The 113862-nt window shown below is 55.1% G+C and carries 107 protein-coding genes, 1 tRNA gene, 3 rRNA genes and 1 other RNA gene (2 of these 112 only partly in view); 43 read left to right on the forward strand and 69 right to left on the reverse strand.

Translation table 11 applies throughout. The features are described 5' to 3' along the window. The 5 genes from lysS to xerD all read right to left on the reverse strand — a co-directional run. Positions 1–55, reverse strand: the 5' end (the start) of a protein-coding gene (gene lysS / locus FHN83_RS07210; RefSeq protein WP_039029841.1) for a lysine--tRNA ligase. Its footprint begins 1463 nt before the window's first position; the window shows 55 of its 1518 coding nt (coding positions 1–55); its start codon is at positions 53–55; its stop codon lies off the left edge, out of view. A gap of 9 nt (positions 56–64) precedes the next feature. Then, positions 65–1163 (reverse strand): peptide chain release factor 2 gene (prfB, locus tag FHN83_RS07215; RefSeq protein ID WP_138370509.1). Its coding sequence is split into 2 segments (ribosomal slippage): positions 65–1087 and positions 1089–1163, totalling 1098 coding nucleotides; the frame shifts between segments, so codons are not numbered across the junction. Positions 1164–1253: 90 nt separating this feature from the next. Beyond that, positions 1254–2987: a single-stranded-DNA-specific exonuclease RecJ gene (gene recJ / locus FHN83_RS07220; RefSeq protein WP_039029839.1), complete on the reverse strand. Its 1734-nt coding sequence runs from the start codon at positions 2985–2987 to the stop codon at positions 1254–1256. A gap of 5 nt (positions 2988–2992) precedes the next feature. After that, positions 2993–3706 (reverse strand): bifunctional protein-disulfide isomerase/oxidoreductase DsbC, encoded by a 714-nt coding sequence (gene dsbC, locus FHN83_RS07225; RefSeq protein WP_039029838.1) that lies wholly within the window; start codon positions 3704–3706, stop codon positions 2993–2995. Positions 3707–3731: 25 nt separating this feature from the next. Then, complete coding sequence (xerD, locus tag FHN83_RS07230) at positions 3732–4658, reverse strand: site-specific tyrosine recombinase XerD (RefSeq protein WP_255589036.1); 927 nt, start codon at positions 4656–4658, stop codon at positions 3732–3734. Between the two features lie 70 nt (positions 4659–4728). On the opposite strand from xerD, the gene fldB reads away from it, so the two are divergent. After that, on the forward strand, positions 4729–5250 hold the full coding sequence (gene fldB / locus FHN83_RS07235; protein ID WP_139563571.1) for a flavodoxin FldB: 522 nt from the start codon (positions 4729–4731) through the stop codon (positions 5248–5250). Between the two features lie 4 nt (positions 5251–5254). Here the strand turns inward: fldB and FHN83_RS07240 are convergent, their stop codons facing one another. Further along, positions 5255–5668 (reverse strand): protein YgfX, encoded by a 414-nt coding sequence (locus FHN83_RS07240; protein ID WP_138370507.1) that lies wholly within the window; start codon positions 5666–5668, stop codon positions 5255–5257. Next, a complete protein-coding gene (gene sdhE / locus FHN83_RS07245) occupies positions 5649–5915 on the reverse strand; it encodes an FAD assembly factor SdhE (protein ID WP_039029834.1) in 267 nt (88 codons plus the stop codon). The genes FHN83_RS07240 and sdhE overlap by 20 nt, the downstream gene beginning before the upstream one ends. 303 nt (positions 5916–6218) lie before the next feature. Between sdhE and ygfZ the strand changes: the two genes are divergently transcribed. Beyond that, complete coding sequence (ygfZ, locus tag FHN83_RS07250; RefSeq protein ID WP_139563572.1) at positions 6219–7199, forward strand: tRNA-modifying protein YgfZ; 981 nt, start codon at positions 6219–6221, stop codon at positions 7197–7199. Between the two features lie 89 nt (positions 7200–7288). Here ygfZ and trhA read toward each other — a convergent pair whose 3' ends face one another. Both trhA and yqfB read right to left on the reverse strand, forming a co-directional pair. Further along, entirely contained in the window at positions 7289–7948 is a 660-nt protein-coding gene (gene trhA, locus FHN83_RS07255; protein ID WP_039029832.1) for a PAQR family membrane homeostasis protein TrhA, read from the reverse strand. Positions 7949–8113: 165 nt separating this feature from the next. Beyond that, entirely contained in the window at positions 8114–8425 is a 312-nt protein-coding gene (gene yqfB, locus FHN83_RS07260; protein ID WP_039029831.1) for a N(4)-acetylcytidine aminohydrolase, read from the reverse strand. A gap of 52 nt (positions 8426–8477) precedes the next feature. Between yqfB and FHN83_RS07265 the strand changes: the two genes are divergently transcribed. Next, positions 8478–9209 (forward strand): MurR/RpiR family transcriptional regulator, encoded by a 732-nt coding sequence (locus FHN83_RS07265; protein ID WP_039029830.1) that lies wholly within the window; start codon positions 8478–8480, stop codon positions 9207–9209. Positions 9210–9323: 114 nt separating this feature from the next. After that, entirely contained in the window at positions 9324–10757 is a 1434-nt protein-coding gene (gene bglA / locus FHN83_RS07270) for a 6-phospho-beta-glucosidase BglA (RefSeq protein WP_139563573.1), read from the forward strand. Positions 10758–10834: 77 nt separating this feature from the next. On the opposite strand, the gene FHN83_RS07280 is transcribed toward bglA, so the two are convergent. The 8 genes from FHN83_RS07280 to FHN83_RS07315 all read right to left on the reverse strand — a co-directional run bounded on the left by FHN83_RS07280 (position 10835) and on the right by FHN83_RS07315 (position 20882). Continuing rightward, positions 10835–11578: an SDR family oxidoreductase gene (locus tag FHN83_RS07280; protein ID WP_039029828.1), complete on the reverse strand. Its 744-nt coding sequence runs from the start codon at positions 11576–11578 to the stop codon at positions 10835–10837. Between the two features lie 67 nt (positions 11579–11645). Then, positions 11646–14519: an aminomethyl-transferring glycine dehydrogenase gene (gene gcvP / locus FHN83_RS07285; protein ID WP_139563574.1), complete on the reverse strand. Its 2874-nt coding sequence runs from the start codon at positions 14517–14519 to the stop codon at positions 11646–11648. 123 nt (positions 14520–14642) lie between these two features. Further along, positions 14643–15032, reverse strand: coding sequence for a glycine cleavage system protein GcvH (gene gcvH, locus FHN83_RS07290; RefSeq protein WP_039029826.1), 390 nt, complete (start codon positions 15030–15032; stop codon positions 14643–14645). 23 nt (positions 15033–15055) lie between these two features. Beyond that, complete coding sequence (gene gcvT, locus FHN83_RS07295; RefSeq protein ID WP_139563575.1) at positions 15056–16150, reverse strand: glycine cleavage system aminomethyltransferase GcvT; 1095 nt, start codon at positions 16148–16150, stop codon at positions 15056–15058. A 428-nt stretch (positions 16151–16578) separates the two neighbouring features. Then, the gene (ubiI, locus tag FHN83_RS07300; RefSeq protein ID WP_139563576.1) at positions 16579–17781 is read right to left on the reverse strand and encodes an FAD-dependent 2-octaprenylphenol hydroxylase; all 1203 of its coding nucleotides are present in this window, start codon (positions 17779–17781) and stop codon (positions 16579–16581) included. A 12-nt stretch (positions 17782–17793) separates the two neighbouring features. After that, positions 17794–18972, reverse strand: a complete 1179-nt coding sequence (gene ubiH / locus FHN83_RS07305) for a 2-octaprenyl-6-methoxyphenyl hydroxylase (protein WP_139563577.1) — start codon at positions 18970–18972, stop codon at positions 17794–17796. Continuing rightward, entirely contained in the window at positions 18969–20282 is a 1314-nt protein-coding gene (gene pepP, locus FHN83_RS07310; protein ID WP_139563578.1) for a Xaa-Pro aminopeptidase, read from the reverse strand. The genes ubiH and pepP overlap by 4 nt, the downstream gene beginning before the upstream one ends. Before the next feature lie 21 nt (positions 20283–20303). Then, entirely contained in the window at positions 20304–20882 is a 579-nt protein-coding gene (locus tag FHN83_RS07315; RefSeq protein WP_138370500.1) for a YecA family protein, read from the reverse strand. A gap of 167 nt (positions 20883–21049) precedes the next feature. Here FHN83_RS07315 and zapA point away from each other — a divergent pair, with 167 nt between their 5' ends. The 3 genes from zapA (at position 21050) to FHN83_RS07330 (ending at position 22226) form a co-directional block, all read left to right on the forward strand. Further along, on the forward strand, positions 21050–21379 hold the full coding sequence (gene zapA / locus FHN83_RS07320) for a cell division protein ZapA (RefSeq protein WP_039029820.1): 330 nt from the start codon (positions 21050–21052) through the stop codon (positions 21377–21379). A 41-nt stretch (positions 21380–21420) separates the two neighbouring features. Further along, positions 21421–21604, forward strand: a non-coding RNA gene (gene ssrS, locus FHN83_RS07325) — 6S RNA. A gap of 25 nt (positions 21605–21629) precedes the next feature. Then, positions 21630–22226, forward strand: a complete 597-nt coding sequence (locus FHN83_RS07330; RefSeq protein WP_139563579.1) for a 5-formyltetrahydrofolate cyclo-ligase — start codon at positions 21630–21632, stop codon at positions 22224–22226. A 103-nt stretch (positions 22227–22329) separates the two neighbouring features. Here the strand turns inward: FHN83_RS07330 and serA are convergent, their stop codons facing one another. Both serA and rpiA read right to left on the reverse strand, forming a co-directional pair. Further along, positions 22330–23562: a phosphoglycerate dehydrogenase gene (gene serA, locus FHN83_RS07335; RefSeq protein ID WP_039029818.1), complete on the reverse strand. Its 1233-nt coding sequence runs from the start codon at positions 23560–23562 to the stop codon at positions 22330–22332. Positions 23563–23829: 267 nt separating this feature from the next. After that, positions 23830–24489: a ribose-5-phosphate isomerase RpiA gene (gene rpiA, locus FHN83_RS07340; RefSeq protein ID WP_039030111.1), complete on the reverse strand. Its 660-nt coding sequence runs from the start codon at positions 24487–24489 to the stop codon at positions 23830–23832. Positions 24490–24639: 150 nt separating this feature from the next. Between rpiA and argP the strand changes: the two genes are divergently transcribed. Next, entirely contained in the window at positions 24640–25533 is an 894-nt protein-coding gene (argP, locus tag FHN83_RS07345) for a DNA-binding transcriptional regulator ArgP (RefSeq protein WP_039029817.1), read from the forward strand. Positions 25534–25593: 60 nt separating this feature from the next. Here the strand turns inward: argP and FHN83_RS07350 are convergent, their stop codons facing one another. The 7 genes from FHN83_RS07350 to tkt form a co-directional block, all read right to left on the reverse strand. Beyond that, positions 25594–26343 carry an oxidative stress defense protein gene (locus FHN83_RS07350; protein ID WP_419146414.1) on the reverse strand — a complete coding sequence of 250 codons (750 nt, stop codon included), beginning with the start codon at positions 26341–26343 and terminating at the stop codon, positions 25594–25596. Positions 26344–26468: 125 nt separating this feature from the next. Next, a complete protein-coding gene (argO, locus tag FHN83_RS07355) occupies positions 26469–27104 on the reverse strand; it encodes an arginine exporter ArgO (RefSeq protein ID WP_139563580.1) in 636 nt (211 codons plus the stop codon). Between the two features lie 140 nt (positions 27105–27244). Beyond that, positions 27245–28102, reverse strand: coding sequence for a small-conductance mechanosensitive channel MscS (locus tag FHN83_RS07360; protein ID WP_039029815.1), 858 nt, complete (start codon positions 28100–28102; stop codon positions 27245–27247). Between the two features lie 187 nt (positions 28103–28289). Continuing rightward, positions 28290–29369 (reverse strand): class II fructose-bisphosphate aldolase, encoded by a 1080-nt coding sequence (fbaA, locus tag FHN83_RS07365; RefSeq protein ID WP_039029814.1) that lies wholly within the window; start codon positions 29367–29369, stop codon positions 28290–28292. 89 nt (positions 29370–29458) lie between these two features. After that, on the reverse strand, positions 29459–30622 hold the full coding sequence (gene pgk, locus FHN83_RS07370; RefSeq protein WP_039029813.1) for a phosphoglycerate kinase: 1164 nt from the start codon (positions 30620–30622) through the stop codon (positions 29459–29461). A 49-nt stretch (positions 30623–30671) separates the two neighbouring features. Further along, positions 30672–31691 (reverse strand): erythrose-4-phosphate dehydrogenase, encoded by a 1020-nt coding sequence (gene epd, locus FHN83_RS07375; RefSeq protein ID WP_039029812.1) that lies wholly within the window; start codon positions 31689–31691, stop codon positions 30672–30674. A 357-nt stretch (positions 31692–32048) separates the two neighbouring features. Next, positions 32049–34040: a transketolase gene (gene tkt, locus FHN83_RS07380; protein ID WP_039029811.1), complete on the reverse strand. Its 1992-nt coding sequence runs from the start codon at positions 34038–34040 to the stop codon at positions 32049–32051. Positions 34041–34319: 279 nt separating this feature from the next. On the opposite strand from tkt, the gene FHN83_RS07385 reads away from it, so the two are divergent. Beyond that, positions 34320–35078, forward strand: coding sequence for a M48 family metallopeptidase (locus FHN83_RS07385; protein ID WP_039029810.1), 759 nt, complete (start codon positions 34320–34322; stop codon positions 35076–35078). Between the two features lie 44 nt (positions 35079–35122). On the opposite strand, the gene speB is transcribed toward FHN83_RS07385, so the two are convergent. From speB to FHN83_RS07410, 4 genes are all read right to left on the reverse strand, one after another. Beyond that, the gene (gene speB, locus FHN83_RS07390; RefSeq protein ID WP_006811917.1) at positions 35123–36043 is read right to left on the reverse strand and encodes an agmatinase; all 921 of its coding nucleotides are present in this window, start codon (positions 36041–36043) and stop codon (positions 35123–35125) included. A 757-nt stretch (positions 36044–36800) separates the two neighbouring features. After that, the gene (locus tag FHN83_RS07400; RefSeq protein ID WP_139563581.1) at positions 36801–39935 is read right to left on the reverse strand and encodes a type I restriction endonuclease subunit R; all 3135 of its coding nucleotides are present in this window, start codon (positions 39933–39935) and stop codon (positions 36801–36803) included. Continuing rightward, complete coding sequence (locus FHN83_RS07405) at positions 39928–41265, reverse strand: restriction endonuclease subunit S (protein WP_139565427.1); 1338 nt, start codon at positions 41263–41265, stop codon at positions 39928–39930. The genes FHN83_RS07400 and FHN83_RS07405 overlap by 8 nt, the downstream gene beginning before the upstream one ends. Before the next feature lie 5 nt (positions 41266–41270). Beyond that, positions 41271–43250, reverse strand: a complete 1980-nt coding sequence (locus tag FHN83_RS07410; protein ID WP_176556538.1) for a type I restriction-modification system subunit M — start codon at positions 43248–43250, stop codon at positions 41271–41273. A gap of 327 nt (positions 43251–43577) precedes the next feature. Here FHN83_RS07410 and FHN83_RS07415 point away from each other — a divergent pair, with 327 nt between their 5' ends. Further along, on the forward strand, positions 43578–44156 hold the full coding sequence (locus FHN83_RS07415) for a recombinase family protein (RefSeq protein ID WP_139563583.1): 579 nt from the start codon (positions 43578–43580) through the stop codon (positions 44154–44156). A 163-nt stretch (positions 44157–44319) separates the two neighbouring features. Here the strand turns inward: FHN83_RS07415 and FHN83_RS07420 are convergent, their stop codons facing one another. The 9 genes from FHN83_RS07420 to FHN83_RS07445 all read right to left on the reverse strand — a co-directional run bounded on the left by FHN83_RS07420 (position 44320) and on the right by FHN83_RS07445 (position 52631). Next, complete coding sequence (locus tag FHN83_RS07420; RefSeq protein WP_139563584.1) at positions 44320–44574, reverse strand: hypothetical protein; 255 nt, start codon at positions 44572–44574, stop codon at positions 44320–44322. Positions 44575–45471: 897 nt separating this feature from the next. Beyond that, positions 45472–46983 (reverse strand): hypothetical protein, encoded by a 1512-nt coding sequence (locus FHN83_RS07425; RefSeq protein ID WP_139563585.1) that lies wholly within the window; start codon positions 46981–46983, stop codon positions 45472–45474. A gap of 256 nt (positions 46984–47239) precedes the next feature. Next, positions 47240–47386: a hypothetical protein gene (locus tag FHN83_RS28185; RefSeq protein ID WP_176556482.1), complete on the reverse strand. Its 147-nt coding sequence runs from the start codon at positions 47384–47386 to the stop codon at positions 47240–47242. Positions 47387–47692: 306 nt separating this feature from the next. Beyond that, positions 47693–47860, reverse strand: coding sequence for a hypothetical protein (locus FHN83_RS28190; RefSeq protein ID WP_176556483.1), 168 nt, complete (start codon positions 47858–47860; stop codon positions 47693–47695). An 870-nt stretch (positions 47861–48730) separates the two neighbouring features. Beyond that, the gene (locus tag FHN83_RS07430) at positions 48731–49894 is read right to left on the reverse strand and encodes a hypothetical protein (protein ID WP_176556484.1); all 1164 of its coding nucleotides are present in this window, start codon (positions 49892–49894) and stop codon (positions 48731–48733) included. A 97-nt stretch (positions 49895–49991) separates the two neighbouring features. After that, entirely contained in the window at positions 49992–51968 is a 1977-nt protein-coding gene (gene speA, locus FHN83_RS07435; protein ID WP_139563587.1) for a biosynthetic arginine decarboxylase, read from the reverse strand. An 8-nt stretch (positions 51969–51976) separates the two neighbouring features. Further along, on the reverse strand, positions 51977–52108 hold the full coding sequence (yqgB, locus tag FHN83_RS07440; RefSeq protein ID WP_138370494.1) for an acid stress response protein YqgB: 132 nt from the start codon (positions 52106–52108) through the stop codon (positions 51977–51979). An 87-nt stretch (positions 52109–52195) separates the two neighbouring features. After that, entirely contained in the window at positions 52196–52348 is a 153-nt protein-coding gene (locus tag FHN83_RS28815) for a hypothetical protein (protein ID WP_419146408.1), read from the reverse strand. A 67-nt stretch (positions 52349–52415) separates the two neighbouring features. Continuing rightward, entirely contained in the window at positions 52416–52631 is a 216-nt protein-coding gene (locus FHN83_RS07445) for a hypothetical protein (RefSeq protein WP_138370493.1), read from the reverse strand. Positions 52632–52768: 137 nt separating this feature from the next. On the opposite strand from FHN83_RS07445, the gene metK reads away from it, so the two are divergent. The 8 genes from metK (at position 52769) to ruvX (ending at position 59902) form a co-directional block, all read left to right on the forward strand. Further along, positions 52769–53923 (forward strand): methionine adenosyltransferase, encoded by a 1155-nt coding sequence (gene metK, locus FHN83_RS07450; protein WP_032613918.1) that lies wholly within the window; start codon positions 52769–52771, stop codon positions 53921–53923. A gap of 208 nt (positions 53924–54131) precedes the next feature. After that, positions 54132–55529, forward strand: coding sequence for a sugar porter family MFS transporter (locus tag FHN83_RS07455; protein WP_139563588.1), 1398 nt, complete (start codon positions 54132–54134; stop codon positions 55527–55529). Between the two features lie 71 nt (positions 55530–55600). After that, entirely contained in the window at positions 55601–56098 is a 498-nt protein-coding gene (locus tag FHN83_RS07460) for a SprT family zinc-dependent metalloprotease (RefSeq protein WP_139563589.1), read from the forward strand. 94 nt (positions 56099–56192) lie between these two features. Next, positions 56193–56900: a deoxyribonuclease I gene (gene endA, locus FHN83_RS07465; RefSeq protein WP_039029805.1), complete on the forward strand. Its 708-nt coding sequence runs from the start codon at positions 56193–56195 to the stop codon at positions 56898–56900. Positions 56901–57015: 115 nt separating this feature from the next. Then, the gene (gene rsmE / locus FHN83_RS07470; RefSeq protein ID WP_138370490.1) at positions 57016–57747 is read left to right on the forward strand and encodes a 16S rRNA (uracil(1498)-N(3))-methyltransferase; all 732 of its coding nucleotides are present in this window, start codon (positions 57016–57018) and stop codon (positions 57745–57747) included. Positions 57748–57766: 19 nt separating this feature from the next. Then, positions 57767–58714, forward strand: coding sequence for a glutathione synthase (gshB, locus tag FHN83_RS07475; protein WP_039029804.1), 948 nt, complete (start codon positions 57767–57769; stop codon positions 58712–58714). 211 nt (positions 58715–58925) lie between these two features. Then, positions 58926–59486 (forward strand): YqgE/AlgH family protein, encoded by a 561-nt coding sequence (locus FHN83_RS07480; protein ID WP_039029803.1) that lies wholly within the window; start codon positions 58926–58928, stop codon positions 59484–59486. Next, positions 59486–59902 carry a Holliday junction resolvase RuvX gene (gene ruvX, locus FHN83_RS07485; RefSeq protein ID WP_139563590.1) on the forward strand — a complete coding sequence of 139 codons (417 nt, stop codon included), beginning with the start codon at positions 59486–59488 and terminating at the stop codon, positions 59900–59902. The genes FHN83_RS07480 and ruvX overlap by 1 nt, the downstream gene beginning before the upstream one ends. A gap of 40 nt (positions 59903–59942) precedes the next feature. On the opposite strand, the gene FHN83_RS07490 is transcribed toward ruvX, so the two are convergent. Both FHN83_RS07490 and FHN83_RS07495 read right to left on the reverse strand, forming a co-directional pair. Continuing rightward, positions 59943–60632 (reverse strand): hypothetical protein, encoded by a 690-nt coding sequence (locus tag FHN83_RS07490; protein ID WP_039029801.1) that lies wholly within the window; start codon positions 60630–60632, stop codon positions 59943–59945. 93 nt (positions 60633–60725) lie between these two features. Then, a complete protein-coding gene (locus FHN83_RS07495) occupies positions 60726–61703 on the reverse strand; it encodes a type IV pilus twitching motility protein PilT (RefSeq protein ID WP_139563591.1) in 978 nt (325 codons plus the stop codon). A 17-nt stretch (positions 61704–61720) separates the two neighbouring features. Between FHN83_RS07495 and FHN83_RS07500 the strand changes: the two genes are divergently transcribed. The 6 genes from FHN83_RS07500 (at position 61721) to FHN83_RS07525 (ending at position 65437) form a co-directional block, all read left to right on the forward strand. After that, positions 61721–62422, forward strand: a complete 702-nt coding sequence (locus tag FHN83_RS07500) for a YggS family pyridoxal phosphate-dependent enzyme (protein WP_138370486.1) — start codon at positions 61721–61723, stop codon at positions 62420–62422. 21 nt (positions 62423–62443) lie between these two features. Continuing rightward, positions 62444–63010 carry a YggT family protein gene (locus FHN83_RS07505; protein ID WP_039029798.1) on the forward strand — a complete coding sequence of 189 codons (567 nt, stop codon included), beginning with the start codon at positions 62444–62446 and terminating at the stop codon, positions 63008–63010. Next, positions 63007–63303, forward strand: a complete 297-nt coding sequence (yggU, locus tag FHN83_RS07510; protein WP_039029797.1) for a DUF167 family protein YggU — start codon at positions 63007–63009, stop codon at positions 63301–63303. Before FHN83_RS07505 ends, yggU begins: the two co-directional genes overlap by 4 nt. Positions 63304–63306: 3 nt before the next feature. After that, positions 63307–63900 (forward strand): XTP/dITP diphosphatase, encoded by a 594-nt coding sequence (locus FHN83_RS07515; RefSeq protein ID WP_139563592.1) that lies wholly within the window; start codon positions 63307–63309, stop codon positions 63898–63900. Further along, positions 63893–65035, forward strand: a complete 1143-nt coding sequence (gene hemW, locus FHN83_RS07520) for a radical SAM family heme chaperone HemW (RefSeq protein WP_139563593.1) — start codon at positions 63893–63895, stop codon at positions 65033–65035. The genes FHN83_RS07515 and hemW overlap by 8 nt, the downstream gene beginning before the upstream one ends. Positions 65036–65098: 63 nt before the next feature. Next, positions 65099–65437, forward strand: coding sequence for an endonuclease domain-containing protein (locus FHN83_RS07525; RefSeq protein WP_139563594.1), 339 nt, complete (start codon positions 65099–65101; stop codon positions 65435–65437). Positions 65438–65518: 81 nt separating this feature from the next. On the opposite strand, the gene FHN83_RS07530 is transcribed toward FHN83_RS07525, so the two are convergent. Genes FHN83_RS07530 through trmB form a run of 3 tightly spaced genes read right to left on the reverse strand, consistent with a single transcriptional unit; the run spans position 65519 to position 67336 of the window. After that, on the reverse strand, positions 65519–66238 hold the full coding sequence (locus FHN83_RS07530; protein ID WP_138370482.1) for a DUF2884 domain-containing protein: 720 nt from the start codon (positions 66236–66238) through the stop codon (positions 65519–65521). Between the two features lie 52 nt (positions 66239–66290). After that, a complete protein-coding gene (locus tag FHN83_RS07535) occupies positions 66291–66617 on the reverse strand; it encodes a YggL family protein (protein ID WP_039029792.1) in 327 nt (108 codons plus the stop codon). Then, positions 66617–67336 (reverse strand): tRNA (guanosine(46)-N7)-methyltransferase TrmB, encoded by a 720-nt coding sequence (trmB, locus tag FHN83_RS07540; protein ID WP_039029791.1) that lies wholly within the window; start codon positions 67334–67336, stop codon positions 66617–66619. The genes FHN83_RS07535 and trmB overlap by 1 nt, the downstream gene beginning before the upstream one ends. Positions 67337–67480: 144 nt before the next feature. On the opposite strand from trmB, the gene mutY reads away from it, so the two are divergent. The 4 genes from mutY to FHN83_RS07560 all read left to right on the forward strand — a co-directional run bounded on the left by mutY (position 67481) and on the right by FHN83_RS07560 (position 71487). Continuing rightward, entirely contained in the window at positions 67481–68533 is a 1053-nt protein-coding gene (mutY, locus tag FHN83_RS07545; RefSeq protein ID WP_139563595.1) for an A/G-specific adenine glycosylase, read from the forward strand. Positions 68534–68558: 25 nt separating this feature from the next. Then, positions 68559–68831 carry an oxidative damage protection protein gene (locus FHN83_RS07550; protein WP_039029789.1) on the forward strand — a complete coding sequence of 91 codons (273 nt, stop codon included), beginning with the start codon at positions 68559–68561 and terminating at the stop codon, positions 68829–68831. 83 nt (positions 68832–68914) lie between these two features. Then, on the forward strand, positions 68915–69994 hold the full coding sequence (mltC, locus tag FHN83_RS07555) for a membrane-bound lytic murein transglycosylase MltC (protein ID WP_139563596.1): 1080 nt from the start codon (positions 68915–68917) through the stop codon (positions 69992–69994). 236 nt (positions 69995–70230) lie between these two features. After that, complete coding sequence (locus tag FHN83_RS07560; RefSeq protein WP_139563597.1) at positions 70231–71487, forward strand: nucleoside permease; 1257 nt, start codon at positions 70231–70233, stop codon at positions 71485–71487. Positions 71488–71524: 37 nt separating this feature from the next. Here FHN83_RS07560 and FHN83_RS07565 read toward each other — a convergent pair whose 3' ends face one another. Next, positions 71525–73660 carry an ornithine decarboxylase gene (locus tag FHN83_RS07565; RefSeq protein ID WP_139563598.1) on the reverse strand — a complete coding sequence of 712 codons (2136 nt, stop codon included), beginning with the start codon at positions 73658–73660 and terminating at the stop codon, positions 71525–71527. A gap of 398 nt (positions 73661–74058) precedes the next feature. On the opposite strand from FHN83_RS07565, the gene FHN83_RS07570 reads away from it, so the two are divergent. Both FHN83_RS07570 and FHN83_RS07575 read left to right on the forward strand, forming a co-directional pair. Further along, positions 74059–74757 (forward strand): DUF554 domain-containing protein, encoded by a 699-nt coding sequence (locus tag FHN83_RS07570; protein ID WP_139563599.1) that lies wholly within the window; start codon positions 74059–74061, stop codon positions 74755–74757. Between the two features lie 95 nt (positions 74758–74852). Continuing rightward, a tRNA-Phe gene (locus FHN83_RS07575) sits at positions 74853–74928 on the forward strand. Positions 74929–75147: 219 nt separating this feature from the next. Here FHN83_RS07575 and FHN83_RS07580 read toward each other — a convergent pair. The 5 genes from FHN83_RS07580 to FHN83_RS07600 all read right to left on the reverse strand — a co-directional run bounded on the left by FHN83_RS07580 (position 75148) and on the right by FHN83_RS07600 (position 82371). After that, on the reverse strand, positions 75148–75489 hold the full coding sequence (locus FHN83_RS07580; protein ID WP_138370478.1) for a DUF1971 domain-containing protein: 342 nt from the start codon (positions 75487–75489) through the stop codon (positions 75148–75150). A 210-nt stretch (positions 75490–75699) separates the two neighbouring features. Continuing rightward, a 5S ribosomal RNA gene (gene rrf, locus FHN83_RS07585) occupies positions 75700–75815 on the reverse strand. A 64-nt stretch (positions 75816–75879) separates the two neighbouring features. Then, positions 75880–78782, reverse strand: a 23S ribosomal RNA gene (locus tag FHN83_RS07590). Between the two features lie 225 nt (positions 78783–79007). Then, positions 79008–80545, reverse strand: a 16S ribosomal RNA gene (locus tag FHN83_RS07595). The 16S, 23S and 5S rRNA genes sit together here, the layout of an rRNA operon. A gap of 452 nt (positions 80546–80997) precedes the next feature. Beyond that, the gene (locus FHN83_RS07600; protein ID WP_139563600.1) at positions 80998–82371 is read right to left on the reverse strand and encodes a PTS transporter subunit EIIC; all 1374 of its coding nucleotides are present in this window, start codon (positions 82369–82371) and stop codon (positions 80998–81000) included. 274 nt (positions 82372–82645) lie between these two features. Between FHN83_RS07600 and FHN83_RS07605 the strand changes: the two genes are divergently transcribed. Continuing rightward, the gene (locus FHN83_RS07605; RefSeq protein WP_138370204.1) at positions 82646–83845 is read left to right on the forward strand and encodes an enolase C-terminal domain-like protein; all 1200 of its coding nucleotides are present in this window, start codon (positions 82646–82648) and stop codon (positions 83843–83845) included. Here FHN83_RS07605 and FHN83_RS07610 read toward each other — a convergent pair. After that, positions 83833–84552 carry a GntR family transcriptional regulator gene (locus FHN83_RS07610; protein ID WP_139563601.1) on the reverse strand — a complete coding sequence of 240 codons (720 nt, stop codon included), beginning with the start codon at positions 84550–84552 and terminating at the stop codon, positions 83833–83835. The two genes, FHN83_RS07605 and FHN83_RS07610, sit on opposite strands and share 13 nt — an antisense overlap. Before the next feature lie 67 nt (positions 84553–84619). Beyond that, the gene (locus FHN83_RS07615) at positions 84620–85459 is read right to left on the reverse strand and encodes an alpha/beta hydrolase (RefSeq protein ID WP_139563602.1); all 840 of its coding nucleotides are present in this window, start codon (positions 85457–85459) and stop codon (positions 84620–84622) included. Positions 85460–85646: 187 nt separating this feature from the next. Between FHN83_RS07615 and FHN83_RS07620 the strand changes: the two genes are divergently transcribed. Continuing rightward, a complete protein-coding gene (locus FHN83_RS07620; protein ID WP_139563603.1) occupies positions 85647–88637 on the forward strand; it encodes an autotransporter domain-containing protein in 2991 nt (996 codons plus the stop codon). A 117-nt stretch (positions 88638–88754) separates the two neighbouring features. Further along, a complete protein-coding gene (locus FHN83_RS07625; protein ID WP_139563604.1) occupies positions 88755–89372 on the forward strand; it encodes a DUF2238 domain-containing protein in 618 nt (205 codons plus the stop codon). Here FHN83_RS07625 and cobT read toward each other — a convergent pair. From cobT to FHN83_RS07675, 10 genes are all read right to left on the reverse strand, one after another. After that, positions 89356–90405 carry a nicotinate-nucleotide--dimethylbenzimidazole phosphoribosyltransferase gene (gene cobT, locus FHN83_RS07630; protein WP_139563605.1) on the reverse strand — a complete coding sequence of 350 codons (1050 nt, stop codon included), beginning with the start codon at positions 90403–90405 and terminating at the stop codon, positions 89356–89358. The two genes, FHN83_RS07625 and cobT, sit on opposite strands and share 17 nt — an antisense overlap. Positions 90406–90413: 8 nt before the next feature. Continuing rightward, positions 90414–91013 (reverse strand): adenosylcobalamin/alpha-ribazole phosphatase, encoded by a 600-nt coding sequence (locus FHN83_RS07635; protein WP_138370209.1) that lies wholly within the window; start codon positions 91011–91013, stop codon positions 90414–90416. 3 nt (positions 91014–91016) lie between these two features. Then, positions 91017–91775 (reverse strand): adenosylcobinamide-GDP ribazoletransferase, encoded by a 759-nt coding sequence (gene cobS / locus FHN83_RS07640; protein WP_039031823.1) that lies wholly within the window; start codon positions 91773–91775, stop codon positions 91017–91019. Beyond that, complete coding sequence (gene cobU / locus FHN83_RS07645) at positions 91772–92317, reverse strand: bifunctional adenosylcobinamide kinase/adenosylcobinamide-phosphate guanylyltransferase (RefSeq protein ID WP_139563606.1); 546 nt, start codon at positions 92315–92317, stop codon at positions 91772–91774. The genes cobS and cobU overlap by 4 nt, the downstream gene beginning before the upstream one ends. After that, positions 92314–93834: a cobyric acid synthase gene (locus FHN83_RS07650; RefSeq protein WP_139563607.1), complete on the reverse strand. Its 1521-nt coding sequence runs from the start codon at positions 93832–93834 to the stop codon at positions 92314–92316. Before FHN83_RS07650 ends, cobU begins: the two co-directional genes overlap by 4 nt. A gap of 70 nt (positions 93835–93904) precedes the next feature. Next, positions 93905–94882: an ABC transporter ATP-binding protein gene (locus FHN83_RS07655; protein WP_039031820.1), complete on the reverse strand. Its 978-nt coding sequence runs from the start codon at positions 94880–94882 to the stop codon at positions 93905–93907. Beyond that, positions 94879–95856, reverse strand: coding sequence for an ABC transporter ATP-binding protein (locus tag FHN83_RS07660; protein WP_039031819.1), 978 nt, complete (start codon positions 95854–95856; stop codon positions 94879–94881). The genes FHN83_RS07655 and FHN83_RS07660 overlap by 4 nt, the downstream gene beginning before the upstream one ends. Next, on the reverse strand, positions 95849–96694 hold the full coding sequence (locus FHN83_RS07665) for an ABC transporter permease (RefSeq protein ID WP_039031818.1): 846 nt from the start codon (positions 96692–96694) through the stop codon (positions 95849–95851). Before FHN83_RS07665 ends, FHN83_RS07660 begins: the two co-directional genes overlap by 8 nt. Before the next feature lie 6 nt (positions 96695–96700). Continuing rightward, positions 96701–97654: an ABC transporter permease gene (locus FHN83_RS07670; RefSeq protein WP_039031817.1), complete on the reverse strand. Its 954-nt coding sequence runs from the start codon at positions 97652–97654 to the stop codon at positions 96701–96703. Between the two features lie 61 nt (positions 97655–97715). Next, positions 97716–99305 (reverse strand): ABC transporter substrate-binding protein, encoded by a 1590-nt coding sequence (locus FHN83_RS07675; protein ID WP_139563608.1) that lies wholly within the window; start codon positions 99303–99305, stop codon positions 97716–97718. Between the two features lie 283 nt (positions 99306–99588). Between FHN83_RS07675 and FHN83_RS07680 the strand changes: the two genes are divergently transcribed. From FHN83_RS07680 to yghU, 3 genes are all read left to right on the forward strand, one after another. Further along, the gene (locus FHN83_RS07680) at positions 99589–99909 is read left to right on the forward strand and encodes a type II toxin-antitoxin system RelE/ParE family toxin (RefSeq protein ID WP_039031815.1); all 321 of its coding nucleotides are present in this window, start codon (positions 99589–99591) and stop codon (positions 99907–99909) included. Continuing rightward, complete coding sequence (locus FHN83_RS07685; protein ID WP_039031814.1) at positions 99899–100183, forward strand: helix-turn-helix domain-containing protein; 285 nt, start codon at positions 99899–99901, stop codon at positions 100181–100183. Before FHN83_RS07680 ends, FHN83_RS07685 begins: the two co-directional genes overlap by 11 nt. A 95-nt stretch (positions 100184–100278) precedes the next feature. Then, entirely contained in the window at positions 100279–101148 is an 870-nt protein-coding gene (gene yghU, locus FHN83_RS07690) for a glutathione-dependent disulfide-bond oxidoreductase (RefSeq protein WP_039031813.1), read from the forward strand. A gap of 93 nt (positions 101149–101241) precedes the next feature. Here the strand turns inward: yghU and FHN83_RS07695 are convergent, their stop codons facing one another. Together FHN83_RS07695 and FHN83_RS07700 are read right to left on the reverse strand one after the other, a co-directional pair. Next, complete coding sequence (locus tag FHN83_RS07695; RefSeq protein ID WP_138370215.1) at positions 101242–101925, reverse strand: molybdate ABC transporter substrate-binding protein; 684 nt, start codon at positions 101923–101925, stop codon at positions 101242–101244. Continuing rightward, positions 101925–102977: an ABC transporter substrate-binding protein gene (locus FHN83_RS07700; RefSeq protein WP_139565428.1), complete on the reverse strand. Its 1053-nt coding sequence runs from the start codon at positions 102975–102977 to the stop codon at positions 101925–101927. Before FHN83_RS07700 ends, FHN83_RS07695 begins: the two co-directional genes overlap by 1 nt. A 169-nt stretch (positions 102978–103146) precedes the next feature. Here FHN83_RS07700 and FHN83_RS07705 point away from each other — a divergent pair, with 169 nt between their 5' ends. Together FHN83_RS07705 and fucR are read left to right on the forward strand one after the other, a co-directional pair. Beyond that, on the forward strand, positions 103147–104130 hold the full coding sequence (locus FHN83_RS07705) for a sensor domain-containing diguanylate cyclase (RefSeq protein ID WP_039031811.1): 984 nt from the start codon (positions 103147–103149) through the stop codon (positions 104128–104130). Beyond that, positions 104127–104843 carry an L-fucose operon activator gene (fucR, locus tag FHN83_RS07710; RefSeq protein ID WP_039031810.1) on the forward strand — a complete coding sequence of 239 codons (717 nt, stop codon included), beginning with the start codon at positions 104127–104129 and terminating at the stop codon, positions 104841–104843. Before FHN83_RS07705 ends, fucR begins: the two co-directional genes overlap by 4 nt. Here the strand turns inward: fucR and FHN83_RS07715 are convergent. Beyond that, positions 104840–106387, reverse strand: a complete 1548-nt coding sequence (locus tag FHN83_RS07715) for a methyl-accepting chemotaxis protein (protein ID WP_139563609.1) — start codon at positions 106385–106387, stop codon at positions 104840–104842. The genes fucR and FHN83_RS07715 overlap by 4 nt on opposite strands. Next, positions 106345–106464: a hypothetical protein gene (locus FHN83_RS28940; RefSeq protein ID WP_405023072.1), complete on the reverse strand. Its 120-nt coding sequence runs from the start codon at positions 106462–106464 to the stop codon at positions 106345–106347. Before FHN83_RS28940 ends, FHN83_RS07715 begins: the two co-directional genes overlap by 43 nt. Before the next feature lie 438 nt (positions 106465–106902). On the opposite strand from FHN83_RS28940, the gene FHN83_RS07720 reads away from it, so the two are divergent. After that, a complete protein-coding gene (locus FHN83_RS07720) occupies positions 106903–109485 on the forward strand; it encodes an autotransporter domain-containing protein (RefSeq protein WP_255296511.1) in 2583 nt (860 codons plus the stop codon). 49 nt (positions 109486–109534) lie between these two features. On the opposite strand, the gene yghX is transcribed toward FHN83_RS07720, so the two are convergent. Beyond that, complete coding sequence (gene yghX / locus FHN83_RS07725; RefSeq protein ID WP_139563610.1) at positions 109535–110422, reverse strand: YghX family hydrolase; 888 nt, start codon at positions 110420–110422, stop codon at positions 109535–109537. Between the two features lie 83 nt (positions 110423–110505). On the opposite strand from yghX, the gene FHN83_RS07730 reads away from it, so the two are divergent. Then, positions 110506–111546, forward strand: a complete 1041-nt coding sequence (locus tag FHN83_RS07730) for an aldo/keto reductase (protein ID WP_139563611.1) — start codon at positions 110506–110508, stop codon at positions 111544–111546. A gap of 74 nt (positions 111547–111620) precedes the next feature. Here FHN83_RS07730 and FHN83_RS07735 read toward each other — a convergent pair whose 3' ends face one another. Then, positions 111621–112109 (reverse strand): TIGR00645 family protein, encoded by a 489-nt coding sequence (locus FHN83_RS07735; protein WP_039031805.1) that lies wholly within the window; start codon positions 112107–112109, stop codon positions 111621–111623. 78 nt (positions 112110–112187) lie between these two features. Next, entirely contained in the window at positions 112188–112691 is a 504-nt protein-coding gene (locus tag FHN83_RS07740; RefSeq protein ID WP_039031804.1) for an ESA_00282 family adhesion-associated protein, read from the reverse strand. Between the two features lie 105 nt (positions 112692–112796). Here FHN83_RS07740 and FHN83_RS07745 point away from each other — a divergent pair, with 105 nt between their 5' ends. The 3 genes from FHN83_RS07745 to FHN83_RS07755 form a co-directional block, all read left to right on the forward strand. Beyond that, positions 112797–113201, forward strand: a complete 405-nt coding sequence (locus tag FHN83_RS07745; protein WP_039031803.1) for a hypothetical protein — start codon at positions 112797–112799, stop codon at positions 113199–113201. Then, positions 113194–113646, forward strand: coding sequence for a cytoplasmic protein (locus tag FHN83_RS07750; RefSeq protein ID WP_139563612.1), 453 nt, complete (start codon positions 113194–113196; stop codon positions 113644–113646). The genes FHN83_RS07745 and FHN83_RS07750 overlap by 8 nt, the downstream gene beginning before the upstream one ends. A 131-nt stretch (positions 113647–113777) precedes the next feature. After that, positions 113778–113862 carry the start of an SDR family oxidoreductase gene (locus tag FHN83_RS07755; protein ID WP_139563613.1) on the forward strand. 812 nt of this gene lie beyond the right edge of the window, so the window shows 85 of its 897 coding nt (coding positions 1–85); the start codon lies at positions 113778–113780; its stop codon lies beyond the right edge, outside the window.

The raw sequence follows: 113862 nt of genomic DNA on the forward strand, positions 1-113862 counted from the left end.
GTTCATTGTTAAGATCGGCTACCGCGTCAGCGCCCTGTGCGTTTTGTTCAGACATGTTGGTTCCTCATAACCCTGCTTTCAAACTTGCTTCGATAAATTGGTCCAGGCTGCCGTCCAGCACCGCCTGCGTGTTACGGGTTTCGACACCGGTACGCAGGTCTTTGATGCGGGAGTCATCAAGGACGTAAGAACGGATCTGGCTGCCCCAGCCGATGTCAGATTTGTTATCTTCCATCGCCTGTTTCTCAGCATTTTTCTTTTGCATCTCCAGCTCATAAAGCTTCGCTTTCATCTGCTTCATGGCCTGGTCTTTGTTTTTATGCTGCGAACGGTCGTTCTGGCACTGCGTTACCAGCCCGGTAGGAATGTGGGTAATACGCACCGCAGATTCCGTACGGTTAACGTGCTGACCACCCGCACCGGAAGCGCGGTAAACGTCGATACGCAGATCTGCCGGGTTGATTTCGATGTCGATATCGTCGTCCACTTCCGGATAGACAAACGCGGAACTGAACGAGGTATGACGGCGACCGCCGGAGTCAAACGGGCTCTTACGCACCAGGCGGTGAACGCCGGTTTCAGTACGCAGCCAGCCGTAAGCGTAATCGCCAATAATCTTGATGGTGACAGATTTCAGGCCTGCCACTTCGCCTTCAGACTCTTCGATGATCTCAGTCTTGAAGCCGCGGGCTTCAGCCCAGCGCAGATACATACGGGTCAGCATGCTGGCCCAGTCCTGTGCTTCTGTACCGCCGGAACCGGCCTGGATATCCAGGTAGCAGTCGGCGCTGTCGTACTCGCCGGAGAACATACGACGGAATTCCAGCTGCGCCAGCTTCTCTTCCAGCACGTCGAGCTCTGCGACGGCTTCGTTGAAGGTCTCTTCGTCGTCGGCCTCAACGGCCAGCTCCAGCAGCCCGGAAACGTCATCCAGACCCTGCGCCATTTGATCCAGCGTATCTACGATAGCTTCGAGAGAGGAACGCTCTTTACCCAGCGCCTGTGCGCGTTCAGGTTCGTTCCAGACGTCCGGCTGTTCCAGCTCGGCGTTTACTTCTTCAAGACGCTCTTTCTTGGCATCGTAGTCAAAGATACCCCCTAAGAACGTCAGAGCGCTCTGTGAGGTCCTGAATGCGGTTTTTTACCGGATTAATTTCAAACATGGTCTGTTTTCTTTTATGGACGAGTCAAAATGCGGTGTAAGGGCGGAATTGTACCGGATTCACGCCCTGTTTTATAGCGGAATAGTGATGCTAAAGTGGCCAGATATGGTCGATGATGATTTGCAGGGTGCGGTTGCCGCGAAACTCGTTGATATCGAGTTTATAGGCCAGTTCGACTTCACGTACGCCGTTGTCCGGCCAGATCGCGGTATCGACGTTAAAGGCGATGCCGTCCAGCAGCGGGCCACCGCCCACCGGTTCTACCATCACCTTCAGATGACGTTCCCCCACCAGACGCTGCTGCAGCAGGCGGAAACGCCCGTCAAACAACGGCTCAGGGAACATCTGTCCCCACGGACCGGCATCGCGCAGCATCTGCGCCACCTCCATGGACATTTCAGCCGGGGCTAACGGGCCATCGGTGACCACTTCCCCCTGCAACAGGGCCGGATCCAGCCAGTCGGTAACCAGTTCGCTGAACAGACGCTGGAACTGGTCGAATTTCGCCTCCTCCAGCGACAGTCCCGCCGCCATAGCATGGCCGCCAAATTTGAGCATCAGCCCTGGATGCAGCGTATCAAGACGCTCCAGCGCATCGCGCATGTGCAGCCCCTGAATGGATCGACCTGATCCTTTCAGCGTGCCGTCTCCGGCCGGAGCAAAGGCGATCACTGGACGGTGGAAACGCTCTTTGATGCGCGAGGCCAGAATCCCCACCACGCCCTGATGCCACTCGGGATGATACATCGCCAGCCCGCCGGGCAGCGTATCGCCGCTGCGCTCCAGCTTTTCGCACAGGGTCAGGGCTTCGGCCTGCATCCCCTGCTCGATCTCTTTGCGGGTCTGGTTCAGGGCATCCAGCTCGTTGGCCAGCACGCGCGCTTCGCCGATGTTGTCGCACAGCAGCAGCGCCACGCCCACCGACATATCATCCAGCCGCCCTGCGGCGTTCAGACGCGGTCCCAGGGCAAAGCCCAGGTCGCTGGCCGCCAGCCGCTGCTGATCCCGGTTGGAGATCTCCAGCAGCGCCTTAATGCCCGGACGGCATTTCCCCGCACGAATGCGGTTTAAGCCCTGCCAGGTCAGAATGCGGTTATTGGCATCCAGCGGCACTACGTCCGCCACGGTACCCAGCGCCACCAGATCGAGGAATTCAGCCAGATTAGGCGCCGCAATGCCCTTCGCCTCAAACCAGCCTTCATCACGCAGCCGTGTACGCAGGGCCAGCATCAGGTAGAACGCGACCCCCACCCCCGCCAGCGATTTCGACGGAAAGTCGCAGTCGCGCAGGTTAGGGTTAATGATTGCTTCCGCCGCCGGCAATGTATCGCCGGGCAGATGGTGATCGGTGACCAGCACCGGGATCCCGAGCGCATGCGCCCGATCGACACCAGCATGGGATGAGATCCCATTGTCCACGGTGAGGATCATTTGTGCGCCGCGGGCATGGGCCTGATCGACCACTTCCGGGCTCAGGCCGTAGCCATCCTCGAAGCGGTTCGGCACCAGGTACGAGACGTTATCGCACCCCATCGCCCGCAGGCTGAGCACGCTCAGCGCGGTACTGGTGGCGCCATCTGCGTCAAAGTCCCCTACCACGATAATGCGCGTCCCTTCCCGCAAGGCGTTGTACAGCAGCTCCGTGGCGCGCTCGACGCCGCTCAGCTGCTGCCAGGAGAGCATGCCCTTTACGCTGCGCTCAAGGTCGTCTGCATTTCGCACGCCACGGCTGGCGTACAGCCGACGCAACAGCGGCGAGAGTTCTGCGGGTAGCGCAGCGCTCTCGTCCACTTCACGACGACGAAGTTGTGTCGAAGATTTCACGCGAATTATTTACCGCCAAACTGTTTCTGGTGCGCGTCGAGGAACTCTTTCATCTCTTTCGGCCCCTGGTAGCCCGGCACGACGTAGCCGTTGCTCAGCACGATTGCTGGCGTACCGGTCACGCCAAACTGCACGCCCAGCGCGTAGTGATTAGCAATGTCGATATCACAGGAGGCAGGCTGAACGCCTTTGCCGCTCATCGCGTCATCAAAGGCTTTGTTGCGATCTTTCGCACACCAGATGGCCTTCATATCCTGCTCAGGCTGGCTCTGCACGCCCGCACGCGGGAAGGCGAGATAACGCACGGTGATCCCCAGCGCGTTGTAATCTTTCATCTCTTCATGCAGCTTGTGGCAGTAGCCGCAGGTGATGTCTGTAAACACGGTAATGACATGTTTTTCCTGCGCCGCTTTGTAGACGATCATCTCTTTTTCCAGCGCGTTCAGGTTTTTCATCAGCATCTGGTTAGTCACGTTGACCGGCTGCGCGCCGCTCACGTCGTACAGCGGCCCCTGGATAAAGTGCTTACCGTCTTCGGTTACATATAGCACGCCGCTGTTGGTCAGCACCGTTTTCATACCGGCTACGGGCGCAGGTTGAATTTCACTACTGGTGACGCCGAGCTTCGCCAGAGACTGTTTGATGGCCGCATCGTCAGCATGCGCCAGACCGGTTAAAGATGCTGCCAGCAGAGAGAACAGCACTAAAGACTTTTTCATATGGGTTCCTGTTACAAGTCATCACTCACGCGCGTGGGTGATGCTGTTGGTGTAGCTGCCGCAGGCGTTCCGTCGCGACATGCGTGTAGATTTGCGTCGTTGAGAGGTCACTGTGACCAAGCAGCATCTGGACCACGCGCAGATCGGCGCCATGGTTCAGTAGATGGGTCGCAAAAGCGTGACGCAGAACGTGCGGCGAAAGTTTTTCACTGTCGATACCTGCCAGTGTGGCGTAATGTTTGATGCGATGCCAGAAGGTCTGACGCGTCATTTGCTGCGCACGCTGGCTGGGAAACAGCACGTCAATGGAGACACCGTTCAGCAACCACGGACGGCCATGCTGAAGATAGTTCTCCAGCCAGTAAACCGCCTCTTCGCCCAGCGGCACCAGACGTTCTTTATTGCCTTTACCGATCACCCGCACCACGCCCTGGCGCAGGCTGATATCGCTCATCGTCAGCCCCACCAGTTCAGACACGCGCAATCCTGTGGCGTACAGCACTTCAAGCATCGCTTTATCGCGTAACTCCAGCGGTTGGTCAACCACCGGCGACTGTAATAATCTCTCAACTTGTGCTTCGCTGAGATCTTTTGGCAGACGCTGAGGCAATTTTGGCGACGCCAGCGCCGCGCTGGGATCGTCGGAGCGTAATTTCTCGCGATACAGGTGCTGAAACAGACGCCGCATGGCGCTTAACAGCCGTGCGGAGCTGGTGGCTTTATATCCCCCCTCCATTCGCTCGGCAAGCAGGGCCTGCAAATCGTCGCTTTGCGCCGTGGCAAGAGAGAGGCCGCGATGGTGTAACCATGCCACCAGCATAGCCAGATCGCGTCGGTAGGCGCTAAGGGTATTCTCGGCAAGATTCTTCTCCAGCCAGAGCGCATCGAGAAACTGTTCGATGAGTGAGAGATCCTTTTCCACGTCCGCCTCTTTCGTTCTGCAATGGGGCATTATGCCTGAATGGGTGTTGTTTCTGGTACACTACTCGCAAAGTCATAGCAAGTATTGAGACATTTTAGCGATGAATATTGGTCTGTTTTATGGTTCCAGCACCTGCTACACCGAGATGGCCGCAGAGAAAATTCGCGACATTATCGGCCCGGAACTGGTCACCCTGCATAACCTTAAAGACGATGCCCCATCGATGATGGAGCAGTATGACGTGCTCATTCTGGGCATCCCGACCTGGGATTTCGGCGAACTGCAGGAAGGCTGGGAAGCCATCTGGGATCGGCTCGATTCCCTGCAGCTTGAAGGCAAAATCATCGCGCTGTACGGCATGGGCGATCAGCTGGGCTACGGCGAATGGTTCCTCGATGCGCTGGGTATGCTGCATGACAAGCTGGCACCGAAAGGGGTGACGTTCATCGGTTACTGGCCGACAGAAGGCTATGAATTTACCAGTAAGAAACCGATCATCGCCAACGGCCAGCTGTTTGTCGGACTGGCTCTCGATGAAACCAACCAGTACGACCTCAGTGAAGAGCGCCTGCAGAACTGGTGCGAGCAGATCCTCGGTGAAATGGCGGAGCAGTTCAGTTAAACCGCTATCGCCCCTGCGTCGGCTGCTGTGAAATCATCCGACGCAGATCCCGCCACTCCCCTTCTTCCATACTGTCTGCCGCCAGCCATAAATGATGGCAGCGTTGTCCTGCGCCTTTGCGCAAGCGCAGCATCATGCCGGAATTGAGCATCCACGGCGTGCCGACAATCTCCCATTCGTTGCCCAGCCAGTGCAGCCGGGAATCCATGAACAGTTTGATTTCACCCTGGCGGGCGTTAATGCGCCGCTGGCTGCGTACGCTATCAAACACCACCAGCGACAGCAGTATCAGCCATAACGGGGTGTAGCTCAGCGGCCACGGCATCAGCAGAATGAAGGCCGCGACCAGGCCGTGGAGCAGTAGAGACATCCACTGGGAGCGCCACGAGACGCGTAGATCAGATTGCCACAGGACCACGTTCCCGATTCCGTGTCTGAATTAAAAGCACCATCCGTTGCAGTTCGGTGTCGGCGGGTTCGCCGTGATTCATCAACCAGTTGAATAAGTCAGGATCGTCGTTCTCCAGCAGGCGGATAAAGAGCTGCTTATCCTCATCGCTCAGGCTGTCATATTCGTATTCGAAGAACGGCATGATGGAGATATCGAGTTCGCGCATGCCGCGACGGCATGCCCAGTGAATGCGGGCTTTGTTATTAATGTCCATGTCTGGTTCCTGCATAACGTTGAGTTCAGGCAGTGTTCCGTTCGTACCGGCGGCGAAAGGCGCTCTACCGGGATGAAACGGCCTCTAGTGTAACGTGTTTTTTGCTGTTTCATTACTGGAATATTACGTTCCTGGAGCAGGCTTCCATAAAAAACCACAATAAATAAGCGTGTTCATCTGTTTTGCGTGGCGTTACGCAGAATAGCCTGAGGGCACGAATAGCCTGTTGAAACCGCTTGCAATGGCGACAGTCTCTTTTACCATTAGGCATTATCAAAGCGTTAAGCAATTCAGGACATCAATATGGCATTTACACCGTTTTCTCCGCGCCAGCCTGTCGCCTCTGCGCGTCTGCCGCTGACGCTTATGACCCTTGATGACTGGGCGCTGGCGACCCTCGTCGGCGCAGACAGCGAAAAGTACCTGCAAGGCCAGGTGACCGCTGATGTCAGTCAGCTGACCGAACACCAGCACCTGCTGGCGGCGCACTGCGATCCGAAAGGCAAGATGTGGAGCAACCTGCGTCTGTTCCGCCGTCAGGACGGTTTCGCCCTTATCGAACGCCGCAGCCTGCGCGACGCACAGCTCGCCGAACTGAAAAAGTATGCGGTGTTCTCCAAAGTCACCATTGCCCCCGATGACGAACTGGTGCTGCTGGGTGTGGCGGGCTTCCAGGCGCGCGCTGCGCTGAAAAATCTGTTCAGCGAACTGCCTGATGCAGAAAAACAGGTGACCACCGACGGGGTCACCTCCCTGCTGTGGTTTGAACATCCGGCAGAGCGCTTCTTGTTGGTGACCGATGTCGCCACCGCCGAGCGCGTGACCCAGGCCCTGCGTGGCGAAGCGCAGTTGAATAACAGTCAGCAGTGGCTGTCGCTGAACATTGAAGCGGGCATCCCGGTGATCGACGCCGCCAACAGCGGGCAGTTTATTCCCCAGGCGACCAACCTGCAGGCGCTTGGCGGTATCAGCTTTAAAAAAGGCTGCTACACCGGCCAGGAGATGGTGGCACGCGCGAAGTTCCGCGGCGCCAACAAACGCGCCCTGTGGTATCTGGCGGGTAAAGCCAGCCGCGTACCGGAAGCCGGTGAAGATCTGGAACTGAAAATGGGTGAAAACTGGCGTCGTACCGGCACCGTGCTGGCTGCCGTTCAGCTCGACGATGGTCGCCTGCTGGTTCAGGCCGTGATGAATAACGATATGGAGCCCGACAGCGTGTTCCGCGTGCGCGAGGATGTGAACACTCTGAGCATCGAGCCTTTGCCGTATTCGCTGGAAGAGTAATGCTGTTAGTGCCGGGTAGAGGCTTCGCCTTACCCGGCCTACGGGTTTTGTAGGCCCGTGCAAGCGAAGCGCCGCCGGGCAAAGCGGAATCAAACCTGCCCGACGTACAAATAGATCGCCAGGAAATGGCACACGCTGCCGCCCAGCACAAACCCGTGCCAGATCGCGTGGTTATAGGGGATGCGCTTACAGACGTAAAAAATGACCCCCAGCGAATAGACCACGCCACCCACCGCCAGCAGCGTCACGCCGCCCGCCGCCAGTTTTACTGCCAGCTGATAAACCACTATCAGCGACAGCCAGCCCATCGTCAGGTAAGTCACCAGCGACAGCACCTTAAAGCGGTGCGCGATAGTGAGTTTAAACAGGATCCCCAGCAGGGCCAGGCTCCAGATAACAATCATTAATCCACGCGCCAGCGGCGAATCCAGCCCGACCAGCAAAAATGGCGTATAGGTTCCGGCAATCAGCAGATAGATGGCGCAGTGGTCGAATTTTTTCAGCCAGATCTTGGCCCGCTGATGGGGAATGGCATGGTAAAGGGTGGACGCCAGGAACAGCAGGATCATACTCCCGCCATACAGGCTGTAACTGGTGATCGCCAGCGCGCTGGCATTGGTATCGACGGCCTGAACCAGCAGCAACACCAGCCCGACAATGCCAAACACCAGGCCGACTCCGTGACTAATACTGTTGGCTATTTCCTCAGCCAGCGAATATCCCTGTGTGGTTAATGGTTTGCTAACCATAGATAACTCCGGGAAAACAAAAGTGAATAGTGCATCGCTGACTATGCTAACTGAGAATGATTCCAGTGAACACCTGTTAGCTAAAATAAATATCGTCTAAAACTTTATTTATTACAATCATAGGCTTGAGTGATTATTTCAGCTAACGTGTGTTCACATAAAACCTCAAAGACATTTAAAATCAATAACATAAAACTGTTGCTGGTCAGGGTAAATTTCTGTAATCACCCCCTTCAGTTCGTCCAGGGTCATGTTCTCCTGCTGAGCATGATTTTCCGTTAATGTATCAAGGGTTACCGTCGAGGTTGCTGTGACTTCGATGGTGCAAAAATAGCCGTCATCCTCATAGCGACCTACCCGCAGCACGTCGCCCGCGCTGAAATGTGATTCGCTTTCATCGCGAATGGTGATGGTTTTACGTCCGGCCAGAATGTCATCCTGAAAACGCTGAAAAAAAGTAATGTCGTTTGGCTGCATGTTATTATTTCCTGAAGATGAAGTCTGATGAGTGAGTTTAGCCACTGTGAGCATGTTCTCCCATTCCGCCATTGCCAGTCTCAATAATCTGGAGATGATGGTCTACAACACCGTCATCAAAAACCGCGATCGGGTGATGTACATGACCATACGCGAACTGGCGGATGCGGCGGGGGTGTCCACCACCACCGTGCTGCGCTTTTGCCGCAAGCTGAACTGCGATGGCTACTCTGAATTCCGCGTGCGGTTTAAATTATATCTTGAGCAGAACGAACCGCAGCAGGCTAATTTTGGCGCCAGCGAGATTATCAGTTTTTTCAAGAGCGTAAATAACGACGAATTTGACGCGCTATTAAATGAAGCGGTGGAAATTATATTATCCTCCGAGCGTATTATCTTTGTCGGGGCAGGTACGTCCGGCTCGCTGGCGAAATATGGCGCGCGTTTCTTTTCCAATATTGGAAAATTCAGCAACCATATCGACGATCCTTATTTCCCGGTCACTAATGATATGGCGAAAAACGCGCTGGCTATTGTGCTCTCGGTCTCGGGCGAAACCGAAGAGATCCTGCGCTTCGCCAGCCAGTTCAGTCTGCATCACTGCAAGGTGCTCTCTATCACCAGCCACGAGCACTCGCGTCTGGCTAAATTAGCGGATTTCAATCTCTCCTGGCACGTGCCGCAAACGCGTATTGGCGGCGTGTACGATATTACCACCCAAATTCCGGTCGTTTATATTCTCGAATCGCTGGGACGTAAACTGGCGAAGAAATTAACAGAATAAAACACCCTGTTTTTTCGGTGTGACAAATTACAATTCCGGCGAATTGTTATATCGTGACTTTTTATTTCCCTTTGTTAGACTCAAAAACAATAGCAATAAATGAGATTAGCAAAGATGAAAAAACTCACCTTACCAAAAGATTTTTTATGGGGCGGCGCGGTTGCGGCGCATCAGGTTGAAGGCGGCTGGAACAAAGGCGGCAAAGGCCCGAGCATTTGCGACGTGCTGACCGGCGGCGCGCACGGCGTACCGCGTGAAATCACCCAGGAAGTGGTTGAGGGTAAATACTACCCGAATCACGAAGCCATCGACTTCCACGGTCACTATAAAGAAGACATCAAGCTGTTTGCCGAGATGGGCTTCAAGTGCTTCCGCACCTCCATCGCATGGACCCGCATCTTCCCGAAAGGTGATGAAACCCAGCCTAACGAAGAGGGGCTGAAGTTCTACGACGACATGTTCGATGAGCTGCTGAAGTACAACATCGAGCCGGTGATCACCCTCTCCCACTTCGAAATGCCGCTGCATCTGGTGCAGGAGTACGGCGGCTGGACCAACCGTAAGGTGGTGGATTTCTTCGTTAACTTCGCCGAAGTGGTGTTTGAGCGCTACAAGAGCAAGGTCAAGTACTGGATGACCTTCAACGAAATCAACAACCAGCGTAACTGGCGCGTGCCGCTGTTCGGCTACTGCTGCTCCGGCGTGGTCTATACCGAGCATCAAAACCCGGAAGAGACCATGTATCAGGTGCTGCATCACCAGTTCGTGGCCAGCGCCCTGGCGGTGAAAGCGGCTCGCCGCATCAACCCGGAGATGAAAGTCGGCTGTATGCTGGCGATGGTGGCGCTCTATCCGTTCTCCTGCAAACCAGAAGACGTGATGTTTGCTCAGGAATCAATGCGCGAGCGTTATGTCTTTACCGACGTGCAGCTGCGCGGTTACTACCCGTCCTACGTGCTGAACGAGTGGGAACGTCGCGGCTTCACCATCAATATGGAAGCGGGCGACGAGCAGATCCTGCGTGAAGGCACCTGTGATTATCTCGGCTTCAGCTATTACATGACTAACGCGGTGAAAGCCGAAGGCGGCACCGGGGATGCGATCTCCGGCTTCGAAGGCAGCGTGCCGAACCCGCACGTTAAAGCATCTGACTGGGGCTGGCAGATTGACCCGGTGGGCCTGCGTTACGCCCTGTGTGAACTGTATGAGCGCTATCAGAAGCCGCTGTTTATCGTGGAAAACGGTTTTGGTGCCTACGATAAAGTGGAAGAAGACGGCAGCATCAACGATGACTACCGTATCGACTACCTGCGCGCGCACGTGGAAGAGATGATAAAAGCGGTCACTTACGACGGCGTGGATCTGATGGGCTACACCCCGTGGGGCTGCATCGACTGCGTATCCTTCACCACCGGCCAGTACAGCAAACGCTACGGCTTTATCTATGTGAACAAGCACGACGACGGCACCGGCGACATGTCCCGTTCACGCAAGAAGAGCTTTAACTGGTACAAAGAAGTGATCGCCAGCAACGGCGAGACGCTTTAAGGTTTTGCCCGGTGGCGCTGCGCTTACCGGGCCTACGATTCAGGTAGGCCGGGTAAGGCGAAGCCGCCACCCGGCATTTATTTCCCGCCCGCTAACTCAATAAAACTCCCCGTCACGTACGAGGCTTTCTCGCTCAGCAGCCAGACAATCGCCTGCGCCACCTCTTCCGGCTGACCGCCGCGCTGCATCGGCAGCATCGACTTCACCCGATCCACGCGCCCGGGTTCACCGCCGGAGGCATGAATTTCGGTATAAATCAGCCCCGGACGTACGCAGTTCACGCGGATACCCTGCGCCGCCACTTCCAGCGACAGCCCGGTCGTGAGGGAGTCCACGGCCCCTTTCGATGCCGCATAATCCACATATTCCCCCGGCGCGCCGAGTCGCGAGGCCGCAGACGACACATTGACGATCGCCCCGCCTTTCCCGCCGTGCTTGAGCGCCATGCGTTTCACCGCTTCACGACAGCAGAGGAAATACCCGGTCACGTTGGTGGCCAGCACGCGGTTAATCCGCTCGGCGGAGAGATTTTCGATGGTGCTCTGCTCGAACAGAATACCGGCGTTGTTGACCAGGGCGGTAAGGGGCTCGCCTTCGCGGTCGAGGCTTTCGAACATGGCCATAACCTGGGCCTCGTCGCTGATGTCCGCGCGCAGGGCAAAGGCCTTGCCGCCCTCTTCGACAATCTGATTGATCACATCGGTGGCGGCTTTGATGTTGTGGTGATAATTCACCGCTACGGTGTAGCCTTCACGTGCCAGTTGAAGCGCCGTCGCTTTGCCGATCCCGCGGCTGGCGCCGGTTACTAATGCTATTGCCATCTACAACCTCCGGATAAAAAAAGCCGGGTGACGCTTGCGCTTACCCGGCCTAGAGTATGGCGGAGAGTTACTGGTATTCGCTCATCGGCACGCAGGAGCAGAACAGGTTACGGTCGCCGTAGACGTCATCAAGACGCTTCACGGTCGGCCAGTACTTGTTAGCAACGCCTGCCGGGAAGACCGCCAGCTCGCGGGAGTAACCGTGATTCCACTCAGCCACCAGCTCGTGCTGGGTGTGTGGAGCGTTCACCAGCGGGTTATCTTCCAGCGTCCATTCGCCATCCTGAACGCGATCGATCTCCATGCGGATCGCCAGCATCGCGTCGATAAAGCGGTCCAGTTCGGCTTTGCTTTCGGACTCGGTTGGTTCCACCATCAGCGTACCTGCAACAGGGAACGACATGGTCGGGGCGTGGAAGCCGTAGTCGATCAGACGTTTGGCAATGTCCAGCTCGCTGATGCCGGTCTGCTCTTTCAGCGGACGAATATCGAGAATACATTCGTGCGCCACGCGACCGTCACGGCCGGTATAGAGTATCGGATAGGCAGACTTCAGACGCGTAGCGATATAGTTGGCGTTCAGGATCGCCACCTGGCTTGCCTGCTTCAGCCCTTCTGCGCCCATCATGCGGATATACATCCAGCTGATTGGCAGAATGGACGCGCTACCGAACGGTGCCGCAGAGACCGCGCCCTGACGGGTGAGCATGCCTTCGATCTGCACCACGCTGTGACCCGGTACGAACGGTGCCAGGTGCGCTTTCACGCCGATTGGACCCATGCCCGGGCCGCCACCGCCGTGCGGGATGCAGAAGGTTTTGTGCAGGTTCAGGTGCGACACGTCCGCGCCGATAAAGCCTGGGGTGGTGATGCCCACCTGGGCGTTCATGTTGGCGCCATCGAGGTAAACCTGGCCGCCATACTGATGCACGATCTCGCACACTTCACGGATGGTCTCTTCATACACGCCGTGGGTGGACGGATAGGTGACCATGATGCAGGAGAGCTTATCGCCGGTCTGTTCCGCTTTCGCACGCAGGTCGGCCAGGTCGATGTTACCGTTCTTATCGCAGGCCACAACCACCACTTCCATCCCTGCCATCTGGGCCGATGCCGGGTTGGTGCCGTGGGCAGAACTTGGGATCAGGCAGATATCGCGATGGCCTTCGTTGCGGCTCTCGTGGTAGTGGCGGATGGCCAGCAGGCCCGCGTATTCACCCTGTGCGCCGGAGTTTGGCTGCATGCAGAGTGCGTCATAGCCGGTCAGTTTTACCAGCCAGTCTGAGAGCTGGTTGATCATCTGATGATAACCTTCCGCCTGTTCAGCCGGGCAGAACGGGTGCAGCTCAGCGAATTCCGGCCAGGTGATGGGGATCATCTCGGCGGCGGCGTTCAGCTTCATGGTGCAGGACCCCAGCGGGATCATCGCCTGGTTCAGGGCCAGATCTTTACGCTCCAGGGAGTGCATATAGCGCATCATCTCGGTTTCGCTATGGTAGCGGTTAAAGACCGGATGGGTCAGGATCGCATCGTCACGCAGCATGCTCTGCTGGATGGAGCGGCTGTCGTGCGCCACCTCTTTATCAAGCGCGTCCACATTCAGGCCGTGGTCGTCACCCAGCAGGACGTTGAACAGCACCTGCACATCGTCACGGGTGGTGGTTTCATCCAGGGTGATGCTGACCGCATTCAGGATGTCGCTGCGCAGGTTGATCTCAGCTGCTTCAGCGCGTGCCAGCACGGTCGCTTTGTCGGCCACTTCAACGCACAGGGTGTCGAAGAAGTGCGCATGACGCAGTTTTTGACCTTTCTGCTGCAGGCCGCAGGCCAGAATATCGGCCAGGCGATGAATACGGCCGGCGATACGCTTCAGGCCAGCCGGGCCATGATAGACGGCATACAGGCTGGCGATGTTGGCCAGCAGTACCTGAGAGGTACAGATATTGGAGTTCGCTTTCTCACGGCGGATGTGCTGCTCGCGAGTCTGCATCGCCATGCGCAGGGCGGTGTTACCGGCCGCATCTTTCGATACGCCGATAATACGACCTGGCATGGAGCGCTTGAATTCATCTTTTGCGGCGAAGAAGGCCGCGTGTGGACCGCCGTAACCCATCGGCACGCCGAAGCGCTGCGCAGAGCCGAAGACGATGTCCGCACCCTGTTTACCCGGGGCGGTTAACAGCACCAGCGCCATGAAATCGGCCGCCACGCTGACGACAACTTTGCGCGCTTTCAGCCCGGCAATCAGCGTACTGTAGTCATGCACTTCACCGGTGGTGCCAACCTGCTGCAACAGCACGCCGAACACATCCTGGTGATCCAGCACTTTATCGGCATCATCAACAATCACCTCAAAGCCAAACGTCTCTGCACGGGTACGCACCACGTCCAGGGTTTGCGGGTGAACGTCGGCCGCGACGAAGAAGCGGTTTGCGCCTTTCAGCTTGCTGACGCGTTTTGCCATGGCCATGGCTTCTGCAGCGGCGGTGGCTTCATCCAGCAGCGAAGCCGAGGCGATGTCGAGACCGGTCAGATCCAGCGTGACCTGCTGGAAATTGAGCAGCGCTTCCAGACGCCCCTGAGACACTTCCGGCTGATAAGGGGTATAGGCTGTGTACCAGCCCGGGTTTTCCAGCATGTTACGCAGGATCACCGGCGGTAACTGCACGTTGGTGTAGCCCATGCCAATGTAAGACTTAAAGCGCTTGTTCAGGCTGGCAATGCCTTTCAGTTCCGCCAGCGCGGCGTATTCAGTGGTCGATTCCCCCACCTGCGGCGGCGTGGCGAGCTGAATATCCTTTGGCACAATCTGGCCGATCAAGGCGTTGAGCGAATCCGCGCCAACCGTCTTCAGCATCTCCTGCTGTTGCTGAGCATCCGGCCCAATGTGACGTTCAATGAAGGCGCCACGGTTTTCAAGCTGGCTTAAAGTCTGTGTCATGAGCGATGGTTCCTGAAACGTGCAGTGAATCGTAGTTGTCTGTAACTCTGTTACCCGGTGGCGCTAACGCTTACCGGGCCTACGTTGTCTCGCCTCTCCCTGAATGGGAGAGGGAGAAAACGCTTATTCGTCTTCTAACAGTGCTTCATAGGCTGTTGCATCCAGCAGGGCGGCAACTTCCGCTTCGTCGCTGGCTTTGATTTTGAAGATCCAGCCTTCGCCGTAAGGCTCGCTGTTGACCAGCTCCGGTGAGTCGCTCAGCGCGTCGTTAACCGCCACGATTTCGCCGCCGACCGGAGCATAGATGTCAGATGCCGCTTTTACGGACTCGGCTACCGCGCAGTCGTCGCCTGCGGTGACGGTCGCGCCCACTTCCGGCAGATCCACAAAGACCATGTCACCTAACAGCTCCTGAGCATGTTCGGTGATCCCAACGGTATAAGTGCCGTCGGCTTCTTTGCGCAGCCACTCATGTTCTTTGCTGTATTTCAGTTCTGCTGGCACATTGCTCATTGAATTTCTCCTGATAAAAATAATTAGGCGACCGGTTTACCGGCGCGAACAAAAATCGGTTTGGTCACGCGGACCGGCATTTCGCGGTTGCGGATCTGCACCACGGCAGTCTCGCCAATGCCCGCCGGAACACGCGCCAGAGCAATACTGTAACCCAGCGTCGGAGAGAAGGTGCCGCTGGTGATAATGCCTTCGCAGTGGTTGCCGTTCGCATCGGTGAAACGTACCGGCAGCTCGCCGCGCAGGACGCCTTTTTCGGTCATCACCAGGCCAACCAGCTGTTCGGTGCCCTTCTCGCGCTGCATTTCCAGCGCTTCACGGCCGATAAAGTCGCGATCGGCAGGTTCCCAGGCGATGGTCCAGCCCATGTTGGCCGCCAGCGGAGAGACGCCTTCGTCCATCTCCTGACCGTATAAATTCATACCGGCTTCCAGACGCAGCGTATCGCGCGCGCCGAGCCCCGCCGGTTTAACGCCCGCTTCCACCAGCGCACGCCAGAAATCGGCCGCTTTTTCGTTCGGCATCGCAATTTCATAGCCCGCTTCACCGGTGTAGCCGGTGGTCGCCACAAACAGATCGCCCGTCTGCACGCCAAAGAACGGCTTCATGCCTTCGGTGGCTTGACGCTGCTCATCGCTGAACAGGGAGGCCGCTTTTGCCTGCGCATTTGGACCCTGCACCGCGATCAGCGACAGATCGTCACGCACGGTGATGTCGATGGCGTAGGGTTCTGCGTGTTGGGTGATCCAGGAGAGGTCTTTTTCGCGGGTGGCGGAGTTGACAACGAGGCGGAAGAAATCATCAGAGAGGTAATAGACAATCAGGTCGTCAATCACGCCGCCGGAGGCATTCAGCATGCCGGAGTAGAGCGCTTTACCCGGCTTCGTGAGCTTAGCCACGTCGTTTGCCAGCAGATAGCGTAAAAACTCCCGGGTGCGGCTGCCGTGGAGATCGACAATGGTCATGTGAGAGACGTCGAACATACCGGCATCGGTGCGCACCGCATGATGCTCATCAATCTGCGAACCATAATGCAGCGGCATCATCCAGCCATGGAAATCGACCATGCGTGCACCGCACAGGGTGTGTTGTTCGTACAAAGGCGTCTGTTGAGCCATCTTATCCTCGTTGAATGAGCAGGGCTGTCTTGCGTTTCAAGGTGAAAAAATCACCACAAAACCCGGCATCGGCATCGCTCCCGGACGCCGACGCAAACGTTCTCTTTCCTCTGAACTTACCACCGAAAAGGGTGGTTAACCATAAGGTAAAATGGGTCATCACATTAGCTTATGGTCAAAAAAGCCAACAAAGCGTACAGAGTTATTCACTATAAAGATGCGAAACGCCCCGCACAAAAGCAAAGTCAACAGCCTGGAGTTGAGCACAGGATGATATTTACTGCGGAAAAACGCGCGGAATTTCCGTAACATAAAAACAGCCAGATTAGATAATCTAATGCGAAAAAGTCAGTGAAATTAGATTATTTCAAACGAGGGGAATTTCCCGGCCCACAGGCCGGGAGAAGAAAGTGTGATGGGGGTCTGGTTTACTGAAGCCAGTCCGGCAGATCGTTAAGCCCCATCGCCTGACGCAGAAGTTGAGGTTTAACGCCTGGAAGGGTATCAGCCAGTTTCAGGCCGAGGTCGCGCAGCAGTTTTTTCGCCGGGTTCGCCCCGGCAAACAGTTCGCGGAACCCCTGCATACCTGCCAGCATCATTGCCGCGCTGTGTTTGCGGCTGCGCTCGTAGCGACGCAGATAAAGGTGCTGACCAATATCCTTGCCTTCGCGATGCAGTCGGCGCAGTTCGTCCACCAGTTCGGCGGCATCCATAAAGCCCAGGTTTACGCCCTGCCCGGCCAGCGGATGAATGGTATGCGCCGCGTCGCCCACCAGCGCCAGACGATGCGCGGCAAACTGGCGCGCATAGCGGCCGGTCAACGGAAATACCTGACGCTCGCTTTCGACGGAGCACAGCCCCAGCCGGTTATCAAACGCCACGCACAAAGCCTGATTGAACTCCTCGGCTGACGCCTCCTGCATCTGCTGGGCCTTCTCGGGCGCCAGCGACCAGACGATCGAACAGAGATGCGGATCGCTGAGCGGCAGGAAGGCCAGAATGCCGTCATTGTGGAAGATCTGCCGGGCCACGGCCTGATGCGGCTCCGCCGTGCGAATAGTGGCGACCAGGGCATGGTGACGATAGTCCCAGTACGTTAGCGGAATGTCGGCTTTATTTCGCAGCCAGGAGTTTGCGCCATCGGCCCCCACCACCAGGCGAGCGGTGAGCATGTCTCCGCTTTGCAGGGTAATAAAGGCGTCGTTTTCACCCCAGGCGACCTGCTGCAGCGCAGCAGGCGCAATCAGCGTAACATCGCTGCACTGCTGCGCTTTCTGCCACAGAGCATGGTGGATGACCGCATTTTCAATGATATGCCCGAGATGGCTGTAGCCCATGCTCTCGTCATCAAACGCGATATGCCCGAAGCTGTCTTTATCCCACACTTCCATCCCGTGATAACAGCTGGCGCGTTGGGCGATAATCTCCGACCAGACGCCGACGCGGGTCAGCAGCTTTTCACTGGCGGCGTTGATCGTCGAGACGCGTAGCTCAGGCGGCGCGTCGGGAGCGACAGGCTGCGGCTGCTTCTGCTCCAGCACCGCCACGCGCAGACCGCTGCCCTGCAAGCCGCAGGCCAGCGCCAGTCCTACCATTCCGCCACCGACAATGGCGACATCAACATTCTGCACTTTGTTTACTCCTTAGCGAGCGACCCAACCAAGCGTCCTCTGTGCCAGCACATCTCGTGCCGGAATGAATAGTTCCATCGCCATCAACCCTGCGTTACGGCCCGCCACCAGCGGTGCCCAGCGATTGGCAAACAGATGCACCAGCCCATCGGTTACGCCGATGGTGGCCTCTTTATCGGCCTGGCGTCGTTTCTGGTAATGGCATAAGACCGGGTAGGCACCGCAATCCTGCTGTTGCGCAAACGCCTGGGCCAGCGTTTCGGCCAGGGTCATGACATCGCGCAGTCCGAGATTAAAGCCCTGCCCGGCGATGGGGTGTAACGTCTGGGCCGCATTGCCCACCAGCGCGACGCGATGGGAGACAGACTGCGACGCCGTGGTTAACGCCAGGGGATAAAACGCCCGCTTGCCGGCATGGGTGATACGTCCCAGCCGCCAGCCAAAGGCTTTTTGCAGTTCGGTACAGAAGCGTTCATCAGACCAGCTCTGCACCTCATCCGCACTCTCCAGGGGATGGCACCAGACCAGCGAACTGCGCCCCTGGGACATCGGCAGCATGGCCAGCGGGCCGTGCTGAGTAAAACGTTCAAAGGCGCGCCCCCGGTGCGGCTCGGCGGTGGCGACGTTAGCAATCACCGCCAACTGATGGTAAGGCTGCTGTTGCCACTGGATCCCACACTGCTGGCCGAGTGCCGAACGGGAACCGTCGGCGGCCACCAGCAGCTGTCCGTCCAGCGTCGTGCCGTCATCCAGGGTGACGCTCACCGCGTCTTCGCTGCGGGTAAAGCGCTCCACGCGCGCGGGGCAGTGCAGAGTTACGCCTGGGGCCTCTTTTAACAGACGGAACAGGCGCAGGCCCACGTCGTGCAGCTCAACCACCTGCCCCAGCGCATCAATACGGTAATCCTGCGCCTCAAGGGTAACAAACCCGGCATGGCCCCGGTCGCTGACATGAACGGTTTCGATGGCCGTGGCGCAATCGGCAATGGCCTGCCAGATGCCGCTGCGTGCCAGCTGCTGGCAGGTGCCCTGCGCCAGGGCGATAGCGCGTCCGTCAAATCCCGGATGACCGGTCGACTGTGGCGCAACGGCCTCTACCAGATGAACCGGAAGTTTGCCCTGGGTCAGGGAGGAGATCGCCAGCGCAAGCGTAGCTCCCGTCATGCCTCCGCCAACGATGATGATGCTCATGGGCGCGCCGCCGCCATCAGCGCCTCAATCTCGTCGGCGTTTTTCACCACCGAAGCGGTCAGGTTCTCGTTGCCGGTTTCGGTGATGACAATGTCATCTTCGATACGAATGCCGATCCCGCGATACTCCGCAGGCACATCGGCATCCGGGGCGATATAGAGTCCCGGCTCAACGGTGAGCACCATGCCCGGCTCCAGCACGCGGGAACGTTCCGGGCCGTAGACACCCACATCATGCACATCCAGCCCCAGCCAGTGGCTCAGGCCATGCATAAAGAAGGGACGGTGCGCGTTTTCGGTAATCAGCTGTTCGACATCGCCGTGCAGAATACCCAGCTCCACCAGGCCACTAATCATGATGCGCACCACTTCGCCGGTGACTTCCTGAATGGAGGTACCGGGGCGGAACAGCATCAGGGCGGTGTCCAGCGAGTGCAGGACGATGTCGTAAATGGCGCGTTGGGCGGGTGTGAATTTGCCGTTCACCGGGAAGGTGCGGGTGATATCCCCGGCATAGCCTTTATATTCGCAACCGGCATCAATCAGCACCAGATCGCCATCGCGCAGTTCGGACTCGTTTTCGGTGTAGTGCAGAATGCAGCCATTTTCCCCGCCGCCAACAATAGTGTTGTAGGCCGGGTAGCGCGCGCCGTGGCGGGTGAATTCATGATGAATTTCGCCTTCGAGCTGATATTCAAACATCCCCGGACGGCATTTTTGCATCGCCCGGGTATGGGCCAGCGCGCTGATTTCACCTGCACGACGCATCACGTCCAGCTCTTCCGCCGATTTAAACAGGCGCAGCTCGTGCACAGCAGGACGCCAGTCGGTGAGCGTTGCCGGGGCTTTCAGGTTTTGCCGGGAGCCTTTGCGCAGCTTATCCAGCGCGGCAAAAACGATCTCATCGGCCCAGGCGTATTCACCCTGCGCGTGATAGACCACATCCAGACCATTCAGCAGTTGGTAAAGCTGCTCGTTGATCTCGCTGAACGCCAGCGCACGATCCACGCCCAGCTTTTCGGGCGCAGCCTGCTGGCCTAAGCGGCGACCAAACCAGATCTCGGCGGTCAGATCCCGGACGCGGTTAAACAGCACGCTGTGGTTGTGGGTGTCATCACTTTTAATCAGCACCAGTACCGACTCCGGCTCGTTGAAGCCGGTGAAGTACCAGAAATCACTGCTCTGGCGGTACGGATATTCGCTATCGTTACTGCGCGTGGCCTCCGGTGCGGCAAATATCAGCGCGGCGCTTCCCGGCTGCATTGTGGCCAGCAGCGCCTGCCGACGGCGCAGATACTCTTGCTGAGTCATGACACCCTCCAGTCGTTGTTATTAGTGTAAGGTTGGTTTGCGCACTTCCGGCGCAGTCGGTTGGGTCCGCGTAAAGGTATCGTGGCAGAGCAGCGACGCAACGCGCACATACTCAATGATCTCTTCGAGGGACATCTCCAGTTCTTCCTGGTCTTCGTCCTCGTCGTATCCCAGCTGCGCAATGTTGCGCAGATCGTCGATAGCTTCTCCGGCTTCGCCCGTCACCTTCTCAAGCTTAGGCTGCGTTACGCCCAACCCCAACAGGTAGTGGTTGACCCATCCGGCCAGCGCATCGGCGCGATCGAACACGCTGACGTCATCGCCATCAGGCAGATAAAGCTGAAAAAGGAAGCCGTCATCTTCCAGCGCATCGCTAATTGCGCCATGCATGCTGCGCAACGCCTGGGCCAGATCGTGACCAAACGCCAGACCTTCGTTCGTCAGGTCGTGAACCAGCGGCAGCCATGAGCTGTCGCTGTTTCCACCACACAGCATCCCGCTGATCAGACCGTGCATTTCAGCCGGGGTTAAACCTACGCCCTGCTGGTTCAGTAACTGGCTAAGGTCGTTGTAGCCAGGCATTTCGTTCTGTATAGACATGCGCATTCGTCATCATTGGGAGGAATATTCATGGTATGCTACCACTTTGGACCCTGGTGAACCAGAATAGGGCTTGTATCTGCGCACCAGGGTAGCTATAGTGTCGCCCCTTCGCAGCCCCCGGAATCGGGTGTGAAGGCAGCGCAGTCAAACAGCAGGAAGGTGGCATGTCTGCACAACCCGTCGATATCCAAATTTTTGGCCGTTCGCTGCGAGTGAATTGTCCGCCTGAACAAAGGGATGCTTTGAATCAGGCTGCGGATGATTTGAATCAGCGGTTGCAAGATTTAAAAGAACGCACTAGAGTCACAAATACTGAGCAGCTGGTCTTCATCGCCGCGTTGAACATCAGTTATGAGCTGACTCAGGAAAAAGCGAAGACCCGCGAATACGCGGCGAGCATGGAACAACGTATTAAAATGCTCCAGCAGACCATTGAACAGGCATTGCTTGATCAGGGTCGCATTACAGACAGACCGGGGCAAAACTTTGAATAACACTTCATGGTCTACTATGGTAGAGTGACCCTGAAGGAAAAATTTCTCTGAGATGTTCGCATGCGGGCCAGTCCCCTGAGCCGATATTTCATACCACAAGAATGTGGCGCTCCATGGTTGGTGAGCATGCTCGGTTCGTCCGAGAAGCCTTAAAACTATGACGACACATTCACCTTGAACCAAGGGTTCAAGGGTTACAGCCTGCGGCGGCATCTCGGAGATTCCCTCACCTTTCTACCCAGCGACTACCATGACGCAACTTCCTGAAGTTACCTCTTCCCGTCAGCACATTCGTCAGTTTATCCGTCAGCAGCGCAGAGCCTTAACGCCTGAACAACAAGCCCATTTCGCGCAACAAGCCGCGGCCCGCATGATGGCGTATCCGCCCGTGGTGATGGCGCACACGGTGGCCCTGTTTCTCTCCTTTGACGGCGAACTGGATACCCAACCACTGATCGATGAACTCTGGCGCACCGGGAAAAAGGTCTATCTGCCGGTACTCCACCCTTTCAGCCCGGGTAATCTGCTGTTTCTTCACTACCATCCGCACAGCGAACTGGTGGTAAATCGTCTCAAAATCACCGAACCGAAACTGGACGTGCGCGACGTATTGCCGCTGGATCGGCTCGACGTGCTGGTGACGCCGCTAGTGGCGTTTGATGAAAGCGGTCAGCGCTTAGGGATGGGCGGAGGTTTTTACGATCGTACCCTGCAGAACTGGCAGCAGTACGGCTTACAGCCCGTGGGCTATGCCCATGATTGTCAGGGCGTTGAAAAGTTACCGGTGGAGAAATGGGATATCCCGCTGCCTGCGGTGGTGACACCGTCGAAATTGTGGCTGTGGTGAAATAAAAAGCCGGGTGGCGGCTTCGCCTTACCCGGCCTACAGGGTACATTCGGATTTTGTAGGTCGGGTAAGCGAAGCGCCACCCGACAAAACAAACCGCAGATTAGTAAAGCAGACGCGCGCGAATGGTGCCCGGAATGGCTTTCATCCCCTGCAGCGCTTTCTCTGCAACGTCCTCATCCGCTTCGATATCGATAACCACATAGCCCATCTGCGCGTTAGTTTGCAGGTACTGTGCGGCAATGTTGACGCCCTGCTCGGCGAAGATCTGGTTAATGGCGGTCAGCACGCCCGGACGGTTTTCGTGGATGTGCAGCAGACGACGCCCACCGTGCAGCGGCAGCGATACTTCCGGGAAGTTGACCGCAGACAGCGTTGAACCGTTGTCGGAGTATTTGCTCAGCTTACCGGCCACTTCCAGACCGATATTCTCCTGCGCTTCCTGAGTAGAGCCACCGATGTGTGGCGTCAGGATCACGTTGTCAAACTCACACAGCGGCGAGGTGAACGGATCGCTGTTGGTCGCAGGCTCGGTCGGGAAGACGTCGATAGCCGCGCCCGCCAGGTGTTTGCGTTTAAGCGCGTCACACAGGGCCGGGATATCCACCACCGTACCGCGCGCGGCGTTGATCAGCAGTGAGCCCGGCTTCATCAGTGCCAGCTCTTCCGCACCCATCATGTTTTTGGTGGAGGCGTTTTCCGGCACGTGCAGGCTCACCACGTCGCTCATATTCAGCAGGTCGGAGAGATGCTGAACCTGAGTGGCGTTACCCAGCGGCAGTTTGCTTTCGATGTCGTAGAAGAAGACGTGCATTCCCAGCGATTCTGCCAGAATACCCAACTGCGTACCGATGTGGCCGTAACCGATGATCCCCAGCTTTTTACCACGCGCTTCGAAAGAGCCGGAGGCCAGCTTATTCCAGATGCCGCGGTGGGCTTTGGCGTTGGCTTCAGGGATGCCGCGCAGCAGCAGCAGAAGTTCGCCGATGACCAGCTCCGCCACGGAACGAGTGTTGGAGAATGGCGCGTTAAAGACCGGAATACCGCGCTTCGCAGCCGCATTAAGGTCAACCTGGTTGGTGCCGATGCAGAAGCAGCCGATCGCCACCAGTTTTTCTGCCGCCGCAATAACGTCTTCTGTCAGATGGGTACGGGAGCGCAGGCCGATGAAATGGGCATCACGGATCGACTCTTTCAGCTGTTCGGTATCCAGCGCACCTTTGTGAAATTCGATGTTGGTGTAACCCGCCGCACGAAGGCTATCCAGTGCTTTCTGATGCACCCCTTCGACCAGCAGAAATTTAATCTTGTCTTTCTCCAGTGATACCTTTGCCATTTCCCCGACCCTGTCTGATTGTCTGAACTGTTGTTGTGCTGGATTTGAATCCGCTCCAGCCAACATATCAAAAAAAACTATTGCAGCAATATGAACGTTTGCGTCGGCACTCTGAAGAAATGTCATACAGCGTCAATTGGCAGTGAAAAATGCTGCGGAGAAATGAGAAAGCGGCAGGATCGTCAGTAGAGGGTTAGAAATGTGACACAAGTCACCGAATATCGCTTTTGCAAAAAAAGTTAGCGGGGGGAGGTTCCCCCCGTCAGATCATTTCACGATGGTTTTGACGCCATCGGCGGTGCCAATCAGCGCGACATCCGCGCCACGGTTGGCAAATAACCCTACGGTTACCACGCCCGGCAGGCCATTGATGGCGTTTTCCAGCGCGACGGCGTCGAGGATCTCCAGACCGTGCACGTCCAGGATCACGTTCCCGTTGTCCGTCACCACGCCCTGACGGTATTCCGGGCGTCCGCCCAGCTTGACCAGCTCACGGGCAACCGCGCTACGCGCCATCGGGATCACTTCAACCGGCAGCGGGAATTTGCCGAGGATATCCACCTGCTTGGAGGCATCGGCGATACAGATAAACTTGTCCGCGACAGAGGCGATGATCTTCTCGCGCGTCAGCGCCGCGCCGCCGCCTTTGATCATCTGCATATGGCCGTTGATCTCATCCGCGCCGTCCACGTAAATCCCCAGACGGTCCACTTCGTTCAGATCGAAAACGGTAATGCCCAGGCTTTTCAGCTTTTCCGTGGATGCATCGGAGCTGGAAACTGCGCCCTCAATCTGGCCTTTCATCGTGCCCAGCGCATCAATAAAGTGTGCTGCCGTTGACCCGGTGCCCACGCCGACAATGGTACCCGGCTGTACATACTGGAGAGCGGCCCATCCTACTGCTTTTTTCAGTTCATCCTGCGTCATGATCTCTTGCCCGTGGTGATTTTGCGTGACGCGCATTATAGAGCATTCACCTGCGCCATGTGATCTGCGAGGTCACCAATTTCGTCTGTATCAAACATAAATTTATGTCATAGTGCGAAGTATTGAATTATTTGGGAGTCAGCCAGAGCAATGAAACGTCCGGACTACAGAACATTACAGGCGCTTGATGCCGTTATACGTGAACGCGGATTCGAACGCGCAGCACAGAAGCTGTGTATTACCCAGTCCGCCGTTTCGCAACGAATCAAACAGCTTGAGAACATGTTCGGGCAGCCGCTGCTGGTTCGTACCGTGCCGCCGCGTCCTACCGAACAGGGACAAAAGCTGCTGGCGCTGCTGCGTCAGGTTGAGCTGCTGGAAGATGAGTGGCTGGGCGACGAACAGACCGGCTCCACGCCGCTGCTGCTGTCGCTGGCGGTCAACGCCGACAGTCTGGCAACCTGGCTCCTCCCTGCCCTCGCCCCGGTGCTGGCCGATTCGCCTATTCGCCTGAACTTACAGGTTGAAGACGAAACCCGTACCCAGGAGCGTCTGCGTCGTGGTGAAGTGGTGGGTGCCGTCAGTATCCAGCCCCAGGCGCTGCCAAGCTGCCTGGTGGATCAGCTGGGGGCATTGGACTACCTGTTTGTCGGCTCTAAAGCCTTTGCTGAGCGCTACTTCCCGAACGGCGTTACCCGCGCGGCCCTGCTCAAAGCCCCTGCCGTGGCGTTTGACCATCTTGATGATATGCATCAGGCGTTTTTACAGCAGAACTTCGACCTGCCGCCCGGCAGCGTTCCCTGCCATATTGTTAACTCCTCCGAAGCCTTTGTGCAGCTGGCACGTCAGGGCACGACCTGCTGCATGATCCCGCATCTGCAGATTGAAAGAGAGCTGCAGAGCGGTGAGCTGATCGACCTGACGCCAGGCCTGCACCAGCGCCGCATGCTCTACTGGCACCGCTTCGCGCCGGAAAGCCGCATGATGCGCAACGTGACCGATGCGCTGCTGGCCCACGGTCATAAGGTTCTGCGTCAGGACTAATAAAAAAGCCGGGTCGCGTAAACGCTGACCCGGCCTTGTCGCTGTATATCAAAACAATACTTACGGTGCTTTAGTCGCCGTATCCTGCTGCTGATTTTGCTGAACCGGCTGGTTCTGCTGAGTCTGCTGCTGACCCTGAGCGGGCTCAAGCTGGAACACCACATCAACCTGATCGTCGAACTGAATCGTAGGTTGCTCGTAGGTATCCTGGGCAGAGACCGGCGCCGCTTCCGCTTTCATCATGCGCACCATCGGGCTCGGCTGGTAGTTAGAGACGTGGTAACGCACGCTGTAAACCGGGCCCAGCTTGCTGTTAAAGCCAGCGGCCAGCTGCTGTGCCTGACGAACGGCATCATCAATCGCCGCTTTACGCGCTTCATCTTTATACTTCTCAGGTTGCGCAACACCCAGTGACACCGAACGGATCTCATTCAGGCCCGCTTTCAGGGCACCGTCCAGCAGGGAGTTAAGTTTATCCAGCTGACGCACCGTAACTTCTACGGTACGTACCGCGCGGTAACCTTTCAGGATGCTTTTGCCATCCTTATAGTCGTAATCCGGTTGGGTACGCAGATTGGCGGAGTTGATATCTTTTTTACCGACGGCGTTCTGCTCCAGGAAAGAGAGATATTGCGCAACGCGGTCGTCTGCCTGTTTCTTGGCGGTGGCCGCATCTTTTGCCGCCACGTTAACTTCAATGGCTAAAGTCGCGATATCCGGTGCCGCATCCACGCTTGCGGTGCCGGAGGTCACAATGTGCGGGCTGTCAGGCAGCTCGCTGGCCTGTACAGATGCTGTGCCAAAACCCATTAATGCCGCCAGGGCGATTGCATTCAACTTCACTTTTATTCCTCCATGTTGCGAAGAGTGCCCATGTAACAGGGCGCATGCCAGCAAGCTTAGCGGCTGCTGGTCGAATGTCCATAAGACAACGCTTAGTAGAATAGTTCACTAATGTGATGAATCCCTTCTTTCGCCAGCTGGAAAGCAATAAACCACATCACCAACCCGACCAGACCATTAATAATGCGCTGGGCTTTGGCGGTGCGCAGGCGGGGTGCCAGCCATGCGGCGAGCAGCGCCAGGCCAAAGAACCACAGGAAAGAGGCGCTCACGGTGCCCAGCGCGAACCAGCGCCTCGGCTCAGCGTCCAGCTGCCCTCCCAGGCTCCCCAGCACCACGAACGTATCCAGATAAACGTGCGGATTAAGCCAGGTCACCGCCAGCATGGTGATAATAATTTTCCAGCGCCCCTGCTTCATTACTTCGGCGCTTGCCAGCTCGATATTGCTGCCCATCGCCGTTTTCAACGCGCCAAAGCCATACCAGAGCAAAAAGGCTACGCCACCCCAGGTGACCAGCGCCAGCAGCCACGGGGACTGCATCAGCAACGCGCTGCCGCCGAAAATCCCGGCGCATATCAGCAGCATATCGCTCACCGCGCAGAGCAGCGCGATCATGATGTGATACTGACGGCGAATGCCCTGATTCATGACGAAGGCGTTTTGCGGGCCAAGGGGCAGGATCATCGCTGCACCAATCATAAGCCCTTGAATATAAAAAGAGAACATGGAATTTAATCTCAGAAGTGTGTCTTGAGGGCTGACTATACTGCGGGAGAATAATAAGAGGAAATGGATAATATTAATTGGCAATAAGAGAAGCTAATTAAACCCGGCACGCATTGCGCGTACCGGGTCAGGCAGAAAGGTTATTCCGCCGGTTCTTTCACACGCTTGAAGTTCACGTCCATCTGCGGATACGGGAAGCTGATGCCGTTGGCGTCAAAGTCACGCTTGATGCGCTCCAGCACATCCCAGTAAACGCTCTGCAAATCGCTGCTGTTGCTCCAGATACGCACCACGAAGTTAATGGATGATGCGCCAAGCTCGTTCAGACGCACGGTCATTTCGCGATCTTTCAGAATGCGGTCATCAGACTCGATAATGTTGGTGAGCAGCTGCTTCACTTTGTCGATATCAGAGTCGTACGCCACGCCAATAATGAACTCGTTACGACGCACCGGTTCACGGGAGAAGTTGATGATATTGTTGGCGATGATTTTACCGTTCGGGATCACCACGATACGACCGTCAACGGTGCGCATGGTGGTCGAGAAGATCTGCACCTGCAGCACGGTACCGGCCACGCCGCCCAGATCCACATATTCGCCCGAACGGAACGGACGGAAGGTGACTAACAGCACCCCGGCGGCCAGGTTCGACAGCGAGCCCTGCAAGGCCAGACCAATAGCCAGACCGGCGGCACCCAGCACGGCGATCACCGACGCGGTCTGGACCCCTACGCGCCCAAGCGCCGCGATCAGCGTAAAGGCGATAATACCGTAGCGCACCAGCGCCGAGAGAAAGTCTGCTACCGTGGCATCAATATGACGCGCCCTCATCACGCGGTTAACCGCATTAGAGATGATGCGCGCTACAATCATACCGATGACAATAATGGCGATGGCCGCCACAATGTTTACCGCGTAACTCAACAGCAACGCCTGGTTACGCACCAGCCAGGAGCCCGCGTTATTGATGCTATCTACAACACCGAGATCTTCCATTCAATATTCCTTATCTAAGCCAGACCATAAAAAATGCATCCCCCGTCGAGGCAGGCAGGTTAGTAAAGGGTAAACAAAAGCGGGGGTTTTGCCAAACAGATCACAAAAACAGGCAAGATAGCCAGTTGAAAAGACATAAAAAAAGCCCGCGATTAACGCGGGCTTCTGATGCTGTCAGCAGCGCAAATTACAGAACGTCAACCGCGTTCAGCTCTTTGAAAGCCTGCTCCAGACGCGTCACCATAGAGGTCTGGGCTGCGCGCAGCCATACGCGTGGATCGTAGTATTTCTTGTTCGGCTGGTCTTCGCCTTTCGGGTTGCCCAGCTGGCCCTGCAGGTAAGCTTCGTTAGTTTTGTAGTACTGCAGGATACCGTCCCAGGTCGCCCATTGGGTGTCGGTATCGATGTTCATCTTGATTACGCCGTAGCTTACGGAGTCTTTGATTTCCTGAGCAGAAGAACCGGAACCGCCGTGGAAGACGAAGTTCAGGCTGTTGTGCGGCAGGTTGTGTTTCTTGGAAACGTACTCCTGAGAATCACGCAGGATGGTTGGCGTCAGAACCACGTTACCTGGTTTGTACACGCCGTGTACGTTACCGAAGGAGGCAGCGATGGTGAAACGTGGGCTGATTTTGCTCAGCTCGGTGTAAGCGTAATCAACGTCTTCTGGCTGAGTGTACAGAGCAGAAGCGTCCATGTGGCTGTTGTCCACGCCGTCTTCTTCGCCACCGGTGCAACCCAGTTCGATTTCCAGAGTCATGTCCATTTTGGCCATGCGCGCCAGGTATTTGGAGCAGATTTCGATGTTCTCTTCCAGAGACTCTTCAGACAGGTCGATCATGTGAGAAGAGAACAGTGGCTTACCGGTTGCAGCGAAGTGTTTTTCGCCCGCGTCCAGCAGACCGTCGATCCATGGCAGCAGTTTCTTCGCGCAGTGGTCAGTGTGCAGGATAACCGGAACACCGTAGTGCTCAGCCATCTGGTGAACGTGATGTGCGCCAGAGATTGCGCCCAGGATTGCTGCGCCCTGAGGAACGTCAGTTTTAACGCCTTTACCTGCGATGAACGCAGCGCCACCGTTGGAGAACTGAACGATTACCGGAGCTTTAACTTTCGCTGCGGCTTCCAGTACGGCGTTGATAGAGTCGGTACCGACGCAGTTAACAGCTGGCAGAGCAAAGTTGTTTTCTTTAGCTACCTGGAACACCTTCTGAACGTCATCACCAGTGATCACGCCAGGTTTTACGAAATCAAAAATTTTAGACATGTTGCGAGTCCTGTATCTTCGGCCTTGGAAAGGGGCGAGCTCTTAAAAGCGCGCTGAAAATTGGGCAGGTTTCCCTGCCCTAAAATGGCTTACTTCTTAGCGCGCTCTTCGAGCATGGCTACTGCTGGCAGAACTTTGCCTTCCACGAATTCGAGGAATGCGCCGCCGCCAGTGGAGATGTAGGAGATCTTGTCGGAAATACCGAACAGATCGATTGCTGCCAGGGTATCACCGCCGCCAGCAATGGAGAATGCTTCACTGTCTGCAATCGCGTTAGCTACGATTTCAGTACCTTTACGGAAGTTCGGGAATTCGAACACGCCAACCGGACCGTTCCACAGAATGGTTTTTGCATTCTTAAGGATTTCAGCCAGCTTCTCTGCAGAGGCGTCGCCCAGGTCCAGAATCTGCTCTTCATTTTTGATGTCAGAAACAGATTTCAGCTCTGCGGTTGCGGTTTCAGAGAACTCGGTCGCTACGCGAACGTCAGTTGGAACCGGGATGTCACAGGTAGTCAGCAGGCGTTTAGCTTCGCCAACCAGGTCTGCTTCGTACAGGGATTTACCGACGTTGTGGCCCTGGGCTGCAACGAAGGTGTTGGCGATACCGCCGCCCACAATCAGCTGGTCAGCGATTTTGGACAGAGAGTCCAGAACGGTCAGTTTGGTAGACACTTTAGAACCACCAACGATAGCAACCATCGGACGAGCAGGTTCTTTCAGTGCTTTACCCAGTGCTTCCAGTTCGTCTGCCAGCAGTGGACCTGCACAAGCAACGTCAGCAAATTTGCCGATACCGTGAGTGGAAGCCTGCGCGCGGTGAGCAGTACCGAAAGCGTCCATGACGAATACGTCGCACAGCGCAGCGTATTTTTTGGACAGGGTTTCGTCGTCTTTCTTCTCGCCTTTGTTGAAGCGAACGTTTTCCAGAACAACCAGTTCACCTTCAGCAACTTCAACGCCGTCCAGGTAGTCTTTAACCAGACGTACCGGGCTGGACAGTTTGTCTTTCAGGTAATTAACAACCGGCAGCAGAGAGAACTCTTCGTTGTACTCGCCTTCAGTCGGACGACCCAGGTGGGAGGTTACCATCACTTTCGCACCCTGCTTCAGTGCCAGTTCGATGGTTGGCAGAGAAGCACGGATACGCGCGTCGCTGGTCACTTTACCATCTTTAACCGGTACGTTCAGATCCGCACGGATGAAAACGCGTTTACCTGCCAGATCCAGATCGGTCATCTTAATTACAGACATGGTGAATCCTCTCGTTGATTCTTAAAGTTTTGCAGACGCAATACGCGTCTTACCTGAAACCTTGAGCGGCCATAGCTAACGTGGTGTCGAGCATCCTGTTAGCAAAGCCCCATTCATTATCACACCAGACCAGCGTTTTGATCAGATGCGCTCCACTTACGCGCGTTTGCGTGCCATCAACAATGGCGCTATGCGGATCGTGGTTAAAATCTACTGAGACCAACGGTAATTCCGTATAGTCAACTATACCATGAAATGCTTGCTGTGCCGCTTTTTGCAGCAACAGGTTGACCTCACAGGCTTTTACCGGTTTTTTCACGGTTACGCTGAGGTCGATTGCCGTCACGTTGATGGTGGGAACACGCACGGCGATGGCTTCAAAACGGTCTTCAAACTGGGGGAAAATTCGGGTAATACCGGCCGCCAGTTTGGTGTCCACCGGGATAATCGACTGACTCGCCGCGCGAGTGCGTCGCAGATCCGGGTGGTAAGCGTCAATGACCTGCTGATCGTGCATGGCGGAGTGGATGGTGGTAACCGTACCCGACTCAATGCCGTAGGCATCGTCCAGCAGTTTGATGACCGGAATAATACAGTTGGTGGTGCAGGAGGCATTGGAGACGATACGGTGTTCCGCGCGCAACTCATGATGGTTGACGCCGTAAACCACCGTGGCATCGAGGTCGTTACTGCCAGGGTGTGAAAAGAGCACTTTCTTCGCGCCGGCCGCCAGATGGGCTTCGCCGTGTTCGCGATTGCCGTAGACGCCGGTACAATCGAGGACCACATCAACGCCCAGTTCACGCCAGGGTAATGCGTCGATCGTCCGCTCATGAAGCAGACGAATCACGTCATCACCGACAAGCAGCTGCTCTCTCTCCTGACGAACGTCCCAGGCAAAGCGCCCATGGCTGGTGTCATATTTCAACAAATGCGCCATGCCTGCGGCATCCGCCAGTTCGTTGATGGCCACCACGGTAATTTCCGCCCGGCGTCCGGATTCATATAAAGCACGAACCACGTTACGTCCGATGCGACCGAAACCATTAATCGCTACGCGTACGGTCATAAGTCTCCTGCAAAGCTTTCCCTGACTTGAGGTGGCTGACAGAGTAATGCAGCAACGCTCTGAGGGGAATCCTTGCCTGTCACAAACTCCAACTGATTGGTCATTTGTCGAACATTTAGTCGACTGAAACGCTTCAGCCAGAATAAGCGAAACACGGAATAAAGGAAATGACTGTCCAGACCAATAAGCCAGCTATATGACTTGCGTCACATTTCTCATGGAATAATTAACGGTCTGGTTACAGGCTGGAGGAATAGTACATACAAAAAAGCCGGGTAATTCGCTTGCGATTACCCGGCCTGGTTTTCGTGCCATTTGTAAGCCCGGTAAGCGTAGCGCCACCGGGCAAAACAGCGATTACAGCAGTTCTTTCGCTTTCGCGACCACGTTCTCAACGGTGAAGCCGAACTCTTCGAACAGCTGCTCAGCCGGAGCAGACTCACCGAAGGTGGTCATACCGACGATAGCGCCGTTCAGGCCCACGTATTTGAACCAGTAGTCAGCGATACCCGCTTCGATTGCCACGCGGGCAGAAACGGCTTTCGGCAGCACGGATTCACGGTAAGCCGCGTCCTGCTTGTCGAAGGCATCGGTAGACGGCATGGACACCACGCGCGCTTTCACGCCTTCGCCTGCCAGCTGATCCCAGGCTGCAACGGCCAGTTCAACTTCAGAACCGGTGGCGATGAAGATCACCTGCGGCTGACCGTCGCAGTCTTTCAGTACGTAACCACCGCGGGCGATGTTCGCCAGCTGTGCTTCAGTACGATCCTGCTGAGCCAGGTTCTGACGGGAGAGGATCAGCGCGGTCGGGCCGTCCTGACGCTCAACGCCATATTTCCACGCTACCGCGGACTCAACCTGGTCACATGGACGCCATGTGGACATGTTCGGGGTCACACGCAGAGAGGCAACCTGCTCAACCGGCTGGTGAGTCGGGCCATCTTCGCCCAGACCGATGGAGTCGTGGGTGTAGACCATCACCTGACGCTGTTTCATCAGCGCAGCCATACGCACCGCATTACGGGCATATTCCACGAACATCAGGAAGGTGGAGGTGTACGGCAGGAAACCACCGTGCAGGGAGATACCGTTGGCGATCGCGGTCATACCGAACTCACGCACGCCGTAATGGATGTAGTTACCGGCAGTATCTTCGTTGATCGCTTTAGAGCCGGACCAGATAGTCAGGTTAGAAGGCGCAAGGTCAGCGGAGCCGCCGAGGAACTCTGGCAGCCACGGACCGAAGGCTTCGATGGCATTCTGGGACGCTTTACGGCTGGCGATTTTGGACGGGTTAGCCTGCAGCTTAGCGATGAACTCGTTCGCTTTCGCGTCGAAGTCTGCCGGCATGTCACCTTTCATACGACGGGTAAATTCTGCCGCTTCCTGTGGGAAGGCTTTTGCGTAGGCAGCGAATTTCTCGTTCCAGGCCGCTTCTTTTGCCTGACCGGCTTCTTTTGCATCCCACTGGGCATAGATGTCAGACGGGATTTCAAACGCAGGGTGTTTCCAGCCAAGCGCTTCGCGGGTCAGCGCGATCTCAGCATCACCCAGCGGTGCGCCGTGGGAGTCATGCGTACCGGCTTTGTTCGGAGAACCGAAACCGATGATGGTTTTGCACATCAGCAGGGACGGTTTGTCGGTGACTGCGCGCGCTTCTTCTACCGCACGTTTAATCGCTTCAGCATCGTGGCCGTCAACGCCACGCACCACGTGCCAGCCGTAGGCTTCGAAACGTGCTGCGGTATCGTCGGTGAACCAGCCTTCAACGTGGCCGTCGATGGAGATGCCGTTGTCGTCGTAGAACGCAACCAGTTTGCCCAGCTTCAGGGTACCTGCCAGGGAGCACACTTCGTGAGAGATGCCTTCCATCATGCAGCCGTCACCCAGGAACGCGTAGGTGAAGTGGTCAACAATGTCGTGGCCCGGACGGTTGAACTGCGCCGCCAGCGTCTTCTCGGCGATCGCCATACCTACGGCGTTAGCAATACCCTGGCCCAGCGGACCGGTCGTGGTTTCAACACCTGCGGTGTAGCCCACTTCCGGGTGACCCGGGGTTTTGGAGTGCAGCTGACGGAAGTTTTTCAGCTCGTCGATTGGCAGGTCGTAGCCGGTGAGGTGCAGCAGGCTGTAGATCAGCATGGAGCCGTGACCGTTAGAGAGAACGAAACGGTCGCGGTCAGCCCAGGCAGGGTTCTGCGGGTTGTGGTTCAGGAAATCACGCCACAGCACTTCGGCAATGTCAGCCATACCCATCGGGGCACCCGGGTGACCGGATTTAGCTTTTTGTACAGCATCCATGCTCAGCGCACGAATAGCATTGGCAAGCTCTTTACGTGAGGACATTTTGACTCCAGATCGGATGTTGAAGGCCATACCCGTTTCGGCTTGACGACAGCGCGTTTTGGGCTACGCCAGAAAAAAGTGCCAACAATGTAACCCAAGCGACAAAGCATGTACATGGACCATTCTTTTGCCGCTTAAGAAATCTCCGGAACACGATCGCACGTTGCGCAATCTTCTCGCCCGGCTGGGTTTAAATTCCTTATAATTACTCCTGCACCCTTCTCCGGGGCGGCAAAACTTTCAGAATTTATCAATGTTAACGAGTACGGAAGCAACATAATGAAAATGCGTGCAATAGTGCTGGCTCTGGGAACGACGCTCCTGCTTAGCGGGTGTCAAAATATGAATTCTGGCGGCCTGTTGAGCTCCGGAGCAGAGGCTTTTCAGGCCTACTCCCTGACCGACGCCCAGGTGAAAACGTTAAGCGATGAGGCCTGTAAGGAGATGGACGGCAAAGCGACCATCGCGCCTGCTGACAGCACCTACGCTCAGCGTCTGAATAAGATTGCTTCGGCCCTCGGCGACAACATTAATGGCCAGCCGGTGAACTACAAGGTGTACATGGCTAAAGACGTCAACGCCTTTGCCATGGCCAACGGCTGTATCCGCGTCTACAGTGGGCTGATGGATATGATGAACGACAACGAAGTCGAAGCGGTTATCGGCCACGAAATGGGTCACGTTGCCCTCGGCCACGTGAAGAAAGGGATGCAGGTCGCGCTCGGCACTAACGCCGTACGCGTGGCGGCAGCCTCTGCCGGCGGCATTGTCGGAAGCCTCTCCCAGTCGCAGCTTGGCGATCTCGGTGAAAAACTGGTTAACTCCCAGTTCTCCCAGCGTCAGGAGTCTGAGGCCGATGACTACTCATACGATCTGTTGCGCAAACGTGGCATTAACCCGTCAGGTTTAGCCACCAGCTTCGAAAAGCTGGCTCAACAGGAAGCGGGCCGTCAAAGCTCCATGTTTGACGACCACCCTGCCTCTGCAGAGCGTGCGCAGCATATTCGCGATCGCATGTCCGCAGACGGCCTCAAGTAACATCGATACACAGGCCGGGCAATCTGTCCCGGCCTCTGTCTTTATTACTCGCCTTTCTTCGCCGCCTGGATGTAGAGCATTTCCAGCGCCAGGGTCGCTGCGGCCAGGGCAGTGATCTCGGACTGGTCATAGGCAGGCGCCACTTCCACAACGTCCATGCCGACGATATTCAGATCCTTCAGGCCGCGCACCAGTTTGATGGCGCGGTCAGAGGTCAGGCCGCCGATCACCGGGGTACCAGTACCCGGGGCAAAGGCCGGATCCAGGCAGTCGATGTCGAAGGTCAGGTAGACCGGCATATCGCCGACGATCTGTTTCACCTGGGCCAGAATATCGTCCACGCCGCGATCGTTCACCTGACCGGCGTCCAGCACTGTGAAGCCGTTGTCTTTATCGAACTCGGTACGAATACCAATCTGCACGGAGTGGTTCGGATCGATCAGGCCTTCGTTCGGCGCGGTGTAGAACATGGTGCCGTGGTCGAATTCGCAGCCGTTCGCGTAAGTGTCGGTATGGGCATCGAAATGCACCAGCGCCATCTTGCCGAAGTGCTTCGCATGGGCGCGCAACAGGGGCAGGGTCACGAAATGGTCACCACCGAAAGAGAGCATGCGCTTGCCGGCTGCCAGCAGTTTTTCTGCGTGGGCCTGCAGTTTTTCACTCATTTCACGCGCGTCACCGAAGGCATATACCAGGTCGCCGCAGTCAACCACGTTCAGGCGCTCACGCATGTCGAAGTTCCACGGGAAGCGGTTGTGCTCCCAGGCCAGGTTGGTGGAGACCTGACGGATCGCCGCCGGGCCATGACGGCCACCGGCACGGCCGGACGTCGCCATATCAAATGGCACCCCGGTGATCACCCAGTCCGCGTCGCTGTCGTACGGCTGGAAGTTCATCGGAAGGCGTAAAAAACCAAAAGCGTTAGATACCAGAGAATTATCGTACTGATGCCCTAAAGTGCTCATGTCCTGACCTCTTTATAACGTCGGTGCATTAAAAATAGATGAAAAAAAATCCCCTCCGCGTCGTTAAACCCGACGAGGAAGGGATTGATTCGAATAGTGCCTGTTGCGGCGGATTATCGCCGCTATTTCATACGGGTTCAAGTGAGTATAGCAAACGCAATTCCGGCGAAATTTTATCGCCGGATGGCGGCTTCGCCTTATCCGGCCTACGTGTCGCGGCTTTGTAGGCCCGGTAAGCGCAGCGCCACCGGGCACAGGCGTTACTCGTCTTCCAGTACTGGCTACTCGTCTTCGAGTACTGCCTAAAGCGGCCAGTACTGAACTCTCGCACTCAAGAGTTGGCAAGTAACCTAAAATATCAATAAGTTATAATCATCAGCAGACTTGCATAGCTAGTTTGTTGTACATGATTTCTACATGATTTTACCATACATAGCCTGAAGCACTCATCGCGTGGATGGAAATATTCAGTACTGAACCAGTACTGACAACGTGACGGGCATCGTATCGCTTCTGAAGAGTATGCTGTGTTCAATCTAGGCAGTAACTTCAGGTGTCTTTACAGGGGAATGAAACAGGGTTCAGTACTGCATTATGAAGAGCACTGAGCATGACGCAGAATGGAAGAACGCGGGGGCAAAGGATGCAGTACTGTGACTGTTGTTAGGGGCATTGTAGAAATGATCCAACGGTTTTACCATTAGTTAAGTATTCATTATGGGCCGTTGGATCATTTTGATAGTACTGAACAGTAGTTTCACTGCCCTAACTGCAATCCCTTCAGCAGAATATCCAGCAGCAAACTCTGTATCCGGTTTGCTGCATCAGGTCGTGATAGATAATCCAGTGACATTCCGTTCTGCGTATCCATGCGTTCGATAACAGCAGCATCAACCGCTTTCGGGAAGTCACCCAGCATAATAGCATCACGGGAATTGTTACGAACCTGTTCCATTAGGGGGGCGTTTTCGGCAATTTTGCTCGCCATACCCTGAAGCCAGTCCAGCTTGTCACCGTCGGTCACTTCTGTACCGAACAGATCGTTGAGCTGTTCCAGAATATGCGAGAGGAAGTCTTTTTTTTCCTCACGGGCTTTAGCACTACCCACTGCTGATATGCCCTGTAAGCCATAGCCCTGAGCGTCTTCTTTGAGTTTCAGGTCCTGGGTTCGCTTTGCCCTGAGGCTGTAATGGCTCAGCATCACCGCAGACAGATCGATTTGGTCTTCTTCCAGTACTTCCTGTCGAAGCATCGGTAGCAGGTGACGGGCGAAGACACAGAGGCGTTCCAGATCCTGGTCATCAAATGACGTGATCTGAGACACAAACTCGTAGAAGCGGATGTAACTGTTCAGGTCCTTCTTGAACAAATCGATTTCCGCTCTGGCTTCTGCTGCTTCGGTTACGCGTCGTTCAGCGTTCACCTTGTCAGTTTTTGAACCACCGTCCAGCTCAATTACTTTCAGCATTTTACGCGATTCGCGTATTGCTTCAGTGGCGAGCTTATAGCGTTTACTAAACCGATCCACGGCGGGTTTAATGTATCCGGGTAAGGACTCCCCACCACGTTTAGGGTCGAAGTACGCATCACTGAATGATTCGACCTCACTCCAGGTGAAAATGCCAGTTCCTTTGAGCTTGTGAAAAAGGTCATAAACCAGATTTGGGTCAGAAACAGTTTCGAGTTTCGCCGTCTCGAAGTACTTCTGAAACTCTTCAAGTACATCCTGAGGGTCATTTACAAAATCCAGGACATAAGTACTGTCCTTACCCGGATATGTGCGGTTCAATCGGGAAAGAGTCTGAATGCAGTCAACACCAGTGAGTTTCTTATCGACATACATGGCACAGAGTTTCGGCTGGTCAAATCCCGTCTGGAATTTGTTTGCCACTAGCATCACCTGATAGTCCTGGGTATCAAATGCTTTTCGCATATCGCGTCCATGCAAATCAGGGTTCATGTTTCGTTCATTGAATGTCTGGTCTTCTTCCTCTACATCACCTGAGAAAGCCACCATCGCCTGAATTGCCCCGTATCCCTGTTCTTTTACGTACTTGTCGAAAGCCAGTTTGTACCGGACAGCTTCAAGGCGGCTGCTGGTGACAATCATTGCTTTTGCCTGGCCTGCCAGCAGATTCATGATATTGGAGCGGAAATGCTCAACGATGATTGCGACTTTCTGTCCGATATTATGCGGATGTAGGCGTACCCACTTAGACAAACGGGTACGGGCTTTTTTAGAATCCACCTCGCTGTCAGTTTCGGTCTGCATGGCGAGCTTATAGGCGAGTGAATAGTTGGTGTAGTTCTTCAGCACATCGAGAATGAAGCCTTCCTCAATAGCCTGCCGCATGGAATACACGTGAAAAGGTTTGGGTTTATTCTCGGGGCCAAGCGGCATATTGGGCTTATCAGGACGACCAAACAGTTCGAGTGTTTTACCTTTAGGTGTAGCCGTGAAAGCAAAATAGCTGATGTTCTTACTGCCACCACGGGCCGCCAGCGTCAGATTCATCATATCTTCTGCTGACATTTCCTCCTCGACCTGCTCAGCCATCAGTACTTCGCGTAGCTGTCTTGCAGTACTGCCACTTTGACTGGAATGTGCTTCATCAGCGATAACGGCAAAGCGTGAGCTTTTGAGCGTAGTGGATTCCTGTATGGCTTTCAGTACATGCGGGAAGGTTTGAATAGTAACGATGATGATCGGAGTACCTTTTGCCAGAGCTTCAGTGAGCTGCGAGGACTTGCTGCCATCCCCTTCATCACGGTTAATGCGGCTCACTACACCTGATGCATGGTCAAACTGGCCGATTGTCTCCTGGAGCTGGCTATCCAGTACTGTACGGTCCGTCACCACGATAACCGAATCAAACAGCTTCTCACCGCCCTGACTGAGTGATGCGAGCTGGTGCGTCAGCCAGGCAATGGAGTTTGATTTGCCTGAGCCTGCTGAATGCTGGATAAGGTATTTCTGCCCTGGCCCTTCGAGTTGAACAGTACTGAGTAGCTTCTGCACCACTGCCCACTGATGGTAGCGAGGGAAAATCATCGTCTCTTTCTTTTTCTGCCGTCCCAGTGGGTCTTCTTCGATCTTCACTTCCAGATGCAGATAACGGGCCAGGACTCGCAGGAAGTTATCCGGTTGCAGGATCTCTTTCCACAGGTACTCGGTGCCATATCCCACTTCTGGCTGGTCATTGCCTGCTCCTCCTTCTGAAGTTCCTTTGTTGAAAGGGAGGAAGAAGGTAGATTCACCTGCGAGCTTAGTGGTCATTGCCACTTCGAACTGGTTAACCGCGAAGTGAACCAGTGCTCCTCTGCGGAAACTGAGTAAAGGTTCTGCTTTACCCAACGTCTTCAGCTGGCGATCAAAACGGTACTGTTTTTTGGCATTTTCCAGAGATTGCTTGAAGCAAGATTTTAGCTCCAGTGTTGCCACCGGAAGCCCATTGAGAAATAACGTCAAATCGATACGCCCGTCATAACCATGTGGGCTGTAAATCAGTTCAGGCACTACACGCAATCGGTTTGTCTGGTAACGTGTCAGTAGTTCAGGATTAAGGTCATTGTCTGGTTTAAAGCTCGCGACTTTCAGACGATGACCGCGATCCTCGATTTGATTACGCAGCAGCCACAGTGTACCGCCTTCGGAACGGGCTAGCTGACGTACTGCAGCATCCAACAGGTGACGTTCAGGATTTTCACTGTACGTTTTGCAGTACTTTATCCACCCATCAGGCTGACTCTGCTGAACATACGCAATCAGGTCTTCCGGGTAGAGGGCCCGTTCTTTGTCATAGTGAGCAGAATCACCAACTAACCATCCAGTACTGGCAAGTTCTGCAACAATGTGATCCTGAAAGGCTCGTTCGCGGGCTTTGTTATCCATTTGAGGCCTCTTCGGTCGGTGCGGTCCAGCCTCTCAGATCAATCTTGCCTGTTACAGCTGCGGAAATCAGAGCTGTACGGCGTTCTTGAAGTAACCATGTAAATTTAAAAGCCTTGTCCTCAGCGACACTATATTGAGATAGTTTTTGGTTAATTTGTGCACATATCAATTTTTGCTCTAATAACGGAGGAATAGGTAGTTTTAGCTCTTTAATATGATCCTGTCCGATATTAGGGTCTTTGCGTGTTCCTTCGGCCCCAACCATCCAATATGGACGGTAGAAACCTGCGAATAAATTCAGAAACTCAGGTATGACTGAATCTGTTGGGAGAATGGCACAAACAGCTTGGTTTGTTGTTGAAGGGACACTTAATAGAGCGTGTTTTCCAATACTCCCAGCACCACCATACATTGCAATGAGTACTGTACCTGGTGGTAATAGTGAACATGCGGTATCTGCAAGTGCCTGTTCAGTAATTTTGACAGGAATATCACTCAATATGTCATTATTAAGGTCAGTTGTTCTTACCCATGGATAAACACCATCTGCGTAATATTTTTCTTGCTCTCCAGTATTGGGTGTTGAACCACTTGTTGTCGTTGCAATCCATTTTAATTTCACGAATGCCCAATGCTCTGGTACTTCCCCTAACCACTCGACGCCGGAATCTTTCATCACAGCATCAGGGTTCAGACCTTTGGTGACAGCGTGGGAAATCACCGCCTGCCGCTTCTCTTTGAGTAGTTCGATCAGTCGCTGCTGTTTGGCAATCAGCTTGTCGATACGGGTAGTTTCATAGTCGAGGAAGACGGCTATGGTGCGTTGTTCATTCTGTGAAGGTATGGGTAAGAGTATATTCTTCATCTCACCGTAATTAGTGCTCCATAAGTCCGCAACAATACCCTTCCCCCATCGGTAAAACTCCTCCTGGAAAGGATAACTTCGCAACAGATGATGGACGAACTGTGGATGTATGTCTTTTGGCTTCATAACAATACTAATCAGTGAAACAGAACCGTCTCTCTCGGAAAGTCCTGATGAGCCTTTTCTATCCGAACGGCTATTGATGACAAAATCACCTGACCTCACCAATTTGCGATTATCACCGGCATCAGTTTTAGCTGCAGTATCAAGTTGGGGGACAATTCCATGTTTTGTAACCGAAAGAGGTTCAAAATCCTTGTCACTCACTTTTTCTCTACGTTCAAACAGAAACTGTCCCAGCCGTTTTACTTGCCAGGTGAGTGGGACATTTCCAATCCATTGAGTATCTGAATCCTTATACTCAGGATACTGCTGGTATTTCCCCAGTACTGGCACTTGTTCCATAGTACTCACGAATGCACCTCCGCCAGCAGTTGCATGATGTCACGGGCTACTGCATCAAGGTCAGCATCGATAGCAGCCAGGTCACGCGGTGGCTGGTACTGATAGAAGTGGCGGTTAAAGGGAATTTCATAGCCGACAATCCCCACCTGACCGTCCAGTGGGTCGGTCTTACTGGTATCAATCCACGCATCCGGTACATGTGGCAGTACTTCACGTTTGAAGTACTCGTGAATATCCTCGCCCAACGGCACGTTTTCGTTATCACGTAGGTCCGCGTTCGCTTCCGGTTCGCCTTTGGTCCTGCATACCTCAGCTTCATCATCCTGCTCAGCCAGATGATTCACTAGTACCTTGAATACCGGAGCAGGTAACTTCACATCGCCTAAGGCTCTGGTGAATTGCTTTTTGAACTTATCACGCGACAGTAATTTTTCATCAGTAAAGCTCGCCAGAGCTGCCAGGATAGCTTCCTGTAAAGTGCCATCCAGTTTCACCCAGGCTTTGTCGGCTTGCAGGTTTGCCAGTCGTTCCGTGTCATGTGGATAAAACGCCAGTTTCAGTGGACGATCTACTGTAATACGGCGATAACCAAAGGCAGTATTCCGGAAGATTTTAGCAATCGGGCTTTCTTCATAGCGGCTGTACAGACTGACAATTTCTTTCAGTACTTCATCGCTCAGGTACTTACGCTTACTGCCCAAGGACTTACGCATCGGGGAGTGCATGTCGCTGGCGTTAATCAGCAGTACTTTGCCTTTCCGCTCTGTGGGCTTGTGATTCGACAGTACCCAGACATAGGTGGCAATGCCCGTGTTGTAGAACATGTCTGTCGGTAGTGCGACAAGTGCATCCAGCAGATCATTTTCCAAAATGTAACGGCGGATCTCACTCTCACCACTCCCTGCACCACCGGTAAACAGTGGTGAACCATTAAGTATGATGCCAATACGGGAGCCAGCACTGTCAGTACTGGGCTGCTGCATCTTCGAAATGAGGTGCATCAGGAACAGCAGTGAGCCATCAGACACACGCGGCAGGCCTGGACCAAAACGACCATTGAATCCCTGCTGGTCAGCTTCGGCACGTACCTGTTTCTCAACTTTTTTCCAGTCTACACCGAAAGGGGGATTCGACAGGCAGTAATCGAAGCGGTTGAATCGTAGCTGGTCATCGGAAAGGGTATTGCCAAGTTTGATGTTGCTGATGTCCTGACCTTTGATCAGCATGTCGGCTTTACAGATAGCGTAGGACTCCGGGTTCAACTCCTGGCCGAAGGTGGCAAGGCGAGCTGCCGGGTTCAGTTCATGCAGGTATTCCATACCGCAGGAAAGGAAGCCACCAGTTCCCGCAGTCGGGTCATAGATAGAACGAACGACACCAGGTTTAGCCAGAGCATCATCATCACCAGAGAACACCAGGGAAGTCGTCAAACGCACAATATCACGAGGGGTGAAGTGTTCCCCTGCGGTTTCGTTCGAACTTTCTGCAAAGCGGCGGATCAGCTCTTCAAACACCAGACCCATGTGGTAGTTATCGACAGCTTCAGGCGATAGGTCAACCGTTGCAAAGGAACGAGATACTTTATAAAGCAGGTCTGCATCTTCCAGCAGGGTAATGCTGGCCTCGAAGTTAAAGTGTTCGAACACCTCACGGGCATCCTTCGAGAAAGCCCGCACATAGGCATCCAGGTTATCACCGACATGGTTCTCACCCAGTTTGCCTAACTCCAGCGGAGACGTGTTATAGAACGCCTGACCTGATGCGTTGAGCAGTAATTTATCCCTGGCAAGATCCGGTAATGCCTTTGTACTTTCTACAGTTGCCAGTACCTGAGCTTTAGTGGGAGCCAGTACGGACTCAAGACGCCGTAGTACAGTGAAGGGCAGGATAATGCGTCCGTACTGGGATTGTTTGAAATCGCCACGTAGCAGGTCAGCAACGGACCAGATCAAGCTGGCTAATGAAGAGATATTGGTTGTCATCAGGAAAATCCGGGGATTAGAAATAATTGCCTGAGAGGATACTGCTCAGGCTCCTGACGGACAAGAGATTATACCCACCTTGTATTGACCTCAGCAGGGTTTCAGTACTGCAACATTACATCAATTATGTCTTTAGGTAGGAGTCGGTGATTTTCCTCTCGTTCCGCATATTAACTAAATGATGTTGCGATAAAGTATACTAATTCGCAACATCAGAAATCACCCCGCCAGTCTGCATTAAGTGTTGCGAAATGCCTTGCTTTTTCATCGCAACACGCCATAATAAATCGCAACACACAAATCGATACAAAACTCTTCTCTAGGAATTACATGGCACACATAGCTTACATTCGTGTTTCATCAGTTCAGCAATCCACAGAGCGACAACTGGTTGATACAGGCATAGTTTTCGATAAAATCTTTACAGAGAAGGCGAGTGCTAAGGATACCTCTCGTGAAGCTTTCACTATGATGATGGAGTACATACGCGAGGGGGACACCTTGCATGTACATGATATCTCCCGGATGTGCCGTTCTACTTCTGACCTGCTGAGTACGGTTGAAACACTGACAAAACGCGGAGTGACTATTCAATTTCATAAAGAAGGGATCAAAACGGGTGACAGCTCGCCTACGGGCAATCTTGTTCTAACGCTATTGGCTGGTATTGCTCAAATGGAAAGAGAGCAGCTTTTGCTGCGTCAACGCGAGGGATATGAGGCAGCAAAAGCTGCTGGGCGTATTGCCGGACGTGGAAATGGAAGAGGTGTCGACCGTACTGGAATTTATGCTGCACTTGCTCGTGGTGAATCGGTAAGATCAATCGCGAGTGCGTTCGAAGTTAGCACCAATACAATCAGCCGGATCAAGAAAGAAATGGCAGGGGTATACAGCATTACAGCAAAGTGACAGTACTGTTCTGTGCGGGGCTGTAATGTTATGGGGCAGGATGGATAGGATTTGTCGTCTTCCCCGCCCCAGTACTACCAAACATCAACAAACTACTATTACAGTACTAATGCGAGAGCAGCATTTTATAAGCAGGCTGGCAGTATTGTAACAGCCGTACCATTCACTCTACCTCAACACTAACCCCCCCACGCTGATACCGTAAAATGAAACGGAAAACTTTATCGCAAACCACGTTCGAGGTTGTTTCAAAGAACCAGCTGATATCTGTTTTTACATGATCTACCCGGTCGCATTCATATCCTGAATGTCGAATCATTGCCTGAACCTGCTCAGCTTCCGCTTGTGAGGCCCTTACATCAGTAGCAAGAACAGAGAATGAGGTTAAAAATAAACATAACACGATGATTTTAAACATTAAAAAGCATCCGTTCTCAATGAGTTAAGTACCCAGTAGATTGTCGTCTGATAAACTTATATAGATAAAAGCGATCGAAATCAATAAATCGATCGATTAAACTGATTAATATTGTTATTAGTAGCCTTCGATACAAGGACGACATACGTGAGACGTTTACGGGATGACTAGCGTGGCAAAGGCATTGACAGTACCTTTCTTAATAACTCTGTAAGGGGCTGTAATGACAGTTTTTAGATGACCAGATGGATCTGGTCATACAGATGACCCTATACGTTTCGCCCACGTGAAATGCACCATCATGGAAAACAAAAGGTGGGTTTCAAAAAGCGAAAATTAACTCCCTTATAGATATATAAGGCACTTAATTTTCGCATTACTTAAAACATGATTCTGAGCTATTTCTGAAAAAACAAACACAGAATATTATTCAGATCGCGTAAGCGGGCTGAATAATATTCTGTGTTCGGCATCAGGTTTGAGCGAATGCGATAACCTGATTCTAGATGTGTCTATAATGATTTTGAGGCACAATCTCGCTTGGCGAGTTCGGCCTGTTCTTCGAAAACTCGCTTCGCTTCGTTTTCTGTGAACTGATCTTTTTTATTAGTAGCAGTTAATTAAGTGCTTTTAACTTATATTCGCTTCGCTCATTGCGTTTCTTGAGTACTGACGCCCTTTCACTTGCTCGCTTTGCTCACTGCGTCCGGTTGCATGCTCGTGTTCAACTCGCCAACAGTACTGTAAAGGGTTTTGTTATTCATCCTCACTCCTAAGCTACACGATTCAGGTTATTACCATGAAGGTGCATTTCACATGCAACAGCACTGCCAATTCTCTTCAAACTCCCATACTCAACTCATAATACACCTATAAAAAAACGCAAAAAGGCCGCGTTTAGCGGCCTTTTTTTGCACGTATTTTCTCTAGGAAATACTTCTCTCGCGTTGTCAATTTACGTGTTTCACCTGACATTTTGTGTTCTTTGCAGATCCATGCTGTAACACGATCTGAATTGTCTCCATTGTTCTTGCTCAGATACTTTCGAAACTTCGTGCTCAGCTCAGCCTCATCAGGAGTCATAATCGCACTGCCAGCGGGACGGCCTTTGGCTTTACCACTGCTTTTGCTTATCCCTATATTTTTGAACTCAATATCGGTACTGTACAGGCTTAAACTCTCAGCCTGCTTCTTATCAAAAACATACAAAATCATCTTCTCAGTACTATTCTTATCACGCAGCACACCACGGAACATAAACTGTACGATAGCTTCGATTTCACGCCAGTAAGTAATTTCCGTTCTGCTGATACCGAACTGTTGTTGCACCATACCGACCTCTTGAGGTGATGGTTTTAGGCTAGAACACCATACAGCCTGGCGTATATGCTTATAGTCATTTATGCCTCGACTAGTAGTACTGATACGTTGTCCAGGTAAAGAGAAACCACCATCGACAATTATGTCATTAGCTGCCCAAAAGTAATCGTCTTGGATGTTATTCAGGCAATACTTCCTAAACTTCTCAATGTCGTCTTTCCCTTGAGGTGATTGTGCATATGTACTGGTTAATTCACGTTCAGATACATATACAATTTTTAGACGGTTATCAATCACTGGTGCCATAGAACTGAAATCAAACCCTGTATAGGGCTCGAAAAGTTCAGGAGAACATTTATATAACAAGCTATTCGTAAAGTTGTTGGCGAAAAATACTATATCAAGTTCTCTGTACCGTGCCAAATCGTTATATCCCAGTATCTGTAGTTGTACCATTTTTGGTTTTTTACTTTTGTCCTGTTCTTGTCCTATGAACTGCTCAATACTATTCTCTGGGTTCAAAAATGACTTATGAATTATTATATGATCGCAGTGCTTCAAACCCGCCAAATCCCGCTTGAGGAGTGTATCAAGCCTATCATCAGTATCGATACAAGCGTCAAGATTTAGCTTCACTTCAATATTGTTCGAATTGGTATTCTGAACTCCCAGTACTGGCACTGGACATATCGAGTTCATCGCTACATTCCAGTTGCTGCCAGTTTTAACGAGGATCATCATCGATACCCAACACGTAGTGACATCATCAATCAAACATTTATGATTTTTATATATAGTCGGGTTGAGGCGGAAAAACATCTTGTCGGTAATTCCAATGACTACATTGCTCTTTATCGCATCAATTATTCGTTGTTCAAGAGACTCAGAGTACTGAAGATCATCAGAGCTCGTGATTATTTTAGCTGGGTGAATATCTTTCAAGGTTTGATGTAGTAACTTTTTTGTTTCCTGTACTACGATGAGACATTTTCCACCTTGACTATATTCACAAATATGATTCTGAATCAAATCACGCATATGTGTAGTTTTACCAGAACCTGGAGGTGCATCGACAAATGGTATTTTCATACTTTACTCCCTTATGTGTATTGGTTCTTTTCTTCCGGTAAGAACCTGGATTATTGATTTAACAGAAATATTAGCTTTATGAAGTGAATGATGGCACTTCGTTAGTAATTATTATTTTCAGTGAGAGTTGGTATTACTATCACGCACATTAGCAAGATAGTGGTATTGATAGTGATTCCTCTTTTAAAGGAATTTTCGCACAAGTTTGTGTAAGGCAATTAATGTGGTTTTGAGGTCATTAATTTGGGCTAATAAATTAGCCCATGATTTGTTTGTGATTAATGAGGTACTGCATTGCGGCTGAACGATTTTGTGCAATGCCATCAGAAATCATTCTATCCAGTACAGCAAGTTGCCTTTCGTTAAGCCGCAAACTGAGCTGCTCTTTCTTTTTTTCTTTCATTTATTCCTCGCGATGAAAACTAACCTCTTTAGCCAGAGGGTTATCTAATAATAATTATGGACTTACAATGAAGGTTGTTACTACTTTGATTTACTGATGATTGTACCATCATAGAGTCTTTTCATTTCACTGAATTGTCATTATATTTACACTACTTGCATGATTGATCCAGCAGGGGACACTCACATGATAATTATATTCATAGCTATTCTGCTATGATTATCCACGGCATAATATATTCTAGAAGTACAAAATACTGGTAGATCACCAGTACTGTACTTTGAGAATACTGCATATGAGTTCAGATTAGTTTTTATTGTTTTCGTCATCATCTCTTTTTTTGAGAGCTTGCGTGCATGCTTCTGAGTCACGGTTTATATCAATCCCGAAGCGAGGACCATCTCTCTCAACAAGATACCCTGAAGTTTTCATGCGTTGAAGAGCATCCTCTACTACATTTTGTATTTTTTTCATATATTGACCTCTGATGTTAGCAACTTTAATGCAGAGAATATAATTTCACACTGCTTTCCTTTATTTATATGTTCGCCATGCAATATCGCTATCTGCTGTTAAGTACTTAATGGTTTAGCTATAAGATTCGACAGGAAAGAACAAACACGTGAATCTCAAACGTTGAAACCTTATCGCACTGCCAGAATGTCATTCAGGCTCGATTCGTTGTACAGCATTTGTAAGTTCAAGATTTTGGGAAAGCGGGTGGTACTGTATCAGTACTATCCCTCGACCAAAGCAGCCTGAGAGCTTTCGAACGATGACTTTATTGTAACATCACTTCCCAGATCATCCCGTTTTAGTCCTACCCCCGCGAAACCCTGCTTGAAGCTTGGCGATACGATGTCCCTTACGCTGTCAGTACTGATAGTAGGTATTGTAACACTGCCAAGCAGTTCATCCCGTCTCATGCCCCTGCTTTAACCTGCTGCATCCTCATCGATACTATGCCCGTCACGTTGTCAGTACTGGTTCAGTACTGAATATTTCCATCCACGCGATGAGTGCTTCAGGCTATGTATGGTAAAATCATGTAGAAATCATGTACAACAAACTAGCTATGCAAGTCTGCTGATGATTATAACTTATTGATATTTTAGGTTACTTGCCAACTCTTGAGTGCGAGAGTTCAGTACTGGCCGCTTTAGGCAGTACTCGAAGACGAGTAGCCAGTACTGGAAGATGAATAACCAGTACTGAAAGGTTGGAGGTCATTGTGGCTTCCAGCCTTTTATTTCAATGTGTTATATAGTTTTCGGCGTCTTCATAGTGAATCGAGGATTCTCTATGATCATGTTGCTGCTTGTTTTCGCAGAAAAAAAAGTAGCATCAGGTAAGGTCTATGGCCTCTTTCATCAAAAGAATAGGTTCCTTCCCTCTGTATATCTTATCAGTCACAGTATTACTGCTATGCCCGAGAATACTGAACCGAACATGATCGGGTAAATTTGGAAGGTCACGCAGCCGATCACTCATGCCATATCTATAATCATGGGGGCTGTGTTGTTCGTTCAACGAGTTGAATAACTTCGATACGGCATTAGATGCAGGATTGTGCATTTTCCATGGAAATGTCGGTTTTTTCTCCATAATACCTAAAGCCATCAATTCATGATGAACTGGAATTGTACGGAAACTGCTCGTATTTTTAACCCGTTTACCATTTCTGTCGTTCACACTGATACAGTCAATGAACTGCCCTTGATCAGCGATAATAATATAGTCCTCCTTGGTCAATTGAATGACCTCAGAGAGTCGCATTCCTGTGTAATACAGTATCTGAAGTAGCCACCACAAAGAAGATTCATGCTCAATCTTCATTAATGCTTCCTGATGTAATTTTAAGGGCACAGGGTACTTCGTACGCAGGTTTTTGGGCTTCCTATACCCCATTCCCCCAAATGGATTTTTGGGTAAATAATCTCGTTTATCTGTCGCAAAATTGAACAATGCAGTGACTTTCTTGAACATGGATTGTCGGGACATCTCAGATGGGTATTTTGTTGCCAGAGCCTTTTTGAACTTTGTCACCGTCACTTTGTTTACAGACTCAATGACCTTATCACCGTACCAACTGATGAAGAAATCAGCAGCAGCTTTATTACCTTTAAACGTCAATGGACGCCAATCACCAGACATATCCTCATACCACTCCTCAGCAACTGCACTGATCTTATGGCCTTGTTGCCTGAGAACTGAAGGTTGTGGAGATATAGACCCCGTATCACTACGTCCCCAAGGAATGAGATGTGCAGCTTGTACATGAACTTCATGTTCTATATAGCGATCTCGCTCAGCGATCAAATACTCCCTGATGTCCTGGATTTTTAAACTTTCGCGTTTCAGTCGGTAGTAAGTACTGAGCAGTACTTTTGAGCGTATAGAGGCAGTATGGAAATCTTTGGTTCGAAGATCGAAGCGTATCAGCTTACTTTGGTGGGATTTCTGCCAAACGTAATAGCCACGATTATTACATGAAAAATACATGATCATAGAGAATCCTCGATTCACTATGAAGACGCCGAAAACTATATAACACATTGAAATAAAAGGCTGGAAGCCACAATGACCTCCAACCTTTCAGTACTGGTTATTCATCTTCCAGGTAAGTGTAACCGTAGAGACCGGCTTCAAACTCTTCCAGGAACTGTTTCTGCAACGTATCGTCCAGATCGGTCTTTTTCACCTGATCGCGGAACTGGGTCAGCAGCTTGTTCGGATCGAGCTGAACGTACTGGAGCATGTCCGCCACGGTGTCGCCCTCGTCAGAGAGTTCCACTTCCACGTTGCCGTCAGGGAAGACAAACACGTCAACCGCTTCGGTATCCCCGAACAGGTTGTGCATGTTGCCGAGGATCTCCTGATAGGCCCCAACCATAAAGAAGCCCAGCATTGGTGGGTTCTCCGGATCGTACTCCGGCATTGGCATGGTGGTGGCGATACCGTCACCGTCAATGTAGTGGTCGATAGCCCCGTCGGAGTCACAGGTGATATCCAGCAGCACCGCGCGGCGCTCAGGCACCTGGTTCAGCCCTTCCAGCGGCAGAACCGGGAACAGCTGATCGATACCCCAGGCATCCGGCATCGACTGGAACAGGGAGAAGTTGACGTACATCTTGTCCGCCATACGCTCCTGCAGCTCGTCGATAATCGGACGGTGCGCGCGGTTGCTCGGGTCGAGCTGTTTCTGCACTTCGTGACACATGTTCAGATACAGCTGCTCCGCCCAGGCGCGCTCCTGCAGGCTGAACGTCCCGGATGAATAGCCGATATGAATATCATGCAGATCCATCTGGCTGTCGTGCAGCCATTCGCGCAGCGAGCGGCGGGTGCCCGGCTCGTGCATCTCCTGCCAGGTTTCCCACATGCTTTGCAGAGAACGTGGGGCATCATCCGCTGGCGGCGTCGCTTCGCTGATTTCGCTACGCTCAACGCCGATGATGTTGGAGACCAGCACCGTGTGGTGTGCGGTCACCGCACGCCCGGATTCGGTAATTACCGTCGGGTGCGGCAGGCCGTGCTCTTCACAGGCATCACCAATCGCCCAGATGATGTTGTTCGCGTATTCGTTCAGGCCATAGTTTACGGAGCAGTCGGACTGCGAGCGCGTACCTTCATAGTCCACGCCCAGACCGCCGCCCACGTCGAAGCACTGAATGTTCACGCCCAGCTTGTGCAGCTCAACGTAGAAACGGGCCGACTCACGTACGCCGGTGGCGATGTCGCGAATGTTGGCCATCTGCGAGCCGAGGTGGAAGTGCAGGAGCTGAATGCTGTCCAGACGACCACGTTCGCGCAGGATTTCCACCAGCTGCAGAACCTGGTTCGCCGCCAGGCCGAATTTGGATTTTTCGCCGCCGGAGGACTGCCACTTACCGGAGCCCTGGGACGCCAGACGCGCACGTACGCCGAGGCGCGGCACAACGTTCAGGCGCTCGGCCTCTTCCAGCACGATGGCGATCTCAGACATCTTCTCAATGACCAGATAGACCTTGTGGCCCATCTTCTCACCGATCAGTGCCAGGCGAATGTATTCACGGTCTTTATAGCCGTTACAGACGATCACCGAGCGGGTCATTCCGGCATGTGCCAGTACCGCCATCAGCTCCGCTTTAGAACCGGCTTCCAGTCCCAGCGGTTCGCCAGAATGAATTAAGGATTCGATTACTCGACGATGCTGGTTAACCTTGATCGGATAGACCAGGAAGTAGTCGCCGTTGTAGCCGTAGGATTCACGCGCGCGCTTAAAGGCGGCGTTAATGGAACGCAGACGGTGTTGCAGGATCTGCGGGAAGCAGAACAGAGCAGGCAGACGCTGCCCCTGCGCTTCACGTGCTTTCACCAGTTTGGCGAGATCGACGCGCGCTTCCGGTACGTCAGGATCCGGGCAAACGCTGATGTGGCCCAGTTCGTTGACGTCGTAGTAGTTATTGCCCCACCAGGCAATATTGTAAGTGCGCAGCATCTTGCTGGCTTCCTGGGAGCTCATCGCAACCTCCTGCATAGAACGTAGTACACCCTGTTCGCCCGCTGACGAAGGCGAAACAAAAGACATGTCGTCAGGCATAGCGAACCTCAACTCTTACTATTCAGTGTAAAACAGTTGACTACTATCGCAGCGTCAATCTGCGATAACAACCCATTATCCGACCCGCTTTTCAGCACAGAATGCTGAAAGCCGGGGCGTGCGACCGGTTTCTTATTCATATCATTGTAAAACACGTATCCGAACTCTGTATGACAAGGTCCGGCGAAACCACGAGAAAACTCTTGTATTTACAAGAGCGCCCTTGTTCAGTCTTCACAAAGCGTAGTGCCAGCCCTTGAATCCTGAGAAGCGCCGAGATGGGTATAACATCGGCAGGTTTGCAGATTAGAAATGCGAATGGCGGGGAACATGTTCCGGCCTGAAAGGCAGAACTGAATTAGCGGAAAACGACGGTTCATTATCTCGTATCACCTCCACGCAAGCCTGATTAAACCCGCGACAAGTTAAAGCTAAAAGTTCACTGCTTTACCCGGCTGGAAGTGGCGACACGAAGAAACGTCGTGTGCTTTTTTGTATGAGCCGCGCGCCGCGTTTTATACCGACAAGACGGGGAAAATGCAAAATATAAATGCGCGCATTGCCAGCACCGTCAGCAAAAATTTCCAGCCGGGTTTTCAAGGGCGTAGGCACGCATTCAAAAAAAGCTGGAAATCGGGCGAAGAAGTGACCTAAAATAGCCATCCAGATGTTAATCCATCCATACTGATTAACACTCAGACTGCCAGTGTCATCGTCTGCAAGTCCTGGTGGAAAATACTGCCACGGCTACCCCACACGACAGTTTGAGCTAAACAAATTCTCCTTAGGTAAATTAAAACATGGCAAAACACCTGTTTACGTCCGAGTCCGTATCAGAAGGACATCCTGATAAAATTGCTGACCAAATTTCCGATGCGGTGCTGGATGCGATCCTCGAGCAGGATCCTAAGGCGCGCGTAGCCTGTGAAACCTATGTCAAAACCGGCATGGTCATGGTTGGCGGTGAAATCACCACCAGTGCATGGGTTGATATCGAAGAGATCACCCGTAACACCGTGCGTGAAATCGGCTATGTGCATTCTGATATGGGCTTTGATGCCAACTCTTGCGCCGTCCTGAGCGCGATTGGCAAACAGTCCCCGGACATCAACCAGGGCGTTGACCGTGCCGATCCGCTGGAACAGGGCGCGGGCGACCAGGGCCTGATGTTTGGCTACGCGACCAACGAAACCGACGTGCTGATGCCAGCGCCAATCACCTATGCTCACCGTCTGGTGCAGCGTCAGGCTGAAGTGCGTAAAAACGGCACCCTGCCGTGGCTGCGTCCGGATGCGAAAAGCCAGGTCACCTTCCAGTACGACGACGGCAAAATTGTCGGCATCGACGCGGTAGTTCTCTCTACTCAGCACGCTGAAGATATCGACCAGAAATCCCTGCAGGAAGCAGTGATGGAAGAGATCATCAAGCCGGTTCTGCCAACCGAGTGGCTGAACGCTTCTACCAAATACTTCATCAACCCAACGGGCCGCTTTGTTATCGGTGGACCAATGGGCGACTGCGGTCTGACCGGTCGTAAGATCATCGTTGATACCTACGGCGGCATGGCGCGTCACGGTGGCGGCGCATTCTCCGGTAAGGATCCGTCTAAGGTTGACCGTTCTGCAGCCTACGCGGCACGTTATGTTGCGAAAAACATCGTTGCGGCTGGCCTGGCTGACCGCTGTGAAATCCAGGTTTCCTACGCCATCGGCGTGGCAGAACCCACCTCTATCATGGTTGAAACCTTCGGTACCGAAAAAGTGGCAACCGAGCAGCTGACCCTGCTGGTACGCGAGTTCTTCGACCTGCGTCCATACGGCCTGATTCAGATGCTGGATCTGCTGCACCCGATCTACAAAGAAACCGCTGCTTACGGTCACTTTGGTCGCGAACATTTCCCATGGGAAAAAACCGACAAAGCCGCTCAGCTGCGTGAAGCTGCCGGTCTGAAATAATCGACTGACAAAGCTTTAATGAGGCCAGCCGCGTGCTGGCCTTTTTGTTTTTCTGCCCCATTACCCCTGTCTGAAAACGCTCTCACCGCGAGAAAAGCGCAGCCCTTTCGGAATACTCTCTTTGTTTGTCTCGCCCCTCTCACATACTTTTACAGTATCCCATTCAAATCTTTACATTCAAAAAACATAAAACTAACCGGAGGGCTTGATGCCTGATAATAAAAAAAAGGGGCGGACGTCCAATAAGACGATGACATTCTTCGTCTGCTTCCTCGCAGCACTGGCAGGATTACTGTTTGGTCTGGATATCGGCGTAATTGCCGGTGCCCTGCCGTTCATTACCGATGAATTCCAGATCAGTTCCCACACCCAGGAGTGGGTGGTGAGCTCAATGATGTTCGGGGCGGCGGTCGGGGCGGTCGGCAGCGGCTGGCTCTCCTTCAAGCTCGGGCGTAAAAAGAGCCTGATGATTGGCGCGATCCTGTTTGTCGCCGGCTCGCTCTTTTCCGCCGCGGCACCTAACGTGGAAGTGCTGATTGCCTCCCGCGTGCTGCTGGGCCTGGCGGTGGGTGTGGCCTCTTATACCGCGCCGCTGTACCTGTCGGAGATTGCGCCGGAGAAAATCCGCGGCAGCATGATCTCCATGTACCAGCTGATGATCACTATCGGTATTCTCGGGGCCTATCTTTCTGACACCGCCTTCAGCTACAGCGGCGCATGGCGCTGGATGCTGGGGGTGATCATTATCCCGGCGGTGCTGCTGCTGATTGGCGTCTTCTTCCTGCCTGACAGCCCGCGCTGGTTTGCCGCCAAACGCCGCTTTAACGATGCGGAAAGGGTGCTGCTGCGCCTGCGCGACACCAGCGCCGAAGCGAAGCGTGAGCTGGAAGAGATCCGCGAAAGCCTGCAGGTAAAACAGAGCGGCTGGGCGCTGTTTAAAGAGAACAGCAACTTCCGTCGGGCGGTGTTCCTTGGCGTATTGCTGCAGATCATGCAGCAGTTCACCGGGATGAACGTCATCATGTATTACGCGCCGAAAATCTTTGAACTGGCGGGTTACAGCAACACCACCCAGCAGATGTGGGGCACCGTGATTGTCGGCCTGACCAACGTGCTGGCAACCTTTATCGCCATCGGTCTGGTGGATCGCTGGGGCCGTAAACCGACCCTGACGCTGGGCTTCCTGGTGATGGCCGTCGGCATGGGCGTGCTGGGCACCATGCTGCATGTGGGTATCGAGTCCCCTGAACTGCAGTACGTGGCCGTGGGGATGCTGCTGATGTTTATCGTTGGTTTTGCGATGAGCGCAGGCCCGCTGATCTGGGTGCTCTGCTCTGAGATCCAGCCGCTGAAAGGCCGCGACTTCGGTATTACCTGCTCCACCGCCACTAACTGGATCGCCAACATGATTGTCGGCGCAACCTTCCTGACCATGCTCGATACGCTGGGTAACGCCAACACCTTCTGGGTGTACGGCGGTCTGAACCTGCTGTTTATCGTCCTGACCCTGTGGCTGGTTCCTGAAACTAAACACGTTTCGCTGGAACATATCGAACGCAACCTGATGAAAGGTCGTCCCCTGCGCGAAATTGGCGCTCACGACTGATCCTTCCGGCTTCCTCCCTCGCGGAGGAAGCCCCTTGCACCGCCCCACCGCACGTTTTATGCTCTGCCCCTATGAAAACACCCCGTCTCCCCATTGCGCTTCAGCAAGCCGCCATGCGCAGCCTGCGCGACAAACTGGCCCAGGCCAACCTGAAGCTCGGCCGGAACTACCCTGAACCTAAGCTGGTCTGGCAGCAGCGCGGCACCGCAGCAGGCACCGCCTGGCTGGATGCGTATGAGATCCGCCTCAACCCCGTTTTAATGCTGGAAAACCAGCAGGCCTTTATCGACGAAGTGGTACCGCACGAGCTGGCGCATCTGCTGGTGTGGAAGCACTTTGGCCGCGTGGCGCCGCACGGCAAAGAGTGGAAATGGATGATGGAAGCGGTGCTGGGCGTGCCTGCTCGTCGGACCCACCAGTTCGAGCTTGATTCCGTTCGCCGCAATACGTTCCCCTACCGCTGCCAGTGTCAGCAGCACCAGCTCACGGTGCGTCGTCATAACCGTGTCGTGCGCGGCGAAGCCACCTACCGCTGCGTGAAATGCGGTGAACCGCTTATTGCCGGGTAAGCGGCAGAACTATCAGGAACATTCCTGATCTGCCTGATTGCATATAAGAACAACTTTCGTTACGTTGCGGGCTCGTTTTGACACGGAGTTGACGATGTCCCGTAATTTCTCTCTCGCGGTCGCGTTTCTGACGACGGCGTTCTCAGGCCATGCGCTGGCCGAAGGTATCAACAGTTTTTCTCAGGCAAAAGCCGCAGGCGTGAAGGTCAATGCTGACGTCGCGGGTGATTTTTACTGTGGCTGCAAAATTAACTGGCAGGGCAAAAAAGGGGTCGTGGACCTGGCGTCCTGCGGCTACAAAGTGCGTAAAAATGAAAACCGCGCCAGCCGCATTGAATGGGAACATGTGGTTCCGGCCTGGCAGTTCGGCCACCAGCGCCAGTGCTGGCAGGATGGCGGACGCAAAAACTGCGCCAAAGACCCGGTTTATCGCCAGATTGAGAGCGACATGCATAACCTGCAGCCCGCCGTGGGCGAGGTGAATGGCGATCGCGGCAACTTTATGTACAGCCAGTGGAACGGCGGCGAAGGCCAGTACGGCCAGTGTGCGATGAAGGTCGATTTCAAAGAGAAGCTTGCCGAGCCCCCGGCCCGCGCGCGCGGCAGCATCGCCCGTACCTACTTCTATATGCGCGATCGCTATAACCTCAACCTCTCCCGCCAGCAAACCCAGCTCTTCAACGCCTGGGATAAACTCTATCCAGTGACCGCCTGGGAGTGCGAGCGCGACGAGCGCATTGCCAAAGTGCAGGGGAATCACAACCCTTACGTCCAGCGCGCTTGCCAGGCGCAAAAGAGCTAACCTACACTAGCGGCAACTGTTTCTTTAAGTGTATACCCCTCACCCTGACCCTCTCCCCATAGGGGAGAAGGGACAGAATGTGCCGGGTATTCAGCTCTTGACGGATTTATTAATTATGCGCGTTCCCCGTATTTATCACCCTGAACCGATCGCCGCAGGCAGCGAGATTGCCCTGTCTGAAGAGGCCGCCAACCACGTGGGCCGCGTGCTGCGCATGGGTACAGGCCAGGCCATTCAGCTATTTGATGGTTCAAACCAGGTTTTTGACGCGAATATCATCCGCGCCGATAAGAAAAGCGTGCACGTCAGCATCGTGCGTGGCGAAATCGACGATCGTGAATCACCGCTGCATATCCATTTAGGCCAGGTGATGTCGCGCGGCGAAAAAATGGAATTCACTATCCAGAAATCGATCGAACTGGGTGTAAGCCTCATTACGCCACTTTTTTCTGAGCGCTGCGGCGTTAAACTGGATGCTGAACGTCTGAATAAGAAGCTCCAGCAGTGGCAAAAAATCGCCATTGCCGCCTGTGAGCAGTGTGGCCGCAACCGCGTCCCGGAGATCCGCCCGGCGATGGATCTTGAAGCCTGGTGTGCCGAAGAGGAGCAGGGTCTGAAGCTCAACCTTCACCCCCGCGCCAGCGCCAGCATCAACACCCTGCCGCTGCCGGTTGAGCGCGTGCGCTTGTTGATTGGCCCGGAAGGCGGCCTGTCGGCGGATGAGATCGCCATGACCGCACGCTACCAGTTTACTGATATTCTGTTGGGACCCCGCGTTCTGCGTACTGAGACCACCGCGCTAACCGCCATCACTGCCCTGCAGGTGCGTTTTGGCGATTTAGGTTGAAGCATTAACGGAGAAGACAATGATCAAGCTCGGCATCGTGATGGATCCCATCACAAGCATCAATATCAAGAAAGATTCCAGCTTCGCTATGCTGCTGGAAGCGCAACGTCGCGGCTACCAGCTCCACTATATGGAGATGAGCGACCTGTATCTGATTAACGGCGAAGCGCGGGCCCGCACCCGCATCGTCAACGTCGAGCAGAATTACGATAAATGGTATGAGTTCGGTTCCGAGCAGGATCTGCCCCTGGCCGAACTCGACGTCATCCTGATGCGTAAAGATCCGCCGTTCGACACCGAATACATCTACTGCACCTATATTCTTGAGCGCGCAGAAGAGAAAGGCACGCTGATCGTCAACAAACCGCAGAGTCTGCGCGACTGTAACGAGAAGCTCTACACCGCCTGGTTCTCCGACCTGACGCCAGAGACGCTGGTAACGCGCAGCAAAGCCCAGTTGAAAGCCTTCTGGCAGAAACACGGCGATATCATCCTGAAGCCGCTGGACGGCATGGGCGGCGCCTCTATCTTCCGCGTCAAAGAGGGTGACCCGAACCTGGGCGTTATTGCCGAAACCCTGACCGAGCATGGCACCCGCTACTGCATGGCGCAGAACTATATTCCGGCGATTGTCGACGGCGACAAGCGCGTGCTGGTGGTGGACGGCGAGCCGGTGCCTTACTGCCTGGCGCGTATTCCGCAGGGCGGCGAAACCCGTGGTAACCTGGCGGCCGGTGGCCGTGGCGAACCGCGTCCGCTGACCGAAAGCGACTGGGAAATTGCCCGCCGCGTGGGTCCGCTGTTAAAAGCCAAGGGGCTGATCTTTGTGGGTCTCGACATCATTGGCGACCGCCTGACGGAAGTGAACGTCACCAGCCCGACCTGCATTCGTGAAATCGAAGCTGAGTTCCCGGTATCCATTACCGGCATGCTGATGGATGCCATCGAAAAACGGCTGAAGCAGTAATAGCTCCCATATTTATACACACAGCCATTCATGTTGCATCAAGACGGCAAGCCTGAGGATCCCCAGGAGCATAGACAACTATGTGACTGGGGTCCGAAGGCGCAGCCAACGCAGAGGCAGCGTGAAGGGCGAAGTGTATAGTGACAGTATCGGGTTTTGTCCGCATACTGGGTGCTGTCGCTTTTTAAACCAGGAAACAGAACCTCTGACAATGAATTTACAGCATCACTTTCTTATTGCCATGCCTGCTCTCCAGGACCCGATTTTCCGCCGTTCCGTCGTTTATATCTGCGAGTACAGCGAAGAAGGCGCGATGGGGATTATCATCAATAAACCGCTGGAAAATCTTTCTGTTGAAGGCATTCTGGAAAAATTGAAAATTTCCCAGGACGAACGTGTGCCTGAAATTCGTCTCGACAAACCGGTAATGCTCGGTGGCCCGCTGGCAGAAGATCGCGGCTTTATCCTGCATACGCCGCCAGGTTTTTCCTCCAGCATCCGTATCTCTGACAATACCGTTGTGACCACCTCCCGTGACGTGCTGGAGACGCTGGGCACAGAAAAGCAGCCTGCCGATGTGCTGGTGGCGCTCGGTTACTCCTCATGGGAAAAAGGTCAGCTTGAGCAGGAGATCCTGGATAATGCCTGGCTCACCGCCCCGGCAGATTTGAACATTCTGTTTAAAACCCCGATCGCCGATCGCTGGCGTGATGCGGCTAAGCTGATTGGCATTGATATCCAGACCATGCCTGGCGTAGCGGGGCATGCCTGATGAGCGGCACGCTTCTCGCCTTTGATTTCGGCACCAAAAGTATCGGCGTGGCAATCGGCCAGCGCATTACCGGCACCGCTCGCCCATTGACGGCGCTGAAAGCGCAAAACGGCACCCCGGACTGGAACCTGATTGAACGACTGCTGAAAGAGTGGCAGCCGGATGTCGTGATTGTCGGCTTACCGCTGAATATGGATGGCACCGAACAGCCATTAACTGCCCGGGCGCGCAATTTTGCCAATAAAATTCATGGCCGTTTTGGGGTGGCGATCAAGCTGCACGACGAACGGTTAAGCACGGTAGAAGCCCGCGCCGGTCTGTTTGAGCATGGCGGTTTCCGCGCACTTAACAAAGGCAGCGTCGATTCCGCCTCCGCCGTGGTTATCCTTGAGAGTTTCTTCGAGCAGGGTTACTGATCCCCCCTTCCCTTTGCCCGGTTCCCCGGGCAAATCACGTTTATTCCGCCAGCAGCGTGGCGTTGAGCGCGGTCAGTTCAGTAAGACGCGTCCGGACGCTCGCATCGTCAATATTCCACATACCGGCAAACGCCAGCGCGGCATGATGCGCGCCCACGGGTAGCGCCATCGACACTTCACCGTCGTCGTGATGCCAGATCACATGCCCCTGCTCGCGCTGCTGCGCCACATGCGGGGCCAGGTTTTGCCACTGCTCGGGCGTAAAGCGAGGGATTAGCGCTTCATCCGTTTCGCTCGCCAGCAGCGACATGCCAATCACCGATTGCCAGGCAGGCAGCATGTGGAAACCGGCCAGCGCCTGGCTGGTCTGGCTGCCGGGAACGGAGTGCCAGATATAGATAACCTGGTCTTCCCACAAAACCCCCAGCGCCACCACGATGTCGCGCGGCGCATGGCGCTCCAGCCGGGGCAGCGCCCGGGAGAAGAGCTCAGAGCCACGGATGGACTGCGCCGCCAGGGCATGAATGCCGGGGCCGGGAAGATAGCGACGATGATCGTCCTGCATGGTCAGGCCAATGGAGGCCATCGTCATCAGCAAACGGTTAACACGGGTGGTGTTAATCCCCATCAGTCGTGCGAGTTCACGGCAGCCGATGGCGCGGCCGCTGGAAACCAGATACTGCAGACAGCGAATGCCGTCGATAAGACTTTGGTTCGGTTGTGATGACATAGCCGCTTCAATCAGTGCAATCAGAAAGTCGATTTTAGCGCCCGTACCGAAGGAAACAAGGCCGCGAAGCCATTCTCTGCTGCCGCTAATGCATCACAGCCGCCCCTGTGCCCGGCGCTCGGCAAGGCTCTGATCGAAATTCTGCATGCCTGCCTGCTGCCCGGTCTGGATCACGCCGGGCAGTTGCCAGGTTCTACCTTCGCGGATCAAATTCGCGGCGGCAGGGGTATTCACCAGCAGCTCAAACAGTGCGACGCGACCCTGCTGGTTATCCCTTTCGAGCTTTTGCGCCAGCACGGCGCGCAGGCTGCCCGCCAGCTGTTTACGTACCGGCTCTTTTTCCTGTGCGGGGAAGGCATCCACTAGCCTCTCTACCGCCTGAGCCGCTCCCCGGGTGTGCAGGGTCGCCAGCACCAGATGCCCCGTCTCGGCGGCGGTGAGCGCAAGGCGGATCGTCTCGCTGTCACGCAGTTCGCCCAGCAGGATCACATCCGGATCTTCACGCAGGGCCGCCCGTAACCCATCGGCAAACGACGGACAGTGCAGGCCAATCTCCCGCTGCTGCACCAGGCAGCGCTTGCTCTGATGGATAAACTCCACCGGATCTTCCAGAGTCAGAATATGCCCGTCGCTGTGGTGATTGAGAAAATCGACCATGGCCGCAAGGGTGGTGGATTTGCCGCTGCCGGTGGCCCCGGTCACCAGAATCAGGCCGTTATCGTTGGTCAGCAGCTCGGGTATCGCCCGCGGCGTGCCCAGGGTTCGCAGCTGTGGACACTGCTCTGCAAGCAGCCGCAGCGCCAGCGAACAGCCTTGCGTATGGGCAAAGGCGCTGGCCCGCAGCCGGTGGTGCTCCAGCGCGACGGCAAAATCCACCTGTCCCTGGGCGCACCAGGCTCCCTGCTGCTCATCGCTGAGCCAGCTTTTTAGCAGCATGGCGACATCCGGTCCCGGAAAAGGGGCGAATTCCATTTTCCCGCGCCGCCGCCAGCGTGGTGGCGCGTTACTGCACAGGTGTAGATCCGACACGTTATGCTTTACACTAAGGGCCACAATTTCTTCCATATCCATTTAATGATCCCCGGAAAATGAACGACATTGCGCATAACCTGGCACAGGTCAGGGACAAAATCTCAGCCGCAGCAACGCGTTGCGGCCGTGCTTCAGAAGAAGTTACGTTGCTTGCAGTCAGTAAAACCAAACCTGCGAGCGCCATCGCAGAAGCGATTGACGCAGGCCAGCGCATGTTCGGTGAAAATTACGTGCAGGAAGGGGTGGAAAAGATTCGCCACTTCCGGGAAGCAGGCGCCGCGGATCTGCAGTGGCACTTTATTGGGCCCCTGCAGTCGAACAAAAGCCGGCTGGTGGCGGAGCATTTCGACTGGTGTCATACCGTCGATCGACTGCGCATCGCCACCCGTCTGAGCGAACAGCGCCCGGCAGAAATGCCACCGCTTAACGTGCTGATTCAAATCAATATTAGCGATGAGAACAGCAAATCCGGTATTGCGCTGGAAGCGCTTGATCAGCTGGCGGAACAGGTGGCAGCCATGCCTGGCCTTACGCTTCGCGGGTTAATGGCGATCCCGGCCCCGGAGTCAGATTACGACAGGCAGTTTGCCGTAGCCCGGCAAATGGCTGTAGCATTTGAGGCGCTTAAAACACGCTTCCCAACGGTCGACACGCTTTCACTGGGCATGACGGACGATATGGCTGCCGCGATTGCAGCTGGCAGCACCATGGTGCGCATCGGGACAGCTATTTTCGGCGCGCGCGATTACACCCAATAATAAGGAAACCTGAGGAACGCCATGAAGACGTTGACCTTCCTGCTCTCAACGGTCATTGAACTGTATACGATGGTGCTTTTGTTACGCGTCTGGATGCAGTGGGCCCGTTGTGATTTTTATAACCCCTTCTCGCAGTTTGTCGTGAAAGTCACCCAACCGATTGTCGGGCCGCTGCGCCGGGTGATCCCGCCGATGGGGCCTATTGACAGCGCCTCTCTGCTGATTGCGCTGATCCTGTGCGTGGTAAAAGCGATCGTGCTGTTTATGGTCATCACCTTCCAGCCGATCATCTGGATCGCAGCGGTGTTGATCCTGATAAAAACCATCGGCCTGCTGATTTTCTGGGTGCTGCTGCTGATGGCGATCATGAGTTGGGTAAGCCAGGGCCGTAGCCCGGTGGAATACTCCCTGATTCAGCTCGCCGACCCGCTGCTGCGCCCGATTCGTAATCTGCTGCCAGCCATGGGCGGGATCGACTTCTCCCCGATGATCCTCGTGCTGCTGCTGTACGTCATCAATATGGGTATCGCTGAACTGCTGCAGTCCACAGGCAACGTGCTGCTGCCGGGGCTGTGGATGGCGTTATGAGTGCGGTCAGCACTTGCGCCGACGGGCTGGTTTTACGGCTGTATATTCAGCCGAAAGCCAGCCGTGATTCGATTATCGGGCTGCATGGCGACGAAGTAAAAGTCGCCATCACCGCGCCCCCAGTGGACGGCCAGGCGAATGCCCACCTGGTGAAGTATCTGGCTAAGCAGTTTCGCGTCGCGAAAGGCCATGTGCTGATCGAGAAGGGTGAACTGGGACGCCACAAGCAGGTCAAAATTCTTAATCCGCAACATATCCCGACGGAAGTCGCGGCACTGATACAACAGGATTAACACATGCAAAAAGTTGTTCTCGCTACCGGTAACGCCGGTAAAGTGCGCGAGCTGGCCTCGCTGTTAAATGATTTTGGTCTGGACGTGGTTGCCCAGACCGAGCTGGGCGTGGACTCTGCCGAAGAGACCGGCCTGACGTTTATCGAAAACGCCATTCTGAAGGCGCGCCATGCTGCGCAGGTCACCGGCCTACCGGCCATTGCCGACGACTCCGGTCTGGCGGTGGACGTGCTTGGCGGTGCGCCTGGAATTTACTCCGCCCGCTATTCCGGCGTCGATGCCAGCGACCAGCAGAACCTTGAAAAGCTGCTGGACGCGCTTAAGGACGTACCGGACGAACAGCGCAAGGCACAGTTCCACTGCGTGCTGGTCTATATGCGCCATGCCGAAGACCCAACGCCGATTGTCTGCCACGGCAGCTGGCCGGGTGTCATCGCCCGCGAGGCGGCTGGCAACGGCGGCTTTGGCTATGACCCGATCTTCTTTGTCCCGACCGAGGGCAAAACCGCTGCGGAACTGACCCGCGAAGAAAAAAGCGCGATCTCCCACCGTGGACGCGCCCTGAAACTGTTACTGGAAGCATTACGTAATGGCTAATTTGCCACCCCTGAGTCTTTATATTCACATCCCGTGGTGCGTGCAGAAATGCCCGTACTGCGATTTCAACTCGCATGCGCTGAAAGGCGAAGTGCCTCATGACGATTACGTTCAGCATCTGCTTGCCGATCTGGACGCTGACGTCGCTTACGCGCAGGGACGTGAAGTTAAGACCATTTTTATCGGTGGCGGTACGCCGAGCCTGCTCTCAGGCCCGGCGATGCAGACGCTGCTGGATGGCGTGCGTGCGCGCCTCAGTCTGGCAGCGGATGCAGAAATTACCATGGAGGCCAATCCGGGGACGGTTGAGGCCGACCGTTTTGTGGAGTATCAGCGCGCCGGGGTGAACCGTATCTCCATTGGCGTGCAGAGCTTCAGCGAGCCAAAGTTAAAGCGTCTGTGCCGAATTCATGGCCCGGATGAGGCGAAGCGCGCCGCCCATCTCGCGACCGGGCTGGGGCTACGCAGCTTCAACCTCGACCTGATGCACGGCCTGCCGGATCAGTCTCTGGCAGAGGCGCTGGACGATCTGCGCCAGGCCATTGAGCTGAATCCGCCGCACCTCTCGTGGTATCAACTGACCATTGAGCCGAACACGCTGTTCGGGTCGCGTCCCCCGGTACTGCCTGATGATGACGCGCTGTGGGATATTTTCGAGCAGGGCCACAGGCTTCTGACCGCCGCCGGGTATCAGCAGTACGAAACTTCGGCCTATGCCAAGCCGGGCTACCAGTGTCAGCACAACCTGAACTACTGGCGTTTTGGCGACTACCTGGGCATTGGATGTGGCGCACACGGCAAAGTGACATTCCCGGACGGGCGTATTCTGCGCACGGCCAAAACCCGCCATCCGCGCGGCTATATGGAAGGACGCTATCTTGAGCGCAGCCATGATGTCGAAGCCGCAGATAAGCCGTTCGAGTTCTTTATGAACCGCTTCCGCCTGCTGGAAGCCGCACCGCGCGCGGAGTTTACGCTGTATACCGGGTTAGCGGAATCGGTGATTCGCCCGCAGATTGACGAGGCGCTGGCGCAGGGGTATCTAACCGAGTGCGCAGATTTCTGGCAGATCACCGAGCATGGCAAACTGTTCTTAAACTCCCTTCTCGAGCTTTTCCTCGCCGAAGAATCCTGAAGCCTGATTCAGGATTTTGCATCCCGTTCTGCTGGCTGAGGGAAAAGCTGGCAGAGTGTGGGGATGGAAAAATCAAAACAGCTACGAATAAACATGACGCCAGAAGAGGTGCGCCTTTGGTATCTACTTCGGGGACGGCATTTCTATGGCTTCAAGTTTCGCCGCCAGATGCCGGTGGGTTCTTACATCGTTGATTTTGCGTGCTTTAAGGCCCGATTAATTGTTGAACTGGATGGTGGACAGCATCAGGATGATGAAAAGTACGATCTACGCAGAACGGCTTATCTGAATTCGCGTGGCTGGCGTGTGATTCGGTTCTGGAATAACGAATTCAGGGCGAACGAAGAGGGCGTATTGATGGTTATTCTGCAACATCTGCAATTCCTGATTCCCTCACCCTAACCCTCTCCCACAGGGAGAGGGAACTCGTACTCCCTCTCCCATGGGGAGAGGGCCGGGGTGAGGGGCCCAGAGCGCACCAACCTACTTCAGCGATCCCACCAGCCCCTTGCGGCTCTCTTCCAGCGAAACCACCCGTTTACACACGTCTTTACCGAATTTCTGGAAATCAGCTTCCTGGTTTTTCCATTCGTTCTGAATAGAGGTTTGTAGACCGCCCAGGCTACCCAGCACGCCCTGCAGCGGGTTGCCGCCGCCCTTCAGCACCGCTTTGGCGCCCATCTCGTTAATGCTGTCCTGCAAAATGCCGCCCATCGCCTGGTTTACCAGCTGCTGCCCGTCGGCGCGCACCTGATCGATCGCCTTGTAGTGGAACGTCAGGCCATCGGTACGATGCTCAATAATGCGGTTCATCTGCTCTTTTAACTGCGCGTCCAGTTTGGTCAGGCGCGAGCGCATGTTGCTGCTCTCCCCTACCTCTTTAGCGATGATCTTATCCAGCGCCACACGGCCTTTTTCCACGCGGGTCTGCGCGCCTTCGTCTATCCAAGGCAGCGCGCTGCGCAGATCGGCCTGGTAATCTTTCGCCTGTTCACGTTGGGCGGCGCTGAGCTGGTACTGCTTGCCGTTGAACATCACGTTGCCATCAGGGGTGATCACCAGGTTGCCGTTCTCACCTTTTACCTGCACGGTTTGCGGACTGAGGATCACATCGTCGCGCGGCGTGACTTCGCATTTGTACTCTGCGTGAGCAGTCAGGGCCGTGGTCATTAAAGCCGCAGCGAGCAGCGTTTTGCGCATCATATCTTCTCCCTCATACAAAATGGGCCAGCAATTGCTGGCCCCTGATGCTCTATTAGTCCCACCAAATGTCGAAAAGTTCGCTGATGCGCACCTCTTCGAATTTGTGGTCTTCCAGCCACTTACGCACGATGGCCTGGTGTTCTTCGGTGCACTGGCCGATCTCCTGTTTGCAGATCAACCCTTCCCACGCCAGGTAGCCGCTGCCGTCAAACGCCAGCTTGTTCGGCTCGATCACTTCATTGATGAACGCATCCACGTCTTCATCAATTTTTTCTACGCTGGTGCCTTCCGGGAAACGCCATGCAACCGAAAAACCAATTTCCTGAAACTCGTCGATGTGCATTTTCTTACGCAGACGACGGCTACGGTTCTTTGCCATTATTTCACCCTCTCGAACATTAAGTCCCATACGCCGTGGCCAAGACGATGGCCACGCTGTTCAAATTTGGTTACCGGACGTGATTCAGGACGCGGCACATAGTCGTTGCTCTGCGACTGGTTTTTATACCCGTCGAGACCTGACATCACTTCCAGCATATGTTCCGCATACTGTTCCCAGTCGGTCGCCATGTGGAAAACACCACCCAGCTTCAGCTTGCTTTTGACCAGTTCGGCAAACGGTGCCTGAACGATACGGCGTTTATTATGACGCGCTTTGTGCCATGGGTCAGGGAAAAAGAGCTGAACCATGTTCAGAGAATTGTCAGGGATCATCTTGTGCAGCACTTCTACCGCGTCGTGACACATGACGCGCAGGTTCTCGACGCCCTCTTCATGGGCCGTCGCCAGGCAAGCGCCTACGCCCGGTGAGTGTACCTCAATGCCGAGGAAGTTCTGCTCCGGGCGCGCTTTGGCCATCGTGACCAGCGAAGCGCCCATACCGAAACCGATCTCCAGCGTAATCGGTGCATCGCGGCCAAAGAGTTCAACAAAGTCGAGCGGCTGTTCGGTGAACTCAACGCCCATCACCGGCCAGTAGTTATCCAGCGCGTGCTGCTGCCCTTTTGTCAGGCGCCCCTGACGGCGGACAAAGCTGCGAATACGGCGCAGCGGGCGGCCGTTTTCATCGAATTCCGGTGATATGACGTCGTTTTTCATAAAAGAGTAGTCTGCTTGTGAGAATGTTCGGGAAACGGGCATTATCCAAAGTTAATGACCGGATGCAAGCATGGGAAAGATCCGGTTTACAGTCGCATGCCGCTGTGCTGCAATCTGCGTCCCTGATACCGCAAAGCGAAGACCATGCAAGCCTCTCAATTTTCAGCCCAGGTGCTGGACTGGTACGACAAATACGGGCGTAAAACCCTGCCCTGGCAAACTGAAAAAACACCGTACAAAGTATGGCTCTCAGAGGTGATGTTGCAACAAACGCAGGTCGCGACGGTTATCCCTTATTTTGAGCGCTTTATGGCGCGTTTCCCGACGGTCACCGCTCTGGCCAACGCCCCGCTGGACGAAGTGCTGCATCTTTGGACCGGGCTCGGCTATTACGCCCGCGCCCGCAATCTGCACAAAGCCGCCCAGCAGGTGGTGTCGCTGCACGGAGGCATCTTCCCCGAAACCTTCGATGAAGTGGCCGCCCTGCCGGGCGTCGGGCGTTCCACCGCCGGGGCGATCCTCTCCCTTTCGCTGGGCAAACATTTCCCTATTCTCGACGGCAACGTGAAACGCGTGCTGGCGCGCTGCTACGCAGTCAGCGGCTGGCCGGGCAAAAAAGAGGTGGAAAAACGCCTGTGGGAAATCAGTGAAGCGGTGACGCCCGCCAGAGGGGTTGAACGTTTTAACCAGGCGATGATGGATTTAGGGGCGATGGTCTGCACCCGCTCGAAACCTAAATGCGAACTTTGCCCGCTCAATCATCTGTGCGTGGCCTATGCTAACCAGTCGTGGGCGCAGTATCCCGGTAAAAAACCGAAGCAGACCCTGCCAGAGCGTACCGGCTATTTTCTGCTGATGCAGCACGAGGAGACCGTGTACCTCGCCCAGCGTCCTCCAAGCGGATTATGGGGCGGACTGTTCTGCTTCCCGCAGTTTGAGGATGAGGCCGGACTTCGCGACTGGCTGGCGCAGCGCGGCATTAGCGCCGATACTCTTGTGCAGCTCACCGCGTTTCGCCACACCTTCAGCCATTTCCATCTGGATATTGTGCCGATGTGGCTTCCCGTGTCCTCATTCACGGCGTGCATGGATGAAGGCAGCGCTCTCTGGTATAACTTAGCGCAACCGCCATCAGTGGGTCTGGCGGCTCCCGTAGAGCGCCTGTTACAGCAATTACGTGTCGGAGCAACGGTTTAGCTCCGGGCGACAAAGAGGAATCAGTATGGCCAGAACAATTTTTTGCACCTTCCTGCAACGTGAAGCAGAAGGTCAGGACTTCCAGCTTTATCCGGGCGATCTGGGTAAGCGCATCTATAACGAGATCTCAAAAGAAGCGTGGGCGCAGTGGCAGCACAAGCAAACCATGCTGATTAACGAGCGCAAGCTCAATATGATGAACGTTGAACACCGTAAACAGCTCGAAGAAGAGATGGTCAATTTCCTGTTTGAAGGGAAAGAGGTGCACATCGAAGGTTATACGCCGCCAGAAAAATAATACCCAGCGTCTGATGCCGGGTGGCGCTACGCTTGCCCGGCGAAAACAGCCCCGGAACAAACACAACACGCACTCCCGGAATGATGAAAAAATTTTTAGCGCTTGCTCTTGTTGCACCGTTACTTGTTTCGTGTTCCTCCAGTAATAAAGGCGATAGCTATAACGAAGCCTGGGTAAAGGACACCAACGGTTTTGACATTTTGATGGGGCAGTTCGCCCATAACATCGAAAACATATGGGGTTTTAACGAAGTTCTGATCGCCGGTCCAAAGGACTACGTTAAGTACACCGACGGCTACCAGACCCGCAGCCACATCAACTTTGACAAAGGGACTATCACCGTCGAGACCATCGCCGGAACCGATCCTGCCGGACGACTGCGTCAGGCGATCGTTAAAACCCTGCTGATGGGTGACGATCCGGGCTCTATCGATCTCTACTCCGACACCGACGATATCACTATCTCCAGAGAGCCGTTCCTCTATGGTCAGGTGGTGGATCAGACCGGCCAGTCCATCCGCTGGGAAGGCCGCGCCAACAACTTTGCCAACTATCTGCTGCAGACGCGCCTGAAAAGCCGCAGCAACGGCCTGCGCGTGATCTACAGCGTGACCATTAACCTGGTGCCGAACCACCTCGATAAGCGTGCGCATAAATATGTCGGGATGGTACGCCAGGCCTCGCGTAAATACGGTGTGGATGAGTCGCTGATCCTGGCGATTATGCAGACGGAGTCGTCGTTTAACCCTTACGCGGTAAGCCGTTCCGACGCCCTGGGCCTGATGCAGGTTGTGCAGCACAGCGCCGGCAAAGACGTGTTCCGCTCGCAGGGGCGTTCCGGCACCCCGAGCCGCAGCTATCTGTTCGATCCCGCAAGCAACATCGATACCGGCACCGCCTATCTGGCGATGCTGAATAACGTTTACCTGGGCGGCATTGATAACCCGACCTCGCGTCGCTACGCGGTGATCACCGCCTATAACGGTGGCGCAGGCAGCGTGCTGCGCGTCTTCTCCAACGATAAAATCAAGGCGGCGAGCATCATCAACAGCATGTCGCCGGGGGATGTTTATCAGACCCTCACCACCCGTCACCCTTCCGCAGAATCCCGCCGCTACCTCTATAAGGTCAATACGGCTCAGAAGAGCTATCGTAGAAAGTAGTGTGACTTTTTTTACCCTCTCCGTTGTGGAGAGGGTAATCCTTCATTCCTGACCGCCCGCTTTATCCATACGAAATTGTTATTTGCATCACAATCCAAACTGCAAATTAATGTGGATTGCATTTTTTTGCGGGAGGTAACAAAACATAACGCCACTCGCTGATAGAATTGCATCAAATCCAAAACCCAAATGTTTCTACACCAACATACAGCCCGCTCTCTTGTGAGGAAAGTAACATGAACCTTAAGCTGCAGCTTAAAATCTTGTCGTTTCTGCAGTTCTGTCTGTGGGGGAGCTGGCTGACCACGCTCGGCTCCTACATGTTTGTCACGCTCAAATTCGACGGTGCCTCTATCGGCGCTGTCTATAGCTCTTTGGGCATTGCCGCTGTCCTGATGCCGACGCTGCTCGGGATCGTGGCGGACAAATGGATAAGCGCGAAGTGGGTCTATGCGCTTTGTCATCTGGTGGGGGCGGGTACGCTGTTTATGGCGGCCGAAGTCACCACGCCAGGGGCGATGTTTATGGTGATCCTGCTTAACTCGCTGGCTTATATGCCAACGCTGGGGCTTATCAACACCATCTCCTACTACCGTCTGAAAAACGCCGGTATGGATATCGTGACCGACTTCCCACCGATCCGTATCTGGGGCACCATCGGCTTTATCATGGCGATGTGGGGCGTGAGCTTCGCAGGCTTCGAACTGAGCCATATGCAGCTCTACATCGGTGCTGCGCTGTCTCTGGTGCTGACGCTGTTCACCCTGACGCTGCCGCACATTCCGGTCTCTAACCAGCAGAAAAACCAGAGCTGGAGCTCCATGCTCGGCCTGGACGCGTTCGCGCTGTTCAAAAACAAACGCATGGCGATCTTCTTCATCTTCTCCATGCTGCTGGGTGCGGAGCTGCAGATCACCAACATGTTCGGCAACACCTTCCTGCACAGCTTCGATAACGACCCGATGTTCTCCGGGAGCTTTATCGTTGAACATGCCTCGGTGATGATGTCGATCTCCCAGATCTCCGAAACGCTGTTCATCCTGACCATCCCGTTCTTCCTGAGCCGCTACGGCATCAAGAACGTGATGATGATCAGTATCTTCGCGTGGATGCTGCGCTTTGGTCTGTTCGCCTACGGTGACCCGTCAGCCTTCGGTACCGTACTGCTGGTTCTGTCGATGATTGTCTACGGCTGCGCCTTCGACTTCTTCAACATCTCCGGTTCCGTGTTCGTGGAAAAAGAGGTTCGTCCGGAAATCCGCGCCAGCGCCCAGGGCATGTTCCTGATGATGACCAACGGCTTCGGCTGTATTCTCGGCGGCGTGGTGAGCGGCAAGGTTGTGGAGATGTATACCACTAACGGTATTACTAACTGGCAGCCGGTGTGGCTGATCTTCGCAGGCTACTCACTGGTACTGGCTTTCGCGTTCATGGTGCTGTTCAAGTACAAACATGTTCGTACCCCAACAGGTGCGCAGACCGTCGCGCATTAATCGGTTAAGTCCCCCTCCCTGCGGAGGGGGATTTTTTTTACTTCAGCACGTAGCCGTATAAACGCTTGATCCCGTCCGCATCCTTCTCGCTGTATACCCCCTGCAGTTCCGGTGAAAAACCGGGCAGCAGATTGACGCCCTCTTCCAGCGCCAGGAAGTAACGCTGCACCGCGCCGCCCCAGAGTTCACCCGGCACCACGCACAGCACGCCCGGCGGGTATGGCAGCGCCCCTTCCGCTGCGATGCGCCCTTCGGCTTCGCTGATGCGTACCAGTTCGACGTTACCGCGAATAAAGGCCTGGTTGGCATCCTGCGGGTTCATCGCCACGGTGGGCAGGCTCTCTTTGCGGAACATTGCCTTCTGCAGATCTTTCACGTCAAAGCTGACATACAGATCGTGCATCTCCTGACAGAGCTGGCGCAGCGTATAGTCGCGGTAGCGCACCGGATATTTGTTCCAGATGGTCGGCAGAACATCCGCCAGCGGGGTATCGTCTTCGATGTGCTGCTCAAACTGGGCCAGCATCGCCACCAGCTGCGCCATTTTTTCGGCGCTCTCCGCCGGGGTCAGCAGGAAGAGAATGGAGTTGAGATCGCACTTCTCCGGGACAATGCCTTTCTCACGCAGGTAGTGCGCCAGAATGGTCGCCGGAATACCAAAATCGGTATATTCCCCGCTTTCAGCGTCGATGCCCGGCGTGGTCAGCAGCAGCTTGCAGGGATCGACAAAATACTGTTGCTCGGCATAGCCCTCAAAGCCGTGCCATTTCGCCCCCGGTTCAAAGCTGAAGAAGCGCAGCTCGCTGGCAATTGCGTGGGTTGGGTGATCCTGCCACGGACGTCCGGCCACGACCGGCGGGATAAACGGCTTAATCATCTTACAGTTGGCGATAATCGCCTTGCGCGCTTCAATGCCCAGCTCAACGCACTCTGCCCACAGCCGACGCCCGCTCTCCCCTTCGTGGATCTTGGCGTTCACGTCGAGGGCCGCAAACAGCGGGTAGAACGGGCTTGTAGAGGCGTGCATCATGAAGGCGTTGTTGAGCCGCTTATGCGGGCAGAAACGCGCCTGGCCGCGGATATGGTTATCCTTTTTATGGATCTGCGAAGTCTGGGAGAACCCGGCCTGCTGTTTGTGCACCGACTGGGTGACAAAGATCCCCGGATCGTTGGCGTTCAGCTCCAGCAGCAGCGGCGAACTGTCCGCCATCATCGGGATAAACTGCTCGTAACCCACCCACGCGGAGTCAAACAGGATGTAGTCGCAGAGCTGGCCAATCTTGTCGATCACCTGGCGGGCGTTATAGATGGTGCCGTCATAGGTGCCGAGCTGGATCACCGCCAGGCGGAACGGACGCGCTTCACGGGCTTTTTCCGGAGCGACTTCACGGACCAGCTCCCGCAGGTAGGCCTCGTCAAAACAGCAGTCATCAATGCCGCCAATAAAGCCAAACGGGTTGCGGGCTGCTTCGAGATAAACCGGCGTGGCACCGGCCTGGATCAGAGCGCCATGATGGTTGGACTTATGGTTGTTGCGGTCGAACAGCACCAGATCGCCACGGGTCAGCAGCGCATTGGTCACCACCTTGTTGGCGGCCGAGGTGCCGTTGAGAACGAAGTAGGTTTTGTCGGCGTTAAACACTTTCGCCGCGAACTTTTGCGCATGTTTGGCGGAACCTTCGTGGATCAGCAGATCGCCAAGCTTCACGTCGGCGTTGCACATATCGGCACGAAAGACGTTCTCACCGAAGAAATCGAAAAACTGACGCCCTGCAGGGTGCTTCTTAAAGAACGCGCCGTGCTGGTGCCCCGGACAGGCAAAGGTGCTGTTGTCCATCGCCACGTACTGAGTGAGGGTGTCGAAAAACGGCGGCAACAGGTTCTCTTCGTAGCGACAGGCGGCGGCTTCCAGCTCTAACCACTCCTGCGCTTTGCCGTCGATCACCGCATCGACACCCGCAGGGGCTTCTACAGGCTCTGTTGAGAACATATAGACAGGCAGATGGAAACCGGTGCGTTTCAGTAACGCGAGGATGCCGCTGTGACTGTCAGCGACGGTAATGACGACTGCCGCCACATCCGTAAAATCTGTGTTATCCAGCGTCACCACTTCCCGGTGCGTGGATAAGGCGGACGCCAGCTCGCGGCTGACGGCAATTTTCATTGATTTCATAAGCGCAAATACCCGTGCAAGGCGAGAAAAAGCCCCGGACAGGGAGTCCCCCTGCCCAACGAATGTGTCTGACCGGAGTTCAGCTCCGACCGCCAGACATCAGTAAAAACAGAACGCGTCTGGTTTTACTGTTGTCCTGCAGTGAGCCTGCGTTACCCTCACCGCATGGTGAGCGTAGAATAAGATGTGTCGATACGGCCAGCCATTCGCACAGCGAGAGAAGATCTGTTCATGGGCGGCCCCGTATCTGAGAGAAGAAAATTCGCGCAATAATGTCACCTTTCATAAGGTGGTGCAAGAAGGAATCTTTATGCAAAATACGTCATTACATTTGGCGATTACTCACTGAAAAGAGTAATAATAATGCAATATCAATGAGTAAATAACAGGAGTTCGCAGTGGTTATTGGACCATTTATTAACGCAGGTGCGGTGCTGCTGGGCGGCGTGCTGGGCGCCGTGCTGAGCCAGCGATTACCGGAGCGTATTCGCTCCTCCATGCCCTCGATCTTCGGCCTGGCCTCACTAGGTATTGGTATTCTGCTGGTCATCAAGTGCGCCAACCTGCCGGTAATGGTGCTGGCAACGCTGATTGGCGAGTTTTGCTATCTGGAGAAGGGTATTAATGGTGCCGTCAGCAGAGCGAAAAATCTGCTCTCGCGGGGTAAACAGAAAGGCGGCGGTCACGACGCGTTTATCCAGAACTATGTGGCCATCATTATTCTGTTCTGCGCCAGCGGTACGGGAATTTTTGGTTCGATGCAGGAAGGAATGATCGGAGATCCGAGCATACTGATCGCGAAAGCCTTTCTCGATTTCTTTACCGCCACCATCTTTACGACCACACTCGGTATTGCCGTCGCCGCCATCTGCGTGCCGATGCTGCTTATCCAGCTCGCCCTGGCAACCTGCGCCACGCTGATACTGCCGCTGACAACCCCGGCAATGATGGCTGACTTCACCGCCGTCGGTGGCCTGCTGCTGCTGGCGACGGGTTTGAGGATCTGTGGGATCAAGATGTTTGCGGTGGTGAATATGCTGCCTGCGCTGGTGATCGCCATGCCGCTCTCTGCCCTGTGGACTGCGTTTTTTGCCTGATATTGCAGCGAAATGGCGACAGAGTGTGCGGTCAGTAGCGAAATTAACAAATATCGTTGACGGCAGAGGGTAGATCGGGTTTAATGCGCCCCGTTGCCCGGATAGCTCAGTCGGTAGAGCAGGGGATTGAAAATCCCCGTGTCCTTGGTTCGATTCCGAGTCCGGGCACCACTATTTAAAGAACCCGCCCAAAAGGCGGGTTTTTGCTTTTGCAGAACCGAACTTTCATCGCTCTCTATTAACTCTTCTTTAATGGCCCTAAATTTGCGACCCATACGCGTTGCGAAGGTTTTAACTTCTGCAACGCAGTCCTGCGTCTATCTGGCTTCTTATGGCCGTCCAGACACTATATAGTCAATGATTAAGAGCGCCCTTCGCTAACAAACGGCGTTACGCCTTTTTCGCGCTGTAGACTTCTTCCCCAGAGAAGGTCGGTTCAGCCCAGAAGTTGATATTGAACTGGGCGTCATCCGTCATCTCAATACGGTGCCAGTACTGCGGTGGGCTGGTCGCGAAGTTACCTGCGTTAATCACAACCTTCACTTCTGGTTCTGTTGCTTCTGCGTTCGCAAAGCCGTAATAGGTTACGGTCCCTTCCATCACACAAAGCTGCCCAAAGATGCCAGCTGCGGTATTGTGATGGCTCAGAAGCGCTGCAGGAACGTTATCTTTAGTGAAGAAGGGAGTTGAACGTTTGATTGTCCAGTTTTTGGGGATTCTTTGATGGCTCATAATGACCTCCGATTTAAAACATGTATTTAAATTACATGTTTATGATAAGCCTGTAAAGGCCATTTGATAATAACTCTCATTTCTATTATTAATGGAGGATATATAACAGAGAATTGTTTTTTGTAGGCCCGGTAAGCGCAGCGCCACCGGGCAGGACGGGCACAAACGCAAAAAGCCCGTCCTTGCGGACGGGCTCTTGGCTTGTTTGATGCCTGGCAGTTCCCTACTCTCGCATGGGGAGACCCCACACTACCATCGGCGCTACGGCGTTTCACTTCTGAGTTCGGCATGGGGTCAGGTGGGACCACCGCGCTACAGCCGCCAGGCAAATTCTGTAATCTGTATCAGCTGAAAATCATCTCAAATCCACCGAAACAGCTTCGGCGTTGTAAGGTTAAGCCTCACGGTTCATTAGTACCGGTTAGCTCAACGCATCGCTGCGCTTACACACCCGGCCTATCAACGTCGTCGTCTTCAACGTTCCTTCAGGACCCTTGAAGGGTCAGGGAGAACTCATCTCGGGGCAAGTTTCGTGCTTAGATGCTTTCAGCACTTATCTCTTCCGCATTTAGCTACCGGGCAGTGCCATTGGCATGACAACCCGAACACCAGTGATGCGTCCACTCCGGTCCTCTCGTACTAGGAGCAGCCCCCCTCAATTCTCCAGCGCCCACGGCAGATAGGGACCGAACTGTCTCACGACGTTCTAAACCCAGCTCGCGTACCACTTTAAATGGCGAACAGCCATACCCTTGGGACCTACTTCAGCCCCGGATGTGATGAGCCGACATCGAGGTGCCAAACACCGCCGTCGATATGAACTCTTGGGCGGTATCAGCCTGTTATCCCCGGAGTACCTTTTATCCGTTGAGCGATGGCCCTTCCATACAGAACCACCGGATCACTATGACCTGCTTTCGCACCTGCTCGAGCCGTCACTCTCGCAGTCAAGCTAGCTTATGCCATTGCACTAACCTCCTGATGTCCGACCAGGATTAGCTAACCTTCGTGCTCCTCCGTTACTCTTTAGGAGGAGACCGCCCCAGTCAAACTACCCACCAGACACTGTCCGCAACCCGGATTACGGGTCCACGTTAGAACACCAGCCATTAAAGGGTGGTATTTCAAGGATGGCTCCACGCAGACTGGCGTCCACGCTTCAAAGCCTCCCACCTATCCTACACATCAAGGACCAGTGTTCAGTGTCAAGCTATAGTAAAGGTTCACGGGGTCTTTCCGTCTTGCCGCGGGTACACTGCATCTTCACAGCGATTTCAATTTCACTGAGTCTCGGGTGGAGACAGCCTGGCCATCATTACGCCATTCGTGCAGGTCGGAACTTACCCGACAAGGAATTTCGCTACCTTAGGACCGTTATAGTTACGGCCGCCGTTTACCGGGGCTTCGATCAAGAGCTTCTCCTTACGGATAACCCCATCAATTAACCTTCCGGCACCGGGCAGGCGTCACACCGTATACGTCCACTTTCGTGTTTGCACAGTGCTGTGTTTTTAATAAACAGTTGCAGCCAGCTGGTATCTTCGACTGATTTCAGCTCCACCCGCAGGGGCTTCACCTACATATCAGCGTGCCTTCTCCCGAAGTTACGGCACCATTTTGCCTAGTTCCTTCACCCGAGTTCTCTCAAGCGCCTTGGTATTCTCTACCTGACCACCTGTGTCGGTTTGGGGTACGATTTGATGTTACCTGATGCTTAGAGGCTTTTCCTGGAAGCAGGGCATTTGTTGCTTCAGCACCGTAGTGCCTCGTCATCACACCTCAGCGTTAATAAGGTACCGGATTTACCCGAACCTCCGCCTACATGCTTAAACCGGGACAACCGTCGCCCGGCCAACATAGCCTTCTCCGTCCCCCCTTCGCAGTAACACCGAGTACAGGAATATTAACCTGTTTCCCATCGACTACGCCTTTCGGCCTCGCCTTAGGGGTCGACTCACCCTGCCCCGATTAACGTTGGACAGGAACCCTTGGTCTTCCGGCGAGCGGGCTTTTCACCCGCTTTATCGTTACTTATGTCAGCATTCGCACTTCTGATACCTCCAGCATGCCTCACAGCACACCTTCAACGGCTTACAGAACGCTCCCCTACCCAACAACACATAGTGTCGCTGCCGCAGCTTCGGTGCATGGTTTAGCCCCGTTACATCTTCCGCGCAGGCCGACTCGACCAGTGAGCTATTACGCTTTCTTTAAATGATGGCTGCTTCTAAGCCAACATCCTGGCTGTCTGTGCCTTCCCACATCGTTTCCCACTTAACCATGACTTTGGGACCTTAGCTGGCGGTCTGGGTTGTTTCCCTCTTCACGACGGACGTTAGCACCCGCCGTGTGTCTCCCGTGATAACATTCTCCGGTATTCGCAGTTTGCATCGGGTTGGTAAGCCGGGATGGCCCCCTAGCCGAAACAGTGCTCTACCCCCGGAGATGAATTCACGAGGCGCTACCTAAATAGCTTTCGGGGAGAACCAGCTATCTCCCGGTTTGATTGGCCTTTCACCCCCAGCCACAAGTCATCCGCTAATTTTTCAACATTAGTCGGTTCGGTCCTCCAGTTAGTGTTACCCAACCTTCAACCTGCCCATGGCTAGATCACCGGGTTTCGGGTCTATACCCTGCAACTTAACGCCCAGTTAAGACTCGGTTTCCCTGCGGCTCCCCTATACGGTTAACCTTGCTACAGAATATAAGTCGCTGACCCATTATACAAAAGGTACGCAGTCACACCACAAGGGTGCTCCCACTGCTTGTACGTACACGGTTTCAGGTTCTTTTTCACTCCCCTCGCCGGGGTTCTTTTCGCCTTTCCCTCACGGTACTGGTTCACTATCGGTCAGTCAGGAGTATTTAGCCTTGGAGGATGGTCCCCCCATATTCAGACAGGATACCACGTGTCCCGCCCTACTCTTCGAGTTCACAGCATGTGTGCTTTCATGTACGGGACTATCACCCTGTACCGTCGGACTTTCCAGACCGTTCCACTAACACACAAGCTGATTCAGACTCCGGGCTGCTCCCCGTTCGCTCGCCGCTACTGGGGGAATCTCGGTTGATTTCTTTTCCTCTGGGTACTTAGATGTTTCAGTTCCCCCGGTTCGCCTCGTTAACCTATGTATTCAGTTAACGATAGTGTGTCGGAACACACTGGGTTTCCCCATTCGGACATCGCCGGGTCAAAGGTTCATATCACCTCGCCGGCGCTTTTCGCAGATTAGCACGTCCTTCATCGCCTCTGACTGCCAGGGCATCCACCGTGTACGCTTAGTCGCTTAACCTCACAACCCGAAGCTGTTTCACTTCGCGTTGTGAAAATTTGAGAGACTCGAACACACTTACCATCTGTTCCTGTTACGGAGAACAGACACAGTGTGTCGTTTCAATTTTCAGCTTGATCCAGATTTTTAAAGAGCAAAACTTCTTAATGCACTCAAAAGTACATTCAGAAGTTCATCATTCATCAGACAATCTGTGTGGACACTACAAAGGCAGGTTCTTTAAGGTAAGGAGGTGATCCAACCGCAGGTTCCCCTACGGTTACCTTGTTACGACTTCACCCCAGTCATGAATCACAAAGTGGTAAGCGCCCTCCCGAAGGTTAAGCTACCTACTTCTTTTGCAACCCACTCCCATGGTGTGACGGGCGGTGTGTACAAGGCCCGGGAACGTATTCACCGTAGCATTCTGATCTACGATTACTAGCGATTCCGACTTCATGGAGTCGAGTTGCAGACTCCAATCCGGACTACGACGCACTTTATGAGGTCCGCTTGCTCTCGCGAGGTCGCTTCTCTTTGTATGCGCCATTGTAGCACGTGTGTAGCCCTACTCGTAAGGGCCATGATGACTTGACGTCATCCCCACCTTCCTCCAGTTTATCACTGGCAGTCTCCTTTGAGTTCCCGGCCTAACCGCTGGCAACAAAGGATAAGGGTTGCGCTCGTTGCGGGACTTAACCCAACATTTCACAACACGAGCTGACGACAGCCATGCAGCACCTGTCTCAGAGTTCCCGAAGGCACCAATCCATCTCTGGAAAGTTCTCTGGATGTCAAGAGTAGGTAAGGTTCTTCGCGTTGCATCGAATTAAACCACATGCTCCACCGCTTGTGCGGGCCCCCGTCAATTCATTTGAGTTTTAACCTTGCGGCCGTACTCCCCAGGCGGTCGACTTAACGCGTTAGCTCCGGAAGCCACGCCTCAAGGGCACAACCTCCAAGTCGACATCGTTTACGGCGTGGACTACCGGTATCTAATCCTGTTTGCTCCCCACGCTTTCGCACCTGAGCGTCAGTCTTTGTCCAGGGGGCCGCCTTCGCCACCGGTATTCCTCCAGATCTCTACGCATTTCACCGCTACACCTGGAATTCTACCCCCCTCTACAAGACTCTAGCCTGCCAGTTTCGAATGCAGTTCCCAGGTTGAGCCCGGGGATTTCACATCCGACTTGACAGACCGCCTGCGTGCGCTTTACGCCCAGTAATTCCGATTAACGCTTGCACCCTCCGTATTACCGCGGCTGCTGGCACGGAGTTAGCCGGTGCTTCTTCTGCGAGTAACGTCAATTGCTGAGGTTATTAACCTCAACACCTTCCTCCTCGCTGAAAGTACTTTACAACCCGAAGGCCTTCTTCATACACGCGGCATGGCTGCATCAGGCTTGCGCCCATTGTGCAATATTCCCCACTGCTGCCTCCCGTAGGAGTCTGGACCGTGTCTCAGTTCCAGTGTGGCTGGTCATCCTCTCAGACCAGCTAGGGATCGTCGCCTAGGTGAGCCGTTACCCCACCTACTAGCTAATCCCATCTGGGCACATCTGATGGCAAGAGGCCCGAAGGTCCCCCTCTTTGGTCTTGCGACGTTATGCGGTATTAGCTACCGTTTCCAGTAGTTATCCCCCTCCATCAGGCAGTTTCCCAGACATTACTCACCCGTCCGCCACTCGTCACCCGAGAGCAAGCTCTCTGTGCTACCGTTCGACTTGCATGTGTTAGGCCTGCCGCCAGCGTTCAATCTGAGCCATGATCAAACTCTTCAATTTAAGTTTGATGCTCGTGAATTAAACTTCGTAATGAATTACGTATGTTCACTCAGAGACTTGGTATTCATTTATTGTCCGAAGACATTAAGAATCCATGTCACTTTGAGTGCCCACACAGATTGTCTGATAAATTGTTAAAGAGCAGTGCAACGCGGCTTTCGCTCACCGTTGCGAGGTGGCGTATATTACGCTTTCCTCTTTCAGAGTCAAGCGATTATTTCACGCTTTTCTCTTCAACCGGCCCGGCTGTTAGTGTGAAGTGATTCACATCCGCCGTGTCGATGGAGGCGCATTATAGGGAGTTCTCTTCAGGCCGCAACCCTTAAATGACAGAAAAATGACTGACTGCTGAATTCCCCAGCAAAACCCCGCCTTATACCTGATTACACACAGACTTATCCACAATCACCGTGATATTAGCCGCTGCGCAGGCGGTGAGACGGGGTTCTGAATCATTCGGAGGCTTGCTCTTTTCCTACCAGAACTATGGTCAGCATAAAGGACAACACCAGTGATATCGCCACGCCTGCCAGGGCGAAGACAAAGTACGGGCCTATATAAGCAGGCAAGCTGAAGATGCTCGACAAGATATAGCCATAAAGACGCACGCCGAAGAAGGCGATGAAGGCAGACGCGAGGGAGCTGGCTACCGTCGCCGCAATGAACGCTTTTTTGTAGCGCGTCAGTACCCCAAAGAGTGCCGGCTCGGTAATGCCCAGCAGCGCAGAGATGGCCGCCGACAGCGTGACGGTCTTCTCCTGACGATTACGGCTCAGGCGCCAGATAGCAAACGTCGCCCCCGCAATCGCCATATTGGCCATAAACATCATCGGCATCAGCATGTCGTAGCCACGGTCGCTGAAGTTCTGCAGGGCGATGGGCGTCATCGCGTGGTGCATCCCGGTCAGGATCGCCACTGGACGGATGGCCCCAACAATGAACCCGGCAAAACTGGCCGACACACCAAACAGCCCTTCTATAAAGAAGGCGAGTCCTTTACCCAGCCAGATGCCGATGGGGCCGATCACCACCAGCGCCGCCAGCGCACCTATAAAGAGGGTGAGCGTGGGCGTAAATACGGTTTTGAGCACATCCGGCATAATGCTGTCGACCCAGCGATGGATATAGCTCAGTGCCAGCACCGAGAAAATCACCGGAATCACGCTCGAAGCATAGTTAAAGACGGATACCGGGATCGCATTCATTAACCAGAGGGCACTCACCGCACCTTCCTGATGTGTCGCCAGCGCTTTCGCCGCTTCTATTAAGGAGGGATACATCAGACAGGCAGCAACCGCTGCGGCGAGATACTCATTCGTTTTAAAAATCTTAGCCGCCGACACCGCAAGAAAGAACGGCAGGAAATAAAAGACGCCGCTGGCGATAAGGTCTATCACCATAACGGTATCGCTTTTTGCCGACACCACCTTAAGCGCGATGAGCCCAGCCAGCAGGCCCTTGATCATCCCAGCCCCGGCAATGGCCGGTACAATCGGACCAAATACGCCCGATACGGTATCCATAAAGAGAGAGACCAGGCTTTTACGCCCCTTTTTTGCCGTTGGTGCATTACTGGCATCCTGACCTAGCACGCTGAGCATTTGCTCGTACCAGCTGTTAACCTTGGGACCGATAATCACCTGAAACTGATCGCTCTGGAGTTGTGCCCCCAGCACACCGGGCACATTTTTGATCGCGTTTTGATCCACTTTATTATCGTCGATTAAATCAAACCGCAGCCGCGTCATGCAGTGCCAGACCTTATTAATATTCCCCTGCCCGCCAACCAGACGAATAATATTATTGATGGCTTCTTGCGTCCCCATAAAGACTCCTGCCTTTATTGTTGTCGTTTTATTGATGCAGTGAGCATAAATAAACCACAACAACAAAACAAACCAATAAAATTTGAAGTCGCTCACAATCAGCCTGCATAAGAGAAAAAAACTGTAGATAACGCAAAATTGGTACGGTTTTTAATTAAAATAAAACCAAATAACTGACCAAAATAAATAATAAAAAAAACCATTTACCCGCCAACATTTTTGGGGTGATGATATTCCCATTCTGTATTTCCACAGCGCAGCAAAGGAGTTTCTCGTGACGCCTGTGATTATCAAAAATATCGAGTGTTTTATTACCCGCCCGGACCGACATAACCTGGTAACCGTGCGCGTCACAACGGAGCAAGGGCCTGTCGGACACGGCTGTGCCACCTTCCAGCAGCGCCCTCTGGCAGTTAAAACACTTGTTGATGAGTACCTTAAACCGCTGCTGATCGGCCGGGATGCTAACAACATCGAAGATCTATGGCAGATGATGAACGTCAACGCCTACTGGCGTAACGGTCCGGTGATGAATAATGCTATCTCCGGCGTAGATATGGCCCTGTGGGATATCAAAGGAAAACTGGCTGGTATGCCGCTGTATCAGCTGCTGGGCGGGAAATCCCGTGATGCGATCCCCGCTTACAGCCACGCCAGCGGCGAGACGCTGGAAGAGCTGTTTGCCTCGGTCGATAAACTGGTGGCGCAGGGTTATCGACATATCCGCTGCCAGCTCGGTTTTTACGGCGGCACGCCGTCGGCCCTGCACGCCCCGGAAAATCCAACGGCAGGTGCGTGGTTCGATCAGCATGAATATATGAGCAATACCGTGGAGATGTTCCGCGCCCTGCGCGAGAAATATGGCTGGAAGCTCCAGCTCTTACACGATGTGCACGAGCGCCTGTTCCCCCAGCAGGCGGTGCTGCTGGCCAAACAGCTGGAGCCTTATCAGCCCTATTTTATCGAAGATATTTTGCCGCCCCAGCAGAGCGCCTGGCTGGAACAGGTTCGTCAGCAAAGCTGCGTCCCGCTGGCGATGGGGGAGTTATTCAATAATCCGGCGGAGTGGCACGACTTGATCGTAAATCGTCGTATCGACTTTATTCGCTGTCATGTTTCACAGATCGGCGGTATTACCCCCGCGCTTAAGCTGGCGCATTTATGCCAGGCCTTTGGCGTGCGCCTTGCCTGGCATGGCCCCGGCGATATGACCCCGATCGGCGTGGCGGTAAATACGCACCTGAATATTCATCTGCACAATGCCGCCATTCAGGAGTTTATCCCCCGCTCAGCCACGACCGACAGCGTGTTTCCCGGCGCGCCTGAGGTGAAGGACGGGTTTGTCTACCCGCCGGCCGCACCAGGCATCGGCACCGGCTTTAATGAAGAGCAGGCCCTGGCGTATCCGGTGGTTTATCGCCCGCACGAGTGGACGCAAAGCCGCCTGCCGGACGGCACCATTCATACGCCCTGATTTTGCCGCCAGGTTAAATTATCGCGATTCCAGGGGCTGACGTAAGTGCAGGTGTAGTTGATATCAATGATGTCGCTCACCTCAAATACCCGGCCCCCCTCCAGTATTCCCCGGTTATTGATATGCATTGCCGGCCCGCCTTTTTTGCAGCCCAGCAGCACCGCCTGTTCACGGCTGACGCTGACCGCCCGGTAGGTGGTGAGCATATGGGAAATTACCAGCCCCTTACTTAATACGTACTGCTGAATAGAGCGCTCAATGACCTGTTGATTAAGATCGGGGAAATCGGCGGCGGGCATGCTGGATACCTCCAGCTGTACGGGCTGGTCATCGACATAGCGCAGACGACAAAAGTGCCAGATAAAACTCTCTTCATCGATACCGAAGATCTGCTGTACCGCGCGGTCGGGCCGCGTTTTATGCAGGCTGATCATCCGGTAGCGCATCTGGTCGAATCGCTTTTCCGTGATCGAGTTGTAGATCAGCGGGTTATTGCGGGCGTGCTCGTTGATCCAGATACCCGACCCCTGAACTATCCGCACCACGCCAATGCTCACCAGCTTCTCCAGCGCCTGGCGGATAGTGAAACGTGACACGCCATACTCTTCGGCAAGCTGCCTTTCAGGGGGAAGTTTGCGTGGCCCCGCCGTGGTGTCCTGATAGATTTTGCTCAGCAGATCCTGAGTCACAAACTCTTTCTTTTTCATTATTCGGTCCTGAAATCCTTCAACCGTCGCCGGGGTGCGTAAGGGTAACATTTTGCGATCGGTTTATTCAGCATCCCGGCAAACCTTGCGCCAGCAGTTGCGGCCAGACGTTAGCCCAGTCCGAGCCATGTGCCATCCCACCAATCGTTTCTACCCGTGTGCAATTCTCCCCCACCGCCTGCTGAAACCGCCTGGCAACGGCGGGCGGCACGGTAGTGTCATCCCCACCGCTGAAGTGGATCTGCGGCAGACTGCGAAGCGCCGGGGCACTTTCAATGGCGCTCTTAGCCGCGGGCATCGGAGTGACATGATGCAGGGCGTTCACATACGCAATGTCGAGATTCCCCGCCACCGTGCGCAGGGAGCGCACATCGCTCCGCCGTGCCGCCAGCAGCGCGGCAATATTTCCGCCCCCGGAGTAGCCAATCAGATCGATTTTCACCCCGGGATAACGCTGTACAGCCCGGTTAAGCGCCGCGTTCATGGCCTCGATAACCGCAGGTGAGAAGCGATCCTGAGTCCAGATATTGACGCTGCAACGGGCCGGCAGAGGTGCTCCGATAAACTGACAGGGCCGGGACAGATAAAGCACGCTGGCGTGTTTATCCGCTGCCGCCAGCTTCAGGCCGACGGGATTACGCGGCGTCGGGTTATCGGATGGCGTGGTGCGGTTTTTCCAGGCAAAGCCATCCCCCTCGATATAGACATGCAGCGTGTTAACCGGCGGCGCGATCCGATGCCAGCCGACAATCGGGTAGGGATCTGCGTCAAATTTTTCACTGGTAAGACCACCATGAGCGGCGATCTGCTGCGCGGCGGTGTTGGGATCTACGGAAATACACCCGCTCAATAATAAAGACAAACTAATCAATAAGGTTCCCTGCAAAAGGTGAGGATATATCCTCATGCCGCCACCAGCCTTAACTCAAATTATAAACACTACAAAAAATGTGGAATTAATTCAGCCTGAAATAATTAAGCATCCCTTATTGTTTTCGGCAACAAATTGTATATTCTGCGCCCGAAGATATCGGATTAATCCGAAGAAATCGCCCCAGCATTTTGCACAACATCGCAACTTATGACGGAATACCATGGAAAAGAAACGCCTTAGCCAGCTGATCTCCCTGCTGGTTGCCTCAAGCGCTGCGCAAGCCTTCGCAACGTCTCCCGAGTTAATTATCGACACGCCGACGAGTAATGTTCAGATCGCCGATTCAAAAGAGCTGGTGCACATCACGCAGGCGGGAAGCATTACAGGTACACCTACCACCGCATTAACCCTGAACGCGGACGTTACTGTAACCACACTTACCAATGACGGGATCATTAACGGTAGCGTTGATAACCTATTATTGGGAAACGACAATATTGTTCAGATTAATGGAACAGTAGGTACGCTTAACAATAACGGCACCATCTCCAGCCTGAGCCAGTACCAAAACGGCAGCGTCGTGGCGGTGGGTGCAACGGGCGTGGTTGATACCTTCACCAACAGCGGCACCCTTGAGAGCATGCCGGGCTCTTACAGCATCTTCGGGTTTAATAACACCGGGACGCTGAGCAATGCCGGGACTATCGGCACCCTGACCAATACCGCAGATGGCAAGATTGTGGGCTATCGCGGCATCAACAATCTGGGCACCATTGATAACCTGACCAACGCTGGCCTGATCTCTTCCGTGAACAATGAGAACGGCATGTACGTTGGGCAGAAAAGCGCCATTTTTAACAGCGGCACGATTGGCACGCTGCATAACACCGGAACCATTGAAGGCGGCACGACCGACTATTACGGCACCTCCGCTATCATTAACCAGGGCGTCATCAACACCCTCGTCAATGACGATAAAATCAACGGCAGCTCCTACGGCATTATCAACTCCGGCACCCTCGGCACCCTTGAAAATAACGGTACCATCACCGCCAATGACACCGCTGTGTACAACAACAGCAGCAACAGCAAGATTGGCACCATCGAGAATAATGGTGAAATCTCGGGTAACTGGAGCGGGATCTACATCTGGAATTACAGCAACCAGGGCAACACCGAGATCGTCAACAACGGTCAGCTAAGCGGTGGCGGCTATGCCCTGTTTGTAAACGGCAATAACAGCGACACGGTGACCCTCAATAATACCGGCACCGTGACCGGTGATATCTACTCCACCAGCGCGACGCCATTAACCATTAACGGCGGCGCCAACATGGGTACCCTGACCGGCCTCGACGGCGCGACGGGCACTATTACCGCCTCCAACGTGACATTCGGCAGCGGCGCCCTGCTGCTCAACGACAACATCAGTACCTTTAGCAGCATCCCCGAGTATGGTCTGATGTCAGTGCAGATGAGCGACGAAGTCGACGTGACGCCCGGCATCGTGCTGAACGAAGCCGCGTCCCTGCAGGTGAATAACAGCCTCAACATCCTGGGCGATTACCACCAGAAAGCGGCCGCCACGCTGATCTCCGGCATCTCTGATCTGGCCGTGGCTGGCGGCGATCTGCTTGCCGACGCGGGCTATGGTCGTCTGAACGTCAGCGGCAACGCCACTATCGACGCGGGCTCCAGCATCAACCTGCTGCGTACCGGCAACACCTATCAGTTCGCCGAAGGGCAGCGTTACGTGGTGATCAATGCCGCAGGTGCGCAGACCGACTATCACGCTGACCAGCTGAACTACAAAGCGCTCGGCTACCGTGGCACTGTTAACGGCACCGTCTATGAAGACGCCCAGAGCAAAGCGCTGGTGTTAACCCTGGGCGCAGAGCCGGTCACTCCCGATCCGGTAGAGCCGCAGCCTGAACCTCAGCCTGAGCCGACACCAGAAGTCACTCCGCCGGTGGTCACAGAGCCGGAAGTCACCCCGCCGGTGGTGACAACGCCAGTGCAGCCGACGCAGCCTGCGCCATCACAGCCAGCCCCTGCCCAGCCGGGCAAGCAGGGTTATGCCACTATCCCAAGCGCCACCGCTTCACTCGGCGGCCTGGCGAGCTATTCCGGTATCGCCTCTCCGGAGCTGCTGAACCTGTATAACGCCTCGCTGGCGATTGAAGGTAAAAAAGAGGCGAACCGCGTTGGCGAGCGTCTCTCTACCAGCCAGAACCTCAACACCAGTTCAGCGGCAACCGTTGCCACCTCTACTGCTCAGGCCGTAGTGGGTGCTCACATCGATGCCGTTCGTAACCCGCAAGCCTCCGGCGTCAGCGGGGTAGCAACCGGTGACGACTACGCGAATAACTGGATCGTCTGGGGACAGCCGTTCGGCGGCTATGCCCGTCAGGACAGCAGCGACGACGTGAGCGGTTACTCAGCGAAATTTGGCGGCCTGATCATCGGTGCCGACCGCGCGCTGGGCGACGACTGGCGTCTGGGTGCGGCGCTGAACTACAGCAACACCTCCGTGCACGGTAAAGACAACCTGAGCGGCAACAACTCCACCGCCGACAACTACGGGGTGATTGGTTACGCGGGCTACACCGGAAATCCGTGGTACCTGAACCTCTCCGCGGGCCTGAACCGTCAGAACTACAGCTCGGTTCGCCGGGCAGATTTCACCGGCTTCTCCGGCGCGGCCCACGGCAAGTTCAACGGTCAGTCCGTTACCCTGCAAGGTGAGTTTGGCTACCCGATCGCGCTGCCAGCCGACGTGGTCCTGACTCCGCTGGCGGGCCTGACCTACGGCTATCAGCATGTTGATGGCTACAGCGAAACCGGCGGCAACGGTATGGCGCTGGATGTGAGCAGCACCCACAGCCAGTCGGTCGTGAGCGATATCGGTGCCCGCATCGAGAAGACCTTCGCTACCGGTCTGGGTAACCTGACGCCGTTCGCCCAGGTCTCGTGGATCCACCAGTACGATAACCGTCAGGTCAGCAGCCATGCGACCTACGCCGCCGACGCCATCGGTGAAACCAGCTTTATCACCAAAGGTGCCTCACCGGTGGAAGATATGGCTGGCGTCGCCATCGGCAGCACGCTGTACGACGCCAACGACCTGAGCTTCGACGCACGTTACGATCTGCAGGCCGGCGACCGTTACCAGGCGCACACCTTCAGCCTGCGTTTACGCAAGTCGTTCTGATTGTTATAAACGATCAACGGGGCCCACAGCGGCCCCGTTTTTTTATGCCCGGCGTAAAATGTTGTGTTTTTCGCCGGGCAGATCGATAGTGTCTGTTTTACTAAACACTTAAATAACATGACACAATCCGCTCTCTCCTCTGCATTAAAGGTCGGCGCGCTGCTTCTGCTGCTGATCCTCATTTATACCGGCCTGTATACCCAGGACCGCATCACCTGGCTGATGGAAGTGACCCCCGTCATCATCATCGTGCCGCTGCTGCTGGCCACTCAACGCCGCTACCCGCTGACGCCCCTGCTCTACTTCCTGATTTTCTGGCACGCCATCATCCTGATGGTGGGCGGAATGTACACCTACGCCAAAGTGCCCGTGGGCTTTGCGGTGCAGGATATGTTCCACCTGAGCCGCAACCCGTACGACAAGCTGGGGCACTTTTTCCAGGGGCTGGTCCCGGCGCTGGCGGCACGGGAGATCCTGGTGCGCGGCGGCTACGTCAGGGGCCATAAGATGACGGGCTTTCTGGTGTGCTGCGTGGCGCTGGCGATCAGTGCCACCTACGAGCTAATCGAATGGTGGGCGGCGCTGGCGATGGGGCAAGGCGCGGATGATTTCCTCGGCACCCAGGGCGATCAGTGGGACACCCAGTCGGATATGTTCTGCGCCCTGCTCGGCGCGCTCACCACGGTGCTGCTGCTGGGAAGATGGCATCAGCGCCAGCTTACGCCTTCAGGCTGATCCCACTCTCTGCCAGCACGCCCATTTCGCAATACATGGCCCCGGCGGCGCTGACGATCGACATCGCCAGCGCTGCCCCGCTTCCCTCGCCGAGACGCAGATCCAGGTAGAGATAGGGGGTTAACCCGAGGTGTTCCAGCGCCCGCTGGGATCCTTTTTCCGCCGAGAAATGCGACGGAATGCAGTAGTTTTTCACCTCAGGCGCAATCTGGCAGGCGGCTATTGCCGCTGCATAGGAGAGAAAACCGTCCAGCACCACCGGCAGACCACAGGATCCGGCCCCGAGGATCACGCCGGTCATCCCCACCAGGTCGTAGCCGCCCACTTTCGCCAGCACGTCGATGCCATCGGCGGAGTTGGGCTGATTGACTTCAATGGCCTGACGCACCATCGCCTCTTTATGCGCCATCCGCTCCGCCGGCAGGTTCGCGCCGATACCCACGACCTCATGGGGATCGCAGCCGCACAGCACGCTGATAATGGCCGACGCGGGCGTGGTGTTGGCCATACCGAGCTCGCCGGTGCCAAATACCGCAATACCCTCTGCCGCACGCGTTTGCACCAGCTGTGCGCTACGCAGCAGCAGGTGCTCCGCCTCAGAGCGGCTCATCGCCGGGCCACGGGCGATGTTGCCGCTCTTGCGCCCCACCTTCAGGCTCAGCATCCCGTCGATGGGCTCGCAGTCGATGCCGATATCTACCGGCAGTACCGAGGCACCGTTACTTTTCGCCAGCACGCAGACCCCGGAGGTGCCTTTGAGCATGTTCAGCGCCTGCAGATGGGTGACCTGCTGCGGGCTGATAGCCACCCCCTCGTCGTAAACGCCATGATCGGCGCACATCACCACGATCTCTTTTTGCAGGTTGTCGAGCCGGGTTAACCCCGGCATCCCCGTCAGCTGGATCGCCAGCGTCTCGAGGCGGCCCAGGCTGTTGAGCGGCTTCACTAAACCATCGATATGCGCCGCTGCCAGCGCCTGCTTGTGCTGATCCAACGGCCGAATGGCGGCCACCAGGTCCTGTATTGTCTGCATGCTTGTTCTCATTCTTCTGCCTGGAAAGGGCTGCGGTCGTTAAAAACACGTAACACCATAAACCCGTCGCGATTTTCTACCATCGTGTACGCATCCTGCTTAAACGGGAAATGCCATAACGATTCTGTCGGCATGCGTAACCAGTGGGCCAGCAGCAGGCTGAGCACCCCCTGATGCGCCACGATCAGCATATCCCCCGGCTCCCTGCGCAGGGCTAACTCTTCCGCCACCGCCTTCACCCGTTCGGCAAAGTGGATAAACGGCTCACCCTCGGTCGGAGTGGCGTTTTGCCAGTCATCTATCCAGCGCTGCCAGGCCTCCGGCTCCTCTTCGGCGATGTCGCTGAAATGGCGCATCTCCCAGCGGCCAAAATCCATCTCGTTCAGCCGGGGATCGAACCCGGTGATGGGGACGATCAGCTCGGCGGTCTGCTGGGCGCGCGTGAGCTGGCTGGAAAGCACCTGGCTGAAAGCGACTTCCGCCAGCAAACCGGCCACGCGGGTGCTCTGCTCAATGCCGAGCGGGGTCAGGGGAACATCGGTGCTGCCGTAGAACAGGCCGCTTGCGTTAGCGGCGGTCTGCCCGTGACGAACCAGAAAAATTCGCATGCGTTACACCCACAGTAAGGCCAGCAGAAACACCATCTCGGCGGTCTCTGCCAGCGCACCCAGCGTATCCCCGGTCTGCCCGCCCAGACGACGGCGGATAGAGTGCACCAGCGCGTAGCTCACGACATAAGTGACCAGGATGGCCGCCAGCCCGTGGATGCCGGCGATCAGCCCCACGGCGATTGCCCCGGCCAGCAGCGTGAGCGCCGTTTTTCGCAAGCCCACCTGGCCGATATAGAGACTGCCCATCCCTTCCCCCTCGCGGGCGTAGCGCTGGCCGTACATCCCCAGCACCAGCACGGCGCGCCCGGCAATGGGGGCGCACACCAGCAGCGAGAACCACTCCTTCAGCGGAAGCTGCGCCAGGGTAAAGACCGCGCAGACCTTAATCAGAATGGAGAAGACCAGCGCCAGGCCGCCAAAGGTGCCGAGCCGACTGTCCTTCATGATCTCGAGCATCCGCTCCCGGGTGCGGGCGGAGAAGATGCCGTCGCAGGTATCGGCCAGCCCGTCCAGATGGAACCCGCCGGTCAGCAGCACCAGCGCCAGCACGTATGCCGCGGCAGCGATGTAGATACCGCCCCCGGTCTGGTTCACCACCACCGCCACCAGCCCGGCCAGCACGCCAATGATGGCGCCAATCAGCACAAACCACGGCACCCCACGGGCAAGCTGGCGAAACTCCACCCCGTCGGCCCATTTTTCCGGCACCGGAATACGTGACATCAGGCGCAGCGTCGCCCATAGCATCGCTAAGTTCATTTGATTTTCACTCCAATCCCTGAGACCACCAGCCAGACCTCTTCTGCCGCCCGGGCCAGTTTTTGATTCGCTCGTCCGGCGATGTCGACAAAATGCCGCGCCAGACGGTTTTCCGGGGTGATGCTCATCCCCAGTTCGTTAGTGACGATATAGACCGGGGCGCGGGTTTGCTGGCAGGCGGTAATCAGGGCGTCGATCTGCTGCTGCAACCCCTTCTCCAGCGCGTCAAAATCCAGCGTATCGGGATCGGCTCCGCCGGAAGCGTCGTACAGCAGGTTCGCCAGCAGGGTGGTGATGCACTCGATCACCACCGCTTCGCCCGGCTGCACCTGCTGGCGGATAACCGCATCCAGATCGCGATAACACTCCAGCGTGCGCCAGTGGGCTGGCCGCTGGGCGCGATGCCGGGCGATACGCGCCGCCATTTCATCATCGGTAACGGTGGAGGTGGCGATATATAACACCTGTGAATACTGGCGGGCGACCAGCCCCTCAACGTGGGCGCTCTTACCGCTGCGCGCCCCACCGGTCACAACAATCATTCCCTGCACTCCTGATGCTCAAGCATGATCTGATAAATCCTCGCCATATCAATGTGCTGGCGCATGGTCTGCGCCAGCCGGTCAAACTGCAGTGCTTTATAGCTGGCGTATTGTGGCGCGGATCCAAGAGGAAGTAACCCCTTCCGTGCCCGCAGGCTGTCCACCAGCACGCGGGTGAACGTATCGTTGTCGAACAGGCCGTGCAGATAGGTGCCCCACACCAGCCCGTCGTCGCTCACGGCGCCGTCGGCCACCGCCCCCTCTTTTTGCAGCCACAGCGCCGGTTGCGCGCCCTCGGCCAGCGTGGTTTGCCCCATGTGGATCTCGTAACCCTGAAGCGTCATCCCGGCAAGCGGTGCCAGCCAGCCCGGCAGCGTTGCGGCCATTTGCGCGCTGACCTGGGTGGTGGTTTTATGCGGGGCAAACCGGGTGACGGTATTGAGCAGCCCCAGCCCCGGCATGCGCCCGAGGCCGGATTCGATTTCGTCAATCAGGGTATCGCCCAGCATCTGATACCCGCCGCAGATACCCAGCAGCGGCACGCCGTCGCGGTGTCGTTGCAGCAGGGCGTGGGCCATGGCGCTTTCGCGCAGCCAGTTCAGATCGTGAAGGGTGTTTTTGCTCCCGGGCAGGATCAGCAGGTCGGCGCCCGCCAGTTCTTCAGGCTGGCTGACGTAGCGCACCCGCACATCCGGCTGCGCTGACAGCGCATTAAAATCGGTGAAGTTGGCGATATGGGGTAAGTGCACCACCACGATGTCGATATCGCGATCCTGGGACTGGCGCGCGCTGCCCCGCTGGAGAGCCACGCCGTCCTCCTCTTCCAGGTCGAGATCCAGCCACGGCATCACCCCCAGCACCGGTACGCCGGTGAGGGACTCAATCTGCTGTAACCCGGAATAAAGGAGCGCCACATCGCCGCGAAATTTGTTGATGATGACCCCTTTGACCCGCCAGCGCTCGTGATCCTGCAACAGCGCCAGGGTGCCGTAGATGGCGGCAAACACCCCGCCGCGATCGATATCGGCCACCAGGATCACCGGGCATCCGGCGAGTTCCGCCATTCCCATGTTGGCGATATCCCGATCGCGCAGGTTGATCTCCGCCGGGCTCCCGGCCCCTTCCAGCACCAGGATGTCATACTCCTGCGCCAGGCTCTGATACACCCCGGCGATCTGCTCGCGCAGACGCGGCTTGAAGTCGTGATAGCGGGCGGCATCCATATTGCTTGCCACCTCGCCCATCAGCACCACCTGGGCCTGACTGCCCGCGGCGGGTTTGAGCAGAACGGGGTTCATGCGCACATCCGGCACAATCCCGGCGGCTTCGGCCTGCATGATCTGCGCCCGGCCCATCTCTTTGCCGTCCGGGGTGATCCCGGAGTTGAGCGCCATGTTTTGCGATTTAAAGGGGGCAGTGCGCCAGCCATCCTGATAAAAAATGCGGCACAGGCCCGCGGCCAGCACGCTTTTACCCACGTCGGACGCGGTTCCCTGCAGCATTATTGCCTGAGTCATGCACTCTCCTGTTTATAAAGCCTCGATAGCGCGACGCGTGCGAATCGGCATACTGTTTCACGGCGCGGGCTCACACCTTAAACAACCAACAGGCCGCGAAATGGCCGGGGGCGATCTCCTGCATCGCGGGCACTTCACGGCGACATACCGGCATCACGTGCGGGCATCGGCTGCAAAACTTACATCCGGGGAGCACCGAGGTTGGGCCGGGGATCTCCCCGCGCAATGTCGCCTGCTCAAGGTTACGAATGCGGGGATCGGGCTGCGGCACCGAGGCCAGCAGCGCCCGGGTATAGGGGTGCGCCGGATGTTGATACAACGCGTTCGCGGGTGCCACCTCCACCAGCTTGCCGAGATACATCACCCCGATGCGGGTCGAGATATGCCGCACCATCGACAGGTCGTGGGCGATAAACAGGTAGGTCAGCCCCAGCTCCTGCTGCAGATCCTGCAAAATGTTCACCACCTGGGCCTGCACGGAAACATCCAGCGCCGACAGCGGCTCATCGCACAGCACAAACTCCGGGCGCACCGACAGGGCGCGGGCGATGCTGATCCGCTGGCGCTGGCCGCCGCTGAACTCGTGCGGGAAACGCTGCAAATGTTCCTGCTTGAGCCCCACTTTATAGAGCAGGGTTTCGGTACGCTCCCGCTGCTCCTCCCGGCTGTAGCCGTGGATCTGCATCGGCTCCGCCACCAGCTGCTGCACCGTCATCCCCGGGTTCAGCGAGGAGTACGGATCCTGGAAGATCGCCTGCATCCGCTTGCGCAGCGGCTTGAGCTGCTTTTCGCTGGCCCTGGCAATCTCCTGCCCGGCAAAGTGGATCTCGCCGGAGGTGATATCAAACAGCCGCAGAATGGCGCGCCCGAGGGTCGATTTACCGCAGCCGGACTCCCCCACCAGGCCAAAGGTCTCGCCCGGCTGAATATCAAAGCTGACGCCATCCACCGCTTTCACCGCCACCCCTTTGCGCAGCAGACCGCCGTTGAGGGTGAAGTGTTTATGCAGATCCCGCACGCTCACCAGCGGGGCGTGTTGTTCACTCATGGCTGAACCTCCTTATCGGCCAGCAGCCAGCAGGCGGCGCGATGCCCCGGATCGGGGCGATAAAACGGGGGCTGACGCTCGCACTGGGGCATCCGCTTCGGACAGCGTTCGGCAAACGGGCAGCCGGGAGGCGGATCCAGCAGCCCCGGCGGCGAGCCTTCAATGGGCGACAGGCGATGGCTGGTCTGCTCCGGGTGCGGCAGCGATGCCAGCAAACCCTGAGTATAGGGATGCGCCGGGCGATAAAAGATATCCTCCACGCTGCCCTCCTCCATCACCAGCCCGCCGTACATTACCACTACGCGGCTGCACACCTGCGCCACCACGCCCAGATCGTGGGTGATCAGCAGGATAGCGGTGTGGGTTTTCTGCTGCAGGCTCTTCAGCAGACGCAGGATCTGCGCCTGAATAGTGACATCCAGCGCGGTGGTAGGCTCATCGGCGATCAGCAGTTGCGGATCGCACGAGAGCGCGATAGCGATCATCACCCGCTGGCGCATGCCGCCGCTGAACTCGTGGGGATATTGTCCGTAGCGGCGCTCCGCTTCGGCGATGCCCACCTGCTCCAGCATGGCGATACTCGCCGCCTTCGCCGCTCTCTTATTTAAGCCTTTATTGCGCATCAGGATCTCGGACATCTGCCTGCCGATGGTCACCACCGGGTTAAGGGCGGTCATCGGATCCTGGAAAATCATCGCGATCTGGTTCCCACGGATCGCACGCATCTGCTCCGGGGTTTTCTGCGCCAGATCGTCATTGTTAAAGCGGATCTGCCCGCCGGTAATGCGCCCGTTGCTGCCCAGAAGCTGAATGATCGACTTGCAGGTGACGCTTTTACCGCAGCCGGATTCGCCCACAATGCCCACCAGCTCGCCCGGCTTCACGTGGAAGCTCACCCCGCGCACCGCGTGGACATCGCCATCGCGGGTGCGGAAGGTGGTTTGCAGGTTATCGAGTTCGAGTAAGTTACTCATCACGGTTCGCTCCCGGCTCAAAGGCGGTGCGGAACACGTCGCCCAACACGTTAAAGCTGAACACCGTCAGCAGGATCAGAATGCCCGGGAACATCGCCAGCCAGGAGGCCTCGCCGATATACGACTGGGCGTTGTTAAGCATGCTGCCCCAGGACGCGGCAGGCGCCTGCACGCCAAGGCCGAGAAAGCTGAGGGTCGACTCCATCAGAATGGCCGAGGCGATATTCAGCGTGGCGGCGACGATAATGGTCGGCAGCACGCCGGGGATGATGTGGCGCAGGATGATCCGCAGCGGGTGTTCCCCCGAGGCGCGGGCGTAGAGCACATACTCGCGCTCCTTAACCGACAGGGTTTCGGCCCGCACCAGCCGGGACATGTTCATCCACGTCAGCAGGCTGATGATCATGATGATGTTATCCACGCCGGGCTTCAGGTAGGCGTTGAGCACCAGCAGCAGAAAGAAGGCCGGGATCGCCATCAGGATATCCACCGCGCGCATCATCAGGTTATCCAGCCAGCCGCCGAAGTAGCCGCTCAGGGTGCCAACAAGCGTGCCGATCAGGGTGGAGAAGACCATCGCCAGACAGCCCACCATCAGCGAAATCTGCCCGCCGTAGAGGGCGCGGGTGAAGTAGTCGCGTCCGTACTCGTCGGTGCCGAACCAGTGGGCACCATCCGGTGGCAACGTTCGTGCGCCGAGCGCCATCTGGTCCGGATCGTAAGGGCTTAAGCCCGCACAGAGCGCGGCGACGATAAAAATAAAGAGCACAAACAGAGAGAACTGCGCCGGACGATTGCGGCGCAGCTGGTGTCGAACCTGTTGCCAGCGTCTGCTCATCCGGGGTTACCTCAGGGTGCGAATACGGGGATCGGCGAAGCGATAGAGCACATCGGCGATCAGGTTACCGACGATCAGCATCAGCGATGACAGCATGATGATGGCCATGATCAGCGGGTAGTCGAGGGAGGTGATCGACTGGATCCCCAGCAGCCCCATGCCCGGCCACGAGAAGACGCTTTCGGTGACGTAGGCTCCCACCACCAGCTCGCCAAACGACAGGCCGAACAGGGTGATCACCGGCAGCAGCACGTTTTTCAGCACGTGGCGGAACAGGATGCTGGTGCGCGTGGCCCCATAGGCCAGCTGGGTCTGCACGTAGTCGGCGGAGAGCTGGGAGATGGTGTTGGAGCGGATGTAGCGCACGTAGCTGGAGAGGTTATAGAAGGTGAGCGCGATGCACGGCAGCACGCCGTGGCGCACCACGTCCAGCCAGTTATCCTCCATGCCGATGGTGCGCATCCCCATGCTGGGGAACCAGTTGAGCTGCACGGCAAAGACGGTGATCAGCAGAATACCAAACCAGAAGATCGGCACCGAAATGCCAATATAGGCGAACAGGTTCAGAACATGATCCAGCCAGCGGTGCTTAAAGGCGCCTGCCAGCAGACCCAGCGGAATAGCGAGGATTATCGCCATCAGCAGCGAGGCCCCCATCAGCCCAAGGGTCGCCGGAATACGCTCGGCAATCATCGTCAGCACCGGGCGGTGGTAGATCAGCGAATAGCCGAGATCGCCCTGCAGAATGTTTTTCAGCCACAGAAAATATTGCGTCACCAGCGGCTTATCCAGCCCCAGACTCTGGCGGATTCGCTCGATATCTTCGGGTGCCATGCGCGGTGTGATATAGGCCGCTACCGGATCGCCGGGGGCGAGCTTGACCAGCAGGAACGCCACCAGCGAGATAAAGAACAGCATCGGCACAAGTTGCAGCAACCGACGCGTGAGTAATGTGTTCACGACATGCCCTTACAACGACTTACCCAACAAAAAGCCCCGATCTTCCGACCGGGGCAACAGCTTATTTTTGATAGATTTTCGACAGATCCTGGAACATATACACCGGCTTCGGCTCCGCCTCTTTGGTGCCGCCGAAGCGTTTATCCACCGCGACGGTGGCGTTGGTGTAGGCGATCGGGTAGTAGGTCATGTCGTTGGCCACGGTCTGCTGGATCTGCTTGTAGATCGCCGCCCGTTTGCCGCTGTCGGTTTCCACCGCCCCTTTATCCCACAGGGCATCGAACTGCGGGTTCTTGTAGTGGGCGTAGTTGTAGGCTTCGTTGCTCATAAACAGCGATTTGTAGCCATCCGGCTCGGCACCCATGATGTAGCCGCCGAGGTTCAGCTCCCAGGCGGTGTTGTTCATATCCAGGCTGCGCTGGGACATGGCGTTGGAGTCCAGCGGCATCAGCTCGACGTTAACTCCAATTCCCTTCAGAGCCTGCTGAATGTAGAGCGCCTGGCTCTCCTGGGTTTTGTTGGTGTTCACATAAGCCAGACGCAGCTTGAGGTTCTCCGGCGCGCCGGAGGCTTTCAGCAGATCTTTGGCTTTCTGCTGGTTGAATTTGTACTGCTCGACGTCGTCAGTCTGGTAGAGCGTATCCGGGGTCAGGAACGAGGTGGCCGGTTTAGCGTAGTCCAGCGAGGTGAACGCGGTCTGGGTCAGCTCATCTTTATTGATGGCGTAAGCGATGGCCTGGCGCAGCTCCTTGCTCTTCATCACCGGTACGTTCTGGTTGAAGGTCATATAGGCCAGACGCCCTTCCGGGTAGACCACGAAGTCAAACTTGCCGGTGTTCTTCAGGCGCGACACGTCCTGCGGATCGACCATCTTGAGGTTGATCTCGCCGTTCTGCAGGGCGAGGTTGGCGGAGTTGCTGTCTTTGGCGAAACGGTAGGTCACGGAGTCGAGCTTCGCCTTGCCGTTCCAGTAATCGTCGAAGCGGGTCAGGGCGTAGTACTGCCCGGCACGGTACTCTTTAAATTTGAACGGACCGGAACCGACCGGCGCATCGTTTTTGGTGCTCTTTTCCAGATCCGCTTCATTAGCAAAAACGTGCTGCGGGATCGGGTAGATCTGCACCAGGGTGCCGGTAAAGGCGGCGCTCACCTGCGGCAGGGTGAATTTCACGGTGCGATCGTCCACCTTGCTCACCGCCACCGGCTTGCCGCCGAAGGTGAACATGCTGCGGAAGAAGCTATGCTGCTTCTCTTCCAGCAGCTTATTAAAGGTGAATACCACGTCGTCGGCGGTCAGCGGCTGGCCGTCCTGCCACTTCAGATTCGGTTTTAAGGTCAGGGTATAGCTGAGGTTATCGGCGGATGGCGTCAGGCTTTCGGCGAGACCCCATTCGATTTTGCCATCGTTAAAGCTGTAGAGCGGGGAGTATAGCGCCTGCATGATCGTCAGGGTGGTACGGTCGCTGGCATACAGCGGGTTCACCGCTAACGGGTCGCCGGAGGTGATGCCGATAATCAGGGAACCGCCCTCTTTCGGCGCATCGCTTTTGGCGGCTGGCGCCGACGCGGTCTCTTTATTTTTGGCATCATCACAGCCTGCGGCGACCAGCGCCAGGGCGACCAGAACAGCAGATACTAATGGCTTACGCATATCTCACTAACTCCTTGCCTTGAAAGTTTTTTTAACTGCTCATTTTTATTTTTCACAGATATCTGTTTGCGCATCATATTCAGCTTCCGCCGCTTTCGCATTAACAATGAAAATGCGATTTTCGATTAAGCTTATGCGGAATTTATATATATAAGCGCCAGAAGGAATAGTGCATATGCTTATGCGCTCAGTTCGTTAAACCGTTCACGGAATGTCACGAATTATAACTTTTGAGTTATTATAACATATAGGTTATGATGACGTTTTCATCAGGGGCTTGATCATGTATGAATTGATTTTTCACCCTGAGGCTGAAAGCGAAATTTATGATCTCGAACCTGTAATGCAGGCAAAAGCTCTTAAAGGACTTGAGAAGCTTGAAGCTAAAGGACACGAGCTACGATACCCCGATACGGACACCATTGATGGTGGATTGTTTGAGTTGCGGGTTGGCAGAAAAGATCTGACCAGAACGTTTTTTGCTTACGCGAAGGGACGTAAGATCTATATTTTAAGAACGTTTATAAAGAAAACCCCTAAGACCCCGAAAGCTGAAATAGCCCTGGCTAAGTCAAGATGGGAGGATATGAAAGATGGCGATTAAAGGTACCAGGTTTGCAGATGTTAAGGCGAAAGCGCTCGCTAATCCTGAGGTTAAAAAAGCCTATGACGAGGAAACCCAGGAAGAAGAACTCCGTGCGGTTTTGATCGAAATGAAGTCTAAATCAGGGCTGACCAGTACAGAGATTGCAGCGCGTATGGGTGTCAGCCAACCCGCCGTGAGCCGCCTGGAGCGAAATGTTTCAAGCGCAAGTCTTTCAACCCTGCTTCGATACGCAGAAGCTTGTGGAATGCATCTAAAACTGTCGCTTGGTTAGATATTGAGCGCATAACCTTATGCGCTCAGTTCGTTAAACCGTTCACGGAACTCCTGCTAAACTGCCTCAACACATCCGCAAAAAGGCAGGTCAACATGTCCGACAATAACTACCAGCCAGCGAAAGTCTGGGAATGGAAGCAGAACCCCAACGGCGGCGCGTTCGCCAGCATCAACCGCCCCATCTCGGGCGCCACGCATGACAAAGAGCTGCCGGTCGGTTCGCATCCGCTGCAGCTTTACTCCCTGGGCACGCCGAACGGCCAGAAGGTAACCATTCTGCTGGAAGAGCTGCTGGCGGCGGGCGTCACCGGCGCAGAATACGACGCATGGCTGATCCGTATCGGCGAGGGGGATCAGTTCTCCAGCGGGTTTGTTGACGTGAACCCGAACTCCAAAATTCCGGCCCTGCGCGACCACTCCACCACGCCGCCAACCCGCGTGTTTGAGTCCGGCAATATCCTGCTCTATCTGGCGGAGAAATTCGGTCACTTCCTGCCAAAAGATCCGGCTGGACGGGTTGAAACCCTGAACTGGCTGTTCTGGCTGCAGGGCTCCGCCCCGTTCCTCGGCGGCGGTTTCGGCCACTTCTATCATTATGCGCCGGTGAAAATTGAGTACGCGATTGACCGCTTCACCATGGAAGCCAAACGCCTGTTCGACGTGCTGGATAAACAGCTGGCGCGGGGTCGTTACGTGGCGGGCGAGGAGTACACTATCGCCGATATCGCCATCTGGCCGTGGTTTGGCAGCGTGGCGCTGGGACAGGTCTACGGCGCGGCGGAGTTCCTGGATGCAGAGAGCTACAAGAACGTTCAGCGCTGGGCGAAGGATATCGCCAGCCGTCCGGCGGTGAAGCGCGGGCGTATCGTCAACCGCACCAACGGGGAGCTGAACGAGCAGCTTCACGAGCGCCACTCGGCGAGCGATTTTGAGACCAGTACCGAGGATAAACGACAGGGTTAAGATCGTTGCGGCCTGATGCCCTCACCCCGGCCCTCTCCCACAGGGAGAGGGTGAAAACCGTAGGCCGGGTAAGCGCAGCGCCACCCGGCAGAATTACCCACCGAACCCCGCCTGATGCAGTATCGCTTTTGACTCATCCGACTGTAAAAAACCCGCCAGCCCCTGCCCCTGCGGCGTTATCACTGCGCACGCATACTCCGCACGCGGATTAAAGAGGGCCGGGATGTCGAGGACCGTCAGCCCTGCGACCTTCCGCAATGCTGCCGCGTAGCTGGCGTAGCCGATAAATATCTCCGCCTGCCCGCCCAGGATAATCCACTCTGCCGCCAGCCTGCCCGCCGGAACAGGTGTCGAGTCTCGTCCCCCCACCAGCGCCCTCGCCCTTCGCCTTACCGCCTCGCCCGCGTCACCCATCCGGGTAAAGAGCGTCTGGGTGTAATCCCCGGAGGGATCGGCTCCCGCCGTCGAGGTGGCAATACGCAGGTCATCCCGGGATAACACCGAGCGCCAGTCATCGCTGTCGCGCAGCACATCGCTACGCACGGTCAGGCAGAGCATATTGCTGGCAAACGGCACCACGGACTGCGCCAACCCGGCCGCCAGCAGCGCCTGCGGGTGGGCCAGATTGGCCGAGGCAAAGAGATCGCAGGCCTCGCCTGCTTCTATACGCTCCCGTAACAGCCCGGCCGGGCCGAACTGCGTTTCCACCGGTTGCGGGAAGTGCGCCATTAGCTGCGGCCATACCATCCGCAGGCTGCCCGCCGCCAGGACCCGCATCAGTCGATCCCCTGATAACTGGTGCGATAGAAACGCTGATACCAGTCGTTGGCGACCTTGCGCATATCCACGTCCTTAAATTTCTCCGGGTAGAGCTTTTTCGCCATCCACAGCTCGCCAATGCCCATCGCCTCCGGCATCGGATAGCCCCAGGCTTTGGCGTAGTCCGGCATCAGGTAGACGCGCTGATTTTTCACCGCGTCGATGGTCCGCCATTGGGCACCGGTTTTGATCTCATTGACCACCGAAGGGTAGCGGTCCTGAACGAAGATCACCTGCGGATTCCAGGCGATCACCTGCTCCATCGCCACGGTTTTGAATCCCTGAATGGTCGCCGCCGCCACGTTAACCGCCCCCGCGTGGGCCATCATCAGCTCGGTGTATTTCCCGGAGCCGTAGGTGGTGAGTTCCGGGTTAGCCATGTACGCGCGAACGCGTTTTTCCGCCGGGATATCTTTCAGGCGGTCGCTGACCATGTCGCGGCCTTTGTCCGTGGCCTCGATCAGCGCTTTCGCTTCCGGTTGTTTATTGACGATCTCGCCGATCAGGGTGATCCCTTCGCGCAGCCCCAGATCGTACGCCTGCTCTTCGTCGGCCATCGTCGGGTTCATCTTCGCTTTTTCACCCGCGGCATCGTGACGCAGGGAGATGGCAACCACCGGAATGCCAAGGCTGCTGATCTTGTCGATCATCTCCTGCGGCGCGTAGTTGGTGACAAACACCACGTCCGGCTTCAGGGCCACCAGCTTTTCCGGGTCGACGTGGGTGAGATCCCCAAGCGCCGCTTTCTGGCTCAGCTCCGGGGCCAGACGGGCGTACCCCTCGCCCAGCTGCTGTTTCCAGTTCGCCATCACGCCGACGATTTTGTCGGTGGCGTTCATTTGCACCAGCAAGTTCAGGGTCTGATGCTGGAGCACCACTACCCTGGAGACGGCGTCCGGGACGGTCACCTGACGGCCAATCTGGTCGGTAATCAGGCGGGAAGCCCGGGAAGAGAGAGGGAGTAAAGCCACTGCACACAGGGTTAATGCTTGCCAGAATCGTTGTTTCATCATGTCCTCACATTCGTTATATATATTATTATACAGCGATGAGGTTATGACGTCGCGCCTCCTTTAGGGGTAAAAATCCTTAACGCAAATCCTCCTCTTTTTTCAACATCATATTTACAAGCGCCGGGTAAATGGCAAGAATCGTTCTTATTTCCTGAAGAATCCGGGTATGTCAGAAAAGGCGCTGAAACAGCAGATTCAGAATCTCAAAAAGCATAATGCCCGGCTTGCCAGGCTGGCGCGTGACGCCCGCAACAAGCTCAGTGCTGCGCTCGACGGAACCGGTCTCTGTTTATGGCAGCTCGACGTCCCTACCGGGAAGCTGATCATCTATAACCGCCGCTGGGGTTCGATGCTGGGCTATCAGCCCAAGGAGCTGAACGCGCAGTTTGAGATCTGGCGTGAGCATCTGCATCCGGATGACAGGCAGAACGTGCTGGATGCGTTCTACGATCACCTGCACGGCAAAACACCCTTCTATGAAGCGCTGCACCGCATGCAGCACAAAAACGGCACCGTCACCTGGGTGCTGGACCGGGGTCGGGTCACCGACCGGGATGAACACGGCAACCCCCTGAAGGTGACCGGCACCCATATCGACATGACCAAAGAGAAGCAGTACGAGGAGCAGCTGGCCCAGCTGGCGAATCACGATCCGCTCACCGGCCTTGCCAACCGCCACGCCCTGATCAAGCACTTCGCCCAGCTCAAAGCCCAGGGGCCGCTCTGCATCGCCTTTATCGATCTGGATGACTTTAAAACGGTTAACGACACCTTTGGGCACCGCAGCGGCGACGAGCTGCTGATCCAGCTTAGCCAGCGTCTGCGCGAGGCCTGCCCGCCGGGGGCGGTTGTCGGGCGTCTGGGGGGTGATGAGTTTGTGCTCCTGCTGCCCTTCCCGCTCAGCAGTTTGCTGGTGAACAGCACCGCCCACAGCTGCCTGAAGGCGGCGCTGACCCCATTCGAGCTGGATAACGGCCAGGCGCAGGTCGGCGCCTCGGTAGGGATCGACGACGTGCAGGAGGAGGATGATTTCGTCAATGCCCTGCGCCGCGCCGACCGATCGATGTATCAGATTAAGCACACCGGCAAGAACGGCGTGGCGATCGGCCAGACGTTGCTCTCCATCACCCGCAGCGGAACAGACGCATGAAAAGCACCCGCCATCAGGATCTCCTTCGCCTGCTGGCGGCCTCCGACTGGCTGTCGACAGAGGCGCTGGCCGCCGGGCTTGGGGTGAGTAAAGAGACGATTCGCCGCGATCTGAACCAGCTCCAGCAGCAGGGGAAGATCGTACGGCATCACGGGCGGGCGCGGGCGATCCACCCGGATCACCGCGACGGCGGCGAGCCCTTCGGCGCGCGGCTGAAGAGCCACTACGCCGATAAAGCCGATATCGCCCGTCACGCGCTGGACTGGGTCAGCGAAGGGATGACCCTGGCGCTGGATGCCAGCTCCACCTGCTTTCACCTGGCGCGACAGCTGCCGGATATCGCCCTGACGGTGTTCACCAACAGCCTGCCCATCTGCCATGAAATGGCGAAGCGCGAGCGCATCACCCTGATCTGCTCGGGCGGGACGCTGGAGCGCAAATACCGTTGCTATGTCAATCCGGCGCTGGTCACGCAGCTGAAATCCCTGGAGATCGACCTGTTTATCTTCTCGTGTGAAGGGGTGGATGAGCAGGGTGTGATGTGGGATCCCACCCCGCACAGCGCCGGGTTTAAGTCGCAGCTGCTGAGCCGCGCCAGCCAATCGCTGCTGCTGATCGACAAAAGCAAGTTCCGGCGCTCCAGCGAAGTGAAAATTGGTCACCTGTCGCAGGTGACGCAGTTGATCAGCGACGCACAGCTCGCCCGGCGTTAGCCCGCCAGACGGAACTTCTGCACCGAGCGTTGCAGCTCTTCGGTCTGGCGCTCCAGCGCGGAAGCCGCCGCCGACACCTGCTCCACCAGCGAGGCGTTCTGCTGGGTCACGCCGTCCATCTGGGTGATTGCCACCCCAACCTGGGAAATGCCCTTGCTCTGCTCTTCCGAGGCGCTGGCAATCTGCTTCATGATGGTGGTGACGCCGGTGATGTCGCGCAGCACCGCTTCCATGGTGGTGCCGGTATCATTTACCAGCTTTGCCCCCTCCTCCACGCGGGAGACGGAGTCGGCGATCAACCCTTCGATCTCTTTTGCCGCATTGGCGCTGCGGCTGGCGAGATTACGCACCTCCCCCGCCACCACCGCGAAGCCACGCCCCTGCTCACCCGCGCGCGCCGCTTCTACCGCCGCGTTGAGGGCCAGAATGTTAGTCTGGAAGGCGATGCTGTTGATAACGCTGGTGATCTCGGCAATCTTCTTCGAGCTGACGGAGATGCCGGTCATGGTGTTGACCACGTTGTCCACCAGCGCGCCGCCGCGACTGGCGCTGGCCGAGGCCACGTCCGCCAGTTCGCTCGCCTGGCGGGCGTTGTCCGCGTTGAGCTTCACCGTGGCGGTGAGCTGCTCCATGCTGGCGGCGGTCTCTTCCAGCGCCGCCGCCTGCTCTTCGGTACGGGAGGAGAGATCGTTGTTACCGCTGGAGATCTCCGTCGCCCCGCGCCAGATGTTCTCGCTGCCGTTACGGATGGTGCTTACCGCGTCGCGCAGGCTGTCCTGCATCGCCGTCAGCAGCGGCACCAGCTGGCCCACGCAGTTACGACCAAAAGGCACGATCGGCTGGCTGAGATCGCCCTGCGCAATCTGGCGGAAATGGTGGCGAAGCTGCTCAAGGGGTTTCACCAGCATGGCGACCAGGTAGCGGTCGGCGAACAGCAGGATCAGCAGGCCGACGATCGTCGCGGTAATGATCACCGTGCGGGTGACGCTGGTGAAGCCGTCCACCGTGACGCGGGTGCGGTCGAGGATGGTATCGGCGGCCTTATTGAACTGCCCGGCACTCTCGCCAAAGGCGCGGCTTAGCGCTGGGGTGACGTTGTTCGCCTGCTGGCGATAGCCTTCGATGTTGCCCTGCTCTGCCAGCTGCATCTGCGGTTTGACGCCGTTATCCAGCAGCGCCTGCCAGCTGGCGATCACCCGGGAGGAGATCTCTGCATCCATTGGCCCCGGCGACATGGCTTTCAGTTCATCGAGCCTGTTGCTCATGGTCTGTAGCGCCTGCTGTACGGAGGTGAGATCCGCCGTACCGCCCGCCGCCTGCGTCTCCATCGCCCGGCTCAGCCGGGTGACAAAACGGAAGTACTGATCGTTGCCCTGACTGAGCACCGTCATCTGTTTGACCAGCTGGCGATCGACCTCGTTGCCATCCGCCACGCGGGAGAGCGCCCAGGAGCCATACAGCCCCACGCCCGCCCACATTAAACAGAAAATACCCAGAATCGTCAGCATGACGAAGCGGATCGTGAAATTACGAAATACGCGCATAACTCTTTCCTTGCCTGAGGGAGATGTCGCCCGGAGGCGAGTAATATCCTCGTTATCGGCAACAAAATGCGAAGCAATACCTTTTCTTGTTTAATTTTATAAAACTTTTCATTTCGGTTTACCGGGCCGGAAAAGGATAATCACGCCCGGGCAAATACCCCTTCAAATAACGTGATATTAGATTTCATACAGCTTACAAATGTAAATCAGGCTCTCCGTTCATTACTCACATAACCCTGAAGGATTAGTCCTCGATTCTTGTTTGATGCACAATTTTCCTTCCTCCTGCCAAAAAAACTTATTTTTTGTACGTTAATAAAACTGCAACATTCACAAGCCGAATATATTTTAAATAATTAATCATTTAATTTTATAAAACTGATTACTTAATGACTTGATATCATTTCAAATTTCATTACATCCTTTTCACCCCAGAAAGTTCTTAATTACGCATATGTGGTTTAAAAAGAGTGCACTTTGATCCGCTTATAAGAGATGAACAAATGCGTATTTCTATGAAAAGAACCCTGTTATCACAGTGTGTGTTACTGTCGCTTGCCTCGTTTGCTGCTCAGGCAGGCGAGACCCCTGCTACACCTTGCCAGAATGGCGACACCACCCAGACCTGCGGCCTGAAAGAATATAAAGATGGTAATTTCTATCAGGACCCGGGCGTCACTGATGCCGTTATGGCGAATGAAACGGCAACCAATATTTATATGGATGGCCACCGTGAAGCCGGAGATACGCAGACCTTAACGGTGACAGGCACTGACATGTCAGGTCATTATATTCAGGGAAGCAATGGCGGCACCGTGAATATTAACGTCACCAATAATGCCAAAGTGGATATGATCGAAGCAGGTGCTGCATTAAAGACCACTAATACCACGATCAATGTCAACGACTCCACCCTGAACGGCCAGAACAGCGACGGGACGTATGAGCGAGACAAAGATTATATGATGGGCGCCGCCATTTATCTCGATCCGCTCGATGCGGGCTACCACAATGTGGATATCAGCAACGGCAGCGCACTGCATGGCAGTATTATCAGCGCTGGCCAGGGCTCCCAAACCATCGCCATGAGCGACAGCATCATGGATAATGGCGGCATCTACGTCGGCAGTGACAAATCAGACACTTCCCTTACCCTGACTAACGCCACCGTGGACGCAACGAACAGTCAGGTGGCGCAAAAGCTCGATACCATCGTAGAAACACTGAGCCAGTACCAGCCCTTCCAGAATATCAACGTTGATGCCTTTGGCGACCTGGCAGTGGCAATGTACGGTACTACTCAGGATACGCTGGCACTGAATAACAGTACCGTAACCGGTGACATCGGCATCATTAACGAAAAAGGCCAGACCAATCTGTCGTTCACTAATAACAGCGTCGTGAACGGCAATGTTACGCTGGACGGGAACTCCACCAATACCCTGCTGGTGGATAACAGCACCATTAATGGCGACCTGAACACCAGCCAGAATAGCGGCGATACCACCATCACCCTGCAAAACGGTGCTAACGTTGACGGCAATATTACGACCGGCGCAGGAAATGACACCGTGGTCCTGGTGAATGATTCCCACGTCACCGGCAATGTCACCGGCGGGGATGGCGACGATACCCTGTCGATGGATGCCGGTAGCTCTATTTCCGGGCAAATTAATCAGTTTGAAACGGTGAATACCACCAGCGACAACAGCATCACTCTCGACAACATTAACGATTCAACCACATGGAGTCTGCAAAACGGCTCCACCCTGACCGCCGACACGACGGGTAGCAATGCCGAAGTGAACATGAGCACCGATAGCCGGGTTAACTTCGGCCAGATCACCGGATCCCGTAACGCTGTAGTGGTAAATAACATCACCTCTTCGGCGATCAATCAGCAAAATATCGTGCTGGGAACCTTTACCACCACGACGGCAACCACCACGCCGCAAACGGCCGCCAATGCAACCTTCAGCAACGGTCAACAGCAGGTTGAAAACCGCAGCGCCGCTTACAACTACAACAATGACCTGAGCATTGTGGCCGCTGATTCTGCGCCGCAGGGCCTGCTCACCGCTGACAGTAGCCAGAACTGGAATATTGTCTTTAGTAGCTCACGCGGCGCCCTGGCCAGCGATGTCCAGGGGTTAGTCGCCGGGCTGGATGCGGCCGAACAGGCGGGCCATCAGGTCACCGATGACATCGCCAGCCATCTGGATCGCCTGCACTTTGCTGGCCTGACGGGTGAACAGCAGGAAGGGGCCCAGCTGTGGGGAGATTTCCTCTATCAGAACGGTAACTTCAGCAACGATGTGGATTACAAGAGCATCACTCAGGGTGCGCAGGGCGGCGTTGACTGGACGGCATACCTCGCTAACGGGGACAGTGTAACCGGAGGCGTGGCGCTGGCCTGGACCCGCAGCCGCGTTGAAGATACTGCCAACGGCCCGGACAGCTTCAAGGACACCGTCTATGGTAACTACTACAGCCTGTACGGCGGCTGGCAGCAGGCCTTGAATGGTCGTCAGTGGGGACTGTTCGCCGATGCCAGCTTCAGCTATGGCGATATGCGCTATTCCCTCTCTGCGCAGAACGTCACCGGCGACACCAGCGGAATGACCGAAGCGCTGCACGGCTCCACCGATGGTAGCCTGTATATGGCTCAGGCTCGTACCGGGGTGAACGTGCTGTTGCCAGGCGAAACCGTGCTGCAACCGTATGCCATCCTCGGCTGGGATCAGACCAAAGCTAACGGCTTCTCCGACAGAGAAGTGACCTTTGCCGACAGCCAGGTCTCTTCCTGGAACGGCGGCGCGGGTCTGCGTCTGACCACCACCCTGACCGATCTGAACAAAAACGTGCAGATCATGCCTTGGGTGGATGCCCGAGTGCAGAAAGAGTTCAGCGATGATACCGATATCCAGGCCGCGGATTATCACAATACCCAAGGCCATAACAACAGTATGGGAATGTTTGGGGCGGGCGTGAATGCCACTATCGCACACAACTTCTCGTTGAATACCGGCATTTACTATGGCACGGGCGATGTTGATAACGACGCCAGCGTTCAGGCAGGTATGAGCTACAGCTTCTGATGACCACGCATACCCGGTAGCCTGAGGCTGCCGGGTATTTTCACGCGGGTTAACTCAAATACTTTTCAAACCACCCCAACGTCCGTTTCCAGGCTAACTCTGCGGCAGGCTCGTCGTAGCGCGGAGTGGAGTCATTGTGGAAGCCGTGATTCACCCCGGGATAGATGTACGCCTCATACACTTTACCGTTCGCTTTCAGCGCGGCCTCATAAGCCGGCCAGCCTTCATTCACATTTTTGTCGAGCTCGGCGTAGTGCAGCAGCAACGGCGCCTTAATTTTGGCGACATCCGCCGCAGGTGCCTGTCGGCCATAGAACGGCACGGCGCAGGCCAGTTCCGGCCAGGCCACCGCTGCGGCATTAGAGACCCCGCCGCCATAGCAGAAGCCAGTGATCCCCACCTTGCCGGTGGCGTCCGGGTGTTTTTGCATAAACCCGACCGCGGCAAAGAAGTCGTTCATCAGCTTCGTCGGGTCGACCTTCTGCTGCAGGATCTTCCCCTCTTCGTCGTTACCGGGATAACCGCCCACCGAGCTTAAGCCATCCGGCGCCAGGGCGATGTAGCCCGCTTTTGCCACCCGGCGGGCCACGTCCTCAATGTACGGATTGAGGCCGCGGTTTTCATGGACCACCACCACTGCCGGGACTTTGCCCGTGGCTTTAGCCGGTTTCACCAGATAGCCGCGCACCTGGCCATGCCCGTCCGGTGAGGGATAGGTGATGTACTCCGGCAGAATATCGGGATCGGTGAATTTCACCTGCTCTGCGAGGGCGTAATTGGGCTTGAGCATATTAAACAGCGCCAGCGCCGTGACGCCGCCAACCGCATAGCGGGCCGCCAGATTGAGGAACTCACGTTTGTTGATTTTGCCGTGAGCGTAATAATCGTAGTAGTCGAGCAATTCCTGAGGAAAGTCTTTGGCGGTCATACGCGTCATCGCATATCTCCATGAATTGTGAACGAACTAAGGATAGAATAGAAACGCTGTTTCGAAAATCAATCACTAAGAAAGGAGACATCATGCCCTGGAACGCCTCCCCTGACCGCTACGAGACGATGCAGTACCGCTACTGCGGTAAAAGCGGCCTGCGCTTACCCGCCCTGTCACTCGGCCTGTGGCACAGCTTCGGCCACGTCCACGCCCTCGACTCACAGCGCGCCCTGCTGCGAAAAGCCTTCGATTGCGGCATCACCCATTTTGATCTCGCCAATAACTATGGCCCACCGCCGGGCAGCGCGGAGGAAAATTTTGGCCGCCTGCTGCGCGACGATTTCGCAGCCTATCGCGACGAGCTGATTATCTCCACCAAAGCGGGCTACGACATGTGGCCTGGCCCGTACGGTGCGGGCGGTTCACGCAAGTACCTGCTCGCCAGCCTCGATCAGAGCCTGAAGCGGATGGGGCTGGAGTACGTGGATATCTTCTATTCACACCGGGTAGATGAAAACACCCCAATGGAGGAGACCGCCTCTGCGCTGGCGCAGGCGGTGCAGAGCGGCAAAGCGCTCTACGTCGGTATTTCATCCTATTCGCCGGAGCGGACGCAGAAAATGGCGGAGCTGCTGCGCGAGTGGAAGATCCCGCTGCTTATCCATCAGCCTTCCTACAACCTGCTTAACCGCTGGGTGGACAAGAGCGGATTGCTGGACACCCTGGCCGCCAACGGTACGGGCTGCATCGCCTTTACGCCGCTGGCCCAGGGGCTGCTGACCGGAAAATATCTGAACGGCATTCCTGACGGCTCCCGCATGCAGCGCGAGGGCAAAAAGGTGCGCGGCCTGACGGAAAACATGCTCACCGAAGCCAACCTGAACAGCCTGCGTTTGCTGAACGAGATGGCCCAGGCGCGCGGGCAGACGATGGCGCAGATGGCGCTGAGCTGGCTGCTGAAGGATGAACGCGTGACGTCGGTGCTGATTGGTGCCAGCCGGACGGAGCAGCTGGAGGAGAACGTGCAGGCGCTGAATAATCTGCACTTTAGCGAAGAAGAGCTGCAGCGGATTGACCAGCACGTGGCCGACGGGCAGCTGAATTTGTGGCAGGCGTCGTCGGATAAGTAAGTTTTTTCCTCTCTCCCCGATGGGGAGAGAGGCCCGTAGGCCTGATAAGCGCAGCGCCATCAGGCGTTTTTAACTTATTTGCGGCTCAGCTTATCCAGATACCCCATCACAAACGCCGACAGCACAAAGGTCAGGTGAATAATCACGTACCACATCAGCTTGTTGTCCGGGATATTTTTGGCATCCATAAACACCCGCAGCAGGTGAATGGAAGAGATTGCCACAATCGACGCCGCCACTTTGTTTTTCAGCGACGAGGCATCCATTTTACCCAGCCAGCTCAGCTTCTCTTTATCCGAGGAGATATCCAGCTGCGAGACGAAATTCTCATAACCCGAGAACATCACCATCACCAGCAGGCCACCCACCAGGGTCATATCCACCAGCGACAGCAACAGCAGGATCAGGTCGGATTCTGCGATGCTGAAAATATGCGGCAGGACGTGAAAAATTTCCTGGAAGAATTTAATACAGAGGGCCACCAGCGCCAGCGAGAGGCCAAAATAGACCGGGGCTAACAGCCAGCGGGAGGCATACATTGCGTTTTCAAAAAAGCGTTCCATAAAGTCCTGTCTGCAAACGAAACCAGCGCGCAGTATATCGCAAGGGTCCAAACTGTTTGCAACAACTAAACAAAGACCCTATACCTGATCGGGCTTTATTACCGGGCGCTGATATTCCGGCCACACCAGCACCACCAGCGACGGATAGGCCTCAAGGCTGAATTCGCGAAAACACTGGCGCAGGTTCATTACCTCCAGATCCGAGTGCGACACTTTTTCACCGTTCAGGCAGCGCTTCTTGATATTGTCGTAATATTTATACACCGCAGAGTTAAGATCGCTGCAACGACGCTGAGCTTCAAACAGGTCAGGAATGCTATTTATTTCCACCATATTCATTCGTTTAATTGTGGCATGGAGGAAATCAATATATTCATGATTAACGCGCCAGTACCATACTGGCGTAATCGCATTCATTAACACTGAAAAATGGTCTTCGCCCTCTTCTTTTGACAACCGCTCCGGCGGGGCCGGGACATGCGCGCTCTCTGCATCGCTGCTTTTATTGAACTCGCGCATCAATAAAAGAACCACGGCAGTAAGCAATAACAAAGTAATGACAGTATAAAAAATGCTGTTCATATAGGCAGGCTCCATTTTTTTTGATTTTAAATTTGCCTCATGTTATTGTCAACGAATCTCACACTCCAGACAACCCTACCCCGTTGAAATTAAAGGAAATATAAAATGTTGCCCGACAATCTGGTCCCGGCCAAGTTTCACATTTCTTCCGTGGAACCGAAACCGCCAGAAGCAGAAAGCAATGCCAATTTCACTAAGGGGAAAAGAACACTCGCTGATTACGCGCCGGATATATTAATTGGTGTTACCCGTACCGGTAACTCCCGCAATATGTTGCTCGAAGAGCACGATCGGCATATTAAAGACCGGTTATTTCGCGTCATTAAAATCGAGGTGTTTGCCCGCCTGTTGAATGATTTGCAGGCGGAGGGGGAAATAGACGCGCAGGCACTAAGTCAAATATTGGCGGAAAAAACCGATGAGATTAACGAGGCCGGTAATGAAATCTGGTTGAACCTAATTACCTGCGAGAAAAATACGCCCGTATTTTATAAGCTAGAGGATGAATAACGTGAAGGATGTTGATAACAACAACGTTTATTTAGCTTTAGATGACAAAAAAAGCGATGAATTTATCTTAGAGCAAAACCTTACCGCGCTAAAAGAGATTAAAAACGCGGAAATACAACGCATTGCAAAAGATTTGCTCTCCATTCCGGCCGGTCTGGTACGCCTGAAATGGCAGAATCGCCGGGAAATTTATCCGTTGCAGGTAAAAGAAGAGATCTACGGCGCGGCAATAAACGTCATCATGGAACAACGTCCCGACTTAAAAGAGAAAATACTGGCGCGGCTGGAAACCAATTATCAATATTTGCTGGCACGCGAAACCGCGACCCTGCGCGTCACACGCAAGCTGGCCGATGAAGGCTATCGCACCTCCAGCGTGACGACCGTGGCGTTGAATGAAGACATGCTGGCCGCCAAAGCTGACGTTCCCCCGCAAAAGCCGTAATCCTCGACAAACCTGCCGCACCGCCTGTTTCCGCTCCGCCCGATTCATTTAAGGATTATCCTGAATGATCCTCACAGCCCAGTTGATTCTCCTAAACTTAAGGTCTGATTAACCCCTCAAGGAGAACCTCAATGGCAAATTCTCAGAGCAAAATTCAGGATCCGACCACCCAGTACTACACCGGTGAGTATCCGCAGCAGAAACAGCCTGCGCCCG

The sequence above is a fragment of the Leclercia adecarboxylata genome, from assembly GCF_006171285.1.
Lineage (GTDB): Bacteria > Pseudomonadota > Gammaproteobacteria > Enterobacterales > Enterobacteriaceae > Enterobacter > Enterobacter barmai.

What these genes read in the sequence shown, in the direction of transcription:
- endA (WP_039029805.1), top strand. Translation starts at nt 56,193, where the DNA reads ATGTCCCGTAATTTCTCTCTCGCGGTCGCGTTTCTGACGACGGCGTTC.
- FHN83_RS07265 (WP_039029830.1), top strand. Translation starts at nt 8,478, where the DNA reads ATGTTCTCCCATTCCGCCATTGCCAGTCTCAATAATCTGGAGATGATG.
- rsmE (WP_138370490.1), top strand. Translation starts at nt 57,016, where the DNA reads ATGCGCGTTCCCCGTATTTATCACCCTGAACCGATCGCCGCAGGCAGC.
- yghX (WP_139563610.1), bottom strand. Translation starts at nt 110,422, where the DNA reads ATGACGCGTATGACCGCCAAAGACTTTCCTCAGGAATTGCTCGACTAC.
- FHN83_RS07730 (WP_139563611.1), top strand. Translation starts at nt 110,506, where the DNA reads ATGCCCTGGAACGCCTCCCCTGACCGCTACGAGACGATGCAGTACCGC.
- FHN83_RS07495 (WP_139563591.1), bottom strand. Translation starts at nt 61,703, where the DNA reads ATGGATATGGAAGAAATTGTGGCCCTTAGTGTAAAGCATAACGTGTCG.
- speA (WP_139563587.1), bottom strand. Translation starts at nt 51,968, where the DNA reads ATGCCTGACGACATGTCTTTTGTTTCGCCTTCGTCAGCGGGCGAACAG.
- FHN83_RS07530 (WP_138370482.1), bottom strand. Translation starts at nt 66,238, where the DNA reads ATGATGCGCAAAACGCTGCTCGCTGCGGCTTTAATGACCACGGCCCTG.
- FHN83_RS07280 (WP_039029828.1), bottom strand. Translation starts at nt 11,578, where the DNA reads ATGGCAATAGCATTAGTAACCGGCGCCAGCCGCGGGATCGGCAAAGCG.
- FHN83_RS07680 (WP_039031815.1), top strand. Translation starts at nt 99,589, where the DNA reads ATGTATGAATTGATTTTTCACCCTGAGGCTGAAAGCGAAATTTATGAT.
- epd (WP_039029812.1), bottom strand. Translation starts at nt 31,691, where the DNA reads ATGACCGTACGCGTAGCGATTAATGGTTTCGGTCGCATCGGACGTAAC.
- FHN83_RS07360 (WP_039029815.1), bottom strand. Translation starts at nt 28,102, where the DNA reads ATGGAAGATCTCGGTGTTGTAGATAGCATCAATAACGCGGGCTCCTGG.
- FHN83_RS07740 (WP_039031804.1), bottom strand. Translation starts at nt 112,691, where the DNA reads ATGAACAGCATTTTTTATACTGTCATTACTTTGTTATTGCTTACTGCC.
- mltC (WP_139563596.1), top strand. Translation starts at nt 68,915, where the DNA reads ATGAAAAAATTTTTAGCGCTTGCTCTTGTTGCACCGTTACTTGTTTCG.
- tkt (WP_039029811.1), bottom strand. Translation starts at nt 34,040, where the DNA reads ATGTCCTCACGTAAAGAGCTTGCCAATGCTATTCGTGCGCTGAGCATG.
- FHN83_RS07500 (WP_138370486.1), top strand. Translation starts at nt 61,721, where the DNA reads ATGAACGACATTGCGCATAACCTGGCACAGGTCAGGGACAAAATCTCA.
- FHN83_RS07685 (WP_039031814.1), top strand. Translation starts at nt 99,899, where the DNA reads ATGGCGATTAAAGGTACCAGGTTTGCAGATGTTAAGGCGAAAGCGCTC.
- FHN83_RS07315 (WP_138370500.1), bottom strand. Translation starts at nt 20,882, where the DNA reads ATGTCTATACAGAACGAAATGCCTGGCTACAACGACCTTAGCCAGTTA.
- hemW (WP_139563593.1), top strand. Translation starts at nt 63,893, where the DNA reads ATGGCTAATTTGCCACCCCTGAGTCTTTATATTCACATCCCGTGGTGC.
- trhA (WP_039029832.1), bottom strand. Translation starts at nt 7,948, where the DNA reads ATGGTTAGCAAACCATTAACCACACAGGGATATTCGCTGGCTGAGGAA.
- cobS (WP_039031823.1), bottom strand. Translation starts at nt 91,775, where the DNA reads ATGAACTTAGCGATGCTATGGGCGACGCTGCGCCTGATGTCACGTATT.
- FHN83_RS07415 (WP_139563583.1), top strand. Translation starts at nt 43,578, where the DNA reads ATGGCACACATAGCTTACATTCGTGTTTCATCAGTTCAGCAATCCACA.
- FHN83_RS07455 (WP_139563588.1), top strand. Translation starts at nt 54,132, where the DNA reads ATGCCTGATAATAAAAAAAAGGGGCGGACGTCCAATAAGACGATGACA.
- fldB (WP_139563571.1), top strand. Translation starts at nt 4,729, where the DNA reads ATGAATATTGGTCTGTTTTATGGTTCCAGCACCTGCTACACCGAGATG.
- cobT (WP_139563605.1), bottom strand. Translation starts at nt 90,405, where the DNA reads ATGCAGACAATACAGGACCTGGTGGCCGCCATTCGGCCGTTGGATCAG.
- dsbC (WP_039029838.1), bottom strand. Translation starts at nt 3,706, where the DNA reads ATGAAAAAGTCTTTAGTGCTGTTCTCTCTGCTGGCAGCATCTTTAACC.
- FHN83_RS07490 (WP_039029801.1), bottom strand. Translation starts at nt 60,632, where the DNA reads ATGTCATCACAACCGAACCAAAGTCTTATCGACGGCATTCGCTGTCTG.
- FHN83_RS07420 (WP_139563584.1), bottom strand. Translation starts at nt 44,574, where the DNA reads ATGTTTAAAATCATCGTGTTATGTTTATTTTTAACCTCATTCTCTGTT.
- FHN83_RS07705 (WP_039031811.1), top strand. Translation starts at nt 103,147, where the DNA reads ATGTCAGAAAAGGCGCTGAAACAGCAGATTCAGAATCTCAAAAAGCAT.
- FHN83_RS07425 (WP_139563585.1), bottom strand. Translation starts at nt 46,983, where the DNA reads ATGAAAATACCATTTGTCGATGCACCTCCAGGTTCTGGTAAAACTACA.
- gcvP (WP_139563574.1), bottom strand. Translation starts at nt 14,519, where the DNA reads ATGACACAGACTTTAAGCCAGCTTGAAAACCGTGGCGCCTTCATTGAA.
- FHN83_RS07460 (WP_139563589.1), top strand. Translation starts at nt 55,601, where the DNA reads ATGAAAACACCCCGTCTCCCCATTGCGCTTCAGCAAGCCGCCATGCGC.
- pgk (WP_039029813.1), bottom strand. Translation starts at nt 30,622, where the DNA reads ATGTCTGTAATTAAGATGACCGATCTGGATCTGGCAGGTAAACGCGTT.
- mutY (WP_139563595.1), top strand. Translation starts at nt 67,481, where the DNA reads ATGCAAGCCTCTCAATTTTCAGCCCAGGTGCTGGACTGGTACGACAAA.
- FHN83_RS07600 (WP_139563600.1), bottom strand. Translation starts at nt 82,371, where the DNA reads ATGGGGACGCAAGAAGCCATCAATAATATTATTCGTCTGGTTGGCGGG.
- ubiH (WP_139563577.1), bottom strand. Translation starts at nt 18,972, where the DNA reads ATGAGCATCATCATCGTTGGCGGAGGCATGACGGGAGCTACGCTTGCG.
- FHN83_RS07620 (WP_139563603.1), top strand. Translation starts at nt 85,647, where the DNA reads ATGGAAAAGAAACGCCTTAGCCAGCTGATCTCCCTGCTGGTTGCCTCA.
- FHN83_RS07535 (WP_039029792.1), bottom strand. Translation starts at nt 66,617, where the DNA reads ATGGCAAAGAACCGTAGCCGTCGTCTGCGTAAGAAAATGCACATCGAC.
- FHN83_RS07400 (WP_139563581.1), bottom strand. Translation starts at nt 39,935, where the DNA reads ATGGATAACAAAGCCCGCGAACGAGCCTTTCAGGATCACATTGTTGCA.
- FHN83_RS07720 (WP_255296511.1), top strand. Translation starts at nt 106,903, where the DNA reads ATGAAAAGAACCCTGTTATCACAGTGTGTGTTACTGTCGCTTGCCTCG.
- yqgB (WP_138370494.1), bottom strand. Translation starts at nt 52,108, where the DNA reads ATGAATAAGAAACCGGTCGCACGCCCCGGCTTTCAGCATTCTGTGCTG.
- FHN83_RS07695 (WP_138370215.1), bottom strand. Translation starts at nt 101,925, where the DNA reads ATGCGGGTCCTGGCGGCGGGCAGCCTGCGGATGGTATGGCCGCAGCTA.
- FHN83_RS07700 (WP_139565428.1), bottom strand. Translation starts at nt 102,977, where the DNA reads ATGAAACAACGATTCTGGCAAGCATTAACCCTGTGTGCAGTGGCTTTA.
- FHN83_RS07660 (WP_039031819.1), bottom strand. Translation starts at nt 95,856, where the DNA reads ATGAGTAACTTACTCGAACTCGATAACCTGCAAACCACCTTCCGCACC.
- argO (WP_139563580.1), bottom strand. Translation starts at nt 27,104, where the DNA reads ATGTTCTCTTTTTATATTCAAGGGCTTATGATTGGTGCAGCGATGATC.
- pepP (WP_139563578.1), bottom strand. Translation starts at nt 20,282, where the DNA reads ATGACTCAGCAAGAGTATCTGCGCCGTCGGCAGGCGCTGCTGGCCACA.
- FHN83_RS07715 (WP_139563609.1), bottom strand. Translation starts at nt 106,387, where the DNA reads ATGCGCGTATTTCGTAATTTCACGATCCGCTTCGTCATGCTGACGATT.
- FHN83_RS07675 (WP_139563608.1), bottom strand. Translation starts at nt 99,305, where the DNA reads ATGCGTAAGCCATTAGTATCTGCTGTTCTGGTCGCCCTGGCGCTGGTC.
- sdhE (WP_039029834.1), bottom strand. Translation starts at nt 5,915, where the DNA reads ATGGACATTAATAACAAAGCCCGCATTCACTGGGCATGCCGTCGCGGC.
- ruvX (WP_139563590.1), top strand. Translation starts at nt 59,486, where the DNA reads ATGAGCGGCACGCTTCTCGCCTTTGATTTCGGCACCAAAAGTATCGGC.
- xerD (WP_255589036.1), bottom strand. Translation starts at nt 4,658, where the DNA reads ATGCCCCATTGCAGAACGAAAGAGGCGGACGTGGAAAAGGATCTCTCA.
- FHN83_RS28190 (WP_176556483.1), bottom strand. Translation starts at nt 47,860, where the DNA reads ATGAAAAAAATACAAAATGTAGTAGAGGATGCTCTTCAACGCATGAAA.
- FHN83_RS07405 (WP_139565427.1), bottom strand. Translation starts at nt 41,265, where the DNA reads ATGGAACAAGTGCCAGTACTGGGGAAATACCAGCAGTATCCTGAGTAT.
- FHN83_RS07515 (WP_139563592.1), top strand. Translation starts at nt 63,307, where the DNA reads ATGCAAAAAGTTGTTCTCGCTACCGGTAACGCCGGTAAAGTGCGCGAG.
- FHN83_RS07655 (WP_039031820.1), bottom strand. Translation starts at nt 94,882, where the DNA reads ATGAGTGAACAACACGCCCCGCTGGTGAGCGTGCGGGATCTGCATAAA.
- FHN83_RS07385 (WP_039029810.1), top strand. Translation starts at nt 34,320, where the DNA reads ATGAAAATGCGTGCAATAGTGCTGGCTCTGGGAACGACGCTCCTGCTT.
- FHN83_RS28185 (WP_176556482.1), bottom strand. Translation starts at nt 47,386, where the DNA reads ATGAAAGAAAAAAAGAAAGAGCAGCTCAGTTTGCGGCTTAACGAAAGG.
- FHN83_RS07430 (WP_176556484.1), bottom strand. Translation starts at nt 49,894, where the DNA reads ATGATCATGTATTTTTCATGTAATAATCGTGGCTATTACGTTTGGCAG.
- FHN83_RS07445 (WP_138370493.1), bottom strand. Translation starts at nt 52,631, where the DNA reads ATGGCTATTTTAGGTCACTTCTTCGCCCGATTTCCAGCTTTTTTTGAA.
- ygfZ (WP_139563572.1), top strand. Translation starts at nt 6,219, where the DNA reads ATGGCATTTACACCGTTTTCTCCGCGCCAGCCTGTCGCCTCTGCGCGT.
- FHN83_RS07330 (WP_139563579.1), top strand. Translation starts at nt 21,630, where the DNA reads ATGACGCAACTTCCTGAAGTTACCTCTTCCCGTCAGCACATTCGTCAG.
- cobU (WP_139563606.1), bottom strand. Translation starts at nt 92,317, where the DNA reads ATGATTGTTGTGACCGGTGGGGCGCGCAGCGGTAAGAGCGCCCACGTT.
- trmB (WP_039029791.1), bottom strand. Translation starts at nt 67,336, where the DNA reads ATGAAAAACGACGTCATATCACCGGAATTCGATGAAAACGGCCGCCCG.
- bglA (WP_139563573.1), top strand. Translation starts at nt 9,324, where the DNA reads ATGAAAAAACTCACCTTACCAAAAGATTTTTTATGGGGCGGCGCGGTT.
- FHN83_RS07635 (WP_138370209.1), bottom strand. Translation starts at nt 91,013, where the DNA reads ATGCGAATTTTTCTGGTTCGTCACGGGCAGACCGCCGCTAACGCAAGC.
- FHN83_RS07580 (WP_138370478.1), bottom strand. Translation starts at nt 75,489, where the DNA reads ATGAGCCATCAAAGAATCCCCAAAAACTGGACAATCAAACGTTCAACT.
- serA (WP_039029818.1), bottom strand. Translation starts at nt 23,562, where the DNA reads ATGGCAAAGGTATCACTGGAGAAAGACAAGATTAAATTTCTGCTGGTC.
- zapA (WP_039029820.1), top strand. Translation starts at nt 21,050, where the DNA reads ATGTCTGCACAACCCGTCGATATCCAAATTTTTGGCCGTTCGCTGCGA.
- speB (WP_006811917.1), bottom strand. Translation starts at nt 36,043, where the DNA reads ATGAGCACTTTAGGGCATCAGTACGATAATTCTCTGGTATCTAACGCT.
- FHN83_RS07625 (WP_139563604.1), top strand. Translation starts at nt 88,755, where the DNA reads ATGACACAATCCGCTCTCTCCTCTGCATTAAAGGTCGGCGCGCTGCTT.
- FHN83_RS07560 (WP_139563597.1), top strand. Translation starts at nt 70,231, where the DNA reads ATGAACCTTAAGCTGCAGCTTAAAATCTTGTCGTTTCTGCAGTTCTGT.
- gcvH (WP_039029826.1), bottom strand. Translation starts at nt 15,032, where the DNA reads ATGAGCAATGTGCCAGCAGAACTGAAATACAGCAAAGAACATGAGTGG.
- fucR (WP_039031810.1), top strand. Translation starts at nt 104,127, where the DNA reads ATGAAAAGCACCCGCCATCAGGATCTCCTTCGCCTGCTGGCGGCCTCC.
- FHN83_RS07750 (WP_139563612.1), top strand. Translation starts at nt 113,194, where the DNA reads ATGAATAACGTGAAGGATGTTGATAACAACAACGTTTATTTAGCTTTA.
- fbaA (WP_039029814.1), bottom strand. Translation starts at nt 29,369, where the DNA reads ATGTCTAAAATTTTTGATTTCGTAAAACCTGGCGTGATCACTGGTGAT.
- FHN83_RS07550 (WP_039029789.1), top strand. Translation starts at nt 68,559, where the DNA reads ATGGCCAGAACAATTTTTTGCACCTTCCTGCAACGTGAAGCAGAAGGT.
- FHN83_RS28815 (WP_419146408.1), bottom strand. Translation starts at nt 52,348, where the DNA reads ATGAACCGTCGTTTTCCGCTAATTCAGTTCTGCCTTTCAGGCCGGAAC.
- yggU (WP_039029797.1), top strand. Translation starts at nt 63,007, where the DNA reads ATGAGTGCGGTCAGCACTTGCGCCGACGGGCTGGTTTTACGGCTGTAT.
- FHN83_RS07480 (WP_039029803.1), top strand. Translation starts at nt 58,926, where the DNA reads ATGAATTTACAGCATCACTTTCTTATTGCCATGCCTGCTCTCCAGGAC.
- argP (WP_039029817.1), top strand. Translation starts at nt 24,640, where the DNA reads ATGAAACGTCCGGACTACAGAACATTACAGGCGCTTGATGCCGTTATA.
- FHN83_RS07665 (WP_039031818.1), bottom strand. Translation starts at nt 96,694, where the DNA reads ATGAGCAGACGCTGGCAACAGGTTCGACACCAGCTGCGCCGCAATCGT.
- yghU (WP_039031813.1), top strand. Translation starts at nt 100,279, where the DNA reads ATGTCCGACAATAACTACCAGCCAGCGAAAGTCTGGGAATGGAAGCAG.
- FHN83_RS07505 (WP_039029798.1), top strand. Translation starts at nt 62,444, where the DNA reads ATGAAGACGTTGACCTTCCTGCTCTCAACGGTCATTGAACTGTATACG.
- FHN83_RS07650 (WP_139563607.1), bottom strand. Translation starts at nt 93,834, where the DNA reads ATGACTCAGGCAATAATGCTGCAGGGAACCGCGTCCGACGTGGGTAAA.
- FHN83_RS07525 (WP_139563594.1), top strand. Translation starts at nt 65,099, where the DNA reads ATGGAAAAATCAAAACAGCTACGAATAAACATGACGCCAGAAGAGGTG.
- rpiA (WP_039030111.1), bottom strand. Translation starts at nt 24,489, where the DNA reads ATGACGCAGGATGAACTGAAAAAAGCAGTAGGATGGGCCGCTCTCCAG.
- gcvT (WP_139563575.1), bottom strand. Translation starts at nt 16,150, where the DNA reads ATGGCTCAACAGACGCCTTTGTACGAACAACACACCCTGTGCGGTGCA.
- FHN83_RS07350 (WP_419146414.1), bottom strand. Translation starts at nt 26,343, where the DNA reads ATGGGTTTTGGCACAGCATCTGTACAGGCCAGCGAGCTGCCTGACAGC.
- FHN83_RS07735 (WP_039031805.1), bottom strand. Translation starts at nt 112,109, where the DNA reads ATGGAACGCTTTTTTGAAAACGCAATGTATGCCTCCCGCTGGCTGTTA.
- gshB (WP_039029804.1), top strand. Translation starts at nt 57,767, where the DNA reads ATGATCAAGCTCGGCATCGTGATGGATCCCATCACAAGCATCAATATC.
- metK (WP_032613918.1), top strand. Translation starts at nt 52,769, where the DNA reads ATGGCAAAACACCTGTTTACGTCCGAGTCCGTATCAGAAGGACATCCT.
- FHN83_RS07745 (WP_039031803.1), top strand. Translation starts at nt 112,797, where the DNA reads ATGTTGCCCGACAATCTGGTCCCGGCCAAGTTTCACATTTCTTCCGTG.
- yqfB (WP_039029831.1), bottom strand. Translation starts at nt 8,425, where the DNA reads ATGCAGCCAAACGACATTACTTTTTTTCAGCGTTTTCAGGATGACATT.
- FHN83_RS07610 (WP_139563601.1), bottom strand. Translation starts at nt 84,552, where the DNA reads ATGAAAAAGAAAGAGTTTGTGACTCAGGATCTGCTGAGCAAAATCTAT.
- FHN83_RS07565 (WP_139563598.1), bottom strand. Translation starts at nt 73,660, where the DNA reads ATGAAATCAATGAAAATTGCCGTCAGCCGCGAGCTGGCGTCCGCCTTA.
- FHN83_RS07615 (WP_139563602.1), bottom strand. Translation starts at nt 85,459, where the DNA reads ATGAGGATATATCCTCACCTTTTGCAGGGAACCTTATTGATTAGTTTG.